Below are 83,627 nucleotides of genomic sequence, written 5' to 3' on the forward strand. Positions count from 1 at the left end.
AGTCATTTGCACTAGTTTACTGAAAAAAGAATTTGATGTCTCAGATCCGAATCAAGGCGGAACAGTCACAATAAGCAAGGAAATTTTCAACGGAATGTTAGGTAGTAGAGATGATAAGGGAGAATACACTGCATCCAAATCAATCATTAGCAAACAAATAGTTCTCGGTTCCATTGGGAAAATACAAAGCAGCGATCGTAAGGATTTTTTTACAGAGTGGACGAATGAAGATTGGGAAACAATACAAAATCGAAAGAATCAGATCGCAAATGATTTTATCAATCAGTCTTTAAAGAATGATCAAAAACAATTGGTTAACAATCTGAAAACCATTGAAAATTTAAATGAAAAAAATTATCAGAACTATTTAGTCAAAAAAGAATCCCAAGAGAATGTCGATTCATTTGTTCAGGAGTTAGCGATTGCTTATTTGACTGGTGGAATGAGTGGAGTAAAAGCTTCTTTGTCTGCCAAAGCTGAATCTGCGATCAATAGTGAACTTGCAAAAACTTGGGTTCGTGCCACTGGGGGAAATGAACAAGACATCCAATTGGTTTCGATGGCAATCGAATTTATGAAAGGTCGGATGAGCGCAAATAAAATCAAGTCGAGAGACAATTTTATTTCTATCAAAAATCCAATCCAATCTTTCGAAAAAGTTATAGGCAAAACTTTGTCTCAAACCCTCCAATCAATGGATAAAATATCGGATGGTTTGATCAGCGTTCCAGTGAATTTAGCATTATCGGGAGTTTTGGCCGTTACAAAAGAGTTAGTAGGTGAGAAAAGATACAATCGTCTTAATGACCAATTCTCTGGTGCCAATAAACGATTGTTGGAAATTAAAAATAATGAAGCACAACTTATTGAAAGTGGTGTTTCACAAACAATTGCTTTAGGAACGGGTGTTCCATTGGAAATGGTATCTAAAATCATTGGTGATAAAAATGGACAAAGGAAAGCAAAAAAAGCAGACAAAGCAATGTCTAAAAATCTGGTATCTGACTTAGGATCACAGATTACCGGAGCCCTCGGTGGCATTGTCAAAACAGCAGTTATGGCTTTAGGAATCCCAGAAGATCAAGTATTCGCAACTATGTCCGATGCACATTCATTGATGAATGCTAAAAATTTGAATCATCACTCTGATGCAGAAATTAATTTTGGTTATACCTTACAGACTCTCGGTTTACAGGCCAATTGGACGAAACACCAAAGTTCATTTGTGGATTTAAAAGATCAAAAATCAGTTGTAACCGAGATAGGAAAAACACTGATCGCAAAGGAAATGGCTAAAAATTCTGGCTTAGATGAATCCTTTATCAAACAAACTTTAGATGGAGTTTCTGCAAAGATTCAAAAGAAAAAATCTGATAGCAAAGCACAAAGTACAGCCATTCGGCAAACAGTTGTCAATGCAGGTTCCATTGCATTAACCTTGGGTGCGAGTGGAGCTTGGAGTAGTGCAAGCAATGCTCTCTCCAAAGTTGGCAAAATGACGAGTGCAGTCACACGCGGAGTACTGCCTGCAACAGCAAAAATAGGACAAGTTGTCTCTTCAACCTTCATACAAACCATAGCTGGAAGTCATGAAGGTCCGAAAGGAGCAGCGGCTGGTTTCTTAAATGGATCACTGGTTGGGCTCACAGACAAATTCGGAAAATTTGAGTCTGGTATGTTCGAAGGGATGAAGCCAGGGATTGGGGTCAGTTACTCAGAGCAAAATGGACTCGGCGGATCAATTGGCATTGGCAATTCAATCAATAATGTCAGTCTCTCAGTTTCCAAAAAGGGAAATACTTCTTTGCAGTTTTCTCAGTCAATTGCAAAAGGCATTCAATTTGCAGCTGATATGACAACAAATGATTCTTTCAAAGTCGGTATGAATTATAATCCATCAGGAGAAGGTCCAAGGAAGGATTGGAATTTTTCAATGATGTATGATTTGAAAGGATCTGGTCTTAGCGGAAGCATTGGGTTTACAGAACCTGAGACTAAACTAGGTCTCACGTCTCATATAGATAAAAATGGAATTTCCACATCATCGGAGTTACATGGTGTAAGTATTGGAACAAATTCAGATGAAGGGTTTCAAATGGATGAATTCAATTTTGTCAATCAAAACATCAATTTATCACAAGATGGTAGTGATTTAGTTGATGCCAATGGAAATACTGTCGAAAACGAAGGTACAAGCCCTCTTGGTGACTTAGTGGGACAGTTAGGTATGGTCGGTGGAGTTTTATTAGGTGGGATGGGTTTACTTAACTTATTGCGTAGCAGAATGAATGGTGGCGGCGGAAATTATTTAGGAGTGGGAAAGGAGATGAGTGCATTCAATTTCCAATCCAACTCAGGCCAGTCTTTTTTCAGTCGCCTACGTGACACAATGAAAAAAGGATTATTTCAGTATGGGGAATCAGTGGCTCGTTATGCAGATGCCTATACTTACACACCAAAAAAATCTTCACAAGCCGATGGGAAATCCCAAGAGAACAAACCTAGTAAAGAAACAGATCGAATCACAAAATTAAAAACAAGTATCATTGATGATTATAAAAAAAATACCAGGCTCGATACAGAGAAAAAACTATATGAATTGAAACAAGCAGGAATCGATACCACAGAAATCGAGGCGGAAATCAAGAAAAAAAGAAACGGGAAAGATGTTCCCATGAGTAAAGCTGTCGAAAAATCTTTAAATGAATACAAACGGTTGCGCGAACAAAGATCGATTCGACCCATTGGTGCCGATGAGGTTGTCTATTTAACTTCTAGTGATGCTCTTGCAAATGTAAAGGTCGCATACGATCCCAAAAAAGAGACGAAACAGGCTTACTTACAACGATTGGGTGATGAAATTTGTGCCGCTTCGAAGGATGTGGATCTATCTACGGACGAGTTGGTCGCCTTACATTCGGCAAACGTGGCCCTACTCCTCGGCGAGAATCTTATGGGTAAGATTAATTATGCTCGATTCAAAAATATTGATGGAAAAAAAGATGTGTCAGCTGTAAACACGGTAGATGCAGATGGATTCCGACAAACAAATGAGACAGATTGTATTCGGTATATAGGAGCTGTTTTGTATGCGGCAGGTCTCACTGATAAAGGAAGTTTTGCGAACTTAAATACTGACGTGTATTTAACTCCAGAGGAAATCGAACAGATGGAAGCAGAATACAAAGCGAAGACCATTCACAGAAACGGAGTGGAATACTTCCGGCAAGCAGGAGGATTTTCGACTTTGGTATCCGAAAGACTGACGACAGAACAGGATTTAAAAACTCATAAGGAAAAAGGGAATCTACCTGAATTGAAAGTCGGTATGATTGGGATCACAAGAAAAATGGAAACGGATTCAGATACATCTAGAACGGCAATGAAATCAGATCATATTTACATTGTGATTGGGAAAAAATTCAATCACGAGTTGGGTGTGAACGAATACTTGATATCAGAATCGAGTTATGGAACAGGGGTGCAAAATCGATGGATTACCAAAGAGACAAATACAGAGATCATTAATAATTTGAAAAAAAAATATAGTGAACAAAAATTATCTACGAAGGAAATTCAGGCCAAGATTTCAGAACTGAAGTTACCCAAAAATAACTCAGACTATTTACTGAGGTCAGAATTCTATGAATTAAAACCACAAGTCGGAGTGAAAAAAGATGAAGTATAAAATGTTCATATTTTTAATTTTAGTTTTCTTTTGTTTTTGCAAAGACAAGGAAATAAACAAAGAAGAAAACGACGATCCATTTTATATATCAGAAAATAAAGAATGTCTCTTAAATTCAAATATTAAAAAAAACTGCTTGAGTATGAAAAGTGAATTTTCCTGCTTTAAAACTTTAGAAGATTTGAGTCATTCAAAAATTGATAAAATTTTCTTTAATCAAAAATGGATGGGAAATGACCAGCAAACAATCTTCTACCAAGTAGATACAAAGGGAAAAATTAAAATTTATGAAGGAGGCCCCGATGTATTACTGGAAGAACGAACCTTGGTTGGTTTAGGGAGATTCTTCATTAAAAATAACCAATGGTATTATGAGCAAAGTTGCTTAAAAGAAAATTGCGAAAATTTTGAATTTCAGGTCTTATATATGGACTGCACTTTGACTACGAATTTAAATGAAATGGAAGTATTGAAATCGATTCAATTCGGAAATCGCAAGTTCATTGAAAGCGACGAAATCGAAAACGACAAAAGTTATAGATTAATTTCATTTATCCAAGAAAAGCCAGTTCCAAACCAAATTTTCAACGGCTTCACCTCCACCAAGGTCCCACCCATACCTTCTCAGTGAAACCTAACCTTGCTTAAACCTTCCAAATGTAGACAAAGTCAGTGCGGTCCGCCCAAGGTAGGGGGAAGTCTAGTTTTTTAAGTTTGATTTCCCCTTGGCGTAAATACTCTCTGATGTCTCTGTCACGAAAGATCGTTTCACTAAAAGCAATTTCACCAGATCCTGTGACTGATTGTATTTTTGCAGTATAGTTGACTGTATTTCCAAAATAATCAATGTTACTGTTTAGATTGACCGCCAAACAGTTGCCAGTGTGGATGGAGATACGGATCCGCACGGGAGTGTGTTGATTTTCGGGATGGAACCATTCTTGCATTTCTTTCGCCGTTTTTAGTGCTTGGAGTGGCGATGAAAAACTTGCCATCACAGCATCTCCGATGGTTTTTACGACCACCCCTCGGAAGTTTTGAATGATTTGATTTGTTTTGATAAAATGTTCTCGAACTTGTAAAAAAGCACCGTGATCTCCTTCCGTCTCATAGAACTTTGTGGAACCAACGATGTCCGTAAAGAGAATGGTTTTCACTCCAATGTCCAATTGTAAATTGGTCGCAATTGCTTCTTCGGAAAATAAATCTCGAAATTCTTGGTAATTAAAAATTTCGGTAGGCCTTAAACTGTCTTGGTCCTCACTTCTTTCTTCGAGGACAATCGTTACATCTTGGTCTGAATCATTTTCGAAAACCAAATTAGGCTTTGGACTCACTTTTATTTCTTCTTCACTTGTTTCTGGTAACCACAAAATATCTGTTTGGTTGTATGATTGTTTAGATTCAACAAGTGTGTATTTTTTTTCACCTTTTTTTCTTAATCGATAAACACCTGAACCAATCAACAAATGGGAAGAAAATGATTTTTTCCCACCAATTTTTTTGGTTAGTAGAATATGTTGTTTTGTTGCAGGTTCAGCTGCACAATACAGTTGCTTTTCGACAATACGAACACTTGGGTGGATATGAAATGTGACTTCAATGGAATTCACACCTGTTGTATCAAAATCAATTTCACATACATCACATTGGTCTTTTGAAGGCATGTCACCTAACTTTGTGAGTGAAGTTCTAACTCCCCGACAATGGGGACAAACAATGTCCCAACTGAGAGTGAAAATCCCAAGTCGGCAACCATGCAGGAATAAATATAAAATTTCATCCGGATCGATATCTAAAATACGGCTAACTTGTTTGATCCGAATTCGATCAAGTGTATTGTCGGAAGATGTTTTGATCCAATCGAAAACTTTTGAAATTGTGTCTTTCGAAATCCCTTTTTGTATTAATATTGGGATTTGTTGGTTTAGTTTTTCTGGATGTATCCACTGAGCATCTGGAATAAAACTGACCTCTTTTGTTGGATTGAATTGAATCTTTGGTTTCCCTCGTTTGATTTCCTGAGTGATTTGATCGAATCCGTTTTGGAATGATTCTTTGAGTTTGGGAAGTGCGATGTTAAAAATTTTTCGAGTGAAAAAATTTCTAGGAATGGCACCTAAATAAACATACACCTTACAACGAGATTCTCCCAATGGTTCTGAAATCATTTTTAGGCGGATATAATGGGCAAAACCTTTTTGGTAAATCCTTGCATTTCCTAATTCTTTTAAGTATTCCCACTCCCACGGGACTTCTTCCCATTCTAGTTGAAAGCCGGCTTGTTTAGTTTTACCAATTAGCTTCCCATCCTTCTCTTCGTATTGGAATTTTGGTAATCCGATCCTCTTGTTGAAAGAAGATGTATCAATGAGATATGGCCAAATCTCTTCTCTGGTGACCGTTAAATCGAACTCCCAAAAACAATCGATGGGTTTTCCTTTGGATTTCCAAGTTTCTTCCCAAGGGTATTTTTGAAGTATAGTATTGAGATCAATCATAATGGCCTAACAATTACCGAGGATTTCCCTCCATTTCCTTTGACTGTTAATTCTTCCTTTGTTTCGGAAATTTTTTCAGCATTGGAAAGTACAGTTTGTACGCCATTGGGGTAAACAAACCTTGGAATTTTGATCACGCATGGTTCCTGTATCGTTGGATCAGAGATCCATTCAAAAATAAACTCACGAGTATCAAGTTGGTACTCCATTTTTGTAGGTGTTCCTTGTGTCATAGCGGCATAGGGACGGCAAAAACCTTCGATCGCACGCCCACCACCACCATAAACATCTGGGTCGGAACCAGGAATCAATTGGTCTTTTGAGAAGATACTGAGGTCTTCTTGGTTCCAACCATCTCCTACCATTAAGTCATTTTCATTTGAAGCTGTGTAATTCCAAAGAGTATTGGATAAAAATAATTTGTCCATCGCATTGTACATAGCATCGAGTGCCATGACATGTCGTTTCCATATTTTTGGTGAATGGTTTCCTTTTTTCCATTCTTTATAAGCCTTCCCACCTTGTAAGTCGAAAGGAATTCCAAATTCACCCACAAGACTTGGGATTTTACCTGGCACGGAATCAGCTGTGTTCTTAATTTTTGTTAGTTGTCGAACATACATAGACTCTATGCCTGATCTTCCGAAGACTGGGCGTTTGGTGAGAGTATCAATTGCGATTGGGTATAAAAAAGTTTTGAAAAGAAGAGTGAGGATGTCGTACCAGTGCGCCGCATTCACAGATAGTTTGGGTACTTCTCCATTCAAATGGGGATGGATGAAGGCATCGGATGCTTCTCTTTCGATGAAAACCATCCAATCACTTCGTATCGCTTGGATGGTTTTACCTACAGTTCTCATAAAAGGAATGAGATAATCCGCATCAAAATCAATTTCCTTTCCATTTACTTTTTGAAAGAAGTCGTTTTTTTCAATGAAAGGAGTGCCATCTTTTGTGATTGTATAAGCACCTTCTAATTGGAACGGATCTCCTGGAGACTCAGGTAACCAAATGGAAACTTGTTTTTGGTTGACGGTTACAGTTTTTGTTGGAACAAATCCTCCTTTCCAAACTTTTAGCGTCAGGTAAGGTAAATCAACCGAATGGCCATGAGAAGAAAACAAAGCATCAATCGGTGACCAAGCAAGACCAGGTTTACTTGGGTCTTCTTCTTTGTTGATTAACCCTCGATCATTCATGGCACGACCAATAAACCCTTTCCCTGGCTCATTTAATGAATCGAATCCTAATACAAAATCAAATTGTTTGACTCTCTCTGCAATTTGAATCATACAACCAAGGTAATGGTCTTGCAGATAGTCTTGTACATTTTTGCCATCGATCAAAAAATGGGGGGCAAAGTCTCGGCCACCAAAAAACAAAGTCCATAAAATGCCATTTCCGGCATAACGATAGTTCTGTGACCAACACATAGTTGGATAATTGTTTTCTTGTCGTATGCCTGGGTTTGAATAATCATAGGCACGTTGCATGACAATGGCTGCATCCGCCTCGGAGAGTTTTTTAAAGTCAATGCCTAGTTTTTCAAAAATCCATCCCGGAGCTCCATCCCCACCAGTCATCCTTGACCATACATCTTGGTGAAAATCGATAAATACGTAAAATCCGTATTCTCCTGCTAGGCGAACAATTTCTGTGAAATAATCCAAATAATCGTCATCATACAAGTTTGGACCTTTGTGTTCTACTGCTTCCCAAGTAGTCAACAATCGTAATACATTAAATCCCCATAATTTCAATCGAGTGAAATGTGTATCTGCTTCTTCTAATGGGAATGGTCGGCCAATAAAACTCACTTCTTTGTGGTCGGAAAAGTCTGTAGGAAATTGGGTCCCACCATTGGGATAAGGAACCTTTGTATCTCCGCCTAAGTTCACACCTCGAAGGATGACTTTTCTACCACTTGGATCTACAAACCATTCGCCTTTTGGAGATAATTTTTTTAATGTCATGTATTTATCCTATTTTGTTCCTTTCTTGAGAATGTTCTAAATTCAAATTTTCTTCCGCATATAAATTCAAATAACCTAACAGAAAATAAAAGACGATGAGAACTTCATCATCTTGGAAATAACATTGTAAAAGGCCGGAAAAGAAAAATCCAACCAATCCGTAGGTCATAAAACGAATTGATTTGGGAATATTGGCACTAAGTAATGTAAATAAAATGGTCCCAAACAAAAATAGATACAATATACTCTGTGGGAAACCAAAAACAGCCGTTAAGTGAAAGTAATCATTATGAGCATGACCTCTTTGGGTCACTTCGTAAAAAAAAGCAAGTTCTCGATTCTCTTTTTCTCTCTCTTTTCTAGATGTTTCGATCTCCTTTTGGTAATTCCCAGACCCAATTCCAAAAATGGGATTGTTTTTGATTAAGGGAAAAGTAGAGTCCCAAATAAAGGTTCTACCAGAATCCGTGTGTTTTTCCCCTCCAAAGAGTGGATCGACAACACGTTTCACCGCGCTCGTTGTTTGGTATCCGGTCAGTAATACTATCAAAAAAAATAAGAAGATAATTCCTGTTCGTTTGAGTACTTTTTTGGATATATCCTGATCAAAAAAAATTAAGAGATAAATTCCAAAAAACACACTCACGAGGGCACCGAGTAGAGAAGACCTTGCATTATTAAACAAAAATACAATGGAGATGAGTAAGAGTAACACGGCATGGGAAAAAATTTTGAGTTTTGGTGCTTTGTTGTACCAGGCATCATAAAGTCGGAATACAAAACCTGGAAATACAAATGCTAGAAGTCCGCCAAATGTTAGGTGGGTATTCATTAGTCCGATCGGGAGATAAATATTGAGACTACCGATTTTCCCGTAATGGTGTTGGTAAGGCCAAGAGGAAGATGTTTTGTACAAATCAGAGATGAGTCTCGATAATCGTGTCATTGAAAATATAGAAATGAAACCTGTGAAAACAATCAGTAGGGAAAAAACAAAAAATGTTTTGTATAAAAATGTTTTATCTTCTTTCTTAATTCCTTGAACAGACACAAACGCAGTCACAAGGAAGATGTCTTTCATTTCATCACGAAACGCATGTTTGATGGAGGTGGTATCAAACCCTGCAACGGCGAAATGATACAAAACGGTTACAATTTGCCATGAGTAAAAAATAAATAGAATTTTTACCAGGTTCCCTGCAAGTTTCGGTTTTTTTTCGAGAAATAGAAAAAATACAAAAGATAACAGTAAGAAAAGTTGGCTAAGAGAAACAGAAAGGGCACAGGAAATGATGGACAAGGCAAGAAACGAACGATAGAGTCGGTAAATCATAACTTTGGATGAGAGTAATCCTTTTCTCTCATTTGTAAAGAGGTAACAGTTGCGAGTTTTATATTTTTCCGATACTTTTTTGCCAAAAACCGACGGTGTCGCTGTTTCCATTAAGAATTTTTCTGAACTTTTGGCTCTCAGAGGCCATGAATTTTGTATTTGTGCTCCGAAATACGGGGACGGGGACTTTGATCGGATGACGGACAATATCCAGGTTGTCCGGTTTCGCTCTGGGTATTTGCCAAGTTACCCCGATATCAAAGTGGTTTTACCTTCCCCTGGTAAGATCAAAAGGATCATTGAAGACTTCAAACCAGATCTCATCCACATCCACACACCTGGTCTACTTGGTCTTTATGCCATAAATGCTGCGGAACGATTTGGAGTTCCGACGATTGGAACCTATCATACTTTAATGGCGGAACAGGAAATGTATGTTTCCTTTTACCGCCTTTTTAAACTAGATAAACTTTTTTTTAAGGCAAACAAGTTCAAAAAAAAGTTAAACATAGATGAGTTGGATAAAATCGTCAAATTTGATAATTTTAATATCCGAAAAAAAATCATCCTAAAAATATGCAATGATATCTATAACAGATGTGATGTGGTCATTTCACCAAGTTTTCTCATAAAAGAACAATTGATTGAATATGGAATCACTCGTCCCATCACTGTTGTTTCCAATGGTATGGACTTAAAACGATTCCAAGGGAAACCGAAAGAATATGGTAGCGGTGATGCGCCAAAGTTTTTACATGTAGGCCGAATCTCGTATGAAAAAAATTGTGATATCGTGATCAATGCTTTCAAACTCATCCATGATCAGTTTCCGAAAGCTACATTGACAATCATTGGAGAGGGACCGGCCATCCCATCGTTACAGCGACAAGCAGAACATCTAAACATAAATCAATCTGTAGAATTCAAAGGATTTATCCCGAATGCTGTCTTACATGAAGTATACCCTCAGTATGATGTATTCTTAACTGCATCAACAATGGAAACACAAGGATTAGTTGTATTGGAAGCAATTGCTTGTGGATTACCTGCTGTGGGAGTTGATGCCTTTGCCTTACCAGAACTGATCCGACATGGTGAAAATGGATTCATAGCAAAATCCTTTGATGCAAAAGGAATTGCGCAAGGTGCCTTGGAGATCATCAAAAACCCAGATTTGTATGCAAAGTTTTCGAAACAATCCATTCACATTGCATCTGGTCATGATATGGAAAAATGTGTGGATGCTATGGAAGAAGTGTATGGAAAAGTCATCGAAGCCATGAAAGGAAAAGTAAAAAAGACAACCATCTTTGATTTGTTTTTTGATTTTATGCAATGACAAATCCTTTTGGAATTGAAGTTCGATCCATACTCAGTGTCATTGCGATTTGGCTTACCTTTGTTGCCTACATTCCCTACTTAAAAGGAATCAAAGAGGGAAAAGTCCAACCTCATGTATTTTCATGGATCATTTGGGGAGCCACAACTTGTATCGTTTTTTTTGCACAATGGGTTGGGAATGGTGGCATTGGAACATTACCCATTGCCATCTCTGGGATCACAACATTTCTTGTTGCCCTTTTCGCTTACCATAAACGCGGTGAGATTAAAATTACGAAAGTGGATTGGTTCTTTTTTATTTTAGCTCTCTCGAGTTTACCATTTTGGTTTTTTTTCTCTAGTCCACTGGCTGCCGTGATTGTTTTGTCCATCGCTGATTCTCTTGGATTTATCCCCACCATTCGAAAGGGTTATACTTTGCCACATTCAGAACCACTTGGTTTTTATTTAATATTTTTAATCAGAAATACACTCGCTATCATAGCATTGGCCGAATGGAACCTAACTACTGTTTTGTTTCCTGGTTCGGCAGGCCTTGCTTGCCTTGTATTTGTTTTACTTGTAAAGTTTAGACAAAAACATCAAAAAAGTTTTTCAACTACTCTAGATTAGGTAGAGGGTAAAAGATCACAGATCGAACTTGTTTGCCATCTTCGGTTTCTTCGTAAGTGACTTCTGCTTGTTTGGATCTGACTGGCAAATACAATTGGATGGTCTCCAACAATTCATAAGCACTGAGAGTGTAATCTAAAGTTTTAATTGCCAAACCAAGTGTCAAAAACCTTTCTTTTGTGACAGTTTTTGTCTCAGTTTTTTTCGAAACAATTAACCATTTGTAAAGTCTTGCCGATCGATTGGTATCGAGTAGATGATTGAGATCAAGTTTGGCTGTCGGTAAAACGGCGGGAGTTTGAGAAAATGAAATTTCAATTCCACGATGTTTCGATTCACTCAAGCGTAGAGAAAGTTGTTTGTCAAACAATTCGTCATCCATGTACTCGATTCGGTCACAAGTAGAATAAACCGTTTCGCATAAATTCCCATAATTTTTATGGAAAAAGAAAACTTGTAATATTTTACCATTTGTTGGATGAAACAGTACTTTTGCATTATAGTGTTCCATCCTGCCAAATACAATGAGGGAGCGAATCCGTTTATAAATATTATACGATATACCAAATAAATCTTTTACAACGGGAACTTCGGTCATCCCAATCCCGCGCGTTGCAATATAAAATGGCTCAAAACTAACATGTCCATCTCGTTTTGTGATTTCACGGAGGTATTCGGTAATACCATCCATTTTGGATTCGGAAAGAGACATGGGAGATTGTAAGAAGTTGACAACTACTTTCCCTCCGTTTTTTCCTAACTCCGTCCAAACTTCCTCCATGTATTTGCCATCTTCTGAATAAAAAATTTCCCGACAGTATCCTACTTGGCATTTGATTTGTTTTTCGTATTCTTTTTTGTTCGGTGAAGGTAAGTAAACCGGTTGGAATTCGGAACTAAACTCTTCGGCATAATCATTTCTCGTAGAAAAACAAATCAATAAGATTAAAAAAAGGATTTGGATTTTCGTGAGTTTTGTTTTTTGAAAGTTTTGGATGTGGATTGCGGAGAAAAAATGCCTAAATCGTTTGAACATCACCGACTCCAAATATCAATTACAAATGTATCACAAATCAAATCACCAAAGAGTGTTTACATTTTGGATGAGGCGAATTCGTCTCACCACATCCAAAGGATCAATGAGTTCCATACAAGCATGATCCCCTCGCCAACATTTTGTATTCCCATAAATGGAACACGGCCTACAAGGTAAGTCAACTTGCAAAACTCCAGAGTCTTCTTGGGCAAACGGTCCAAAACCCGAGACTGGGTGAGTGGTTCCGTAAATTCCAATCACAGGTTTTTTGAGGAGGGCTGCAATATGAACGTTGGAGCTGTCCATTCCAATCATCACATCCAATCTGTCCATGATCCCAAGCTCCCCACGGATTCCTAATGAGCCACCTTGGACGATATGGACAGGTGTTAGGTTGTTTTTTAAAATTTCTAATTCTTTTGCTTCGTCGCGGCCGCCAAATAAAAATACATGACAATCTGGAAATTCAGATACCAAAACTTCTACGAGTCGTTTGCATTTTTCAAAGCTCCATTCCTTTAATTCGTGGCCAGCGAACGGTGCAAATCCAAACCATTGTCCTTCTTTTTTGTCGATGCCAATCGACTTAAAATAGTCTTTGGCAAACATTTTGGATTCGCCATCTACATTCAGCCATGGGCCTTGTAATGGAGCGTCATAACCTGATTTACGGAAAACATTCAAATAACGTTCCACAGTATGAGGGAGTTGATTTAATTTTTTATTGTAACGTCTTGTCTGTGCTAATTTTTCTCGTCGGCCTTTGATGATTTTGGCATAGGGAACACCTTTGCATCGGAAAAAAAATGCAATGAGTCTAGATCGAACAGATCCATGAAGATCGATGACATTTCCGAATGGACCTAATTTGTCAATGTCTCGGTACATCCGCCAAAGACCCAAAAGTCCTTTGTATTTTTTAAGATTGATACCTAATACATTTAGGTTTGGGATATTATAAAAGAATGGAGCAAAATTTCCTCTAGTAACAACTGTTAGCTGAATATTGGAATATTTAGCGGCAATCGCGATGAGGGCAGGTGTCATTAAGGCAACATCTCCCATCGCAGAAAACCGAAGTACGAGAAGGTTTGTCATTTTTGATTCTTATAGAGAGAAGGGTTTAGATTTTGGTCATTGTACATTTTCATTTGGCGGTATACTTTGACTCGTTTGATCCCTTTTGCATAATCATCAAACAATTCCGCTAAACATTGTTTTAAATCTTCTCTTTGTTCGAGTAATACGTTCAATTTGGATTGGCACTTCTCGATATGTTCTTTGGTGGCAGAGGAATCTTTTCGATTCACTTGCTCTTCCATATGATAAATTTTTAATTCTAAAATACTCATCCGATCGAGTAACCATGCGGGTGATTCGGAATTGAGCCTTGCATCTGGTTTCGGAGTGATGGATCGAAACATCTCGATCACGAAGTCATCGAGTTTTTCCACTGTATCCGTTCGGTCTTGGTTTAGTTTGTCTATTTTTCGTTTGAGTGCGACAACTTCTTCCAGCGCAATGTCTGGCCGACGGATTTCGTCTTCGATATGCCATTGGATGGTGTCCACATGGTTTTTTTGATAGAGGGTTGCCTCAATTGTACCTTCGGGATAAGGATTGGGGTGAGGGGCTTCGTTTTTATGCCAATCCAGAACAGATTCTTGGAAAATAGAGACGGCTTTTGTGGCTTCCAATGCTTTCATATCGTAATGCAATTCACGTTTTCATATGGTTTTTGGGGTTCAATCCAAATATTTCCTAGGTTTTTCGCTTTCTTTTGGAACCCTACCCATTCTTTTGAAAAAAGATGTGTTTAGTCGTAATTGCCCTTGGGATCCACCCGACGTTTCCGCTTGTTTTGGCCTCCAATCGAGATGAATTTTTTGAAAGGCCAACCGAAGGTTTGCATGTCTGGGACAAGGAACCAAAGATCCTTGCGGGTAAAGACTTAAAGGCGGGTGGGACATGGCTTGGTGTGAATTCGTTTGGAAAACTTGCTTTCTTAACCAATGTCCGTAATCTCAAAAAACCTCCGCACCCAAATCCCAAATCGAGGGGAGAGCTCGTGTTTCGCTTTTTGGAATCAGATGGAAATTTTTCTCTGAACGATTATGCAAAAGAGGTCCATTCGGCAAAAGATAACTTTGAAGGATTTAATTTATTTCTCTTTGATGGAAAGGAAGCGGTGGCTCTCGGTGGCGATCCTTTTTCTATACAAGCGGTGGGAACTGGATTTCATGCGGTGAGTAATGCCAGTTGGAATACCCATTGGCCCAAAACAGACAAACTCCAATCCCAAATGCAAACCATCCTATCCCAATGGATAGAGGCAGATCTTTCTCAATCAGAAATCGAATCCCAAATATTTGATTGTTTGAATGATGCAGAACTTGTAAAGGAAGAGAAACGTTTGCCAGACACAGGGATCGGCATCGTACGCGAAAGGTATCTGTCGTCTGTACGAATCAAAACATCTCATTATGGAACGAGGGCATCAACTTTGGTATTTTATGGAAAAGAATCTGTGGAGATGATCGAAAGGTCATTCTCCGATCCGTTATCAGATGGATATACGGAACGGAGAGAGGTATTGAAATTCTAAAGGATCAGTCTTCCAATCGGAAATGGTTCATTGGGAAAGCTCCTGTGATTTCTTTCACAGCTGCCTTCACTTTGGATTCAAAACTTGTATCACCAAAATGTTCTAAGTAATCACAAATCAAATTGCCAACGGCTTCGATTTCCTTTTCTTTGAGTCCTCTTGTGGTGAGAGCAGGGGTTCCGAGTCGGATCCCTGATGCCACTGCGGGTGGATTTTTATCAAAAGGGATTGCGTTTTTGTTTACCGTTACACCGATATGATCGAGGCCATCGGCTGCATCTTTTCCTGTGAGTCCTTTCACTGAAACATCAAGTAAAACGATGTGGTTGTCCGTTCCCCCAGAAACCACTCGGAATCCACGTTTTTGGAACACTTCCGCAAGGGTTTTTGCATTTTTTACCACTTGTTTGATGTAGGTTTTGAAATCTGGTTGGAGGGCTTCTCCGAAGGCCACTGCTTTTGCTGCAATCACATGCATGAGCGGTCCACCTTGGATTCCAGGGAACACCCTCGAATTCAAAATCTTTTCATGTTCGGAAGAAGATAGAATCAGTCCTCCTCTTGGTCCGCGTAGAGTTTTATGCGTTGTGGTAGTGACAAAATCACAAACTCCAATGGGACTTGGGTGTTCACCAGCTACCACCAAACCAGAGATATGTGCAATGTCTGCCATGATTTTGGCACCAATTCCATCTGCGATTTCTCTAAATTTGTTAAAATCTATGACACGAGGATAAGCTGATGCACCCACAACGATGAGTTTTGGTTTGTGTTCTTTTGCTAGTTTTGCCACTTCATCGTAATTGATGGTTTCTGTTTTTTCATCCACTCCATATGGGATTGGTTTAAAATACTTTCCGCTGATGTTTACCGCACTACCGTGTGTTAGGTGGCCGCCATGTGCCAAATTCATTCCAAGGAAACTATCTCCTGGTTCAAGGGTTGCAAGGAAAACTGCCATATTCGCCTGAGCACCGCTATGTGGTTGGACATTTGCATATTCAGCACCAAACATTTTTTTGGCTCTTTCAATGGCGAGTTCTTCCACTCTGTCAGCATTTTCGCAACCATTGTAGTAACGTTTTCCAGGATACCCTTCCGCGTATTTATTGGTCAGTGTAGAATGATAAGCTTCAAGAACAGGACGCGAAACAAAATTTTCACTCGCAATCATTTCGAGGGAATGTTCTTGTCTTTCGTCTTCTTTTTTTAAAGCGGCGTAAACTTCGGGATCTTGTTTTTCTAAATAACTCATGTCGGAATTTCTCTATGGAGTGTGTATTCTGGATTTTGGTATTTCTTCTTGCGAATAGATTCAGATTCTCTGAGCACTTGTTTCCGAAAAGTAGAAAAGTCCTGCGAAAAGAAGGAAATTTTTGAAAAATCACTGGGAATGGGTTCTCCCAAGTATTGGAACACTTCTCGTACCAAATCCACTGCCCATTTTTCTTCCGAAAAAAACGTGGGTAAGGATGTGAGAAACTCCTTGTGGGATCTTTCTTTGCGGTAATCAGGTTCTTCTGGCGGGTGGTGTAAAACTTCGCCCACTCGTTTGATGAGGTCCTCTTCTAAAATTAAGGTGCCATGTTGGACGATACATCCACGTTTGCGAAATTGTGCATTCCCCGAAATTTTTTTGAAAACACCATCTTTTTCCAAAACGAGATCGGATTTCCCTTTGGGAAAGGACTGGATGTTTTGGTGGGATAATGATTTTGAGATGATTCCCAAGATTCGATCATAACTGTCTTTTACTGGGAATAATTCCTTTCGAGTCTCTAAATTAAAATAAAGCGAATAATTGATATTACCAGTTAGGGAATGGAAAACAGTCCCTCCACCAGAAGCACGTCTGGCAATGTAACAAAAGTTTGGTTTTGGTTTTTTCCCAAAACCCACTTCGTTTACTTCCTTTTCGTAGGCACTCACTACTTCTTCTTTGATATTGCGGTATGGGTTTTCAGAAAGCCCAAGGATGATGGAGTCTGGATTTTTCCATAATCGGATCCCTGCTGAGATCTGTGAGTTGACTAAATTTACGGCGATGGCTTCCTCGACCGCCAAATTATAATAAGGCGATCTTGGAGGGATCGGAGGGAAAAAAAATACTTTTGGATTCACTCGTTGAAGTATTTTTGGCTAGCTTCGTTTAAAAACTTACGTTCTTTTCTAGAAAGAGATTCCATTCCGTTTTTCGAAATTTTTTCCAAAAGTTCATCCACTTTCGATTTGGCATTTTCTCGTTTCGCCATCTCTTCTTGGTAACGCATAAATCTACGTTTTTGTAAATACCGTGAGAGTGACCAAGTGGGAAGAGAAGATTTGGTTCCTTTCCAACCTGTATACAGTTTCATTAAAATCACACCACCAATCGCACCACCCAAATGAGCAAAGTGAGCCACCCGTTCTCCTTGCGCAAAAAGAACCATAAGCATCACAATCATCACAAAGTATTTGGCTCGCATGGGAAAGATGAGAAAGACGAGAAGTTCTCTGTTCGGCCAAGTCATTCCGTAAGCGACAAGTAATCCATAGATACTAGCACTAGCTCCAACGACCACACCTTGGGGGATCCCAAAGTATTGGGCTGTGATGGTACCAATCCCACCAAGGAATGCGGTAAAAAAATAAAATTTAAGAAAGGCTCGTTCACCCCAAACTTCTGCCAGTTCCGACCCAAACATCCAAAGGCTTAACATATTGAAGAGGATGTGTAAAAAACTTCCGTGTAAAAAAGCATAACTCACAAGTTGCCAGACCCAACCTCGGAACACGAGTTCTGGAGAGAGTCCCAAATAGAGTTCCACCAGAGGTGAGTGGAAGGTAAGTTTGATCACCAATTGGAGGATAAAGAAGATGACATTGATGAAAATGAGAGTGCGGACAACAGGGACCATGGGAGGTCCAAATCGAAGTTCATATCCTGGGGTACGAGAGGCCATAAATTCAAGGTCGTAAATCTTGAGTGACAAGGAAAGTCGATTTCCTAGCATCGAGGAAGTGATTGTGCAACTCTACGGAGTCCGCGGTTCCATTGCGAGCCCCCTCCGAAACCAAGACTACCGCAAAAAGATAATCGAGATTCTAGACCTCTACAAACAATCTGGGGCTGAAGGGTCAGCGGATGAATTTTGGCAAAATCTCCCGTACCATTTGAAATTTGTCACAGGATCTGACACAACCTGTGTTTCTGTCACAGATGATGATGGGGAAACCTATGTTTTGGACATGGGGACAGGTCTTCGTAATTTAGGGGATGAACTTGTTTCCGAATACTTCACGAACCAATTGAAAAAAACCATTTCGTTTTTCATCACTCATACCCATTGGGACCACATCCAAGGCCTACCTTTTTTTAAACCCATTTATTTTCCAGACTTCCATTTGCATTTTTATTCTCCCTATTCTGATTTAGAAAAACGATTACATACCCAACAAGAACCAGAATTTTTCCCCGTTCCTCTGGATGGAACGGGTTCCGCAAAAGAGTTCAAATTGTTTTTCCCAGGGGATGTTTTGGAATTTCCTTCGGGACTCAAAGTGGAATGTTACCCTCTCAAACACCCAGGTGGATCCTTTGCGTATAAATTCACAAACCGAGCCGGGAAAATTTTTATTTTTGCAACCGATGCCGAATTTACGGGAGCAGATATGGATCTCATCCACGACTGTATGCCTTTTTTTGCTGACGCCGATTTACTCATACTCGACACCCAATATACGCTCGATGAATCTTTTTCTAAATTTGATTGGGGGCATACAGCATATACCATGTCTGTGAATTGTGCCTCAGCTTGGCGTGTGAAAAACTTGGTGCTTACTCATCACGAACCAAGTTACTCTGACGAAAAAATTTATGAAATATATGAAAGTGCCAAATTGCACAAACAGCAATTAGGCGAAAAGAAATTAAAAATTCATTTAGCAAGAGAAGGACTAAGGTTCCACCTATAATGACTATGAACAAAGAAAAAACACTACGTATCACCATCACAACATTCTTTAGTATTGCCTTATTTGGTGGACTTTTTTTTGGATACATCCTTTCCGAAGTGAACAAAGGAAAAGAACTTCAAAAGCTTGCATCCTATCAGCCCACAACACCAACAAAACTTTATGATACCAATGGAATCCTAGTTGCGGAACTTTACCGTCACAAACAAGAATTATTAAAATACAGTGACATCCCTCCACATGTGATCCATGCCTTTTTATCAGTTGAGGATGATAACTTTTTTAACCACTTTGGAATTGATTTTTTGGCAATTGTACGCGCTGCGATTAAAAATATATTCGCAGGACGGATCGTCCAAGGTGGATCCACATTAACCCAACAGTTAGCAAAAACCATTCTGCAACAAAGGAAAAAAACCTTTGGACGTAAATTCTTAGAAGCGCTTCTCACTCTGCAAATTGAACAAGAATATACCAAAGAAGAAATTTTGGAAATTTACTTTAACCTCATTTATTTGGGACATGGAACCACTGGTTTGTCTTCTGCGGCTAATGTTTATTTCCAAAAAGATGTCAGGGACCTAAGCATTGCAGAAGCAGCAATGCTTGCCCGTTTGCCGAAAGCCCCTGTAACCTATTCTCCTTTTAAAAATCCCAAAGAAGCCAAACAAGCGCATATGGTAGTGCTTGGACTTATGGCAAAGAATGGATTCATCCCTAAAGACCAAGTGCAAAAGATCCATGATGATTTTTGGGATCGTTATTGGCCTGTTGTCATCACACAATCTCCGTCTCGTTCCACTTGGGGTGCCAAACTCAATAGAGCTCCTTATTTTACAGAGTGGGTGCGCCAAATCCTAGAAAAGGAATTGGGCGAAGAAGCGTTGTACACAGGTGGTTTACGAGTGTATACCACTCTAGATGTGAGAAAACAAGAAATTTCAGAAGAAGAACTTCGAAAAGGCCTAATCGAACAAGATAAATATGCTTTTGGAGCAAACTTTCGTTATGCGGGACGGGCGGATCGAGGCCTCGTTTCTTTATACAATTTGTTTAGTTCTATTTTCCCTGTGGGTGTGCCGTATGTGACAAGCCTTGATGACAGGCAAGTTTTCCGTTTGCATTTGGAAAAAGAAATGGCACCCGCTCTCGAACTATTAACAGACTTTGTGCCTTCGGAAAACGAAAGTGCGGCTGTTAAAGAATTCCAAAGGTCGTCTCTTGTGTTTTCCTCCAACTTACACGTAGAAGGTGCAGTGATTACCATTGACCACCAAACAGGATACATCCAAACCATGGTAGGAGGATCTCGATTTTCTCCTAAAAACCAATTCAACCGCGCCATGCAAGCAAGACGCCAAACCGGTTCCGCTTTCAAACCGTTTGTGTATGCAGCGGCCATCCAAAACAGGGCCGTTGGTTCGGGAACGGGGATTATGGATGCTCCACTCACAACGATTACAGAAGAAGGGGAGGGATATTCTCCTCAAGATATCTCCGGCGACTTCCGTGGGATGGTACCTTTATCGCGTGCCTTATCTTTATCACTCAATATTGTTTCAGTGCAAGTTCTCATGAGAACTGGGACGGACTCCGTCATTGATTTTGCTTCAAAAGTCACCAAAACAAATAAATCTCGTTTCCCAACGGGACCTGCCCTGGCACTTGGTGTGGCAGAACTCACTCCTTATGAAATGGCACTTGGGTATTCGATTCTTGCCAACAAAGGAAAGGATGTGATTCCATTTAGCGTTCGTTATGTATTAAACCAAAGTGGAACGGTGGTTTATAATAAGGAAAAAGAGGTCCAAGAAACTTTGGCTGAAGAAGCAAAAAACGGGACCATTCAAATCATTCCCGAAGCCACAGCATATATCATAAAACAAATGTTAATTGGTGTGGCTATGGGGGGAACTCCCACCCAAGCTTTACGTGCAGCGGACAAGGGGAATTACAAAGGGGAATCAGGTGGTAAAACAGGATCCACTTCTTCCTATACCAATGTTTGGTATGCTGGTTTTGACCCGAAATACACTTCTATCGTATGGATGGGATTTGATAAATCGTCTCTATCCTTAGGAAAAGGTGTGACCGCTGCGGGAGTTGCCGCTCCGATTTGGGGTAAGATGTATTCTCGGTTTTATAATGAAGGACCTTACCCAAGTTTTTATCCCAATGGAAAATCGGAAGAGATCCCAGCAGATGTGGTCAAAGGCGCAACCTGTGCCTTCAACGGACTGTCTCCTGGACCCAATTGCCCTCTCACGGGAAATTTATTCCTAAAACCCATTACCATTGCTGGTCGGACTTTGGCCGTTCCTGGGGGAAGGCAGTGTGATGGAGACAGGGACCATTACCGCTCTATGGACTTAAATGATTTCTTGCAGAGAGAGTTGGAAATTTCCGACGACGAGCTCAAATAAATTCGACCCAAAATCAAACGAGGATTGGAGTGAATCGCCTCCTCCCATCCCCGGTGCAAATCGGCATCTCATTCCCCATCTCTCACGGATGGGAACCAATTCCTTCGAAACAAGTCATTCTGTGTAAATTTTAAGCATTTTTCTCAACCCAAGGGGCCATTCCCATTCGAGGATCGCCATTCTCTGGGGTTTTAAGCCCAATATGCTTTTGGCACGATAGTTGCATCTATTCTACTGAACGGTTCGTTCGGAGGGAATATGAAAAAACTACTCTTAACCATCATCCTTTTGGCTATCAACTTCTCTGTGAAAGCAGGTGAGTCTTCTTATTTAAATGATGATGTTTCTTCCCTCATTGGCCAGTACGATAACGAAACTTTGGCTGCCATTTCCAATGAACTCGTCAAAATGGCGAACGAAGAGGAAGGAATGGGAGAGTTTGATTTGGCATCCACTCATTATGACCGAGCCATCAAAATCCGTGAAGCGATTGGAATGAAAACTCACAAAAGTTTTGCATCCATCCAATACCTAGCAAGCCAAGCTTATTCAAAGGCTGGTAACTTCTGCGAAGCCTCCCTGTATGCGAAGAAAGCAAGTGATGCATTTCGTGAACACGGAATTGCAAAATTTGAACAAAAAGCAGAATTGGAATCAAAAGAATTTGCAAAGGCATGTGCTGTGGTTGCCGTTCGATAATCCAAAATCCATATTGTTATGATTCTTTCTAGAGATGGTTACCCTTTTTTTGATTCTTCTTCGAATCAATCCAACTTCACGTGATGATACACGTGGGGTTGGAATTCTTTTTTTCCATACTTCAATTTAGCAATTTCGAATAGTTTCGTTTTTTGATACGCTAGATCCGATTCCCAAGCAATTCCAAAATTAGCTTCTACGTATCCTGATTCATATTGGAGAGGATATAAGGAATGACCGTCATAATCATACAGTAAGTTGTGGTGGAATTTTTTTGTTTCATCCAAAGTAAATGTTTCACAAGGAATTCGTTTGGTGAGGTGTTTTGTTTTCTGCTTTGGGGTGAGGGGAACTTGGCATTCCTTTGTATTCAATTCCTTTGTGGAAAATAAAACCCAATCATTCGATTTTTCAAACTCACCTTTCCCAATGATTTGGCGAAACAAGATATGATCATCATACACCCGCCATTCTCTCCAAACTTTTTTAAATTTTTGATCGGTAAGGATATGGATGGTTTCCGACCAAACCAATTGAAAGGTTTTGGATCCCATGGCAGATTTTTTTTCCGTAGGTCTCTCATAGTTTCCTAACGGTAACTTCGAATCTCTTGGAAAATCAGATGGAAGTGTTCGAATCCATCCCAGTTTTGGGGTACAAAAACAGGAGAGGCAAAAAGACAAAACCAAAAGAAGTAGGGTCGTCTTCTTTTGGTTGTTTGAGGAGTGAGTTTCTCTGATGGAATTTAGTTTAGAACTGGAAGTAGATAAAATCTTGCCCACCATCCCCAAAGATTCCTAAAAGGAGTAAAATCACAACTGATAGAATGGGGAGTAATATATTTTGGAAAGGTTTTAGTTTTTCATACACAAGAGGTGAGTATTGGAACCAATTGAACATCAACCCCAGTGCTATGAAAGTAGGGAGTTCGTCGACACGAGCGAGAGTATCCCCCGTGTTCCGAAGGGTCAGTACTCCTTTGAAGATTTCATACGCTACATTTAAGGATTCTGCCCCACGTGCGGCTGCCCGGAAAAATACCCCAGAGAATGTGAAGATAATGAAAATCACAATGGTGCGAATGATCCCCGCCAATGGAAAGGTATCAGGGATAAATTTCTTTTTCCCTCGGTGTAAATACAAGGATCGTTCGATCCAAATGAGTGCTCCCAGGTAGGCCCCCCAAAGGACAAAGGCCCAATTGGCTCCATGCCATAGACCTCCCAGGCACATGGTGATGAATGAATTTAAATTAGATCGAAAAATGGAACCTTTACTCCCACCTAATGGGATGTAGATGTAGTCTCGTAACCATGAAGATAAGGTGATGTGCCATCGGCTCCAAAGTTCACGGAACGACTGAGAAAAAAACGGTCCTTGGAAGTTTTCCGGAATTTCATAACCTAATAAATTGGCTGAGCCCCGCGCCATATCCGTATAACCAGAAAAGTCACAATAGACTTGGATCGCAAAGGCAAGTACGCTAAAAAAAATGGAAAAACTATCATACTTCCCTGGATCCATATACAAAGGAGAGATGATGGGAGCGATGTTTTCTGCAATGATCACCTTCTTAAACAATCCACCAATGATGAGAAAAATTCCTTTTTTCATTCGGTCAGGGTCAATCGTTGGGTGGTCAAGTTGCGGTAGGAAATCCTGAGACCTCATGATCGGCCCTGCAATCAGCTGTGGGAAAAAGAGGATGAATAAAAAGTAATCCACAGTGGACATACGTTTCTCAATGATCCCTCGGTGGATATCCACTTGGACGGCAATGATTTGGAAGGTATAAAAACTGATGGCTAGTGGTAAAAAGATACTCCAAGAACCTGAAATCTCTTTAAAACTAGGATACCCAGTTAAGGAAAACAAAGAATCTGTGATGAAGTAAAAATACTTAAAAAAAGCTAAGTTGAGAACGTTTAAGATGACAATGGTATAAAGGACATTGTCGTGTTTTTCTCCCTTGTCTTTTTTCCGAAACATCCATTCGCTAAACCCATAGTTGATGAGAATGACGAGAAGGAAGTGGAATAAAAAAGGGAAACTGAAATAGGCATAAAAAATAAGGGATGAAACCACAAGAAGGGGTTTTCTTCCCTTCTGTGGAATGTTCCAATAGATCAAATATGTGAGAGCAAATAAAATTAAATACGGAATCGAATTGAATAACATGAATTAGGTAACCTTAAAAACTAGATATCCCAGAGATATAAAAACTTCGCGTTCGTTCCTGTTCCTAGAAGTTTATCTGCGATTCCAAATGAAATTGGGTTCCCTTTCACATCTGTTGCTTGGTAGATATTTTCGACAGGAACTTTCCCTCTTTGGTAAGTCACAATTCGTGGTGAACCTTGTGGGTTTCCTTCATACTTCGGGTGTTTCATGAGTTCGATTACAAAATTATCAAAGTATCCGATAAAATCGATCATCCCTTCTTTTTGCGCTTGTTCTGCCGTAAAGATCCTTCCATCACAAATTTCCTTGAGTCTTGCTTCGGAAACTTTGGGGCGACCTTTTTTGACCACTTCAAAAAATCGGGAATACAAACTATCAATGATGGATTGTAAAATTTTTCTTTGTTCCGCAGTCATTTCCGTTGTCGGTGAACCAAGTGCTTTGTTTGGACCAGAAGTAAAGGATTGGTCTTTGATTCCAATTTTATCCAATCCTTCTTTGACATTGATCCCAGACATGATGACTCCCACCGATCCTGTAACAGTCGTTGGGTGAGCACCGATCGAATCCGTCGCCATGGCGATGTAATAAGCACCACTGGCAGCCGTGTCCATAAAACCTGCAAAAACAGGGATCCCTTTTCTTTCTTTGAATTTTTTGATCTCTTGGTAAATGATATCGCTCGCAGTGACCGTTCCGCCAGGTGAGTTGATTTTTAAAATCACACCTTTGACATCAGGGTCCCGTTCGGCACGTTTCAAAGATTCTTTCACTCGGACGACCATGGAATCGGAAGAGGGGCCAAAAAAGGCTTCTTTTCCTTCGTCAGAAATCATCCCTTCGATGGAGATAATTACGATTTTTTCTTGATCCTTTCCTGCGATGAGTTTCTCTTCGAATTCAGACTTTGCGGTTGGAGGGAAAAGATTCATACTATTCCCAATGACACATGATTCTGTAAAAAGAACCGAAAGAAGAACGACGGAACGGATAAGACCAAACTTTCTTAAAGGCATACAAACCTTTCTAAGATGGCAAACTCTGACTTCAATCATTTTTGGGAGATAAATCTTGCACCAACTGAAAACTAAATTCTCAAGGTTTGAGACAGAACCCACAGGCGGTGGGCAATGGTTGCATTTGTCCCTCCTTTCCCCTGTTGACGGGTCCAGTGTCTCCGTTGTGGCAGGGCATAAACCACCCGATCCCTTTTTTGCTTCTGGTTCGTTTTTGATGTTCCCTTGGGTGAACCGTTTGGAGCCGAATCCATGGGCACGGGAGCCGTTTTACCCGAGCACGCATTGGCTGACAGACGGGAACGGGATCCCACTCCACGGTTTATTCCACAATTTGCCAAGGACTGTCTCCGAGGAGAAACAAGGGGAGAATGAGTCATTCGTGAGTTTTTCGATGGAGATTCCAAAAGCCTGGGAAGGGACCTTACTTTCCAAAATTGAAGTCAAAGAAACATACCAACTTTTCCCATCCGAACTCAAAATCATCTATGAACTTGGGAATACTTCCGACGTCGAATTCCCTTTTGCTTTAGGGATCCATCCTTACTTTCGTTGGAACGAGGAGGAAAGTATTGATGATTTATTTCTCATAGGATCTGGTTTTCACCAAATCAAACTAGGAGATTATCTTTTGCCAGAACGTGTGTTAGATGACGAATTATTGCTCCATGGAGAAATTCCACTCATGGGAAAAAATTTGGATGATCTCTATGTTTCCAAAGGAAATGAAATTCCCTACATTGGCCTCTTTTCGATGAACAAAAAAGAAAAACTACTGATCTCCGGTGGCAATTTTTACCAAGTGTACACCCCACAAGACCGTCGGTCCATCGCGATTGAACCGATGACAAGTACTGGGAATTTTTTACACTTCCCTGGTGCTAATCCTAATATGATCGCTCCGCATTCTGTCAAAAGAATTCAATTTTCGATTCGGTTGGATCAATTCTAAAAAAAATCCATCTCTTTATCGAACAGACTGTCTAACAAAAAAAAAGAGGATAGTCCCCCAATGTCAGATGCCCTAGTGAATACTTGTAAACAAATTAGTAAAAACCTTTTGGAGATCAAATATTTCGCTGAGAAAAAAAACACGAGTCGAACTTCTGTTTACCGAGCCTTACAAGACCAAAAGATCAATGAGGTTGTCATCGGTAAAAATTCACGATTTGTTATTTTAGATGATGCGGCGAAAAAGTGGAAACCTGGTAGACAGTCCTAAACTGAAGTTCTTCTGCGTTCAGATTGGTTAATACCCAATCTGAATTTTGTAGTGGAGTTGTTTGGTTCCAGATTTCGATGGGAATGAGTTCTCGAATGGAATTTGGAACCAATGGTCTAAGTCCAAAATACTCTAACAAGTATTCGTCGCTAGTAGTCTCGAGTAGGTATCCTAAAAAACTATCGTACACTCTACCGAAACTTTTGTCCATGTGACTGTCTCTTGTTTTGATGTAACACTCAGCAAGTTTCGGAAACGGGGCTTTGAATTTTTTGAGTGAGAAGCGGTATTGGATGGCCTTTAGGTATCCTATCCGAAATAAAATTTGTGATTCCCCTGAATGGAATTGAATGTGCCGAAACCCTGTTGGGTTTTGAATTCCCGACATTTCCATCCTTGTTTGCACTATTTCCAAATTCCCTAAGTACAATTTCACAGGTTCTTTCCACCACCTCGTGATGGTTTTCAAAATACTTGGATTTTGGATCGGCCTAGTTCCAATGCCTAATTTTTCCCGTAAAATATTTGTTAGGTGATTTAACTTCTGTTTTGTAAACCATGTTGGGAAGAGATAGTATGTGATCGATTCTAAGAAAGTTAAGTTTTGGAATAAAACAAACGAGAACGAAGAATGAGAGAGTGGTTCTGGTTTTGTTTTCCAATCGAATACTTGGAAGGGATTCCAAAAAGGGAATCCAAATTCTTCCCATTCCAATACCATTTGTTGTAATTTTGTTTCCTGGATAGGGAGATGTTCTAAGGAAACAGTGAGTTCGTAAGTTTTTTGGAATTTCCGCATTTTTAGTACCAATCGGTCGATCTATGATAACAAGATGAAAGATTTAGCCTTTGAGAATCAAAGTTTTTTATGGGGAAATGAGGCAGGTCCCATTCGGATCCTTTCGGAATACCTCCACCCCAAGGCAGAACTGAAAGCGCACGGGATCACGGACACCATCGTTGTCTTTGGATCAGCCAGGATTCCTTCCCCCGAAGCGAAAAAAGTCGGAGGTTATTCCCCTCTGAATGAACTGAGCCAGTATTATGAAGAAGCAAGGGAGGTCTCACGTTTGATCAGTGAGTGGGCCGATGTTTTAAAACAAGAGATCCCCGATCGTAATTTGCATATCTGTACGGGTGGAGGGCCTGGGATCATGGAAGCGGGGAACCGCGGTGCCAAAGAAGCCGGGTCCAAATCGGTGGCTCTGAACATCGTGCTTCCGCATGAACAAAACCCAAACCCGTATGTGAACCCAGAGCTGACATTTGAGTTTCATTATTTTTTTATGCGGAAACTTTGGTTTATGAAGACCTGTCGTGGCATGATTGCCTTCCCTGGTGGGTTCGGAACCTTTGATGAGTTGTTTGAAACCTTAACTCTCGTCCAAACAGGGAAAAAAAGTCCGATCCCCATTCTCCTATATGGGAAAAAATTTTGGTCAGAGGTCATCAATTTCAAAAAATTAGCGGAGATGCGTCTCATCTCGGAAGAGGATCTCCATTTATTTGGTTATGCGGATTCACCCATCGAGGCGCTCCGATTCTTTCAGGAAAAGATTCGTTTCGAATTGACCCATTCTGAGGGTACAAAAACATAGCGAAACAAGGTAATAATTATGGCTAGAACATGTGTAGTAACCGGAAAAGGAACAACGGCAGGGAACAACGTATCCCATTCTCATAAAAAGAACCGCCGTATCTGGAAGGTGAATGTGATCACAAAAAAAATCTTTTTGGAAGACGAGAACCGTTGGGTTCGCGTGAAGATTTCTACACGTGCTTTACGAACCCTTCGTAAAAAAGGTTTGAAAGTGGCAATCAAAGACCACGGCGGTGACATCACTGCGATCACTCCTAAAAAATACGTAGGAATCACTCCCAAAGCACAACCAGTAGCAACTGCTTAAATTTCAGATTTAAGTTTGTTTGTGGATTGAAACGATCCAAAAAAACACCAAAAATCACCGAAGTCTACCGTCTCTTGGAGGCGGAGTTCGGTGTCGTAGAAACCCCCCTTACATTTTCTATACCATACGAGCTTGCCATCGCTGTCATCCTCAGTGCACAGTGTACGGACGAACGTGTGAACCAAGTCACACCTGAACTCTTTCTTGCATTTCCTACCCTCGAGTCCTTTGCGAAAGCCCCTCTTTCTGCGATTGAAACGAAAATTTTCTCCACTGGGTTTTATAAAAACAAAGCCAAAAGCATCCAAGGGTTTGCGAGGATGGTTCTTTCTGAATTTGGTGGGGAACTTCCAAAGACAATGGAGGAGGCGATTCGGCTCCCTGGGTTCGGGAGAAAAACCGCCAATGTGGTGCTTGCTGAAATTTATGGAGTGGTGGAAGGATTTGTGGTGGATACCCATGTGAAACGGCTCACAAAACGCCTCGGGTTTACCAAAAAAACGGATCCCATTCAAATCGAACGGGAAATGATGAAGATCACTCCTAAGGAAATTTGCCGAAACCTATCTCTTTACCTAATATTTCTCGGTCGGAAGTATTGCCAGGCTCGCCGTACATTTTGTTCGGATTGCCCTCTTTCTTCCCTATGTCCTTCTTATTCGGAATAGGTTGTTCCAAACCTTCTTCTGTTTCTGATTCCTTTCTTTGTTTCCAAGAACGATTGCGGTCCGTGAGATTGATGGATTCCAGTTTATAATCCATTCGAATCAAGTTTCGTTTCCTAAAAAACAAATTGAGTGTACCAAGCCTTCCATAGTCTTTTGGGCATTCAATTTGGTGCACATTGGAAAGGTAACGAAACCTTGCTTGTGGTTTTTTTTCGACGAGTAAAAAGATGGGAAGATCCGGGTGGTTTTGCCAAGGGATGAGGGGGATTTTGGTTTCTTCATCTGGACCCACATAAACAATCCAACCATCTAATTCCTCAGTGTTTTTGGCAGTAATGAGTCCTTCTATAGAACCTAAACCTAGTTTGACGGGCCCATGTTCCATCTCTATGGTTTTGGATAAATGGAATCCATCAAATGGAAATTCCAATGGTTTGTCTTTTTTGCCAAAAGGATACAACATGTACCCTTTTCCACGTTTTAAGTCCAAATCCATTTTCTCCCTCTCCACAAACCCAAGGAGGGCACTGAGTCCCCCGCGTCCTTCCTCATCCATTTTCGTGAATAGGTCTTTTCCGCAGTGGAAAAAGAAACGAAGGGGTCTGTCTTCCAAACTTTCGTGAGCAAAAACCATTGAAACGGAAAGAAATAATCCAATTGTCAAAATCGACAGGGAGAATCTTCCAAGAAAGGAAAGACGGATATTCATATTTTGTGACCTTGGTTCTAAGAACGGAAGAATTCGAAACAGAATGAACCAAAAAACCTACGGCCTGTCTAAACTAAGGGCAGAAAGGATGCCATGAACTTCTTCAAAAATCTTTTTCTCTACGCTAAAATGGTTAAATTTTCCCATACACTCTTTGCTCTGCCCTTTGCTGGGATTAGTTTTGTTCTCGCATACTTAGAGTCTAGTCTGGATACGGGTGACCTGCTTCGGATTGGTGCACTTATCCTTGTTTGTATGGTGAGTGCTCGGAGTGCCGCGATGGGGTTTAACCGCTACGTAGACTCTGAAATTGATGAAAAAAACCCACGCACCCAAAATCGTGAAATTCCTGCAGGGAAAATTTCAAAACTATCGGCCCTTCTTTTCATTGGGTTATCGTCCTTTATCTTTATCTTTGCTAGTTTCTTTGTAAACAAACTGGCGTTTTTACTTTCTTTCCCTGCTCTTTTCATCCTTTTTTTGTATTCGCTGACCAAACGATTCACTTTGTTTTGTCACTTGGTTTTGGGTTTTGCCATCTCCCTTGCCCCACTTGGTGCTTGGATTGCCATTACTGAAACCATTAGCCTAGTTCCCATTTTATTTTCTTTGGGACTATTGTTTCATATTGCCGCCTTTGACGTGTTATATGCGATCCAAGACATGGACTTTGATGCCAAAGAAAACCTCCACAGCATTCCCGCAAAACTCGGAGAAACCAAATCACGAATCATTGCCGTGGTGTTACACAGTTTGTCTTTTGTGTTTTTTATCTTTGCTGGGATCAGTGCCGAACTTGGGTTTATGTATTTTCTCATCCTTTCTGTGATTGGAATTTTGGTTATGTATGAACACAAAATTTCTTACCAATACAAATCAAAAGACCTACCTCTCATTTTTTACCAAATCAATTCCTGGATCAGTGTGGTTTTATTTTTAGCCATTCTCTTTGACAAATGGAATGAGTTTTTACTTAAAATTTCTTCAGGGATCAGTTTTCGATGAAACTCGTTGTGGGTCTTGCTGGGGCGAGTGGAAGCATTTATGCCGCAAGATTTTTAAAGGCTTTGTTTTCGATCGAAGGTGAAACCTATATCACAGCAAGTCCTGCCTCACTTCGCATTTTTTCAGAAGAGTATGAAACCAGTGTCAAAACTACTGAAGACATTTTATTGTTTGTGGAAGAGAAGTGGAAGGTAAAACCCAAACACAAATTCCATGTGCGCAATTTTTTGGATATTGGATCAGACATTGCCAGTGGTTCCAATGTTTGGGATGCCATGGTTGTGATTCCTTGTAGCATGAAAACTGTGGCTTCGATGTCAGCAGGTCTTACGGAAAATTTAATTGAACGTGCGGCCGATGTGACACTCAAAGAAAGAAGGCGCCTCATTGTTGTGCCAAGAGAAACTCCCTATAACCGCATCCACCTCCGCAATATGTTGGCTTTGGATGAAGCGGGTGCCATCCTCCTACCTGCATCTCCTGGGTTTTACCAAATGCCAAAAACATTGGATGATCTGGGTGATTTCATTGCAGGGAGGATTCTGAATTTACTTGGCCATTCGCAAACCCTCTTCCCTAAGTGGGAGGGGTAAAGTTACGGAAATAGGCTGTGGGTTTTCCATTCTCACCTAAACACACGTAGGTGATGTCACTTTCAATCACGGCAGACATCTTTCCCGTTTGGGGGTGGTTTGTGATGGCAAGGGTTCGTGAGGTGATGGAAGATTTTCCGTATTTTACGATTTTTCCATAGATTTGGATGATGTCACCCGCCCGAGCCGGCGAGCGAAACACCACATTGTCCATACTCATGGTCACAATGTTTGTGTACCGGATTTTGTTCATGACATACATTGCCATTCCCTCATCAATCCAGGAGAGCATTTTCCCCCCAAAAAGATTGTTGTGGTAGTTTAAATCGTCTGGTTGGACCAAGTGTTGGGTGACAAGTTCCATATCCCGGAGTTTGTTCTGAATTGTCTCGACCATAAATACCAAAAAATATGTTTTCGATTTATTCGATACCAAAAACCCTAGAGAAAAGATTTCCGCCTTATGTACGCATACTCCCATAAAAACATCTTAGACACCTTACAATTTTCCAAAGACGACCTCAATTACCTCATAACAAAAACAAACCGAATGAATGCCTTGCATGAATCGGGAAAGGCCTTTGGAATCCTTCATGGAAAACTCCTGGCTTCCCTCTTTTTTGAAGCCAGCACCCGCACTCGGATGAGTTTTGAAGCCGCCATGGAAAGGCTTGGGGGTAGGCTTATCTCCACGGTCGGTTTCCAGTTTTCTTCCATCTCCAAAGGGGAAACTTTGTATGATACGATGAAAATGATCGAAGCCTATTGCGACATTGCCGTCATCCGCCACCCAGTGGAAGGTTCGTCTCGGATTGCAGCAGGGGCAGTGAACATCCCCGTGATCAATGCAGGTGACGGAGCAGGCCAACACCCCACACAAGCTCTCCTCGATTTGTATACGATTGTTTCTGAAAAAGGAAAGATCGATGGACTGAACATTGCCTTTATTGGGGATCTGAAGTATGGGCGAACCATTCATTCTCTCATCAATCTCCTCAGACATTACCCAGTGCATTTGTATCTCATTAGTCCCGAAGAGCTAAGACTCCCCGAAAAGTACAAAAAGAACTTAGAAGGATTTCCAATGACATGGGAGGAAACCACTGACATCAAAGCAATTTGGGATGCGGATGTTGCCTATGTCACAAGGATCCAAGAAGAAAGGTTCCCTGACCACAGGGAGTATGAAAAACTAAAAGATATTTATAAGGTGAATAAGGAACTGGTCCTTGCTTCCAAAAAAGACACAACCATCCTCCACCCACTGCCACGCGTGAACGAACTATCCACTGATGTGGATGATTTGCCTAATGCAGCTTACTTTCGTCAGGCGAAGTATGGCGTTGTGGTGCGAATGGCATTACTTTGTCTGAGCCTTGGAGTGAATTTTGACTAAAAAAATTTGGACTTTGGAAGAAGCAAGAGAAGTCCTTCCACTCGTGCGAGACATTACCAAGGAATATTATCTGAAAGCCAGTGTGCTTGCAGATGATGTTCGTAATAAAATGCTCCCCGAAAACATACTCGAATCCAAAGAAGAAGAAATTGGGGATGTGATCAAACATTGGACAAATGAAATTCTAAATCTTAAAATTGATGTCAAAGGTTTGTGGCTTGTAGACTTTGATCATGGCAATGGTTTTTACTGTTGGACATGGGGCGAAGAAGATGTGTTATACGAACACGGGTATCATGAAGGATTTAGATCGAGAAAACTCATAGAGGAAACAAAAGAAGAAAATGACTCAGATAAATGAAAACTATTTAAAATTAAAAGCGGGATACCTATTCCCTGAAATCGGAAGAAGGGTAAAAGCGTATTCCGATGCCAACCAAAATGCTAAGATCATCCGACTTGGAATCGGGGACGTGACCCTTCCACTCGCACCTACGATTGTGAATGCAATGGTGGATGCGGCCAAAGAAATGGGAAGTGCTGGTGGTTTCCATGGGTATGGACCTGAACAAGGTTATAGTTTTCTCATCCAAAAGATCATCGCTCACGATTACACAGCACGTGGCGTTCAAATTGCAGAAGACGAAGTGTTCGTTTCCGATGGTTCCAAATGTGACTGTGGGAATATCCAGGAAATCTTTTCTCTTGATAGTAAAATTGCCGTTGTGGATCCAGTCTACCCAGTGTATGTCGATACGAACGTGATGGCAGGAAGAACTGGAGAAGTGGGGCCTGACGGGCGTTATGCAAATATCGTTTACATGCCTGCAACGGAAGAAAACAATTTTGAACCGGATTTCCCAAAAGAAAAAGCAGACATCATTTACCTTTGTTACCCCAATAACCCAACAGGGATGGTGGCAACGAAAGCGCGTCTGACAGAATGGGTGAACTATGCCAAAAAAATGGGAAGTATCATCCTTTATGATTCGGCCTACGAATCCTTTATCCAAGACCCTGAAATTCCAAAATCCATTTATGAAATCCCAGGTGCCAAAGAAGTCGCAATGGAATTTCGTTCCTTTTCCAAAACGGCAGGGTTTACAGGAACACGATGTGCCTACCTAGTGATCCCAAAAGATCTCAAAGGAAAAACCAAATCGGGAGAAGAGGTGAGTTTTAATTCTCTCTGGAACCGCCGTCACACAACGAAGTTCAATGGAGTCTCCTACATCACACAAAAAGGAGCGGAGGCTGTTTTTTCAGCCCAAGGCCAAGTGGAGATCAAAGAACAAATTTCCTATTATATGGAAAATGCCAAACTCATCCGCGAAGGGTTGGTCAAGGCAGGTTACACTGTCTTTGGGGGAACAAACGCTCCATACATTTGGCTAAAAACCCCCCGAGGTTTGAAATCCTGGGAATTTTTTGATGAATTGTTGGGAACCGCACAAGTGGTCGGTACCCCTGGATCTGGTTTTGGACCGGCGGGAGAAGGGTATTTCCGGCTTTCTGCCTTCGGAAAACGGGAAGATGTCATTTCTGCCATCGAACGCATCCAAAAAATGTAAAATTTAGTCCTGGTTTTTTCCATAGCTCCGATATATAAAACAAGGTAGAGCTATGGGAAAATGGAAATTCATCCTCTTTTTTGCAATGGTTGTGGGTCATATCTCACACATCAACGCAGTGTCTCCAGAACAAACGAATCTGGGGGATTTTAATCTTTGAAAACAAAGAAAACTTAAATTTTATCAATGTGGCCCTCAGCAATTTGGCTCCTTCACAAGAAGAAGCACAAACCACTGCACAGCCAGGAGCCGAAACTCCTCCCCAAGATCCTTCCAAAAAGAACTTGGATTTTGATTATTTCAAACTCCTAAAAGCTGCAAACCAATCAGACTTTAGTGGGAACATGTGGTACTTACAAAGTAACTATGTGTATGGGTTCCGCCAACTCAGACAAGCCCAAGGAGAACTCAAAAACATCTTTGAAATCGTATTACAAAAATACATTGAAGATGCAAGAGCTCTCCTCGAAGCAGCGGCTCCTACCATCATTAGGTCGAATGATAGCAACGCAAAAGCATTGTTACGTTTAGGTTTTCGTGACCTTCGATCTTCGGAAGACCTTTATACAACCGGTCTCAATTCCAGCCCTCACCAATACCGTTATAAACTCACGCTCTACAAAGAAGGGATTTTAACACTCCGCCGTGCAAAACGTTTTGCCATCCTTGCGATGATTTATAGCAAAACACCAGACGAGGACAAACCGGAATATCAATACAGATCCAATGAAGATTTAAAAGAAGCTCGTAACGAAGAAAAACAACGTAACTACGAGAAGGTGAGAGACACACTCATTAACTTCATTGAAAACAAACGGATGGAAAGGACGGTTGTGCCTCCAGGGAACCCGGATGCCAAACCACTTGATTTACTTGAACAACATGATGATAATTATGGATTCATCACTTCTAAAAAGTTAGATCTACTACTTGAAGCCAATGCACAAATCAAAGAGACGGAAGGGGCAAGACGTGAGTCAGTTCCACCAACTCCAAAATTTGATGAAAATGGAAAAGCCATCTATCCAGAAGAAAAGAAAAAATAAGATGAAATACCTGGCAGCTGTGATCGTTCTATGTTTCTCTCTAGGAATTGTCGCCAAAAGCACAATGTCTTACAGGGAACGTAAAAAACAATTGGATGGAAAGATCACACTTGTCCTCGACATCAAAGAACAGCTGAAACTGGAACCTGAAGTTGGTAAAACTTCGATTGAGGTGATGCGTGACCAGGTCGAAGAAACCTACCGTGTCGGAAAACGTGCTGAGATTGAAAAAGTATTAACACTCGCCGAAGGCGAAATCCTTGTCACCCAAAGAAAACTCTGTATTCCCATGGAAGAACATGCAAGTGGACTCTACCAAAAAGCCATGGGGATATGGATCCAAATGGAATCGGAAGAACGATCCGGAACCAAACTCGAGTGGGATACAAAAGAAAAAATCCAACGTTACTTAGTGATGGCAAAAAGCGAAAAAGACCATGCAAAAGAATATTATTTGTCCGGGAATTACCAACTGTCCTTGCATACATACAAACGTTCGCTAGTTTACAGCCTTCTGTCCTTACGTTCACAAAAATCGGAAATCCCGGAAATGTACCAAACTGCCGATGCGGTTTGGGTACAACCCATTTGGATGGGACTCCACAAACAAAAGCAAAACTCCATCCAAGAAAACTAAAAATTTTTTCATTTTCATTCACACCAAATTTCAAAAAATGACTGCTTAGTGAAGTTTGAATCACTTTATCGTCATTTTTTGCTCACAAGAGCCACTCATATTCCCGTGACAAACGAGAAGGGAGATCTTGTCGGTTTACTTTCTAAAGACCGAGTCCATCGTGAATTGTCGGATCTTGGAAAAGAACGAGAAGATTTGGATCAAATCCCAATCGATATTTTGGAAACAGAACTAAACGAATCTGTTATTTTATACTTTAAGGAAACATCTCTCATCCCAGTGATTGGGCTCGATGGAGAAAAAAAAGAAACTTGGGACAAACCAAGATTCCTTGCGGCCTTTACCAAATTAGAATCCAAACAAATTCGCGATCCAAAACTGGATTCAATCGAATCCAAACTAGAGAAAAAAAAAGAAAATTTGGATTCCGTCCAGTGGTTTATGGAACTCATCTTATCCCATTTCCCGGATGGACTGATTGCCACGGATGTGACCGGTGGTACTATATTTTATAATGAAAGTTTTGAAAATGGTATTCTCACAAAATCACTGTTTGGTGATTCGATTGAAACAGCTGAAAAGTATTTACACAACCTAAATCGGGAAGTACTTGCTTCGTATCTCAAAGAACATGATTTGAGTATGGGGAAAGAAGCCGATACCAATGTATTAACAACGATGTTACCAGACTTACAATCACAAGTGCGGATCATCACATTAAAAAAAGAGAAGAAAGTGGTTGGGTTTTTATACCATTTTGCAACGAGTGTGGGTGGGTTTGGGAATGGAAAAGGTAAGTCAGAATTCCCTGATTTGGATTTGGCCTTCCATTCCAAATTGCCATTAGAAACCGTTCTTGCAGAAATGGAAGCGCACTACATCCACAAATCCTTACAAAGGAATTCTCAAAATATTTCCCATGCGGCAAGTGAGCTCGGAATCCCGAGAACCACCTTACAAAACAGAATCCGTTTTTTGAATTTGGCAGAAAGGTTCCAAAACAACCAAAAGGAAAGAGTGGTCATCCCTAGAAAACGATCAGAAAAACAGGTAGCTCCCGAAAAAAAACCACTTCCAAAAAAGGGACAAAGCAAAAAACAATCAAGTTTGCCAAAGAAGAAATCCAAAAATACACAACAAAAACCAGTTAAATCAGCAAAACAAACGACTCCCACTGAGAAAAAACAAGTAAAAGCGAAGAAAGGAACTCAAAACACTGGGAAACCTAGTAAAAAGGCAAAAAAAAGACGTTGACGAAAACGCTCAGGAAAAGAAGTTTTTCATTACCGTTTGAGAAAACACCTCCGCACTTCGCTGTTTCACTTGCATACATAACTTGCACAAATGGTTTCCCGAATTTTATCAAATACTCTAACAAATCAATGTAGAACAATCTATGGCATCACGCAAACAAGAAGAAATCCAAGTCAATCCCCCTGAAGAACCAACTGAATACACAAACGGCATCATGGACCAAGACGATGCCCAAGAGCCACCGAAACAGTTTAAAAAGAAAAAGAACCGATACGAAGGTCCTATTCCTCCTCCACTTGATTTAGTCGAACTCAAGAAAAAAAACATCAACGAACTGGCAGACCTCGCGAAAGGTTTGGGAGTAGAGAACACTCATGGTTTGAAAAAACAAAACTTGATGTTTGCACTCCTCCAAGCGCAAACCGAAAAAGATGGTCAAGTGCACGCAGCGGGAGTCATGGAAAGGCTTCCTGATGGATATGGTTTCCTTCGTTCACCTGACTACAATTATGTGCCAGGTCCGGATGATATTTATGTTTCTCCTTCTCAAATCAAATTGTTTGGCCTTCGCACAGGGGATACGGTAACAGGCCTTATTCGTCCTCCCAAAGAAGCAGAACGATTTTTTGCAATGTTACGTGTGGAATCCATCAATGGTTTCCCAGTGGAAGTTGCACAAAAAAGAAATTTATTTGATAACCTAACACCACTTTACCCAAGCGAAAGGATCAATATGGAGTTTGATCCAAGCCATCTGGACACTCGAGTGATTGATCTTATGTGCCCGATTGGAAAGGGACAAAGGGCACTCATTGTGGCGCCACCGAGAACTGGGAAAACAGTTCTCATGCAATCCATTGCCAATGCGATAACAAGGAACCACCCAGAAATTTTTCTCATCGTTTTACTCATTGATGAACGTCCTGAAGAAGTAACCGACATGGCGCGTCATGTAAAAGGTGAAGTTGTGAGTTCTACGTTTGATGAACCAGCACAACGCCACGTCCAAGTTGCTGAGATGGTCATTGAAAAAGCAAAACGACTCGTGGAACATGGAAAGGATGTGGTCATCCTCCTCGATTCCATCACAAGGCTTGCCCGTGCATACAACCAAGTGGTTCCGACTTCAGGAAAGATCCTTTCTGGTGGTGTGGACTCCAATGCCCTCCACAAACCAAAACGATTTTTTGGTGCCGCAAGGAATATCGAAGAGGGTGGGTCTCTTACCATCATTGCAACAGCCCTCATTGACACAGGGTCTAGAATGGACGAAGTGATTTTTGAGGAATTTAAGGGAACGGGAAATATGGAAATCCATTTGGACCGAAAACTCGCGGACAAACGAATTTTCCCTGCCATCGACATCAACCGCTCAGGGACCAGGAAGGAAGAACTCCTCCTCCCACAAGATACGCTCACTCGTGTCTTTATCCTCCGAAAAGTACTTTCTCCTATGAGTATCACCGAAAGTATGGAACTATTGATTGAAAAAATGCGTGGCGCGAAGACAAACGACCAATTCCTCGCCAGCATGAATACGAACTAAAAGGGCCACCATGAAAACTGACATCCATCCAAAATACGTTGCTGCCAAAATCAAATGTGCTTGTGGTACTGTGATTGAAACACGTTCCACTTCCGGGGACATCAGTGTGGAAATTTGTTCCAACTGCCACCCTTTCTTCACGGGAAAATCCAAACTCGTGGACACAACAGGCCGCGTAGACAAGTTCAAGAAAAAATACAAAATGAAATAAGAGGCTTTTGCCTCTTTCGGACCGTCTAAGTTACAACAGGAGATCACTCATGGCAGTAATGGACTTTGCTCGCTACAAAGAAATCAACGACCAAAGGATGAATTACCGTGAGATGGAAGACGCAACCGTCGTCTCCTATTACCGCAACACAGGTTGCGGGGACGGATACCGCATCTATTTAAAGTTAAATGAAAGCCTTGTTGTAGAAGACGCCAGTTACACCACAACAGGCTGTGGGTTTGGGATTGTGGCACTTGCCATGGCAACTGAATACGCCAAAGGTAAATCCATCACGGATCTCAAAAACCTAACACCAGAGACTCTCGAAACACTTTTTGAATTTCCAGAACGTAGGAAAAACTACCCAGAATCGGCTGTGGCTGCTCTCAAAAAAGCAGTTGAAGATTATGAATCAGGCCAAGGGGTTCCCAAAGAAAACCGAATCACCAAAGCACAAACCATGGAACTCCTTCACACCCAAGGGCATTTGCGAGATGCAAAATTATCCAGTGTGATGCTCGAGAAAGAAAAATTGGATGGCGTTGATTTTAGTGGAGCAGACCTCCACAACGCCTTCCTGCAAAACTCTAGTTTTGTCGGTGCGAACTTTTCTGGAGCAAACTTAAAAGCTTCCTTCTTTAATGGAGCCGATTTACGGAACGCCAATTTTCGAGGCGCTGATTTACGTTTTGCCAAACTTGCGTCCGCTAAAATCGAAGATGCTGATTTCACAGATGCCATCTATGACATTGGAACCCGAGTGGACCATAGCCAAATGTACATCTTTGATGTGATGAAAAAAGCAGGCAAAGACCTTTACCTCAAAAAAGAGGATGGGGAATGAAACCTGGCGATAAGGCGAAACTCACCAAACAAACCTTCCTTCACCAAGGAATTTTCATTTTTACAGGTTCCACTGTGGAAATCAAAGAAATCCAAAGCGATAAGGCAATTGTCATTTATAACGACAAAGAAGGTTATCCTCACGATTTAGAGATGAATCTGACGGATTTGGCACCCATTTCTTAAGAGTTTTGTAAACCCGATTTTCTTGACACAAAAGAAGAGAATCGTAACGTATTGTTAATCCAAGTATGTTGATTCAAAGCCACCGTCAGGAAAACCACCTGTTACTCTCCATCCAAAGGGATGTCCTGATGGAAAATTCACGTGAATTTTACCAAGAGTTTGAGAAAGCAATCGAAAGTTCTAATTTTGGCAAATTGACCATGGACTTTCATTCGGTGAAATTTTTAGATTCCAGTGGAATCGGCGCTGTGATCAAAGCATCTTCTGCCTTACACAATCGTGGTGTGGAAATTTTTGTGACCAATCTCAATAAAAATTTAAATTCAGTCTTTCGACTTTCGGGACTCAATCACATTCTCTCCATTTTGACTTTGGATGAATATCTTTCTAAATTTCCAGAGTTCCAAAATACTCTAGAGGCTTAAAACAAATATGAAACTCTTTCGACTTTTTTCCGTTTTGATCTTTCCTTTGGTTCTTTTCAACTCTTGCGCATCAGGTGTTAAATCCAGATCATTACTCTTTCGTAGTAATGAGTTTGCGATTTATACTGTGAACCGAGATAAGATCAATGTTAAAACAGAATCCTCTGTTGCCAAAACCTTCGCTCATCCCGTGGAACTTAACGAAGACAAAGTTTTGGATTTACTAGGAAACATTCGTTTTCGAGAAGAAAGTTCTTACGGTGATGTCAACCAATACATCTTTGAAGAAAAAGAAGTGAAAGAGTTTGCATTGGATTTGGTGGATGGATTACAAAAATTAAAACCAAACCAAATTTTACTAGTGATCTCCAAATACAATCCTGTGAAATCAGTTGTTTCTCATTATTCAAGGACTGCGTTTTATATTTGGTCCACGGATACTTCCATCGAAATCTTATTTGGTGAATTACAAAAAGAAATTTCATACGATGAACAAGGGAATTATTTTGATTGGTCCAACATTCCTGATATCCCTTTTGATCATTTCCCGCAGTCAACATATGTTTTGCAAGGCCAAGGTTTTAGCTTTAAAAAAGTTGGTGGATTTCGTAACAGGCATTGGCTCGTCTTTGATAAGTCGGATTTGGCAAAATTGAAATTTGAAAAACGAAAAAAAAGTTCGAATGAAATTTCAAATTCAGTGGATGCCGATCTCAAACCCGAAAAAAAAATCTCTCGCGATGAAGAAGACGGAGTTTTGTTAGAAGAGTAAATCGTCTTCTTTTCGAATCACATTCCGATCGGTTTGGATGGAACCATCGGTTCCCAAGTAAAAATGAGTTTTGCCTACAAGGGAACTCATTCCCATTCGGTAATTTTTCCCTGCACCAAAACTTAAATCCACTCCTGGGAAAACTTCTCGTTCCACATCCACAAAGGCTTCTGGATTTGGTTCGTAGGAACCAAGTGCTGTTTCAAATTGTTTGATTTCTGTTTCGAGTACTTTTGTGAACTTGTCATTCCCATCTTTTAATTTGGTGATCGTGTCCTTTTCTTCTTGGCTCAGTTCCTTTTTTTGACTTTTTTCTACGAGTTTGGTAAGAGTGAGTTGGACTTTATGAAGAGTGATTTCTTTTTCCGAGATCTCTTTTTTCATTCGATTGAGTTCATCTAAAAGTTCGGGTGGGGTTCCAATCGCCACCTTGGTTTTGGTTTCCACAACGGCTCCGAGTTTGGCACAAGTGAGTGAGTTCCCAGCAATGATAGTGCCACCAATCACTTCTCCGCGGCCTCCCATGACTCGGATCAAATCTTTGGCAGAAATCTCGGAATGCATTACCGCCTCTTCGACAAAAATAGAACCTTGGGCAGTGAGTTTTCCTTGTTCGACAAACTTAGCATAGATATTCCCTTCGGATTCAATGTATCCTTCGCCCCGTCCCATAAACCCACCTGAAAGAACAATATCCCCTTTTGCCTTGAGGAAGGCCTTTCCTACTGAGTTACGAATGATGATACTACCACTAGTTGTGAGAGAAAACCCATCTCCAATTTTTTCTTCCACGATGATGGTTCCTGGAAAATCGATATTCCCTGTTGAATAGTCCACAGCTTCCAATTGGATCACTTCATCCACTTTGATTTCCCAAGCGGCAGACAAAACGGGTCGACCTGCAATTTTCGCGTACAGTTTGTCCTCTCTTAGTTCGACATTGGGGCCAAGGATCCATTCTACGATTTTTTCTTCTTGGTAAGGAAGGATGGTTCCAGTCACTGTTTTCCCAAACTCTCCTTTTTTTGGAGGGATTTTTTCAGCAATGAGATCACCTGGTTTTACCGATTGGATGACACCAATGTTTTTATAATTGATTCTTCCGTGTTCATCTTCTTCTAACTGTGGTTTGTTGTCCGATCGAAAGTAGATTTTGATTTCACCATCCTTGCCTGGAACGGGTAGAATCCCTTTTGCAATTACATAGGGTACAAAAAATTCAGGATTTTTGATTTGGTTTTGGATGACAGAATCGATGATCCCAACTGACACTCCCACCGCAGCAATTTGTTCACGTAATTGGTGTTCGGTGAGAAGTGGGCCCCCGTGTTTAGGAGGGTGGAGGACCATTTTTGCTTCCATTCCATCGTCGGATATGCTGATGTCGGCATAGGAGGGGACAGGATCCCCTTTGGACCAAGTTCCAATTTCAACTGGTTTCCCATCGGCAATGAGGACAATTTTTTTTAAGTGTTCGGTTTGGTATCCTTCCACTCCAAAGAGTTGCACTCGTGCAAGGACATCCTTGTATTCGACTTTTTTCCCTTTCGATCCAGGTTTAGTGATTTTTAATATGGCTTTGCCATTTGTATTTTCGATTTGGAAGTATCCATTTTCAGATGCTTCTAAATCTTGCAAAATTCGATCAGTATAGGAGTCAGGACCTGGCATTTATGTATATTCTAACAAATGACGGATCACATCTTCTTCGCCATCTATTTTTAGTTCCAATTTTGGAGTCATTTGATCAAGAGTTCTCATGGTTGTCAGCACTGATTCAAATTCACAAGAAATAATTTTTTCCAAATGAACATAGGCCGACCGAAAGTACAAATCGAGTGCATTCACTAAATATAAGTATTCGCTAAAGTCACCTCGGTCCGTGTACAGAATGGGAGTGTTTGCATAATAACATTCACTTAAGATTCCATACCCAGGCTTTGTACAAACAAAATCAGAAGCGGCCACCAAATCGGGATAATGTGAAACTTCCGGTACCAAAATTCCATCTTTTTGAATCCCTGGAACTCCGTAGGCCACGAGTTGGATGTTTTTTGGCAAATTGTCTGTTTGAAGGGTATGGCCTTCCAATCCATAGGCACCAAAGGACAATAGGATATAGGTCATTTCATCTTGGAACCCAAAGGACTTTCGAGCCATTGTTTTGGGCATCGTTGGTTTTCGTCCCACAAGACCAATCTGCGTTTGTTCTAAAAAATGGGGCATGGGACAGTGGAAAGGGAATACAAGTGCCTCTGTTGCAAACCCGTATTCTACTTCCAATTGGTCGCTCAGATTTCCAAAATACACATCAGATTTGGCATAATTGCGGTAAATAAAATCCCAAGTGAAATTACCAAGATAGATGCTTGGGATTCCCACTTCCAAAGCAATCGTGATGGGAAAAGAAGAACTATCTGTAAGGATGAGAGAGATATTGTTTTCTTTGATGTATTTTGTTTCTTCTTTTAAGAGGGAAGATTTGGTTTTTTCAAACTGAATGAGCTCTTCTTTTGTTGCCTGTAGATCAATGGATAAAGAATCTTTTTGCGAAATACCAACGTCTAGTTTCAGGGATCTCAATTTTAATTTAGGATGTTGGAAATCAATAAAGGCGATGCGTGTGCTCACCAGATGGATTTCTTCGATGAAATCTTCATCTAATAAGCGTTTAATGATGTTTCCAGAACGACTGATGTGACCAAAACCATGGCCTGAGATCGAATAATAAATTTTCATTTGGATCTTTGGCGGATGGATTCATACAAAACGATGCCACAAGACATAGCCAAATTGAGGGAATCCGCTTCACCAAACATAGGCAAATACAAAGTTGTATCTGCGAGTTCTTTGGCAAGTGGGCTAAGTCCATACTGCTCACTTCCAAATAAAAAAACTGACTTTTCTTTTAGGTTCACCGAAGTGTATAAAGTTTTTCCTTCCGGGGTGACGGCATATCGTTTGTAACCTTGTTTTTTGAACTCTGTTAAAACTTCTGTTAGGTCACCAATGTAAACAGGAAGAGTAAAAATTGTTCCTGTGCTTGCCCTCACCACATTTGGATTAAAAAGATCAATCCTTGGATCGGTGACAATCACAAGTCCCACACCTGCTCCTTCTGCCGTGCGTAGGATGGTTCCGAGATTTCCAGGTTTTTCCACACCTTCAATGATGAGGATAGGATTTGTTTCACTGGTTTGAAGGGAGTTCCAAGGAACCATGGCGCTTGGAGTCTCTGCGACTGCGATAAGACCATCCGGACGATCCCTGTAGGAAATTTTTTCAAAAATTTTCCGTGGGAGTTCAAAGATAGGACAACGAATTGATGCTATCAAACTCTCTTCATTTTCTCCCAAAAAACATTCAGGGGAAATGAATAAACTTGTGATGTTCACAGGCAAACAAGGAATCGGTGAGTTTGGGTTTCCCGTAATGGCTTTTTTGATTTCCCGATACCCTTCGATGAAAAATTTTTTTTCTTCATCACGATTTCGTTTTTCTTTGAGGCCTGCTACCCATTTCACCTTCGGATTGGAGAAACTTGTGATGTAATTCCTTTGTGGTTTCATTGGAGAAATACTCGATTAGGAACGTTTGAAAAAGGTGCAGAATCCAGCCGGATATTTTTTCCCAGAAGTTTCTGGGATATAAAGTTCAGTTGTTTCGTATGTTCCTTTTGTTTTGATCCGTGAGGAGAGGATCCTTTCTAACGTGAGGGGACTAAACCCTTGGCTATGGCAACTGAGGATGACAAATTCAGGTTTGTTGTCGGAGAGTTCCATCAGTGCATCCATGAGTTCGGGTAGGTTCTCTTCAATTTTCCAAACCTCTCCTTTGGAACCACGACCGAAACTTGGCGGGTCGAGGATGAGGCCTTGGTATTTTTTCCCACGTTTGATTTCGCGACGTATGAATTTCATCACATCATCTACGATCCAACGAACGGGTTTGGTATCTAGACCTGAGAGTTTGGCATTTTCTCTCGCCCAATCCACCATCCCTTTGGAAGCATCTACATGGCAAACACTCATCCCGGCATCAAGGCAAGCGAGAGTGGATCCACCAGAATACGCAAATAAATTCAAAACTTCCAGGCCTTGTTTTCTTTTCCCGATTTCTCGGATTCGGTTCCAGTTGGTTTCTTGTTCGGGGAAGAGTCCAATATGCCCAAATGGTGTGAGTTTGATTTTAAAGGTAAGATGGGAAAATTGAATCGTGAAACTTTCTGGGACTTTTTTTTGGAAGTTCCAATGCCCTGAGCCAGAATCATTTTTAATGTAAACAGCATGTAAGTCGTTCCAGATCCCAGGTGTTTCTTTGCCATAGGCGGAAGTAGGGGAGGACCTTTGGAGTTTGTATCCGCCCACAATTTCTAATTTGGAAAGGTCCCCAGAATCCAATAATTCGTAACTTTTTGTCATACCAATTCCAGAAAAATAAAGGTTAGGTCGTCCTCCCAGTCTTTTATTTCTCGATTTGAAAAGGACTCCAAAGTTTGGATGAGTTTTCCTTTGAATAAATGATTGGGAAGTTCCCGGTTGGTTTTTAAAAATTCAATGAGTCCTGTATCACCGAACATATTTCCCTTCGGATCAAAACATTCCAAAACTCCATCACTCAATAATAAAATACGATCTTTTGGTAAAACGGGATAAGTGGTTTCATCGATTTGGATTTCCGGAAACACTCCAATGATTTTTCCCTTCGGGTGGACTTTGATGATTTCACCACTCGACCTTTGTAAAAAAGCACTTGGATGGCCTGCTCTCCCAAATCTCCAAATCTTGGTAGAACTATTCAAGTACAAATAAGAGGCAGTCACATATTGAGGAGAACAGTTCCCAAACAAAACTCGGTTCATACCCTCTAATACCTGTTTGGGGGAAGAAATCGAATCCTTTTGTGTTGTGAAAGCAACTTTTCCCATAGCAGAGATAAGAGATGCTGGGATTCCGTGCCCCGATACATCACACAATACAATCCCTAGTTCATAGGGATTCGGTGAATGGTATTCATAAAAATCTCCTCCTACATCCTTCATTGGTTGGATATAAATTTGGATTTGGAGGTTTTTGACATTGGGACTTGTTTTCGGAAGAGATTGCATGAGAATGTCACGTGAAATTTTTCTTTCCCTTCTAAGGCTTGTGACTTGGGCAAGGGCCAGATCTTTTTCCTGCCGTAACAATTGGATTCGATCTGCCAAAGCAAAAGCGAAGAGAGTGATATCTGCAAGTGAAGCAATCGGAAATAACATCTCTTCTAGAAAAGAATTACTAGGCAAAATTCCAAACTTCAACATTCCATAGATCACACATGTGAGGAGTAATAAAAAAAATGCGATGGAGATATAATAAAAAGAACGAATCCGTTTTTTTAATCCCCATATCAAAATTCCAAATAAGGTAAGACAAATACTCACAGAAAGCCAACTCACACCGATGGAAGCTTCAGCAACCCCTCCAAATAACGCGATACAAACATTGAATAAGGAAAATGCACCTAACAAAAAATAGAACCTAGTAGTTCTAGGTAACCTTGCTTTGATCTTTAAAAAATTGGCAGTGAACAAAACAAAGAAAAAGAGGCAGAGACTGAAAAAAACGGGAATTCCCACTCGTTTCCAATAATAGGAATTAGGAACAAAAAAATACCCAAAAAAACCGAGTAAAGATAACTGGCCGAGACCAAAAAACAAAACATATCCGATATAATAAAAATAACTTTTATCCCTTACAAAAAATGCGATCGCAAGATTGTATAAAATGATGATCCCTAAACTTCCAAAAAATAAACCATATACCCACTGCGTTACATAATCTTCTCTTTGTAGGTTCCTTTGGTTTGTGAATACAAGTGAAAATTGTAAGGATATATCGGATTTGATGGCAATGAGGATGGTTTCCTTTTGATGTCCTAGGCGAAAAACAAAATTCCTATGTGGGATTTCCCTTTGGAACATTGGTTGGATATGACCTGATTTAGAAACGATGAAACTATCACCTTCATGTTTGTGGTAAAGTTCCACCAAATCAATATTATGCGCTTGTACGAGTAGAAGTGGGAATTTGGTTGGGTCTGGAAATTGATTGGGATCGAGGCGTAACCACAAGGTTCCTTTTAAAAAACCAAAATTGGCAAATTCATCATCAATCGCTTGGAATTTTCCAGTCGTTAAAACTGAATCTACGGGTGTATTTGACTTCGTATCAATCCAATATGTGAATTCTTTTGTGAATACCAATCTCTCTCCCATATCTTCGTTTGCATCGGCGAAAATGGGTATCACTAAAAGACTGTAGAGTGTGAAGAGGAGAGTGAATTTGGATAAAATCGGTTTCAAGTGTTGGGAAGGGACAAGGGAGATTCCCTTGTCCTGTGTCGTATTGACTTAGGCCTGTTTTTTTGCCGTTTCGTAAGAAATTTCTTTTGGACCGGTGTAAATTTGTCGTGGACGACCAATTTTTAAGTTCGGGTCTTCAATCATTTCTTTCCATTGTGCAATCCATCCTGGTAGTCTTCCCATCGCAAACATCACAGTGAACATATTGGTTGGGATTCCTAGTGCTCGGTAGATGATACCTGAGTAAAAGTCTACGTTTGGATAGAGTTTTCTTTCCACAAAGTAAGGGTCATTGAGTGCCGCTTCTTCCAATTCTTTTGCAATGTCAAGAAGTGGGTCTTTGATTCCGAGTTTGTTTAATACCTTGTCACAAGCTACTTTGATGATTTTGGCACGTGGGTCAAAGTTTTTGTAAACACGGTGTCCAAATCCATTCAATCGGAAACTTGAGTTTTTGTCTTTTGCTTGTTCGACGATCTTTTTAACAGATAGTCCACTTTTTTTAATGCCTTCCAACATTTCCAAAACTTCTTGGTTGGCTCCACCATGGCGTGGCCCCCAAAGCGCAAGGATCCCTGCAGAAATCGCACCATATAAATTGGCAAGAGAAGATCCCACCAAACGAACAGTTGATGTAGAACAGTTTTGTTCGTGGTCTGCATGTAAGATGAGGAGTAAATTAAGTGCTGAAACAATTTCCGGATCAATATGGTAGTCTTCTGCAGGAACAGCAAACATCATATTGAGAAAGTTAGATGCATAGTCTAACTCGTTCAAAGGATGGATGATAGGTTGTCCAATTGATTTTTTATACGCATAGGCCGCAATTGTAGGAAATTTTGCAAGGAGTCGAATGATGGAAATTTCTCTATGTTCCTCATTCATTGGATCATAACTATCTTGGTAGTATGTAGACAAACATCCCATCATACATGACATGATTGCCATAGGGTGTCCATCTTTTGGGAATCCATTGAACAGACGTTTGAGGTCTTCATGGATCATGGTGTGTTTTGTGATCGAACTATTCCACTCTTTGAGCTGTGCATCGTTTGGAAGTTTTCCGTAGATGAGTAAATAAGCAACTTCTGTGAAGGTTGACTTTGCTGCTAAATCTTCGATTGGGATTCCACGATATCTGAGGATTCCTTTTTCACCATCGAGAAAGGTGATTTCACTTGTGCAGGCACCTGTATTTAAATAACCAGAATCAATCGTAACATAACCGGACAATTGGCGGAGTTTTGTAATATCAATTGCCTTTTCGTCTTCACTTCCCGCAACGATCGGAAGTTCGTACTCTTTTCCATCCACTTTCAGAATTGCCTTTTCGGACATATCTTCTCCTGTATATCTCTGTCTATTTCAAAGAATAGACAGGGGAAAGGGAGGGGAAAAGCCATTTTTTACAACTTATGGTATTTTTTCATGATATCGTATGCGTAGAAATTCGAAACAACGATGCGACAATAGTCTCTTGATTCTTTGTATGGTAAGTCTTCTAAAAAATGGTTAAAATCACCCGTGTAGACAGATTTTTTCCATTTTCGTAAATTCCCAGGCCCACCGTTGTAGGCGATGGATGCCCATTTTAATTCGTTCCCATTGGATTTGAGAAGGTAGGCCAAAAATTTTGTTCCGAGTCTGATGGATGTTTCTGGTTCATAGAGAGAATAAGAAGTGACCCCCATCCTTTGGGCAAGCTCTCGTCCCGTCGCAGGCATGATTTGCATGAGGCCTCGGGCATTTGACCTGGAGGTAGCCGTTTCTTTAAAAAAAGATTCTTGTCGCATCAAGGCATACACATTGTCTTCAGGGATTCCGTTTTCATTGGCATAACGTGCGACAATCGTTTGGTGAGGTCTTGGATACATTCGAACCGAAAGGGAAGTGGGCAGTAAAATGGGATCATCTGGAATGAGGTATCGTTTGAGAAGGGAACGTGTATGAAATGCCGAATAATAGGTGTTACGCGTGAGATCCCCAATCCCAACAAGGATTTCATCCTTCTCATCTTCCGAAAGATTTTCTCGTTTTACGTGGAAGTTTACTAAGTGGAGGCCTAAACTATCTTCTCCCACGCGGAAGTATTCTTTGGCAAGGTTTAAGAGTTTGTGACCTTGGATTCTTGAACTCATTCCCCCCAATTTGTTTCCCAGTTCATACGAATCTTTTGGGTATACAAATCCTAAATTGCGACCAATGAGTGCCCCCGATTCTTCTGGGATGCCTGCTGTATAGGATAAATATTCAAAGAGGTATTCTTTGTTATAGGTTGGGTTTTCTGGTTTATTGGATTCTTTGATTGTGGATAAAAATTCTTCACGGATCACACGTGTGTAGTAAGAACCTGGGCAAAGTGCGTAGTATCGTTTTAATTCTTTTTTGAGACGATCGGTTTCTCCATTTTCTTTAAGAGAACGTAAATACCAATACACAAGCCTTCCTTTGACAGGTAGGTTTGGGATCTCCGCAAGGGCCCTTTCAAATTTAACAAGGGGAGCATATCGTGATTTTTCCCCTTTGCGTTCGACGAGATATTCAATCAGTCGGTCTTGGTAAAATAAATTGAATGGATACTTTCCTAAGTATAAAATCAAGTTTTCAAAGTATAATTCCTTATCCCCCAAACGGTCGTAAGAAGCCGCAAGCACTCGGTAATACCCTGCGTCTTTTCCCGGAAAGGTTTTTAGGAGTTCAATTGCCTGTTGGAATTTATTTTGTTGGTATAAGGTATCGGCAAGGGTCACAATCCACGAGGAATCCATATCCACAAAACTTTTATTGGCGCGTAACACTCGGAAGAGTTCATTGGTTTTTCCCACTTTGGTTAAAACTTGTGTTAGGTGTTTAAACCCTTCATAATAATTCAATCGACTGGAAAAAAGTTCAGGCCTTGAACGAAAGAGCGCCTCCTTGTCATTTGAATTGATGGCAGGTAAAAATAAAGTGAGTTCAGAAGGGCCAAGTTGTAAGATACTGCCACTACCTTTGTATTTACTCCAATCCGATGCAATCATTTGCACGGTTTGGTCCATTAAGCCTTCTTTTTGTAAACAATTGAGCCAATCTTCGATGGCAGCTTTTTCATCACCTAAGATCAATTTCGCTTTTCCCAATCGATACAAACTATCTCCTGTTAGAAGATACCTTTTGTGAGAATCTTGGATGGATTGGATTTTTTCTATGATTTCCTTCCATTGGTTGTTTGCTGCTAACAATCTAATTTGTTCATCCAAGGCCCTGCGGCAAATGGGATCCTCTTCCATATTCAATCGATTTAAGAATTGGATTCTCTCCTGAGGAGTGAGAAAATTTTTAGCAGTTATTTCATTGTACAATTTCCAATAACTCAATTTAAAAAGCGTGGTTTGGAAAGGCATGGTTTGGGTGAGAATCTTTTTGACTTCTTCCTCGTTTGCATCTGTCACAAACACTCCGCGGATCAGAGATAATAAATAACGAAATCGTTTCTCCTTGTCTCCGTTAGGTGATTTTTCATGGAATTCAATGAGAGTGTACACTTCACTTTCCCGGGAAGGAGTGGAGTTTTTGAAATGGTTTTCAATTTGCCCCCATTGGTGGGATTTGATCAAATAATGAAGGTCTGTTTCGGCAAGTAGGGATGTTGTGAAAAAGAGAAGAATTCTACTTGCTAACCAAAAATGCCTCATGCATACTTCCTATGATTACGAATTTAGAGAGGGAAGGTCCCCCTCCTTATGAGCTCACAAACAGAATACAAACTGCGCTGGCCAGAATATAGAATCGAATTCCACCCTACGGAAGAAAACCCTAAAAAAGTCACACTTCCTGAGTTATGGCCAGATCTTCGTGCCTTTTTTTCAGGCAACCAGTCTCGATTTGCAAACTATCTCTTTTACCTATCGACCGATTTCTCTGGGGGGTTCAGCCTTTGTTCTGTTCTCGGGCAAAATGATGCCAGCTTTCGCTTCCATGACCCTGTTTTGCAATCTCCTTCCACATTTCCCAAGGAGAGTTTAGAAACCATCTGGAAACTTTGCCAAAATCGCGAATTCGACGAGATGGAGAGGGAAGATTGGGAACTCATCGGTTTTGGATTTTTATATGTAGGGAATATTTCCGAATTTCGGAAATGGGTTCTTGTGACAAAAGACTATTTTGGGCAAACAGCTGACAACCATCGTTTTTTAACCCTCCTTGGTTGGGAATATTCTGAAATTCCGTTTGAAAACTCCATATTGCACATGTTAGTTGAGTATGCAAAAGGGGATTTTGGGAAAATAGATTTTAAGGCCTTAGTGGATTCCTGTTTACTCGATTCTCACTGGCAAATTGCGGGTGTTTTGTTTCACGCCATTGAACTTGGATTGTTGCCCGAAAACGAATCCTTTCGTGTTTGGAAATTTTTAATTGGGTTTTATGAAGAATGGGAATCTTGGGAAAAAGAAAAATTCCAATATGTTTCGTTTGGAAAAATTCCACCATTTTATGCCCTTCGGTATGCAAAACGATACCTCCCACACGAATCATTTTACAAATACCAGTCGGATTTGGAAACAGAGCTCCGAGGGGACTGGGTCAGTGGAAGTGAATTTGGTTATGAACTCACACATTCGATCAATCCTTGTATCGATACAGTGGTTCGATTTCGTAATGAAGGGGAACGATTTGAAAGGGAATTGGATGCATTGTATCAATTAAAACCGTATTCGTATCTTCTCCCGTTACAACTTGCTTGTATTCAATTCGTAAAAAAAGAATATGATGGTTTTTTGAAATTATACCAAAAGTCAGGTAGACTCAAACACCTCCCTCTCGCTCTCAATTTGTATTGGAGAGTATTACAAATCAAAGGTGATACAAAAATGAGTTCTGCCATCAAACGTTCGTTAGAAATCGGAAATCAATCCATCACATTACCTGAAGGTTGGGAATAAGATGCCTCTTTCACAAGAACAAATCATGGAACTCTCCAAATTGCAGAAAATGCTAAGGAATTTGGAGAAAATCGAAAGAAATGCAAAAAATGACTTACAAAAAGAAAGGGTTGCGTTTGACATTGAACGTTATAGGCGTAGGATGCAAGAAGTGTCCCCCGATGGAATTCCAGACAACTTGGAACAAACCATGCGAAACGCCAAAACAAGGGAAGAAAACCCAGAAAGCCTCAAACATAAAATCATATCTCAATACCCGGTGATGAAAATTTCACCTAACTCCAATGACAGTGAGATCAACCAAATTGGAACCCTTGTTAATATTATGGATTTGGAATACATCCCTATCCTTGGTGATGCTCATATCAAATTTGATTATTCCCATGCCACAGAACGTGACTCCGTTCTTAAATACATGGAGAACCTACGTCGTAATATGAAAATCCTTGTGGAAACCATTGAAGAGTATGCAGCTGCCGATAAACAAGAGTTTCGTGAACAGCTCTCCCGTATGAAAAACAAACAATCTCGGATTTTCATTGCGGAAGCCTTTGAAACTTTGGGTAAGTTCCGCGACTTCCTACTTGCTGTGAATGGTGACATCAAAGAAGGAAATAATGTCATCATGAACATGGAAGAACCGATCAAATTCAACCCTCGTTTTGAAAAAGCGACAGTTTTGGAAGGTCGTTCCATCATGGAAGCTCTCCGCGAATTTGAAGAATTTGCCGATGAGGCATGTGATTTGATTCGCCTCCCGTCTTTTCGAGGGTAAAAAAACCTTTTCATTCCTAGGGGGAACGAGGACACTGTGAAAAATCACATACACGGACTCGCAAACGCATGGCATTAGTCAAAAATCAGACCGAAGTTACCAACTCAACAATTGGTGAGAATTCTTACTTCAATGGAAAATTTTTCATCAATGGATCATTAAAAATTGACGGTAAATTCGAGGGGAAATCCCTCCAAGCCGAACACCTCTACATCGGTGTGACAGGAAAGGTCAAAACCAATATCACAGCGGCGAGTGTCATTGTAGAAGGAATCATCGTAGGGAACGTGACGGCAAGAAACCGCGTGATGCTCCTACCCACTTCCAAAATCCTTGGGGACATCAAAACACCAGAACTCATCATCCAAAATGGGGTGATTTTAGAAGGTCGTTGTATGATTTCCAATGACTTAAAACATAGCGCCAAAGACCTGATCGAATTGGAATACTCCAAAGATTCTCTCAGTGTCGAAAAGATTTTTGGGAAACAACCAAACGCCAAAGAATAATTGAAAACCATCCTCATTTCGGAAGGGGATCCCACGAGTATCAATTATGAGCTTTTGGAATCAACCTTCCCTCTCTTACAATCCTTAGGAAAAGAGCACCGCATTTATCTCATCCGAGGTTCCCACAACCAAACCCTTCCTTCCCTTCCCAATCTCACTGCACCCATCGATGCCCCAGGATTCTATTCCATCACTTGGAAGGGAGGTGGGAAATCCAAATCCTTTGTACTGGGAAAACCTTCTCGAGCTTCCGGGAAAATGGCATATGACTCACTCCTTTCGGCCATCGACCTGCAAAAAGAAACTGGTGCGGACCTCATCACCCTCCCACTTTCGAAAGAGTGGGTGGTGAAAGCAGGGATCAACGGATTCCGAGGCCATACAGAAACTTTGGCGGATGCATACAAGAGACCTACATTTATGATGATGTCAGGAGAGAAACTCAACGTGATCCCACTGACAACCCATGTCCCTTTAAAAGATGTTGTCCGCGAGTTAACCAAATTCAATTGGAAAGAACTTGGTCGGGCGATCACCCAATCTCCTTATTTACACCATCCAAAGATTGGGTATTTGGGACTGAACCCCCATGCAGGGGAAGGGGGAAAAATCGGGAAGGAAGAAACGACCCTCCTGAAGCAGGGAGTTTCCATTTTGCGAAAGGCAAAATTATCCTTGGAAGGACCTCTCTCTGCAGATTCCGCTTTTTTACCAGATGCCAAACCGTACGATTTGTATTTAGCAGGTTACCATGACCAAGGTCTCATCCCATTTAAATTGCTTGAAGGAAAGAAGGGTGTGAACATAACCTTAGGTCTGGATTTCACTCGTGTTTCCCCAGACCATGGAACCGCCTTTGGGATTGCGGGGAAGGGATGCGCAGATCCTACGGGACTCATTTCCTGCTTAGAACGACTTGTGGAGAGAAAAACAAAACCAATATGACACTTCTGGAAACTCTTGCCTTTCCTGTTCTTTTTATTTGGTTTGTGGGACTCCTCCTCACTTTTTTCCGAAGGGATTTAGAACCTCATTGGAAGTTCTTTTTTTTCCTCGTGTTTTGTTTTTACCTCGTTCAGTTTTTTCCCGAATTTTGGCTTGGGGTCACCCGCTGGAAAGAGAATCCGAAAGGCGAGGTTTTACAATGGATTTCTGCCATGGGAAATTCCCTATATGTGTTTTTGTTTTTTTTATGGCCTCTTGTTCTCATCAGAATTTATTATTCCGCATCCAACAATCTCAGTAAAACCTTGATCCCAACACTTGCCTATGGGACGGTTCTGTATTGGGCTTTATTTTTCCTTTGGACTTTGTATTCGAAAGAGTTCAATGAATGGCTTCATCAAGTATTTGCAAATAAGTAAAAGAAAGGGCGAACAATGGCAGTTCCATTTATAGATATCAAACGTTTTGAACCAGGATTTTTGGACACCTGGAATGAAAAAGTAAAGTCCATGTCGGAAAACGCGCAGTTCATTGGCGGAAACGAAGTCACTGACTTAGAAACAAACCTTGCCACTTGGGCCGAAACCAAGTATGCCATTGGTTGTGCCAATGGAACCGATGCCTTACAACTGGCGTTACGTGCAGTGGGTGTGGGTCGTGGCGACAAAGTATTGTTACCCGATTCAACCTTTTGGGCCACTTTTGAAGCGGTCGTGAATGTGGGTGGGGATCCTTATACTGTGGATACCAATCCTGTGGATTTACAAATGGATTTCCAAGTCTTCCAAGAAGCAGTGGAAAAAGTAAAACCAAAAGCGGCTCTTGTTGTGCATCTTTATGGATGGGGGACAGCTAAGATTCAAGAACTTCGAAAGTTTTGCAAAGAAAAAAATGTTGCCCTTATCGAAGACGGGGCACAATGTTTTGGTGTCAAACACAACGGAAACTCCCTCTACAAAGAAGCACTCATCTCAACCACATCCTTTTATCCGGCGAAGGTGTTAGGTGCTGCAGGTGACGGTGGAGCTGTATTCACAAACGATGAAGAGTTATCGGTTGTGACAAGACGACTTGTGAACCACGGAAGGACATCTCATTACGAACATGGACTTGTGGGTTGGAACTCAAGACTTGATTCTTTACAAGCTGCTTTTCTCAATCTTTCCCTAAAACACTTAGGGAAACGTATCGAATCTCGCAAAACCTCGCAAAACATCTATTATAAGGAATTACCAGGTCTTGGGATTGGAGTGATCCAACCACCAAAAGGGTATGACGAAAATGGATATTGTAACGTGACTTTGGTGGATCCTGAAGTTCGACCTAAAATCGAAGCTGTCTTAAAAGAAAAAGGAATTGGTTTTGGGAATATTTATCCTGGAGCAATGTCAGACCAACCAGGTGCGAAACCTTATCTTGTCGAACGATTTGGAAAAGACAGCCATGCTCGTCGCATTTCCAAGTCAGTTCTCAACTTCCCACTCTTTGCTTATATGACAAACTCCGAAATGGACGAAGTGTTGAGTGCGATAAAAGCGTATAACGCTAGTAAATGATGGAAAAACTTCGGGTAGGAGTCTTTTTATTCTTTTTACTCATCCTTGCGGTGTTAACGTTTAGTTTGTCTAAAAGTTGGCGCCTATACGATGGAGGGTATGAAGTGACTGTGGAAACGCCAGAGTCCAAAGAAAAAGACACCTCTCCCGAACCAACTGACAGTTTAGATTTAGAAGATGGGAATGGTAAAATTTATTGGAAACAATACTTTATCTACCCTCATGGACTCGTTACGGAATCAGGAGGATTTGGTCCAGATGGGATCTTATCCCATGCGCGTAATTTGTATTCCATCAATTTAAAAGATGGAAAAATCCAAAAACTCTTTGTGCACGATGTTTATATTTGGGATTTTTTTGTTGGAGAATTTTCTAAAAAATCAGTTTTGAATACGATTGATGATCCAAAAGAAGATGTATTACAAATTGAAAAGAAAATATTGATTTTTGCTGTGACTGAGGATAGTAACCTCGATGGAGTTTTAAACTATAAAGACCACAAATTGGTTTTTCTTTTTGATCCTGAAACAAATCAATTGTCTTCCATCTTGCCAACCGGATTTCACTTTCGAAAACTTCTCTACAATTCTTTGAAAAACCACCTAACTTTGATTTTGGGGAAAAATCCTGATCCTTTACCTAAACTGAATCGAAAAAAACCACCAGAAACAATCACTAAACTTCATTTATATGATTATGACGTGGTATCATCCAAAGGAGTTTTGAGTGGGAATTTGGAATCTTTGGTTTCTACCGAAGAGAAAGAGTGAATCTTCACTCCCCCCAAACTTGTACGCAGTCTTCGTTAAAAATTCCAAATAAAGTTTTATTGGCAAATTCGACAGCAGAGATTTTCTGAATCCCTGCTTTTTCAGCCGCATCTCGGATGTTTCCACCCCGTTTGAAATAATACATGTTCACGTATAAATAGGAGCTGGTGCACGATCGGCCAACCTTTAAGACTCTCCCTTCTGCAAGGCTCCCTGCAATCCCTGGATTTCCATTTTGTGATCCGTCTCTCGAACTATGAGTTTCGTTGATCACTAGGGAAACAAAAGGAACCCGGTATTCCGGAATACATTCCGCAGTTACACTAGCGAAACATAGGATTATGAAGATCTTAATTCTTTTGGCCATGGACATAAGTGCAATACTTCCCGTAGAGAAACATAAATTCGACCAGGTGGTGGTCGATGTACGAAATTTTGATGATCCCATTTTCTTTGGCGATACTTCCGGCTCCTGCATTCCCCCAAGAATACAAACGGAGGAAATGTTGTACACAACCAGAAGCAACGATGTCCTCTTTCACATTGTTTTCAGGATCAAAGTCTCCATCAAAGTGAATGTTTGCGTAGAGTAGGCCAGGGAGTGGTTTGTAAACTTCTCCATAAAAACATGAAAGAGAAAAACAAGTTGCAAGTAAGATGATTGGTTTCAGTTTCATGTTCCAATTTCCCCCGTCATAATCAGGCAATGTCGTACAACGACAAAGGTGAGGATCGAATGCACTTGGATATCGATGGATCTGATCTTTGTGATTTTGGAAATACGTTTGGCTTCCTCAATACTCGCATCTCCAGTCGAAACCAAATACAAATAAGAAAAGGCACAGGCTTTCCCTTCCACAGAACCATCTGCTTTTCCTAGTTTTCCTGGATAATTGTCCTCTCGATACAATGCTCCCAATCGGCAGTCCTGGAAAAAAAACAATACAATTGCCAAAATCAAAATTCGGGAAAGAATCGAATTCTTTTTCATCTTTGGTCTTTGCTAATATTATCTAAATTGAAGATGACACCAAATTGGAATCCAACTTGGTCAAATGTTTCACTTGAAAATAAATTAGACTTTAACATTCGTTTCATGCCATGTAATTCAAAAGAAAAACCAAATTCTGGTGTTAGGTAGTAGTTGATCCCTAGAGCGGCCCTTCCACTCACACCCGTCCCTTGCGCCATCAGGCTTTGTAAATAGAGGTTGGTATAACCTGTGGACCTGTAGGAGGCACTAAAATTCACGAGTCCCAATTCGAGTCCAATATAAGGATCAAATTTATTTTTGGTTAAAAAATGATAATTGAGTCCAAGTCCATACACTTTGTCTTTATATACTGTATATTTGGTGGGCGCATATTCCAAATACGGAGTGAATCCTGTCGCACTGTTCCTATCAGAGTAAATGAATTGGTCTGATCTTTCTCCTTTTACGGAATTGGAAGCATAGGAAATCAAAATACCTAAATGGTCAGTGAGACCATATTCAAAAAATACACGACCCGTCCTTCCTGGTTCCACTTTGCCATCGGGAATGGGGATCACTTGTGGGACAGAAAGTGATCCGAGGAGACGCACTGGCATCACACCTAGTTGGGTTTGTGTTTTGATGGAATTTTGAAGAGAGGATTCTCTTTTTTGCAAACTGCCGCCTGTATAAACGGTTTCTCCCCCTTGGAGGTTTAAATAAAACCCACCTTGGTAAAATCCAATGGGATACTCTAGTCTTGGTGTGGGTGTTTGTGAATATAAAGGAGAAATTACATTCAAAATCGCTAAAATGGAGAGTAATATTCTTTTCGAGAGAATCCTTCGTTTCATTCCCAGAAAATTAACAAGTGTTTGTCCATGTGTCAACGGAAAAGAGTAGGAAATAAAAAATGTTTGCGATGATAAATCGAATCAAAAACCCCAAAAATTTCCTTAGGGTTTTTGATTGTCACAAAACAATCAGACAAAAAAGAACTATCTGTAGTCAGCTACAAATAGTCCTATGATTCAATGAATCGATTGTTGTTAGACTTTAAGACAGAGCGTCCTTCACTAAATCTTCTTGTTCCTTTAAGTGAGTGACCACGTGTCCACAAGCAGGGCTTGGGAATTCTGAGCGACCTGCATAGTGCAGGCGTTTGTTTTCCGGCATCAACGCTTCGATTCGATCTCTCACAAAAAACCAAGCACCTTGGTTTTTTGGTTCTTCCTGAACCCAAACAAATTTTTTAAGTTTTCCGTAACTTGTGATCATTTGTTTGATATGGTTTTCTGGAAAAGGATAAAGTTGTTCGATGCGAACGACTGCTACGTTTTCCAGTTTTTGGTTATCAATCGCCTTACGTAAGTCATAGTAAACTTTTCCCGAGCAGAAGAGTAATTTTTCTACTTTTTCTGGTTTTGCGACTGGGTCTGGTAAGATCTTTTTGAATGCACCTGTTGTGATGTCTTCCAAACTCGAAGCCGCATCTTTCAAACGAAGTAGGGACTTCGGAGTCATGATGATGAGCGGTTTTCTAAAACTTTGTAAGATTTGGCGCCGTAGGATATGGAAGTACTGGGCAGGTGTGGTGAGGTTTGCCACTTGGATATTGTCAAGAGCACAAAGTTGCAAGAATCGTTCGAGACGTGCGGACGAGTGTTCTGGACCTTGTCCTTCATAACCATGTGGGAGTAAACAAACTAGCCCCGACATCCTTTGCCATTTGATTTCCGAACTGGAAATGAACTGGTCAAAGATTACCTGTGCGTTATTTGCAAAGTCACCAAACTGCGCTTCCCACATCACAAGGCTACTTGGATCCGCAAGAGAAAATCCATATTCAAATCCAAGGCAGGAGTATTCAGAAAGGGAAGAGTTGACGATTTCGATCTTTGCCTGTTTGTCACTGATGTGATTGAGAAGGGTGAGTTTTTTCCCGTTTACAATATCAGAGAGAGTGGCATGCCTATGAGAGAAGGTTCCCCTTTGGGCATCTTGTCCACCCAAACGGATCGGGAATCCATTCTCCAAAATGGAACCAAAAGAAAGAGCTTCTGCGAAACCCCAATCGATTGGAAGTTCCCCAGCACCCATTTTTTTACGGTCCTCCAATACTTTGATGTGTTTTGGATTGGCCGTATACCCTTCTGGAAGAGTGGTCACTGCTTTGACAATCCCACCTAATTGTTGTTGGAGGAGCTCTGTGTGCACATCGGAATCAAGTGGTTCTTTTGTGTATCTTGACCAAACGCCACCAAGAGTATCCACTGTGATACGAGTGTCTTTTTCTTTTGCTTGTTGGAAAGAGTCTTCCAACCCTTGTGCGATTCCATCTTTGATGAACTGAATTTCTTCAGGAGTGATGTCACCACGTTGTAATAATCTTTGTTCGTAAAGGGATATCGTTTTTGGATGTTTCTTTATGATATCATACATTTGAGGTTGTGTGAAAGACGGTTCGTCAGTTTCGTTATGACCTAACCTTCTGTAACAAATCAAATCGATGATCACATCTTTTTTGAATTTTTGACGGTATTCTAACGCGAGTTTTGTGACGCGGTATGCCGCTTCTGGGTCATCTCCGTTCACATGGAAAATCGGAACTTGGAATCCTTTGGCAAGGTCAGTCGCATACAAAGTTGATCTGGATTCACTCGGAAGGGTAGTAAATCCAATTTGGTTATTGATGACGATGTGAAAAGTTCCGCCAACAGTATACCCTTCCAGGTTCATCATGTTGAGAGTTTCTGCAACAACCCCTTGGCCGGCAAACGCTGCATCTCCATGGATGGCAACAGGCATAAATTTAGAACGGTCCGTGTCCTTTGCCATTTCTTGGCGGGCACGAACGGATCCAAAGATCACTGGGTCTACGGCTTCTAAGTGTGATGGGTTAAAGGCAAGGGAGAGTTTGACTTCTTTTCCATAATGGGTCATCACATGGTTGGAATACCCAAGGTGGTACTTTACGTCTGCATACCCAAGTTGTCCTGGGTTTAGTTTTTCTTCAAACTCTGCAAAGATAAGACCTGCTGGTTTACGGATGATGTTTACCAGTACATTGAGTCGTCCTCTGTGTGCCATCCCAATCACAAGGGCATCCATTTTATGACCACCCGCTTCTTCCACAAGGGTATCAAGCATTGGGATCATGGTTTCCCCACCTTCGAGAGAGAATCGTTTTTTCCCTACGAATTTTTTGGCGAGGAAGTTTTCAAAACTATCTGCTTGGTATAATTTTTCAAACAAACGTAAGGCGGTCTTTTTGCTAATGGGATCGTTATTGGCAAGTGGTTCCATTCTGTTTTGTAACCACTCCCGTTCCTCATCATTGACAAGGTAATAGTGTTCACAACCAATCGAACCACAATAGGTTTTTTCAAACCAATCGATGACGTTTTTAAGTTTTGTTTTTCCAAGGTTGGCGATCCCAGAATCCACTTCTGTATCGAGGTCGGATTCTTTCAGGGCTTTGATTTTGAGGTCAATGAATTCACGGTTTGGTTTGTTGATTCCAAGTGGATCTAAGTTTGCCGCTAAGTGACCTTGCCTTCTATAAGCATTGAGTAAGTTAATGATACCAAAATCGCTTAAAGATGAGTCTTTACGGTGTTCGGTGGAAGTGTAGTTCACATACCCGTTTCCATTAAAGCCACCTCCATTCGAACCATTGTTCGAAAAGGAAGTTCGTTCCAATTCTTGGAAAAAATCAATCCAATCTTTGGTTAAGGAAGACGGATCTTCTTTGAACTGTTTGTAATACTCTTCCAATAATACAACGTTATCGCCGTATAAACTCATCATCTGATCGGTTGTCATATATTCTCCCTAAAACAACAAAACAACTGTTTGGTTACGAATGGATGGACCATTTCGCATCAGCATCCATCGCCGCTTCCCGAAGGACTTCGGAAAGAGTGGGGTGGGCATGTGTGGAACGAGCAATGTCTTCCGCACTGGCACCAAATTCAAAGGCAATCGCCGCTTCTGCAATCATGTCAGATGCACGAGGGCCGACAATGTAGACGCCGAGAAGTTTGTCCGTTTTTTTGTCCGCGAGGACTTTCACTTGCCCATCGGTTTCGTTCATGGCTTTGGCTCTTGCATTGGGTTTGAACATGTACTTACCCACTTTGTATTCGATCCCTTTGGCTTTTAGTTCTTCTTCGCCAAGTCCCACCCAAGCCACTTCTGGCCAAGTGTAGACGATCCAAGGGATGGCTTTGTAATTTACATGGCCATACTTACCACAAATGAGTTCGGCTACAGCAATCCCTTCGTCTTCTGCTTTGTGAGCAAGCATTGGTCCGTCCACCACGTCACCAATCGCATAAATATTCGGAATGTTCGTTTGGAATTTGTTAGGTTCTACTTTGACGCGACCACGGTCTGTCATCTCGATTCCAATTTCTTTGGCACCGAGTCCGTCTGTGTTCGGGCGTCGGCCAATGGAAACAAGTACCTTGTCTCCTTCGAGAACGGATTTTTTTCCGTCTTTGCCTTCGATTTCGACTTCTACTTTTTTCCCTTTCACTTTCGCACCGTGCACTTTGGTTTCAAAGAGAAAGTTAATCCCTTGCTGTGTTAATAATCTTTCCGCTAGGCTTGCCATCGCTTGGTCAGCGGTTCCGAAAAGCCGTGGCATGAGTTCCACCACGGTGACCTTGGCACCAAGTCGTAACCAAACAGAGCCTAGTTCCAAACCGATGACCCCTGCACCCACGATGATGAGGTGTTCGGGAACGGAATCAAACCCAATGGCATGGTCAGAGGTCACAATGTTTTTTCCATCCACGGGGAGTGGTGGGATTTCAATGGGAGTAGAACCTGTGGCGATGATGATGTTCGTTCCGCTAATGGATTCTTTTTTGCCATCGTCTGCGGTGATCGAAACTTCGGTTTTGGAAACAAAACTGGCTTGGCCCAAGTAACGAGTGATTTTGTTTTTTTTCATCAAGTAGTCAACACCCGATGTCACTTCACTCACCACTTTGTCTTTTCGTGCCATCATTTTGGCGATATCAATTTTGACATCTTTCACAGAGATTCCATGGTCCGCTAACTTATGTTTGGTTTTATGGAATTCTTCAGAGGAATCGAGGAGAGCCTTGGAAGGGATACAACCTACGTTCAGGCAAGTCCCACCGAGTGTTTTTCTTTTTTCAATGATGGCTACTTTTTTGCCTAGTTGGGCGGCACGAACCGCCGCCACATACCCACCAGGGCCTGCACCAATCACAATGATATCGTATTGTTCCATAAAATCCTTATACCTCAAAGAGGAGTCTCGTTGGGTCCTCTACCATTTCTTTGATCTTCACAAGGAACTGCACAGCTTCCTTTCCATCCACAATGCGGTGGTCATAGGAAAGTGCGAGATACATCATCGGACGGATCACAATTTGATCGTTCACAACGACGGCGCGTTTGACGATGTTGTGCATCCCAAGGATTCCTGATTGAGGAGGGTTGAGTATCGGTGTCGACATCATCGATCCATACACACCACCATTCGAGATAGAGAAGGTTCCCCCTTCCATGTCTTCCAAAGAAATTTTTCCGTCTTTCACTTTGCCCGCAAGCCTTGCGATCTCTTGTTCCACACCAGCAAAGCTCAGTAAGTCGGCGTTACGAACAATCGGAACCACAAGTCCTTTCGGTCCACCCACTGCCACTCCGATGTCGTAGTAGTTTTTGTAGACAATGTCTGTTCCGCGAATTTCCGCATTGATCGCAGGGAAAGCCTTAAGGGCTGCCACCGCTGCTTTTGTGAAAAGAGACATGAAACCAAGACCCACACCATGAGTTTCTTTGAACTTGTCTTTGTATTTATTGCGAAGTTCCATGATCGGTGACATATCTACTTCGTTGAATGTCGTGAGGATGGCCGCTGTGTGTTGTGCATTCACCAATCGGTTAGCGATCGTTTGGCGGAGTTTTGTCATTGGTACAACTGTTTCTCTTGGTCCAGAGTTTGCACTAACCACTACTGCTTTTGGAATCTCAGGACTTGGTGCAGAAGTTTTGGAAGGAGCAACAGAACCTGCCCCACCTTTTTCCATAAAAAGGATCACATCTTCTTTTGTGATTTGGCCGTTTCGACCCGTGCCTGTGATTTTTGTGGCATCTAATTTATTTTCTTCGATGAGTTTACGCGCCGCAGGAGGGAGTTCGTCATTCACTTTGCCCGTGTTAGGTTGTGCGCTTGGAGTTTCAACTTTAGGAGCCGCTCCTCCAGAACTCACAGGAGCTGCCGCGACCGCCCCTTCTTCGATCATGCCCATGATGTCTCGGACATGCACCACATCCCCCACCTTTTTGGTAATGGATTTTAAAACCCCGGAACTCGGGGCAGGGATTTCTAATGAAACTTTGTCTGTTTCTAAAATAGCGAGCACTTCGTCTACTTTTACGGCATCGCCTTCTTTTTTGGTCCAAGCACTGATGGTCGCTTCGGTTACGGATTCCCCCATCTCGGGGACTTTGATTTCTATTGCCATGAAATATTCCTTAGCAGGTTTTTAGAGAAAAATAGCGTTTTTGAGGAGTGAGATCCCATTTGAATCTAAGACTACGGTAACTTACTTAAAGGTTAAAACGCAAGCGGAAAAAACGAAAAGGCCTTGAGTTTCGGTTGAATCCCTTATCAGTTGCAAGTATGATCCGTTCTTTCCAAGGCCACACACCTTCCCTCCACCCAAGCTCCTGGGTGGCACCTTCTGCCGACGTATTGGGCAAGGTTACGATCGGCGAAGAGTCTTCCATTTGGTTCCAATGTGTGTTACGAGGTGACGTAAATACCATCACGATTGGCAAACATGTGAACATCCAAGACATGACCCTCGTACATGTGGCAAGAGATTTGTATCCTGTCACCATTGGAGATTATGTATCCATCGGCCACCATGCAACCATCCACGGTTGTGTGTTGCGGGACCATAGTTTTGTGGGCATGGGGGCTATGATCATGGACGATGTCGAGATTGGCGAATGGTCGTTTGTGGGTGCAGGTTCTCTTGTTCCCCCAGGGAAAAAAATCCCACCAGGGGTTCTCATCATGGGTAGCCCCGCGAAAATCATCCGAGACATAACAGACAAAGACCGAGAGATCATCACGCGCACCGCAAACAATTATGTGAAGTACAAAGAAAACTACCGGAGTGAAGGGATCGGGGGCACATCCCTTTCTTAACAGAAAGGGACCGGGTGATCCGCTGCAATCTGATCGCTTGGTGCGATCAGGATTTCCGCTACTCCCCCTTGTGCGGGGAGAATACAGTTTTCATTTTGAATCGAACCGATTGACACATTCTTAAGTTTATTTTTTGTATCTGTCCCGAAGGTTTTGTCTTTCGAATCCCAAACTGATAGTTTCGCCAAACAAAGAAATAAAAGTGAATCCAACAACAGGCCTGACTGCCTGAAAACCCAAAAGAATGACTTAAAATTTTAGAATCGTAAATTTAAGATTGATCCGTTTGTTTTCTGAATCAAATTTGAATGAATCAATCAAAAGGACAAAATTTGTATACACTCATCCGATTTGAAACAGTAACACTCGCCCACATCCAAGTAGAGAAGGGAGGAGTGATCACTTTCCCTTGTGGCTTTGACCCATCCAAACACAGAATGGAAAAATCATCCCAAACGTTGGACCTAAAAAAAATCAGAGTAGCGGTAGCCAAATCTGCCAACGCTGATTCCGAAATCTGCGGAACTTGTGTGGGTGCCCTGTATTCGAACTGAGCCGATCCCAAGTAAGTGATGATTCCAAGGAAATCCGCTTGCCGAAGTCTTTCACTTTTGGCAAAGTAACCTAACATATGAATTTGATGGTTCGATTGGTTTTCAGTTTTGTTTTTTTACTTTGTATTTCCTGTAATTTTCATTATTTTGCACTCGCAAACGAAACGAACACACAAGCTCCAGACCTAGACAAGATCGCTGGGGATAAAATTCGGTTCCATCTCATCCGAGTGGAAGAAACACCAAAAGCCAATTTGTACAATGCACCGGCCTTGGAGTTTGAACTGGCAAAATCAAAACTTTTTAAGTTAAGTCGTTCTTCCAAACTCAATCTCACGTATACAACGAAAACCGGTACAGAAACGGCAGGGATCTCGGCACTCATGTTTTTACTGACACTTGGCATCTTCCCTTCATTTGTGGAAACCCATTCCAATGTCACCTTCACTCTCATGGACAGAGAAGACAAAAAAATCTTCCGAGATTACTCATATCCCATCCAAGGGAGAAGGATCATTTCTTGGTTAACGATCCCTTTTTATATCGTTCTCCCGATATTTTCTGATTCCGTAGACGGTGGTGTGAATTACGAAACTTCCAATGTATCATTACGGATGTTAGTCGAAGTCTTTGAAGCAGACTTGGCAAAAGACTGTTTGGAAAATCCAGAACTTCTCGAAACCTTACGCAACAAAGGGAACGAATCCATCGAACTTTAAAAATGAGTCCATTCGTTTGAGGGAAATTCGACTCTCTGCAGTGAGAATCCTGAATCTCATTTTCGATCGACGATCAGGATCGTCACATCATCGGCAAACTCATTGGAATTTACATAGTCTTTTGCTTCTTGGATGAGTGAGTTGGCACAATCTTGTGCTGACTTTGATTTCCCTTTTATAATTGCCTTTTGGAACAATTCATCGTCATAACGTTTGTTATGGTCTTTTGACATATGTTCGGTAATTCCGTCGGTATACAATACCAAACGGTCTCCGGATCCAAACGAAAACTTTTTTTCCTCATAATAGAGATCGGGAATGAGACCAAGGATTTTTCCTTTCACATCCAAAGCAGAGGCATCGGCACTCGTCCCTTTCATCAAAAAAGGTGCATGGTGGCCTGCATTGGCACAGAGGATGGAATTTTCTTTTAAATTGATGATTCCATAAAATGCAGTTAAGAAATTACCTGCCAGTTTCCCAAATAACATATGATTGAGTGTGGTTAAAAATAGAGAAGGACTTAGTTTGATATCGGGTTCAAAATTTTTGAGAACCATATGGGACATCGCTGCAAGTACGGCAGCCGAAAGTCCGTGTCCAGATATATCCGCAATCAAAATGGAATATTGAAATTCATCAATTTCTGTGACATCATAAAAATCACCTCCCACTTGTTCGAGTGGAATGTGAGAGACTCCATAACTCAATTCTTTGGTTTCTGGCAAAACCGATGGCATGATTTTTTGCATGATGTTTTTGGCACGGTTCAGCTCCTTTCCTGTATCCACAATTTGGTGGAAGAGTTGGGCATTTTTAATCGTGTTACTGAGTCTTGCTGCAATGTTTGTGAGTAGGTCTAAATCAGAATGTTGGAAGGCATACCCTGAGAGTTTGTTATTGATGCTAATCACTCCCAAAAGTTCGTTTTGGTAAATGAGTGGTGCTGAGATGAGTGATTTGGATTCAAATCGAAATGGGGAAAGTTGATTGTACCTTGGATCCATATCCAAATTATGGATGAGTAAACTTTCTTTTTTTTCAGCGACCCAACCCGAAACCCCTTTTCCAAAAGGAACTTTGATTTGGTCATACGCATCTTCCGGGATTCCTTTTGCCGCAAGAATACCTAACTCTTGTTGGGTTGTGTTTGCGAGGTAGATGGTTCCAGAGCTTGCCCCTAAGTATTCCAAAACTCGGTTTAACATCCACTTTCCTAGTTCATTTAAACTTTTTTCGGAAACCGATAGTTTTTCAAATTCATAGAGTAAGGAAAGTTCTAAAATCCGTTTGTCCAAACTATCTTTCGTATTGGCATTTTGAATGGCTGTGGCAGCAACTTCTGATAGAGAAATCAAATATTCTAAATCGGCATCATTAAAAATTCGATCATTGGTTTTGTTGATGACTTCAAGTGTTCCAATGAGCCTTTCTTCGACAAAGAGAGGGACACAAATGAGAGACTTGGTTTTGAATCCCGTACGTTTGTCCATACTCGGATTGAATCTTGGGTCTTTGTAGGCATCTTCGAGTGCGATTGGTTTTTTTTCTTTGGCAACCATACCTACGATGCCTTCGCCAAATTCCAAACGTGCATATTCCTGGATGATTTCCCCTTTTTCTCCCAAGGCCACTTCACAATACAAAAATTCATCGTTTTCTAGTAAGAATAAGGAACTTGCCTCCGCCTCTAACAAATCTTTGGAATACAACATGATGAGAGGGAGAAGTTGGTGCAGGTCTAAATTTGCATTCAGAATCGATGAAATATGAAGTAGGCTACGGAATTTACTAAGACTAGTTTGCGGATCGGTCATACAGGCAACAAACCAATCTTTCCAATGGATTCCCTTTCGTCGATTTAGAAATTTTGGTCTTTTTATGGCCGATTTAGGGAAAGGGAAAAAAGAACCGTTTCACCTTCACCGTGTTTTTTGATCCAAGAAATACAAATCCATTGACTTACATCAATGGATGCATTCATATTCTGTGGTATTATTTGATTCTAGGAAATGGTAAACAATATGAATCCAATCAAAACAAAACAAATTGTCCTCTTTCTTTTCCTTTCATTCCTACTTGTCGCTTTTGTCAATTGCGGAAAAGAAACTGTGGAAGAAGCAAAACTCACTTATGCACCTGAAGTCCCTCCACATATCGATCGAACAAACGAGGCAAAGGTGGTTGTGAATATGGAAACTGTGGAAGTTGTTGGTCGCCTTGCCGATGGAGTGGAGTATACGTTTTGGACATTTGGAGGCTCAGTGCCAGGCCCTATGATCCGAGTGAGAGAAGGGGACAATGTTGAGTTCCACTTAAAAAACCACCCCACAAGCAAAATGCCACATAACATTGATTTGCACGCTGTGACAGGGCAAGGTGGTGGGGCCGCGGCTTCCCTCACAATCCCAGGCCATGCTTCCAAATTTTCCTTTAAGGCTCTGAATCCCGGACTTTATATCTACCACTGCGCCACGTCTCCCGTGGGAATGCACATCGCCAACGGGATGTATGGACTTATTTATGTGCAACCAAAAGACGACCTTCCCAAAGTGGATAAGGAATACTATGTGGTCCAAAGTGAGTTTTATACCAAAGGCAGAAATGGGGAACCTGGTCTTCAGCCATTTAGCATGGAAAAGGCGATCACAGAAATTCCTGATTATGTAGTTTTTAATGGTTCTGTTGGATCATTGGTAGAGGAACGAGCCATCACTGCAAAAGTGGGAGAAAAAGTTCGATTGTATGTTGGGAATGGTGGTCCCAATTTGGTTTCCAGCTTCCATGTGATTGGTGAAATATTTGATTCTGTTTACACCGAAGGTGGAGTATTGGCCAATCAAAAAAATGTACAAACCACTCTCATCCCTGCTGGTGGTTCCGCTATCGTTGATTTCACAGTTGATGTCCCAGGAACTCTAATATTAGTAGACCACTCGATCTTTCGCACATTTAACAAAGGTTCGCTTGGTATGTTAAAAGTAGAAGGGGAACAAAATCCAAACGTCTATTCTGGAAAACAAGAAGATACTGTGTATTTACCAGAAGGTCCAGCGATCCAACGTATGGTCACCGAAGTCAAACCGAAGGCAACAACCAAATCGAAGGAAGAAATTTTGGCGAATGGAGCACGTGTTTACCAATCCGTTTGTTCTGCTTGCCATATGAAAGAAGGGCAAGGTGTGCAAGGTGTATTCCCACCACTTGCCAAATCAGATTATCTAAATGCAGATAAAAATCGCGCCATCCAAGTGCTGAAAAAAGGTTTGAGTGGTCCCATCACCGTGAATGGCCAAAAATACAATAACGTGATGCCACATTTAGAACTCTCTAACGAAGAGATCGCAAGTGTGCTCAGTTATGTATACAACCAATGGGGAAACAAAGGGATCATGGTGACAGAACAAGAAGTGAAGTAATGTACATTTCTCCATTCGAGAAACTAAAGGTATTCGAGAGTTTGTTTTTGGTTTTGTTTGTGAATCCAAAGAAAGGTCATTAGGTGACGAATATGATTCGATTTTCCCCATCCTGGAACTATGCTTTGGTTCTCTTTTTTTTGACTTCGTTCACTTTGTATTCGGAAATGGTGAGAATCCCTTCGGGGAAATGGAAACCATTTTTAAAAGACGATTCATTGAAGATCAATAGTGAGATCAAGGTAAATGGTTTTTTTATGGATGTTTACCCTGTCACACAGGGAGAGTTTTATGAATTCACTTTAAAGCACCCCGATTGGAAAAAAGGAAAACCATCCTCTTTGTTTGTAGATGCAGGTTACCTTTCCGATTGGAAGGATGGGAAACCAAAAGAAAAAGATCGATTATCGCCTGTTACCTATATTTCTTGGTTTGCTGCAAAGGCATATTGTGAATCTAAGGGGAAACGATTGCCTACAGAAGCCGAGTGGGAGTATGTAGCAAGTATTCCACCCCAAGGAAAAAACAAAAAAGAGATCGAAGCCGTGATCTTAAAATGGTATGGGGAACGAAGACCAGAAGTTTTGCCAAAGGTTGGAAATTACAAAAATAAGTTAGGTGTGTATGACCAACATGGAATCATTTGGGAATGGGTGTATGATTTTAACAACTCATCTGTCACCGGTGATTCTAGGCAAGATTCTGATATTGAAAGTAGTCTTTTTTGTGGAGGTGGTTCTCTCAAAGCGAACGATTTTACCAATTATGCTTCTTATATGCGTTATGGTTACCGTGCAGGTTTAAAAGGTTGGTACACTGCGAAGTATTTAGGATTTCGATGTGTGGCTGACCAAAATAGTAAGGAAGGTTCTTTATGATTTTTATGAATTCAAAATTTTTTATATCCACTTTGATCCTACTTTTAGGATTTTTTTCTTTCACTTGTGATGATCACAATTCAAGTTCGAGCCACCACCATGAACACGAACCTTTACTCGCCGCAAGTGAACCGGCAAGTGGTAGTTTAATGGAATTAAAAAACCAATGGTCGACAGAAGATGGAAAAGTAGTCAGTTTCGCCAACTGGAAAGGAAAACCATTTCTCATCAGTATGTTTTATGCGTCTTGTATCTCCATCTGTCCTAGGTTAGTCACTGACTTGGAACAAGTGGCAAAAAAAATCCAATCTGAAACGGGTAAAGCCCCCAATGTTATACTGGTAAGTTTTGATTCTGAAAAAGACAAACCAGAGATTTTAAAGGACTATAAAAAGAAAATGGGACTTGGCCAAAATTGGACCTTACTCAATGGAAAGGAAGAGGATGTTCGAATGTTGTCCGTTGTCCTTGGGATCAATTATAAAAAAATGGCAAGTGGTGAATTCAATCATTCTGCAGTGATCACTTTATTTGACAAAGATGGAACCAATGTTTCGCGATTCGAGGGGATCGGAACGAATTCCGAACAAATGGTAAAAATCTTTGCTTCGATGAATTGATTTGTTTCCATCTTGCAGATTTGAATTGTCAAACGATGATCTAATTGGATTTTATCCAATTAGATGAAATCCATTTCTACAAATTTCCGTTTTGATTTTTTTTATTCGATTCTCCTTCTCATTTTATTTCTGAACTTTTTCAATTGCAAAAAAGAAACAGAAACAAACGAAGATTTGGTGACACTTCTTGGTTTGAATATATACGCTCGTTCTTGTGCTGGCCAAAATACTTTCCCATCCAATGGGACAGTGGGAAGTCTCATCCGTTACCAAGTCCGACCTTCCATCACTTCGACTGCGATCACTTCAGATAACAACCCACATCATGTTTACCCACCTCTCTCTAGTGTTACCAAAAAAAATATTCTGTCTGTCTTTTATCCAGGAACTGGTTCCTCTCCTTGTGAAATTGGCGCCATTTTACAACAAGGCGCCTCAAGAGGGTATCATGTCATTGGACTTAGTTACCCCAATAGTGAAGCAGTCAATTCTATCTGCAACCAAGGAGCCGCAAGAAATGATGCAAGCTGTTTTGAAAACTTACGGAACGAAGTAGTGACAGGATCACAAGTTTCATCTTATGTTTCCGTTGACGGAAACAATTCGATTGAGGGTAGACTTTTATCATTATTATTGTATCTGTCTAGAACCTATCCCAATGATGGTTGGGATGGGTTTTTGACTGGTGGGGCCATCAACTGGCCTTCTGTATATGTGGGAGGCCATTCTCAAGGGAGTGGGCATGCAGCATTCCATGGGAAACTTCGAAATGTAGGCCGTGTTTCCATTTATAGTGGAGTTTCGGACTATAGTTTACAATCCGCTTCGATTCCTTCTTGGTTTAGTAATGCGCAAGTAGCTCCTGCTGGTTCCTATTACGGCCTCATTCATGAAAATGATACGGTGGCAAATTTTAGTGGGAACGCAAACCAGGTAACGGATGTTTGGCTAAATCAATTCGGTATGACAGGAGCATTGACAAATACCAATGCGGGTGCACCGTTTGGAAATAGCAAACGTTTGGTGACGACAGCATGTAATGGTATGGGCGCTGCCGTTTTGCATAGTTGTCCCATGACCAATGGTTTCCAAACCATTTGGAATTACATCAGTTATCCTTAAACTTAATCTAGGTTCGTAAAGTTAGAATGTTGGGAGGCGTTTGAAGATCCATTCCGGAATCATTCGAATCCCAAACATGATAAAATACCAAGGCCAACGTATGTATACTTGGTCTTTTCTCCCAAGACCGGCTGTTACAATTTTTTCCCCCGCTTCCTCTGGTTGTAATGTCAACCAAGGAATCAAATTATGACCAAGAGACATCTTGGTGTAGACTGGACCGAGTAGGATCGTCCCTATATGAACACCATTCGGATACACTAAGGCACGTAATCCGGAGAGATAGGTGGTCAAACAAGCCTTCGCACTTCCATAAACATAATTCAATTTCCTTCCCCTTTCTCCTGCCACAGAACTGACAACGGTTATGGTTCCAGATTTTCTCATTTCCATTTGAAGGGAGAATATATTTAATAAAGCAGCAACGCCCGTGAAGTTGATTTGAATGGTTTTTTCTAATTCTCTCCAGTTTTCCCTGGCTCTCTTCTGGTCTTCATAATAACCAACTAGGAAAAATATATGATTGGGAATACCATTCAGCGATGTTACAAACGAATCAAACGAATGCATTTCTGTAATATCCAATTCAAAGATATTCACGACAACATTGTACTTTGAAATGATTTTGGTTTGTAATTCGGATAACTTTTGTTTGTTTCTACCAGTTAAGGAAAGGGAATGTCCTCGTTTTGCCAATGCATCCACTACCCAAATTCCGATATCCGAAGTTGCTCCCACAACTAATGAATGTTCCATCAATTCAATCGAATCCTTTTGACCATTTTTTAATCATATAAACCAAATCCTGCATGAGCAGTGGTTTGGTCATAAAATCATCCATTCCAGAGGAAAGACAATTTTCCTTTTCTTCTTCCATCACATTTGCGGTCAAAGCAATGATAATTGGTTGCCGTTTCAAATTTTTGTTCTTTCTGATTTGTTTTGTGACTTGGATTCCATCGATATCAGGCATTTGAACATCCAGTAAAATCAAATCTGGATTTTCTTTTTCCACTACTTCGAGAGTTTTTTCCCCATTTTCTGCAATGAGTGCAACATAACCCAATTTTTTTAGAAACATTTTAGATACTTTTAAATTGATGGAATCATCATCAGCGATCAGAATTTTCGCAGGGTATTTCTCCGCTAAATTTTTTTCCCAATTGTCGGATTTTAGAAAACTTTGATTCGGTAAACTGTCGCTTGTTGGAATTTCCTCATTACTGACTGAAACTGGGATCTCTACATGAAATACCGATCCTTTTCCTAACTCCGATAAAACGGAGATTTTTCCTGACATTTCTTCTACAATTTTTTTTGTGATGGTAAGACCAAGTCCTGTCCCGTTTGTTTTTCCTGATAGATGGGAATGAATTTGTAAAAATGGTTGGAATAAATCGTTCAATTTTTCATTGGGAATACCAATACCAGTATCTTTGATTTGGAGATTGAGTTTGCATTTTTTTGAATCGATTGGATCTGACCAAACGATCAATGATATGGTTCCGGTTTCAGTGAACTTGATTGCATTCCCCAATAAATTCGAAATTATTTGATTGAATCTCCTTTGGTCAGTGATGATATGTTTTGGAAGGTCTGTATTTGTCACTAACTCAAGATTCACATATTGTGTGTTAATTTTGGATCGAAACAATTGTACCATATCGTTTAAAAATTTCGACAATACAATTGTTTCTAAACGTAATTCAAATTTCCCTGCCTCAAGTTTCGTTAAATCCAAAATATCATTGACGAGTAATAATAAATTTTCTCCACTAAATTGAATCAAACTTAAATATTCTTTTTGTTCATCTGTTAGACTTGTTTGACCAAACATTTGGGTCATACCCAAAATTCCATTCATAGGCGTTCGAATTTCATGACTCATTGTGGATAAAAATGCGGATTTGAATCTGACTTCAGCGAGAGCTAACTCCTTTTCCTGTTTTAGTTTTTCTTTGTTTTTGAAATTTTGGATCATACGATCAGCGATAAACAATGCTTGAGACAAACCAAATACTAAGAATCCATATTGACCTAAATAAGCGGTTCCTTTTTTAGCAAACTCAGTCAAAATATCCAATGAAAAAAGTAACATCGTGGAAACGAGGGAAAATAAAAAGAACCTTGCTCCTGGTTTTTTTACCATCACACCATGAATGATGGGATAAAGAAGAGTGAACAAACCAAGTAGTGAAAGGATTAAATGGTAAGATTGGATTTTGGAATAAATTTGTGTCGGAAAAGGAATTCCAAAGATAAGAATTACTGCGGCAATATAATTCATTTGATAAAAATATTGATACTTTTTATCTGGATACACTTCTTTCACATAACGAACAAAAGATAGGTACAATAAGGTAAAGGAAATTCCATTCACCCTCACCATAAATTCATACATACCCATCGGTATATAATTGTATATGAGACGTGTTTCTCCAATGCTTAAAATTCGAATGGATGCGAGCAAACAAACAAAAGAAAAGTATAAATGTGTTTTTTCATCACGCCAAAATAGAAATAAAACAAAATGGAAAAAAGCGAGAGTTCCCAGTGATGAAAATACTAAAATATCCCGGCTAGTCGCTTCAAAAAATGATTTATTGATACCATCATGAGTTCCAAGTAAATACGGTGTGGCAACTCCACATACATGATAGTGAAAACAAGAAACTTGTATTCTAAGATCAATGAATCCTTTTTCAACTTGAGGCAGAGAAACAGTTTGAATATTGATGTTTGAAATTTCCGATTCAGAATCAAAACCTATTTTTCCTGATTCATAGACCGTTTCATTTCCAACTTGAATTCGAAATGCATTTCTAGTCACACCATTCTGTAGATAAAAAGATTTTGTATTTTCTTTTACCAATATTTTTAAGCGGAGTGTTGCGTAACCATTCGGCAATTTATTTCCCAGGGAATCAGTCCAGTTACCAGGGATTTTTGTATAAGAGGGTTTTTGTTCTTCTTTTGGTTCCCATTGTTTCCAATGGATTTCCCACTCTCCGTTTAAAGGTACATTTCCATATAAATCAAAATTCCAATCCCTACTATCTAAAATTCCAAATTTTGCCATTGGTGGATTTGGCTTTTGAATACAGCCAAAGAAACTGAAGATCAGAAACGAAAACAAAATATTGAGGATGATTTGTTTCACAAGCTTTGCAAGATTTGACGACAAAGAACATCCTAGCATTGCACTCTAGTTTAGAAAAGCTTTGATTTTATTCTGAAAGTCCAAAATAAGGAAAGAAATTAGATTCGGTTTTCGGATGTATCCTAATTTTTTCAATTGATCCATGTTTTGAAATCCTTTGAGTTTTTCTGGATTGGCAACTGTGTAAATATTGCTGATCAAATTTCCTTCAACAGAAATCAATTGAACAAACTTTGGCACTCCATCTTTGTCATATCCGATGATCATAGGGTCACCATTCGCATATCCAAAATAGACAGTAGAAGTATTCATTGCTTTTTTAGTAGTTTGTTTGAGGAAGGTGATCACTCGACTGAGGCCAGGGATTGGAATTCTTGCGGCATGTACTTTGCCACCTCCGTCAGAATATGCAATCACATCTTCTTTGAGTAATTTTGAAAGCGAGTTTGTGTCTTGTTTCGCACAAGCAAGGCTAAACTCCATAAGTAACTTTGCGTGAAATTTTGGATCAGGATCAAATTTTTTCTTACGTTGCTTTAATGCCTGTTTGGCTCGACTCAGAATTTTTCTCGAGTATTCCGGAGTTTTTCCTATGATTTTTCCAATGGTTTCAAAATCAAAATCAAAGGACTCTCGTAATAGCAAAACAGCACGTTCAAATGGATTTAATGTTTCTAAAAGAACGAGGAAAACAAAATTCATTTTCTCTTCATCAACCTCATCAAGCCCATCCCATTTTTCGGGAATCGGTTCTGGCAAATAGGGACCGATATACGTTTCTTTTTTTCTAGATGCTTTTTTTAGCAAATCAAAGGCAAGTCTTGCGACAATACTTCCCAAGTAAGATTTGGGATTTTCTACTATGTTTTTATTGACCGAGAGCCATCTTAGATAACTCTCTTGTAAAATATCCTCTGCATCCACATAACTCCCTGTAATGCGGTAGGCAATGGAGAATAGATATGGTTTCCATTCCAAAAAAGATTCTAAATCATTCAATTTACGACTCTCCTTGTTTCTTTGCGATTCCCAAGTCCAAAATCCTTGGATTCAAAAAGATTTCCTTTCGGCCAAAAATAAAATCGAAAAGGGACTCTCTTTTCCATTTTCAATGAAAATATAGTAAACCGATTGACCGTCTCTTTGATGAGCGCTGCCAATTTTCCTGTGATGACTCTTTCTTTGGGAGAATCATCTCCGTAAGTCCATTGGATGAGGCCATCATTCCTACCGAGAGAAACACATCGTCCAAAAAATTGAAACGAAAAAGGGGACAGTGTTTTTTTCTTCAATGTATTGGTTATCGTATCAGCCACATAGGCACCCATTGGTAGGGCTGTAACACAACCCATTCGTAAAGTTGAATGTTCTAATTTTGCGGCATCACCAGCCACGAATATGTTCTGATACTCTTTGGATCTTAAAAATGGATCTACATAAATTTGATTGCGATCATTTGTTAAAAATCCAGATTCTCTGAGGAGAGGATTTATTAAAAATCCCGTACAATTCAAAAGGGAGTCAAATAACAGTTCCGTGTTGTTTTTAAAAATCAATTTGCCAGAAACAATTTTTTTGATCTCGATTGTTTCAATGATACGAATTCCTAAGGATTTGAATTTTTTTTCTAAGTGATTTTTTCCAGGTTTAGAGAATCTGTTTCCAAAAATATTTTGATCAACCAGTGTGACATTAGTGTTTGGAAATTTTTCTTTCCACTCCGATGCAAGTTCAATACCAGTCAGCCCTCCGCCAAGAATGCATACGTGATGCAATGGTTTCGACTTTTGATTGGCCAAAAATTGATCCAAAGCATCTCGAGATTGGATCGAATTTTCATCTTCCGAATGATTCCTGATCCCGGAGCTTCCAATCGAAACAACTAAAAAATCATACTCAAAATGGTTCACACCTGTTTTTGTCTCCACCATCACTTGGTTTGCATGTGGCAATATTTTGATAATTTTTCCTGGAACAAAATGGATATTCTTTCGTAACAGATTTGGAATGGGGATTTTTTTTTCTTTTGTATGTGCTGCATATTCGTGGAATCGAATCCTTTCTTGGAAAAGAATTGAATCTGAAACAATGAAAATCTCCACATTTTGATTTTGTTTTTCTAAACGATTGGCACAAAGGATGCCTGCATAACCTGCACCCAAAATCACGATTTTAGTTTTCATCAGATACCTCACTACCAAGACGATTGGAGGTAGTGGATTTGTGACAGCCATAGTAAAAAAATGAAGTTGCATTAACAAGCGATATTGGAACAAGATCACCTATGCAGAAATGGAAACAGAAAATTGAATTGATCCTTATTTTTTTCGTACTTTTCCTACCGGGATCAATTCTTTTGGCCCAAGGTTTTGATCGTGGGAATTTGATTTTTTATGGAATGGGAATGGGAGGCGTCGGCAATAATTCGGGTTCCATCCATAAGGGAGTTTTTAATTATAATTTTCCCGGATATCTTGCTGTCAGTACGGTCTCTACGGATATACTCTCTCGATATTCAAGTTATACATTCTACACGGAGATCACAGAAGAAAGGGCAAGGTTATCAAGTAGAGGGGGAGAACTTGGGGTTGAGTATGGATTATTTAAATATTTTGGGATTGGACTTTCTGCCACAAACCAAGTCATCTCTTCTGCTAATTTCCGCACAGTCGATCCAAGAATGGCAACGATTGCTGCGTTGTCGAGTGGCTCAGTTTCCAATCAACTTGACTTACTGAACTATGGAGATGCTTTCCAATTGTTTTTACAAAGAAAGAGAGATTTTTACAGCGCCTTAACTGCAGATATAAATTTATTCTTTCATCTGATTCCAAATTATGCTTTTGACCCGTATATAAAAGTTGGTGGTGGATACGGTTCAGAACTTCTTTATGGTGGGACAACGAATCGTGTGTTTGGTGCTCTTGGGCTACGGTATCATTTTAATGATCGATTTTTTGTTAGTATGGAAGTCGAACATGCAAATACATACATTGTAAATTATAAACCACCTACTTCGGGTTATAGAAACAGAGGAAACTATGAAGAAACTGCTGGAAAGATTGGATTTGGAATCAATTTTTCACTTTCCAAAAAAGATCCTTCAAATGTAGTAGAAGCTCCTCAAAAAGTGATTGATAGTGTATCTTCCGATACAAATTCAAATCAAAACTCAATCAATCAAGAATCCAAACTAGAGCGTTTTGTTTTCTTTGCGAGTGAAATTTTTGATTTACCATCGAGCCGTATCCATTTGGAAGGAAGAGCAAGACTCGATGCGATCGCTAGAAGTTTAGAAAATGAATACAAGGAATATGATATCCTCATCATTACCTACACTTCACCTTACAAGGAAGACCTACCTGGGAATTTTGAAAATTATGACTTAGGGTTTGAACGAGCACAAGCGATCTCTCGGGTACTCCGAGAGAAAGGTGTGAGTCCAAGAAGGATCATCGATTCCACACAAGGATCCGCAATGTACACTGTGGAATCGAAAGAAAAAGTTGTCATCGAACTAAGGAAAAAAATTAAGTAACCAAAGTTTGTAACCCAAGTAAGTCCTCTGTCCGCTTCCGACTGATCGAACAGAGGTCTGGATTTTCTTTCATGGATTCACCAAAGCTTGGAATCATGATTTTTAGTTTTTCTTTCCATTGTTTGGTCTGCATTTCATCTGGAAAACAATCTGATAATACTTCTAACATGATTGCAACAGAAGTGGAAGCACCGGGACTTGCACCAAGTAGAGCCGCTAGAGAACCATCTTTCGAAGAGACAACTTCCGTTCCAAATTCTAAAACTCCTCCTTCTTCTTCATCTTTTTTGATCACTTGGACCCTTTGTCCTGCGACAACAAGTTCCCAGTCTTCTGATTTTACTTCAGGAAAGTATTCTTTTAGAGCTTCGATTCTGTCTTCATGAGATTGTAATGCTTGGCTGATTAAATACTTGGTGAGAGGTAGGTTATGCATTCCTGCTGATAACATAGGGAAAATATTATCAAATTCTAATGATTTGACCAAATCTAAATAAGAACCTTTTTTTAGAAATTTTGTCGTAAAACCAGCGTAAGGTCCAAACAATAATTCCTTTTTCCCTTCAATGATCCTTGTATCCAAATGGGGAACTGACATAGGCGGGGAACCTACATTGGCTTTACCATAAACTTTTGCGAAATGTTCCTTGATGATATTTCGATTCTTACAACGTAACCATTGTCCACTCACAGGAAATCCTCCAAATCCTTCTGCCTCGGGGATATCTGATTTTTCGAGTAGGGGGAGGCTTCCTCCACCAGCACCTATGAAAACAAATTTTGCTTCATGATGTTCTTTTTCATGTGTCTGTAGGTTAATAGATGTTAGGTGCCAGTTCCCATTTTCACTTCTTTCTAAGTCCTTAACGTCTTCGAAATAATGAACATGAACATCAGAGAAACTTTCTAAATACCGAAACATGGCACGAGTGAGTGTTCCAAAATTCACATCAGTTCCTAGGTCCATTTTTGTGGCTGCTACCAATTCGTTTGGATCTCTTCCTTTCATCACGAGAGGGAGCCACTGGGAGATGGTTTCTTTATCTTCTGTATACACGAGTCCACGGAAAAGTTCGTGTTGTTGTAAGGCAGCATATCTTTTTTGTAGGAACCGAACATTTTCTTCTCCCCACACAAAACTATAATGAGGGATTGAATGAATGAAATCTTCTGGATCAATGATTTGTTTGATTCCCGCTAAATAAGCCCAAAACTCTTTGGAAATTTCGAACGATTCTGCGATTTGTAGTGCTTTTTTTGTTTGGATTGAGCCATCTTCGTTCTCGATTGTATAATTCAATTCGCAAAATGCAGAGTGACCCGTACCTGCATTGTTCCAAGCATTGGAGCTTTCTCTTGCTGCTGCATCCAAACGTTCCAAAACAGTGATCGTTAGGTGGGGATTTAATTCTTTTAAAAGAACTCCTAGAGTGGCACTCATGATCCCAGCTCCGATGAGAATCACATCGGATTTTGTTCGAATTGTATCTTTTTCTTTCATTCTATCCTGCTGACGTCAATATTGGTTACTTTCTGTATCAAAAACCTGTCCAATAGATAGGGTTATTTCATTGAAAGCATTCTTCCTATTTTTGTCCGTTCTGACATCCTTACTCGGATTTATCTATTACTATTCTACCTTTCGTTTAATCTCAGGACTTTCACTGAATGGGCCGGTGGTCACATTGATTTTAGTGGGTATTGGAGCACTCGTGCTACTCGTACCTCTCACTTACGTATTCAGTCGAGTATCCAAACGTGAAAAAACCCAAACCTTTTTTGCCTATGTCACATTTACAAATTTTGGTTTTTTCTCCATCCTCTTTACATTGGTTCTACTGATGGACGTACTCCGACTTGTTGACTTTGGCATCGTATCTGATTATTCAAAACTTTTGTTCTCAATGTTACTTCGATTTGGTTTTCCTATCGATGGGGTGACCGAAGTCAAAAACTTTAGTATGGCCTTTTCTACTATCGTCGTGGCAACAGCTCTTAGTTCTTTAGGATTTTATAATGCCCATGTTCGTTTGCGTTACAAACATGTCAAAGTCCCAGGCAAAAATTTACATCCAGACTTACAAGGATTCAAAATTGTTCAGATTTCTGATGTCCATATCGGTCCTACAATTAAAGAAAAATTCCTTCGTCGCGTAGTGGGAAAAATCAATTTAAAGTCACCCGATGTCGTGGTGATTACAGGTGATCTTGTGGACGGGCCTGCAGCAACACTCAAACAACACCTAAGACCTTTAGCTGATATAAAATCAAAGTATGGAGTGTTTTATGTGACAGGCAATCATGAATATTATTCAGGAGTTTTATCATGGTTACCCGAAATTGAAAGATTGGGAATCCGAGTTTTACTGAATGAGAACCAAATCTTAAAAGTAGGGAAAGCAAACTTACTCATGGCAGGTGTGACTGATTTAACTGCAGGAGCAATGATCAAATCACATGCAACTGATCCCAAAAAGGCAATGTTAGGTGGCGAAAATTGTGATTATAAAATCCTTCTTGCGCACCAACCAAATAGTATCTATGAGGCAAACAAATTGGGATTTGATCTTCAAATCTCGGGCCACACTCATGGTGGACAATTTTTTCCAGGCAATATTTTGATCTATTTTGCACAAAAATTTGTCGCAGGACTTCATCGTTATCAAAATACAAATATCTATGTAAGCCGTGGTACTGGGTATTGGGGTCCTCCCTTTCGCTTAGGTGCGCCTTCTGAAGTTTCCGTATTAGAGTTACAATTACAGGATTGAACTATCTTTTCCTTCTCAGGAAACTTCTTCATCCCTGAACAAATAGGATCGTTTGTTCTATCGAGAAAAATTATGAAAAATGGTGATGTCACTTTGCTTTCCTGAAATATTTGACAAACAGATAGGAAGGTTTGTAGGAAATGACAGAGAATCGATTGATCCGGAAATTAACAGTTGCCATTGAAGCTCCATTATACCTTTTAATCTTTCCTTATTTTATAAATTTCTGTTTATTTGCCTCTGGTTTTGACACAGATACTCTGATCCAACTTGCTGTAATCGGAACATTACTCTCGCTTGTACCTTTAGTGCTAGGGATTACCTTACGCAATCGAAGGTTAAAACGTTTACTAAGTTATTCCAAATCATCAAATATTGAAGAAATCTCCAATTTAAAAAAGGGATTATTGGAACACCCTCGCTGGGAAGGTAACGTTATTTTAATCCGATGGTCAGTTTCAATATTAGGTTTTTCGTTTATGGCAGTCACAGTTTTGGGTTTACCTTGGGGAGAAATCATTGCCTTACCTTATGCCTGCGTGATGTTAGTTCCTATAATCTATTTGGCATTTTATTTTCAATCAGAAGTATATTTAAGTGCAGTTTTACGAGATAAAACTTTAGCAAATGTATCCTTAGATGAAAACAAGGTTCGTGTTTTTGGAGTTTTCCAAAGAAACCTGTATACGGTTTTGGCAGTGGCAATACTCCCTATGTTAACTTTTGGTTATTATTTATTTTTAATATTAGCCACAAATTTCAGATCTCCTTACTGGTTTTATCAATTGCCTATTGTATTCGTAATGATGCTTGTGATTATGGTCTATGCTGCTTATGTAGGTAGTAAATCACTAAAGGAAGATATTGGTAACCTCAACCATTCGATTGAAACCTTATCAAAAGGAGAACTTTCAGAATCGATTCCACAACTTTCAGCAACAAATCTTAGTCATACGATTGTGAAACTCAATTTGTTCATGGATTCATTGCGGGTTTATTTTCAGACTGCCAAAAAAGAAGCAGTCACACTTTCTGATACTTCAAGAACGATTTTAAATAAAGGTATCGAAGTAGATTCACAAGTTGTCTCTGAAAAAAATAAAATTGATTCAACCTTTGCTTCTGTCCATCAAATCCAAAGTCTCTCGAAATCCACATACGAACGTGTTCATTCTCAAAAGGTCAAAACCAATTTTTTGGCCAATGAATTAACTCGCGTCACTCAAGAAATGGCGAATCTTTCTAAAAAAGCAGAAGAATTGGTGATCAATACAAATCACTCAATTGGCACTGTAAAAGTATCAGGTGATGCCATTCAATCCGCGTATGAAAAAGTAGAACAGATGAACCAAATGAGTGAAAATATCAAATCGGCAATTTCCATTGTAGAAGATATTTCTGATCGAGTGAATTTGCTTTCATTAAATGCATCCATTGAAGCGGCACGAGCTGGTTCGATGGGGCGCGGATTTGCCGTCGTTGCGAGTGAAGTATCTCGTCTT

78 protein-coding genes (2 of these 78 cut by a window edge) are annotated in these 83,627 nt (G+C 40.4%); 44 read left to right on the forward strand and 34 right to left on the reverse strand.

What is annotated here, in order from left to right; translation table 11 throughout:
* Both LEPBI_RS04890 and LEPBI_RS04895 read left to right on the forward strand, forming a co-directional pair.
* Positions 1-3,688 carry the 3' portion of a TIGR04388 family protein gene (locus LEPBI_RS04890; protein WP_012388001.1) on the forward strand. Its footprint begins 2,210 nt before the window's first position, so the window shows 3,688 of its 5,898 coding nt (coding positions 2,211-5,898); the start codon falls outside the window, past its left edge; the stop codon is at positions 3,686-3,688.
* The gene (locus tag LEPBI_RS04895; RefSeq protein WP_012388002.1) at positions 3,678-4,319 is read left to right on the forward strand and encodes a hypothetical protein; all 642 of its coding nucleotides are present in this window, start codon (positions 3,678-3,680) and stop codon (positions 4,317-4,319) included. Before LEPBI_RS04890 ends, LEPBI_RS04895 begins: the two co-directional genes overlap by 11 nt.
* Before the next feature lie 13 nt (positions 4,320-4,332).
* Here the strand turns inward: LEPBI_RS04895 and LEPBI_RS04900 are convergent, their stop codons facing one another.
* Genes LEPBI_RS04900 through LEPBI_RS04910 form a run of 3 tightly spaced genes read right to left on the reverse strand, consistent with a single transcriptional unit; the run spans position 4,333 to position 9,495 of the window.
* Positions 4,333-6,189, reverse strand: coding sequence for an adenylate/guanylate cyclase domain-containing protein (locus tag LEPBI_RS04900; RefSeq protein WP_012388003.1), 1,857 nt, complete (start codon positions 6,187-6,189; stop codon positions 4,333-4,335).
* Positions 6,186-8,162 (reverse strand): glycoside hydrolase family 5 protein, encoded by a 1,977-nt coding sequence (locus LEPBI_RS04905; protein ID WP_012388004.1) that lies wholly within the window; start codon positions 8,160-8,162, stop codon positions 6,186-6,188. Before LEPBI_RS04905 ends, LEPBI_RS04900 begins: the two co-directional genes overlap by 4 nt.
* Positions 8,163-8,166: 4 nt before the next feature.
* Positions 8,167-9,495: an O-antigen ligase family protein gene (locus tag LEPBI_RS04910; RefSeq protein ID WP_012388005.1), complete on the reverse strand. Its 1,329-nt coding sequence runs from the start codon at positions 9,493-9,495 to the stop codon at positions 8,167-8,169.
* A 49-nt stretch (positions 9,496-9,544) separates the two neighbouring features.
* Between LEPBI_RS04910 and LEPBI_RS04915 the strand changes: the two genes are divergently transcribed.
* Positions 9,545-10,834, forward strand: a complete 1,290-nt coding sequence (locus LEPBI_RS04915; RefSeq protein ID WP_012388006.1) for a glycosyltransferase — start codon at positions 9,545-9,547, stop codon at positions 10,832-10,834.
* Positions 10,831-11,448 (forward strand): hypothetical protein, encoded by a 618-nt coding sequence (locus LEPBI_RS04920; RefSeq protein WP_012388007.1) that lies wholly within the window; start codon positions 10,831-10,833, stop codon positions 11,446-11,448. Before LEPBI_RS04915 ends, LEPBI_RS04920 begins: the two co-directional genes overlap by 4 nt.
* Here the strand turns inward: LEPBI_RS04920 and LEPBI_RS04925 are convergent.
* Genes LEPBI_RS04925 through LEPBI_RS04935 form a run of 3 tightly spaced genes read right to left on the reverse strand, consistent with a single transcriptional unit; the run spans position 11,435 to position 14,190 of the window.
* Positions 11,435-12,484 (reverse strand): hypothetical protein, encoded by a 1,050-nt coding sequence (locus tag LEPBI_RS04925; RefSeq protein WP_012388008.1) that lies wholly within the window; start codon positions 12,482-12,484, stop codon positions 11,435-11,437. The genes LEPBI_RS04920 and LEPBI_RS04925 overlap by 14 nt on opposite strands.
* A gap of 42 nt (positions 12,485-12,526) precedes the next feature.
* Entirely contained in the window at positions 12,527-13,582 is a 1,056-nt protein-coding gene (locus LEPBI_RS04930) for a glycosyltransferase family 9 protein (RefSeq protein WP_012388009.1), read from the reverse strand.
* Complete coding sequence (locus tag LEPBI_RS04935; RefSeq protein WP_012476183.1) at positions 13,579-14,190, reverse strand: DUF4254 domain-containing protein; 612 nt, start codon at positions 14,188-14,190, stop codon at positions 13,579-13,581. The genes LEPBI_RS04930 and LEPBI_RS04935 overlap by 4 nt, the downstream gene beginning before the upstream one ends.
* Before the next feature lie 104 nt (positions 14,191-14,294).
* On the opposite strand from LEPBI_RS04935, the gene LEPBI_RS04940 reads away from it, so the two are divergent.
* Positions 14,295-15,089: an NRDE family protein gene (locus LEPBI_RS04940; RefSeq protein WP_012388011.1), complete on the forward strand. Its 795-nt coding sequence runs from the start codon at positions 14,295-14,297 to the stop codon at positions 15,087-15,089.
* Between the two features lie 4 nt (positions 15,090-15,093).
* On the opposite strand, the gene glyA is transcribed toward LEPBI_RS04940, so the two are convergent.
* From glyA to LEPBI_RS04955, 3 genes are read right to left on the reverse strand one after another with little or no spacing between them, the layout of a single operon-like run.
* Positions 15,094-16,344: a serine hydroxymethyltransferase gene (gene glyA, locus LEPBI_RS04945; protein ID WP_012388012.1), complete on the reverse strand. Its 1,251-nt coding sequence runs from the start codon at positions 16,342-16,344 to the stop codon at positions 15,094-15,096.
* Positions 16,341-17,210: a lipoate--protein ligase family protein gene (locus LEPBI_RS04950; protein WP_012388013.1), complete on the reverse strand. Its 870-nt coding sequence runs from the start codon at positions 17,208-17,210 to the stop codon at positions 16,341-16,343. Before LEPBI_RS04950 ends, glyA begins: the two co-directional genes overlap by 4 nt.
* Positions 17,207-18,031 (reverse strand): rhomboid family intramembrane serine protease, encoded by an 825-nt coding sequence (locus LEPBI_RS04955; protein ID WP_012388014.1) that lies wholly within the window; start codon positions 18,029-18,031, stop codon positions 17,207-17,209. Before LEPBI_RS04955 ends, LEPBI_RS04950 begins: the two co-directional genes overlap by 4 nt.
* A 58-nt stretch (positions 18,032-18,089) precedes the next feature.
* Here LEPBI_RS04955 and LEPBI_RS04960 point away from each other — a divergent pair, with 58 nt between their 5' ends.
* From LEPBI_RS04960 to LEPBI_RS04970, 3 genes are all read left to right on the forward strand, one after another.
* Positions 18,090-19,043, forward strand: a complete 954-nt coding sequence (locus LEPBI_RS04960; protein ID WP_012388015.1) for an MBL fold metallo-hydrolase — start codon at positions 18,090-18,092, stop codon at positions 19,041-19,043.
* 5 nt (positions 19,044-19,048) lie between these two features.
* On the forward strand, positions 19,049-21,466 hold the full coding sequence (locus LEPBI_RS04965) for a penicillin-binding protein 1A (RefSeq protein WP_041769968.1): 2,418 nt from the start codon (positions 19,049-19,051) through the stop codon (positions 21,464-21,466).
* A gap of 258 nt (positions 21,467-21,724) precedes the next feature.
* Entirely contained in the window at positions 21,725-22,165 is a 441-nt protein-coding gene (locus tag LEPBI_RS04970; protein ID WP_012388017.1) for a tetratricopeptide repeat protein, read from the forward strand.
* A 65-nt stretch (positions 22,166-22,230) separates the two neighbouring features.
* Here LEPBI_RS04970 and LEPBI_RS04975 read toward each other — a convergent pair whose 3' ends face one another.
* The 3 genes from LEPBI_RS04975 to sppA all read right to left on the reverse strand — a co-directional run bounded on the left by LEPBI_RS04975 (position 22,231) and on the right by sppA (position 25,362).
* Positions 22,231-22,854, reverse strand: a complete 624-nt coding sequence (locus LEPBI_RS04975) for a hypothetical protein (RefSeq protein WP_012388018.1) — start codon at positions 22,852-22,854, stop codon at positions 22,231-22,233.
* 61 nt (positions 22,855-22,915) lie between these two features.
* Entirely contained in the window at positions 22,916-24,343 is a 1,428-nt protein-coding gene (locus LEPBI_RS04980; RefSeq protein ID WP_012388019.1) for an MBOAT family O-acyltransferase, read from the reverse strand.
* A gap of 20 nt (positions 24,344-24,363) precedes the next feature.
* Positions 24,364-25,362 (reverse strand): signal peptide peptidase SppA, encoded by a 999-nt coding sequence (sppA, locus tag LEPBI_RS04985; protein WP_012388020.1) that lies wholly within the window; start codon positions 25,360-25,362, stop codon positions 24,364-24,366.
* Between the two features lie 55 nt (positions 25,363-25,417).
* On the opposite strand from sppA, the gene LEPBI_RS04990 reads away from it, so the two are divergent.
* Positions 25,418-26,314 (forward strand): aldose 1-epimerase, encoded by an 897-nt coding sequence (locus tag LEPBI_RS04990; protein WP_012388021.1) that lies wholly within the window; start codon positions 25,418-25,420, stop codon positions 26,312-26,314.
* Between the two features lie 60 nt (positions 26,315-26,374).
* Complete coding sequence (locus LEPBI_RS04995) at positions 26,375-26,584, forward strand: hypothetical protein (RefSeq protein ID WP_012388022.1); 210 nt, start codon at positions 26,375-26,377, stop codon at positions 26,582-26,584.
* Here the strand turns inward: LEPBI_RS04995 and LEPBI_RS05000 are convergent.
* Positions 26,535-27,383, reverse strand: a complete 849-nt coding sequence (locus LEPBI_RS05000) for a hypothetical protein (RefSeq protein ID WP_012476184.1) — start codon at positions 27,381-27,383, stop codon at positions 26,535-26,537. The genes LEPBI_RS04995 and LEPBI_RS05000 overlap by 50 nt on opposite strands.
* 34 nt (positions 27,384-27,417) lie before the next feature.
* Between LEPBI_RS05000 and LEPBI_RS05005 the strand changes: the two genes are divergently transcribed.
* The 5 genes from LEPBI_RS05005 (at position 27,418) to LEPBI_RS05025 (ending at position 31,466) form a co-directional block, all read left to right on the forward strand.
* Positions 27,418-28,182 carry an LOG family protein gene (locus LEPBI_RS05005; protein ID WP_012388024.1) on the forward strand — a complete coding sequence of 255 codons (765 nt, stop codon included), beginning with the start codon at positions 27,418-27,420 and terminating at the stop codon, positions 28,180-28,182.
* A gap of 18 nt (positions 28,183-28,200) precedes the next feature.
* A complete protein-coding gene (gene rpmB / locus LEPBI_RS05010; RefSeq protein ID WP_012388025.1) occupies positions 28,201-28,491 on the forward strand; it encodes a 50S ribosomal protein L28 in 291 nt (96 codons plus the stop codon).
* Between the two features lie 26 nt (positions 28,492-28,517).
* The gene (locus LEPBI_RS18865) at positions 28,518-29,159 is read left to right on the forward strand and encodes an endonuclease III domain-containing protein (RefSeq protein ID WP_012388026.1); all 642 of its coding nucleotides are present in this window, start codon (positions 28,518-28,520) and stop codon (positions 29,157-29,159) included.
* Between the two features lie 802 nt (positions 29,160-29,961).
* The gene (locus tag LEPBI_RS05020) at positions 29,962-30,873 is read left to right on the forward strand and encodes a UbiA-like polyprenyltransferase (protein ID WP_012388028.1); all 912 of its coding nucleotides are present in this window, start codon (positions 29,962-29,964) and stop codon (positions 30,871-30,873) included.
* The gene (locus tag LEPBI_RS05025; RefSeq protein WP_012388029.1) at positions 30,870-31,466 is read left to right on the forward strand and encodes a UbiX family flavin prenyltransferase; all 597 of its coding nucleotides are present in this window, start codon (positions 30,870-30,872) and stop codon (positions 31,464-31,466) included. The genes LEPBI_RS05020 and LEPBI_RS05025 overlap by 4 nt, the downstream gene beginning before the upstream one ends.
* On the opposite strand, the gene LEPBI_RS05030 is transcribed toward LEPBI_RS05025, so the two are convergent.
* On the reverse strand, positions 31,450-31,863 hold the full coding sequence (locus tag LEPBI_RS05030; RefSeq protein WP_012476185.1) for an acyl-CoA thioesterase: 414 nt from the start codon (positions 31,861-31,863) through the stop codon (positions 31,450-31,452). The two genes, LEPBI_RS05025 and LEPBI_RS05030, sit on opposite strands and share 17 nt — an antisense overlap.
* A gap of 66 nt (positions 31,864-31,929) precedes the next feature.
* Between LEPBI_RS05030 and pyrB the strand changes: the two genes are divergently transcribed.
* The 12 genes from pyrB (at position 31,930) to LEPBI_RS05090 (ending at position 41,353) form a co-directional block, all read left to right on the forward strand.
* Positions 31,930-32,862, forward strand: a complete 933-nt coding sequence (gene pyrB / locus LEPBI_RS05035) for an aspartate carbamoyltransferase (RefSeq protein WP_012388031.1) — start codon at positions 31,930-31,932, stop codon at positions 32,860-32,862.
* The gene (locus LEPBI_RS05040; protein ID WP_012388032.1) at positions 32,855-33,223 is read left to right on the forward strand and encodes a DUF2203 domain-containing protein; all 369 of its coding nucleotides are present in this window, start codon (positions 32,855-32,857) and stop codon (positions 33,221-33,223) included. Before pyrB ends, LEPBI_RS05040 begins: the two co-directional genes overlap by 8 nt.
* Complete coding sequence (locus LEPBI_RS05045) at positions 33,207-34,433, forward strand: LL-diaminopimelate aminotransferase (RefSeq protein WP_012388033.1); 1,227 nt, start codon at positions 33,207-33,209, stop codon at positions 34,431-34,433. Before LEPBI_RS05040 ends, LEPBI_RS05045 begins: the two co-directional genes overlap by 17 nt.
* Before the next feature lie 80 nt (positions 34,434-34,513).
* The gene (locus LEPBI_RS05050) at positions 34,514-35,479 is read left to right on the forward strand and encodes an adhesin OmpL37 family surface protein (RefSeq protein ID WP_012388034.1); all 966 of its coding nucleotides are present in this window, start codon (positions 34,514-34,516) and stop codon (positions 35,477-35,479) included.
* Between the two features lies 1 nt (position 35,480).
* Positions 35,481-36,116 (forward strand): hypothetical protein, encoded by a 636-nt coding sequence (locus LEPBI_RS05055; protein ID WP_012388035.1) that lies wholly within the window; start codon positions 35,481-35,483, stop codon positions 36,114-36,116.
* A gap of 48 nt (positions 36,117-36,164) precedes the next feature.
* Positions 36,165-37,370: a helix-turn-helix domain-containing protein gene (locus tag LEPBI_RS05060; RefSeq protein ID WP_012388036.1), complete on the forward strand. Its 1,206-nt coding sequence runs from the start codon at positions 36,165-36,167 to the stop codon at positions 37,368-37,370.
* A 142-nt stretch (positions 37,371-37,512) separates the two neighbouring features.
* Complete coding sequence (gene rho, locus LEPBI_RS05065) at positions 37,513-38,916, forward strand: transcription termination factor Rho (RefSeq protein WP_012388037.1); 1,404 nt, start codon at positions 37,513-37,515, stop codon at positions 38,914-38,916.
* Between the two features lie 10 nt (positions 38,917-38,926).
* On the forward strand, positions 38,927-39,127 hold the full coding sequence (gene rpmE, locus LEPBI_RS05070; RefSeq protein WP_012388038.1) for a 50S ribosomal protein L31: 201 nt from the start codon (positions 38,927-38,929) through the stop codon (positions 39,125-39,127).
* 49 nt (positions 39,128-39,176) lie between these two features.
* A complete protein-coding gene (locus LEPBI_RS05075; protein WP_012388039.1) occupies positions 39,177-39,971 on the forward strand; it encodes a pentapeptide repeat-containing protein in 795 nt (264 codons plus the stop codon).
* Entirely contained in the window at positions 39,968-40,156 is a 189-nt protein-coding gene (locus LEPBI_RS05080) for a hypothetical protein (protein ID WP_012388040.1), read from the forward strand. Before LEPBI_RS05075 ends, LEPBI_RS05080 begins: the two co-directional genes overlap by 4 nt.
* Before the next feature lie 65 nt (positions 40,157-40,221).
* Complete coding sequence (locus LEPBI_RS05085; protein ID WP_012388041.1) at positions 40,222-40,581, forward strand: STAS domain-containing protein; 360 nt, start codon at positions 40,222-40,224, stop codon at positions 40,579-40,581.
* Positions 40,582-40,588: 7 nt separating this feature from the next.
* Positions 40,589-41,353 carry an LA_1326/LA_4305 family lipoprotein gene (locus tag LEPBI_RS05090; protein WP_012388042.1) on the forward strand — a complete coding sequence of 255 codons (765 nt, stop codon included), beginning with the start codon at positions 40,589-40,591 and terminating at the stop codon, positions 41,351-41,353.
* Here LEPBI_RS05090 and LEPBI_RS05095 read toward each other — a convergent pair.
* From LEPBI_RS05095 to LEPBI_RS05125, 7 genes are all read right to left on the reverse strand, one after another.
* Entirely contained in the window at positions 41,342-43,024 is a 1,683-nt protein-coding gene (locus LEPBI_RS05095) for a DUF342 domain-containing protein (protein ID WP_012388043.1), read from the reverse strand. The genes LEPBI_RS05090 and LEPBI_RS05095 overlap by 12 nt on opposite strands.
* A complete protein-coding gene (locus tag LEPBI_RS05100) occupies positions 43,025-44,092 on the reverse strand; it encodes a glycosyl transferase (protein WP_012388044.1) in 1,068 nt (355 codons plus the stop codon). It lies immediately after the preceding gene.
* Entirely contained in the window at positions 44,089-44,922 is an 834-nt protein-coding gene (locus tag LEPBI_RS05105; RefSeq protein WP_012388045.1) for a TrmH family RNA methyltransferase, read from the reverse strand. The genes LEPBI_RS05100 and LEPBI_RS05105 overlap by 4 nt, the downstream gene beginning before the upstream one ends.
* A 15-nt stretch (positions 44,923-44,937) precedes the next feature.
* Positions 44,938-45,774: a class I SAM-dependent methyltransferase gene (locus LEPBI_RS05110; RefSeq protein ID WP_012388046.1), complete on the reverse strand. Its 837-nt coding sequence runs from the start codon at positions 45,772-45,774 to the stop codon at positions 44,938-44,940.
* Positions 45,771-47,696 carry a SpoIIE family protein phosphatase gene (locus LEPBI_RS05115; RefSeq protein ID WP_012388047.1) on the reverse strand — a complete coding sequence of 642 codons (1,926 nt, stop codon included), beginning with the start codon at positions 47,694-47,696 and terminating at the stop codon, positions 45,771-45,773. Before LEPBI_RS05115 ends, LEPBI_RS05110 begins: the two co-directional genes overlap by 4 nt.
* A gap of 48 nt (positions 47,697-47,744) precedes the next feature.
* Positions 47,745-49,034 (reverse strand): citrate synthase, encoded by a 1,290-nt coding sequence (locus LEPBI_RS05120; RefSeq protein WP_012388048.1) that lies wholly within the window; start codon positions 49,032-49,034, stop codon positions 47,745-47,747.
* 68 nt (positions 49,035-49,102) lie between these two features.
* The gene (locus LEPBI_RS05125; protein WP_012388049.1) at positions 49,103-51,370 is read right to left on the reverse strand and encodes a lytic transglycosylase domain-containing protein; all 2,268 of its coding nucleotides are present in this window, start codon (positions 51,368-51,370) and stop codon (positions 49,103-49,105) included.
* 48 nt (positions 51,371-51,418) lie between these two features.
* On the opposite strand from LEPBI_RS05125, the gene LEPBI_RS05130 reads away from it, so the two are divergent.
* The 7 genes from LEPBI_RS05130 to LEPBI_RS05160 all read left to right on the forward strand — a co-directional run bounded on the left by LEPBI_RS05130 (position 51,419) and on the right by LEPBI_RS05160 (position 57,173).
* Complete coding sequence (locus LEPBI_RS05130) at positions 51,419-52,618, forward strand: LBF_1011 family protein (protein WP_012388050.1); 1,200 nt, start codon at positions 51,419-51,421, stop codon at positions 52,616-52,618.
* Between the two features lies 1 nt (position 52,619).
* Complete coding sequence (locus tag LEPBI_RS05135) at positions 52,620-53,393, forward strand: hypothetical protein (protein ID WP_012388051.1); 774 nt, start codon at positions 52,620-52,622, stop codon at positions 53,391-53,393.
* A gap of 68 nt (positions 53,394-53,461) precedes the next feature.
* Positions 53,462-53,902, forward strand: coding sequence for a bactofilin family protein (locus tag LEPBI_RS05140; protein ID WP_012388052.1), 441 nt, complete (start codon positions 53,462-53,464; stop codon positions 53,900-53,902).
* On the forward strand, positions 53,903-54,847 hold the full coding sequence (locus tag LEPBI_RS05145) for a PdxA family dehydrogenase (protein WP_012388053.1): 945 nt from the start codon (positions 53,903-53,905) through the stop codon (positions 54,845-54,847).
* Positions 54,844-55,266: a hypothetical protein gene (locus tag LEPBI_RS05150; protein ID WP_012388054.1), complete on the forward strand. Its 423-nt coding sequence runs from the start codon at positions 54,844-54,846 to the stop codon at positions 55,264-55,266. Before LEPBI_RS05145 ends, LEPBI_RS05150 begins: the two co-directional genes overlap by 4 nt.
* Before the next feature lie 15 nt (positions 55,267-55,281).
* Positions 55,282-56,403: a DegT/DnrJ/EryC1/StrS aminotransferase family protein gene (locus LEPBI_RS05155; protein WP_012388055.1), complete on the forward strand. Its 1,122-nt coding sequence runs from the start codon at positions 55,282-55,284 to the stop codon at positions 56,401-56,403.
* Positions 56,403-57,173 (forward strand): hypothetical protein, encoded by a 771-nt coding sequence (locus tag LEPBI_RS05160; RefSeq protein ID WP_187148081.1) that lies wholly within the window; start codon positions 56,403-56,405, stop codon positions 57,171-57,173. Before LEPBI_RS05155 ends, LEPBI_RS05160 begins: the two co-directional genes overlap by 1 nt.
* Before the next feature lie 4 nt (positions 57,174-57,177).
* Here the strand turns inward: LEPBI_RS05160 and LEPBI_RS05165 are convergent, their stop codons facing one another.
* The 7 genes from LEPBI_RS05165 to odhB form a co-directional block, all read right to left on the reverse strand.
* Positions 57,178-57,546 (reverse strand): TRL-like family protein, encoded by a 369-nt coding sequence (locus tag LEPBI_RS05165; RefSeq protein WP_012476187.1) that lies wholly within the window; start codon positions 57,544-57,546, stop codon positions 57,178-57,180.
* The gene (locus LEPBI_RS05170; RefSeq protein WP_012388058.1) at positions 57,524-57,850 is read right to left on the reverse strand and encodes a TRL-like family protein; all 327 of its coding nucleotides are present in this window, start codon (positions 57,848-57,850) and stop codon (positions 57,524-57,526) included. The genes LEPBI_RS05165 and LEPBI_RS05170 overlap by 23 nt, the downstream gene beginning before the upstream one ends.
* Entirely contained in the window at positions 57,847-58,164 is a 318-nt protein-coding gene (locus LEPBI_RS05175; protein ID WP_012388059.1) for a TRL-like family protein, read from the reverse strand. Before LEPBI_RS05175 ends, LEPBI_RS05170 begins: the two co-directional genes overlap by 4 nt.
* Positions 58,161-59,000 carry a hypothetical protein gene (locus LEPBI_RS05180; protein ID WP_012476188.1) on the reverse strand — a complete coding sequence of 280 codons (840 nt, stop codon included), beginning with the start codon at positions 58,998-59,000 and terminating at the stop codon, positions 58,161-58,163. Before LEPBI_RS05180 ends, LEPBI_RS05175 begins: the two co-directional genes overlap by 4 nt.
* Positions 59,001-59,202: 202 nt before the next feature.
* Complete coding sequence (locus tag LEPBI_RS05185; RefSeq protein ID WP_012388061.1) at positions 59,203-61,971, reverse strand: 2-oxoglutarate dehydrogenase E1 component; 2,769 nt, start codon at positions 61,969-61,971, stop codon at positions 59,203-59,205.
* Between the two features lie 34 nt (positions 61,972-62,005).
* A complete protein-coding gene (gene lpdA / locus LEPBI_RS05190; protein WP_012388062.1) occupies positions 62,006-63,412 on the reverse strand; it encodes a dihydrolipoyl dehydrogenase in 1,407 nt (468 codons plus the stop codon).
* Between the two features lie 7 nt (positions 63,413-63,419).
* A complete protein-coding gene (gene odhB / locus LEPBI_RS05195) occupies positions 63,420-64,652 on the reverse strand; it encodes a 2-oxoglutarate dehydrogenase complex dihydrolipoyllysine-residue succinyltransferase (protein ID WP_012388063.1) in 1,233 nt (410 codons plus the stop codon).
* A 158-nt stretch (positions 64,653-64,810) separates the two neighbouring features.
* On the opposite strand from odhB, the gene LEPBI_RS05200 reads away from it, so the two are divergent.
* The 3 genes from LEPBI_RS05200 (at position 64,811) to LEPBI_RS05215 (ending at position 66,617) form a co-directional block, all read left to right on the forward strand.
* Positions 64,811-65,344: a gamma carbonic anhydrase family protein gene (locus LEPBI_RS05200; protein WP_041769970.1), complete on the forward strand. Its 534-nt coding sequence runs from the start codon at positions 64,811-64,813 to the stop codon at positions 65,342-65,344.
* Between the two features lie 308 nt (positions 65,345-65,652).
* A complete protein-coding gene (locus tag LEPBI_RS18870; RefSeq protein WP_226992885.1) occupies positions 65,653-65,898 on the forward strand; it encodes a hypothetical protein in 246 nt (81 codons plus the stop codon).
* Between the two features lie 77 nt (positions 65,899-65,975).
* Complete coding sequence (locus tag LEPBI_RS05215) at positions 65,976-66,617, forward strand: hypothetical protein (protein ID WP_012388066.1); 642 nt, start codon at positions 65,976-65,978, stop codon at positions 66,615-66,617.
* 56 nt (positions 66,618-66,673) lie between these two features.
* On the opposite strand, the gene LEPBI_RS05220 is transcribed toward LEPBI_RS05215, so the two are convergent.
* A complete protein-coding gene (locus LEPBI_RS05220) occupies positions 66,674-68,434 on the reverse strand; it encodes a GAF domain-containing SpoIIE family protein phosphatase (RefSeq protein WP_012388067.1) in 1,761 nt (586 codons plus the stop codon).
* 207 nt (positions 68,435-68,641) lie between these two features.
* On the opposite strand from LEPBI_RS05220, the gene nirK reads away from it, so the two are divergent.
* The 4 genes from nirK to LEPBI_RS05240 all read left to right on the forward strand — a co-directional run bounded on the left by nirK (position 68,642) and on the right by LEPBI_RS05240 (position 72,656).
* On the forward strand, positions 68,642-70,036 hold the full coding sequence (gene nirK / locus LEPBI_RS05225) for a copper-containing nitrite reductase (protein ID WP_012476189.1): 1,395 nt from the start codon (positions 68,642-68,644) through the stop codon (positions 70,034-70,036).
* Between the two features lie 92 nt (positions 70,037-70,128).
* Positions 70,129-70,914 (forward strand): formylglycine-generating enzyme family protein, encoded by a 786-nt coding sequence (locus tag LEPBI_RS05230; RefSeq protein ID WP_012476190.1) that lies wholly within the window; start codon positions 70,129-70,131, stop codon positions 70,912-70,914.
* A 5-nt stretch (positions 70,915-70,919) separates the two neighbouring features.
* Entirely contained in the window at positions 70,920-71,534 is a 615-nt protein-coding gene (locus LEPBI_RS05235; protein WP_226992886.1) for an SCO family protein, read from the forward strand.
* A 63-nt stretch (positions 71,535-71,597) separates the two neighbouring features.
* Positions 71,598-72,656, forward strand: coding sequence for a BPSS1187 family protein (locus LEPBI_RS05240; protein WP_012388072.1), 1,059 nt, complete (start codon positions 71,598-71,600; stop codon positions 72,654-72,656).
* A 21-nt stretch (positions 72,657-72,677) separates the two neighbouring features.
* Here LEPBI_RS05240 and LEPBI_RS05245 read toward each other — a convergent pair whose 3' ends face one another.
* The 4 genes from LEPBI_RS05245 to LEPBI_RS05260 are packed head-to-tail and all read right to left on the reverse strand — an operon-like array spanning position 72,678 to position 77,999.
* Positions 72,678-73,412 carry an SDR family NAD(P)-dependent oxidoreductase gene (locus tag LEPBI_RS05245; RefSeq protein WP_041769680.1) on the reverse strand — a complete coding sequence of 245 codons (735 nt, stop codon included), beginning with the start codon at positions 73,410-73,412 and terminating at the stop codon, positions 72,678-72,680.
* A 4-nt stretch (positions 73,413-73,416) separates the two neighbouring features.
* Positions 73,417-75,855, reverse strand: a complete 2,439-nt coding sequence (locus LEPBI_RS05250) for a response regulator (protein ID WP_012476191.1) — start codon at positions 75,853-75,855, stop codon at positions 73,417-73,419.
* 6 nt (positions 75,856-75,861) lie between these two features.
* Positions 75,862-76,815 carry a sigma-70 family RNA polymerase sigma factor gene (locus LEPBI_RS05255; protein ID WP_012388075.1) on the reverse strand — a complete coding sequence of 318 codons (954 nt, stop codon included), beginning with the start codon at positions 76,813-76,815 and terminating at the stop codon, positions 75,862-75,864.
* A complete protein-coding gene (locus LEPBI_RS05260) occupies positions 76,812-77,999 on the reverse strand; it encodes an NAD(P)/FAD-dependent oxidoreductase (RefSeq protein ID WP_012388076.1) in 1,188 nt (395 codons plus the stop codon). The genes LEPBI_RS05255 and LEPBI_RS05260 overlap by 4 nt, the downstream gene beginning before the upstream one ends.
* Before the next feature lie 101 nt (positions 78,000-78,100).
* On the opposite strand from LEPBI_RS05260, the gene LEPBI_RS05265 reads away from it, so the two are divergent.
* Positions 78,101-79,354: an OmpA family protein gene (locus LEPBI_RS05265; RefSeq protein WP_012388077.1), complete on the forward strand. Its 1,254-nt coding sequence runs from the start codon at positions 78,101-78,103 to the stop codon at positions 79,352-79,354.
* On the opposite strand, the gene LEPBI_RS05270 is transcribed toward LEPBI_RS05265, so the two are convergent.
* Positions 79,347-80,855 (reverse strand): malate:quinone oxidoreductase, encoded by a 1,509-nt coding sequence (locus LEPBI_RS05270; RefSeq protein WP_012388078.1) that lies wholly within the window; start codon positions 80,853-80,855, stop codon positions 79,347-79,349. The two genes, LEPBI_RS05265 and LEPBI_RS05270, sit on opposite strands and share 8 nt — an antisense overlap.
* Before the next feature lie 70 nt (positions 80,856-80,925).
* Here LEPBI_RS05270 and LEPBI_RS05275 point away from each other — a divergent pair, with 70 nt between their 5' ends.
* Both LEPBI_RS05275 and LEPBI_RS05280 read left to right on the forward strand, forming a co-directional pair.
* A complete protein-coding gene (locus LEPBI_RS05275) occupies positions 80,926-82,125 on the forward strand; it encodes a metallophosphoesterase (protein ID WP_012388079.1) in 1,200 nt (399 codons plus the stop codon).
* A gap of 140 nt (positions 82,126-82,265) precedes the next feature.
* Positions 82,266-83,627, forward strand: the 5' portion of a protein-coding gene (locus tag LEPBI_RS05280; RefSeq protein WP_012388080.1) for a methyl-accepting chemotaxis protein. 420 nt of this gene lie beyond the right edge of the window; 1,362 of the gene's 1,782 nt are visible here — the first part of the coding sequence; the start codon lies at positions 82,266-82,268; its stop codon lies beyond the right edge, outside the window.

The sequence above is a fragment of the Leptospira biflexa serovar Patoc strain 'Patoc 1 (Paris)' genome (assembly GCF_000017685.1).
GTDB classification, from domain to species: Bacteria; Spirochaetota; Leptospiria; order Leptospirales; family Leptospiraceae; genus Leptospira_A; species Leptospira_A biflexa.

What these genes read in the sequence shown, in the direction of transcription:
- LEPBI_RS04895 (WP_012388002.1), top strand. Translation starts at nt 3,678, where the DNA reads ATGAAGTATAAAATGTTCATATTTTTAATTTTAGTTTTCTTTTGTTTT.
- LEPBI_RS04900 (WP_012388003.1), bottom strand. Translation starts at nt 6,189, where the DNA reads ATGATTGATCTCAATACTATACTTCAAAAATACCCTTGGGAAGAAACT.
- LEPBI_RS04905 (WP_012388004.1), bottom strand. Translation starts at nt 8,162, where the DNA reads ATGACATTAAAAAAATTATCTCCAAAAGGCGAATGGTTTGTAGATCCA.
- LEPBI_RS04910 (WP_012388005.1), bottom strand. Translation starts at nt 9,495, where the DNA reads ATGATTTACCGACTCTATCGTTCGTTTCTTGCCTTGTCCATCATTTCC.
- LEPBI_RS04920 (WP_012388007.1), top strand. Translation starts at nt 10,831, where the DNA reads ATGACAAATCCTTTTGGAATTGAAGTTCGATCCATACTCAGTGTCATT.
- LEPBI_RS04925 (WP_012388008.1), bottom strand. Translation starts at nt 12,484, where the DNA reads ATGTTCAAACGATTTAGGCATTTTTTCTCCGCAATCCACATCCAAAAC.
- LEPBI_RS04930 (WP_012388009.1), bottom strand. Translation starts at nt 13,582, where the DNA reads ATGACAAACCTTCTCGTACTTCGGTTTTCTGCGATGGGAGATGTTGCC.
- LEPBI_RS04935 (WP_012476183.1), bottom strand. Translation starts at nt 14,190, where the DNA reads ATGAAAGCATTGGAAGCCACAAAAGCCGTCTCTATTTTCCAAGAATCT.
- LEPBI_RS04940 (WP_012388011.1), top strand. Translation starts at nt 14,295, where the DNA reads ATGTGTTTAGTCGTAATTGCCCTTGGGATCCACCCGACGTTTCCGCTT.
- glyA (WP_012388012.1), bottom strand. Translation starts at nt 16,344, where the DNA reads ATGAGTTATTTAGAAAAACAAGATCCCGAAGTTTACGCCGCTTTAAAA.
- LEPBI_RS04955 (WP_012388014.1), bottom strand. Translation starts at nt 18,031, where the DNA reads ATGGCCTCTCGTACCCCAGGATATGAACTTCGATTTGGACCTCCCATG.
- LEPBI_RS04965 (WP_041769968.1), top strand. Translation starts at nt 19,049, where the DNA reads ATGAACAAAGAAAAAACACTACGTATCACCATCACAACATTCTTTAGT.
- LEPBI_RS04970 (WP_012388017.1), top strand. Translation starts at nt 21,725, where the DNA reads ATGAAAAAACTACTCTTAACCATCATCCTTTTGGCTATCAACTTCTCT.
- LEPBI_RS04980 (WP_012388019.1), bottom strand. Translation starts at nt 24,343, where the DNA reads ATGTTATTCAATTCGATTCCGTATTTAATTTTATTTGCTCTCACATAT.
- sppA (WP_012388020.1), bottom strand. Translation starts at nt 25,362, where the DNA reads ATGCCTTTAAGAAAGTTTGGTCTTATCCGTTCCGTCGTTCTTCTTTCG.
- LEPBI_RS04995 (WP_012388022.1), top strand. Translation starts at nt 26,375, where the DNA reads ATGTCAGATGCCCTAGTGAATACTTGTAAACAAATTAGTAAAAACCTT.
- LEPBI_RS05000 (WP_012476184.1), bottom strand. Translation starts at nt 27,383, where the DNA reads ATGCGGAAATTCCAAAAAACTTACGAACTCACTGTTTCCTTAGAACAT.
- LEPBI_RS05005 (WP_012388024.1), top strand. Translation starts at nt 27,418, where the DNA reads ATGAAAGATTTAGCCTTTGAGAATCAAAGTTTTTTATGGGGAAATGAG.
- rpmB (WP_012388025.1), top strand. Translation starts at nt 28,201, where the DNA reads ATGGCTAGAACATGTGTAGTAACCGGAAAAGGAACAACGGCAGGGAAC.
- LEPBI_RS05020 (WP_012388028.1), top strand. Translation starts at nt 29,962, where the DNA reads ATGAACTTCTTCAAAAATCTTTTTCTCTACGCTAAAATGGTTAAATTT.
- LEPBI_RS05025 (WP_012388029.1), top strand. Translation starts at nt 30,870, where the DNA reads ATGAAACTCGTTGTGGGTCTTGCTGGGGCGAGTGGAAGCATTTATGCC.
- LEPBI_RS05030 (WP_012476185.1), bottom strand. Translation starts at nt 31,863, where the DNA reads ATGGTCGAGACAATTCAGAACAAACTCCGGGATATGGAACTTGTCACC.
- pyrB (WP_012388031.1), top strand. Translation starts at nt 31,930, where the DNA reads ATGTACGCATACTCCCATAAAAACATCTTAGACACCTTACAATTTTCC.
- LEPBI_RS05045 (WP_012388033.1), top strand. Translation starts at nt 33,207, where the DNA reads ATGACTCAGATAAATGAAAACTATTTAAAATTAAAAGCGGGATACCTA.
- LEPBI_RS05055 (WP_012388035.1), top strand. Translation starts at nt 35,481, where the DNA reads ATGAAATACCTGGCAGCTGTGATCGTTCTATGTTTCTCTCTAGGAATT.
- rho (WP_012388037.1), top strand. Translation starts at nt 37,513, where the DNA reads ATGGCATCACGCAAACAAGAAGAAATCCAAGTCAATCCCCCTGAAGAA.
- rpmE (WP_012388038.1), top strand. Translation starts at nt 38,927, where the DNA reads ATGAAAACTGACATCCATCCAAAATACGTTGCTGCCAAAATCAAATGT.
- LEPBI_RS05075 (WP_012388039.1), top strand. Translation starts at nt 39,177, where the DNA reads ATGGCAGTAATGGACTTTGCTCGCTACAAAGAAATCAACGACCAAAGG.
- LEPBI_RS05080 (WP_012388040.1), top strand. Translation starts at nt 39,968, where the DNA reads ATGAAACCTGGCGATAAGGCGAAACTCACCAAACAAACCTTCCTTCAC.
- LEPBI_RS05085 (WP_012388041.1), top strand. Translation starts at nt 40,222, where the DNA reads ATGTTGATTCAAAGCCACCGTCAGGAAAACCACCTGTTACTCTCCATC.
- LEPBI_RS05090 (WP_012388042.1), top strand. Translation starts at nt 40,589, where the DNA reads ATGAAACTCTTTCGACTTTTTTCCGTTTTGATCTTTCCTTTGGTTCTT.
- LEPBI_RS05095 (WP_012388043.1), bottom strand. Translation starts at nt 43,024, where the DNA reads ATGCCAGGTCCTGACTCCTATACTGATCGAATTTTGCAAGATTTAGAA.
- LEPBI_RS05100 (WP_012388044.1), bottom strand. Translation starts at nt 44,092, where the DNA reads ATGAAAATTTATTATTCGATCTCAGGCCATGGTTTTGGTCACATCAGT.
- LEPBI_RS05105 (WP_012388045.1), bottom strand. Translation starts at nt 44,922, where the DNA reads ATGAAACCACAAAGGAATTACATCACAAGTTTCTCCAATCCGAAGGTG.
- LEPBI_RS05110 (WP_012388046.1), bottom strand. Translation starts at nt 45,774, where the DNA reads ATGACAAAAAGTTACGAATTATTGGATTCTGGGGACCTTTCCAAATTA.
- LEPBI_RS05120 (WP_012388048.1), bottom strand. Translation starts at nt 49,034, where the DNA reads ATGTCCGAAAAGGCAATTCTGAAAGTGGATGGAAAAGAGTACGAACTT.
- LEPBI_RS05125 (WP_012388049.1), bottom strand. Translation starts at nt 51,370, where the DNA reads ATGAGGCATTTTTGGTTAGCAAGTAGAATTCTTCTCTTTTTCACAACA.
- LEPBI_RS05130 (WP_012388050.1), top strand. Translation starts at nt 51,419, where the DNA reads ATGAGCTCACAAACAGAATACAAACTGCGCTGGCCAGAATATAGAATC.
- LEPBI_RS05135 (WP_012388051.1), top strand. Translation starts at nt 52,620, where the DNA reads ATGCCTCTTTCACAAGAACAAATCATGGAACTCTCCAAATTGCAGAAA.
- LEPBI_RS05140 (WP_012388052.1), top strand. Translation starts at nt 53,462, where the DNA reads ATGGCATTAGTCAAAAATCAGACCGAAGTTACCAACTCAACAATTGGT.
- LEPBI_RS05150 (WP_012388054.1), top strand. Translation starts at nt 54,844, where the DNA reads ATGACACTTCTGGAAACTCTTGCCTTTCCTGTTCTTTTTATTTGGTTT.
- LEPBI_RS05155 (WP_012388055.1), top strand. Translation starts at nt 55,282, where the DNA reads ATGGCAGTTCCATTTATAGATATCAAACGTTTTGAACCAGGATTTTTG.
- LEPBI_RS05160 (WP_187148081.1), top strand. Translation starts at nt 56,403, where the DNA reads ATGGAAAAACTTCGGGTAGGAGTCTTTTTATTCTTTTTACTCATCCTT.
- LEPBI_RS05165 (WP_012476187.1), bottom strand. Translation starts at nt 57,546, where the DNA reads ATGTCCATGGCCAAAAGAATTAAGATCTTCATAATCCTATGTTTCGCT.
- LEPBI_RS05170 (WP_012388058.1), bottom strand. Translation starts at nt 57,850, where the DNA reads ATGAAACTGAAACCAATCATCTTACTTGCAACTTGTTTTTCTCTTTCA.
- LEPBI_RS05175 (WP_012388059.1), bottom strand. Translation starts at nt 58,164, where the DNA reads ATGAAAAAGAATTCGATTCTTTCCCGAATTTTGATTTTGGCAATTGTA.
- LEPBI_RS05180 (WP_012476188.1), bottom strand. Translation starts at nt 59,000, where the DNA reads ATGAAACGAAGGATTCTCTCGAAAAGAATATTACTCTCCATTTTAGCG.
- LEPBI_RS05185 (WP_012388061.1), bottom strand. Translation starts at nt 61,971, where the DNA reads ATGACAACCGATCAGATGATGAGTTTATACGGCGATAACGTTGTATTA.
- lpdA (WP_012388062.1), bottom strand. Translation starts at nt 63,412, where the DNA reads ATGGAACAATACGATATCATTGTGATTGGTGCAGGCCCTGGTGGGTAT.
- odhB (WP_012388063.1), bottom strand. Translation starts at nt 64,652, where the DNA reads ATGGCAATAGAAATCAAAGTCCCCGAGATGGGGGAATCCGTAACCGAA.
- LEPBI_RS05200 (WP_041769970.1), top strand. Translation starts at nt 64,811, where the DNA reads ATGATCCGTTCTTTCCAAGGCCACACACCTTCCCTCCACCCAAGCTCC.
- LEPBI_RS18870 (WP_226992885.1), top strand. Translation starts at nt 65,653, where the DNA reads ATGAATCAATCAAAAGGACAAAATTTGTATACACTCATCCGATTTGAA.
- LEPBI_RS05215 (WP_012388066.1), top strand. Translation starts at nt 65,976, where the DNA reads ATGAATTTGATGGTTCGATTGGTTTTCAGTTTTGTTTTTTTACTTTGT.
- LEPBI_RS05220 (WP_012388067.1), bottom strand. Translation starts at nt 68,434, where the DNA reads ATGACCGATCCGCAAACTAGTCTTAGTAAATTCCGTAGCCTACTTCAT.
- nirK (WP_012476189.1), top strand. Translation starts at nt 68,642, where the DNA reads ATGAATCCAATCAAAACAAAACAAATTGTCCTCTTTCTTTTCCTTTCA.
- LEPBI_RS05230 (WP_012476190.1), top strand. Translation starts at nt 70,129, where the DNA reads ATGATTCGATTTTCCCCATCCTGGAACTATGCTTTGGTTCTCTTTTTT.
- LEPBI_RS05235 (WP_226992886.1), top strand. Translation starts at nt 70,920, where the DNA reads ATGAATTCAAAATTTTTTATATCCACTTTGATCCTACTTTTAGGATTT.
- LEPBI_RS05240 (WP_012388072.1), top strand. Translation starts at nt 71,598, where the DNA reads ATGAAATCCATTTCTACAAATTTCCGTTTTGATTTTTTTTATTCGATT.
- LEPBI_RS05245 (WP_041769680.1), bottom strand. Translation starts at nt 73,412, where the DNA reads ATGGAACATTCATTAGTTGTGGGAGCAACTTCGGATATCGGAATTTGG.
- LEPBI_RS05250 (WP_012476191.1), bottom strand. Translation starts at nt 75,855, where the DNA reads ATGCTAGGATGTTCTTTGTCGTCAAATCTTGCAAAGCTTGTGAAACAA.
- LEPBI_RS05260 (WP_012388076.1), bottom strand. Translation starts at nt 77,999, where the DNA reads ATGAAAACTAAAATCGTGATTTTGGGTGCAGGTTATGCAGGCATCCTT.
- LEPBI_RS05265 (WP_012388077.1), top strand. Translation starts at nt 78,101, where the DNA reads ATGCAGAAATGGAAACAGAAAATTGAATTGATCCTTATTTTTTTCGTA.
- LEPBI_RS05270 (WP_012388078.1), bottom strand. Translation starts at nt 80,855, where the DNA reads ATGAAAGAAAAAGATACAATTCGAACAAAATCCGATGTGATTCTCATC.